The organism is Xanthomonas hawaiiensis, from assembly GCF_031834635.1.
Taxonomy (GTDB): domain Bacteria; phylum Pseudomonadota; class Gammaproteobacteria; order Xanthomonadales; family Xanthomonadaceae; genus Xanthomonas_A; species Xanthomonas_A sacchari.
Window position 1 is genome coordinate 1,460,365 of the sequence record NZ_CP115873.1, and the last position, 115,343, is coordinate 1,575,707.

Sequence of the window (115,343 nt, forward strand, 5' to 3'; positions counted from 1 at the left end):
CCGTGGCTGCTGGGCGTGGGCAACCTGCGCGGCAACCTGTTCCCGGTGGTCGACCTGAAGCAGTTCCTGGAAGGCGAGCGCACGGCGCTGCAGGAAGGCCAGCGCGTGCTGATCATGCGCCAGAGCGGCGGCGACGTGGCCCTGACCATCGACGAACTGTTCGGCCAGCGCAGCTTCACCGAGGCGCAGGCGGTGGAGCCGGGCGATCTGGCCCAGGGCCGCTACGCGCACTTCATCGACCGCGCCTTCCGCGGCGACGCCCAGGACTGGGGCGTGTTCTCGCTGTCGCTGCTGTCGCGCACTCCCGAATTCCGGCAAGCCGCCGCCTGAGCGCGCGCGCTGCCTCCGCATCGAAGACCGAGGTCGCATCATGAGTACTGCTCCGGACGCCCGCAAGGCCAGCAAGCTCGGCAGCGTGGGCACGAGTTTCTGGCTGGGCCTGCTGGCGTTGTCACTGGTCGTGTTCGGCGCCAACACCGGCGTGGCCACCTGGCAGGGCAATCGCCTGGCCGGCGCCAGCACCGGCGCGGCCGACCTGCAGGTGCTGTCGCAACAGCTGGCCAACCAGGCCCGCGACGCGGTGTCCGGTAACGCCGAGACCTTCAAGCAGTTCAAGCAGACCAAGGCGAAGGTGGAGAGCACCGTCGCCGAGCTCAACGCGCGCTACGCCAACGAGAACAACGTGGCCGGGCCCCTGCAGGCCCTCGACGCCACCTGGGCGCCGCTGGCCAAGCACGCGCAGCAGGTGGTGGACAGCGAACCGGCGGTGCTGGCGCTGGCCGGCAACGCCGACCGCTTCGTCGGCGGCGTGCCGCAGCTGCAGGCGCAGTTGAACGAGGTGGTGCGCGCGATGACCGTCGGCGGCGCCCCCGCCGCGCAGATCTACAACACCCTGCAGCAGGTGGTGGTGGCCGGCACCATGGCCCGCCGCGTCACCGAAATGCGCGCCGGCGGCCGCGGCGCGGCCAGCGCCGGCGACGCGCTGGCGCGCGATGCGGTGGTGTTCGGGCAGATGCTCGAAGGCCTGCGCAACGGCAACGAGGAACTGGGCATCGCCCCGGTGCGCAACGCCGCTGCGCTGGCCGCGCTGGAGCAGTCGCAGGCGCAGTGGGCGGAAATGAAGAAGGATCTGGACGCGCTGCAGGCCAGCTCGCGCAGCCTGTTCGCCGCGCAGTCCGCCGCCGCGGCGCTGACCGCCGGCTCGGGCAAGATGCTGGACGACAGCAAGAAGCTGTTCGACGCGTTCTCCGCGTTCGGTTCGACCCGCGACACCCGCCTGTTCCCCAACTTCTGGCTGGGCGTGGTGTCCGGCCTGCTGGCGCTGCTGTCGATCATCGGCTTCGTCTGGACCACGGTGCGCAGCCGCAGCCGCGAGCAGGAAATCCGCCTGCAGACGCAGGTGGAATACAACAGCCGCAACCAGCAGGCGATCATGCGCCTGCTCGACGAAATCAGCTCGCTCGGCGAAGGCGACCTGACGGTCAAGGCCTCGGTCACCGAGGACATGACCGGCGCCATCGCCGACGCGATCAACTACGCCGTCGACGAACTGCGCCACCTGGTGACCACCATCAATGACACCTCGGCCAAGGTCGCCGTTTCCACCGAGGAAACCCAGGCCACCGCGCGGCAACTGGCTGAGGCGGCGGGGCACCAGGCCGAGCAGATCGGCTCGGCGTCCGAGCGCATCAACGAAATCGCCGCCAGCATCGAGCAGGTCTCGCGCAACTCCACCGAGTCGGCGGAAGTGGCGCAGCGCTCGGTGGTGATCGCGGCCGAGGGTGCCGGCGTGGTCCGCGAGACCATCCAGGGCATGGACCAGATCCGCGACCAGATCCAGGAGACCTCCAAGCGCATCAAGCGCCTGGGCGAGTCGACCCAGGAAATCGGCTCGATCGTGGAACTGATCAACGACATTTCCGAGCAGACCAACATCCTGGCGCTCAACGCCGCGGTGCAGGCCGCCTCGGCCGGCGAGGCCGGCCGCGGTTTCGCGCTGGTCGCCGACGAAGTGCAGCGCCTGGCCGAACGCACCTCCGGCGCCACTCGCCGCATCGAAGGCCTGGTGCAGACCATTCAGGCCGACACCAACGAAGCGGTCAGCTCGATGGAGCAGACCACCTCCGAAGTGGTGTCCGGCGCGCGCCTTGCCGAGGACGCCGGCACCGCGCTGACCGAGATCGAGCGCGTGTCCAACGCGCTCAACACCCTCATCAAGAACATCTCCATCGCCGCGCACCAGCAGTCGGCGGCGGCGATCGACATCACCCAGACGATGGACGTGATCCGGCAGATCACCGGACAGACCTCGCAAGGCGCGGGACAGACCGCCGAATCGATCGGCCGCCTGGCGCAACTGGCGGCGGACCTGCGGCGCTCGGTCGCCGACTTCAAGCTGCCGGCGTAAGCGGGCCGGAACCGGGTGGAAGGAAGCGCACATGACGTACCGTGAACAACTCCCGCACTCCGTCGCCGCGCTCGCGCGGCACGGCGCGTGCCCGGCCGCGGGGACGCGGCGATGAGCGCGCTGCGCGATGCGATGAGCCATGCCGCGCTCGGCTGGGTCAAGCCGGAACTGGACGAGACCCTGCGCCAGGTCCGCGGCGAGATCGAAGCCTTCGTCGAGGAACCGGCCGACACCGGCCGCATGCGTTTCTGCGCCGGCTACCTGCACCAGGTGCAGGGCACCTTGCGCATGGTCGAGCTGTACGCGCCGGCGATGGTCGCCGAGGAACTGGAGCTGCTGGCGACGGCGGTGCAGAACGGCCAGGCGGCCGACCGCGACGAGGCTTGCGCCACGCTGATGCGCGGCACCGTGCTGCTGCCCGACTACCTGGAGCGCCTGCAGGACGGCCACCGCGACATTCCGATCGTGCTGCTGCCCTTGCTCAACGAGATCCGCGCCGCGCGCGGCGAAGCCGGTCTCAGCGAGGGCGCGCTGTTCGCGCTGGCGCCCGACGCCACTGCTGCCACCGAGGCCGAGCTGGACCATGCGCGCGGCAGCCTCGCCGGCCGCAACCGCGAACTGCTGGACACCGTCGGCACCGCGATCAAGGAAGAACTGCTGCGGGTCAAGGATGCGCTCGACCTGCACCTGCGCACCGGTGGCGACGTCGCCGCGCTGCAGACCCAGGTCGACGAGCTGGGCAGCGTCGCCGACACCCTGGGCGTGATGGGCCTGGGTGTGGCGCGCAGCGTGGTGGTGCAGCAGCGCGATGCGCTGCGCAGCATCGTCGACGGCGCCCGCGCGGCCGACGAAGGTCTGTTGCTGGATATCGCCGGCGCGCTGCTGTACGTGGACGCCTCGCTCGACGACCAGGTCGCCTACCTGGGCGCCGGCGGCGACGTGCAGGACGAGGCCAGCGCCGCCGAGGCGCGGCGCACGGTGGAAGTGCTGGCGCACGAGGCCATCGCCAATTTCGGCAGCGCCCGCGAGCACTTCGTCGCCTTCATCGAGACCAACTGGGACCACGCGCGCCTGGACGAAGTGCCGCGCCTGCTCGGCGAGGTCGCCGGTGCCCTGCGCATGCTGGAACTGCCGCAGCCGGCCGACTACCTGGAGGGCGTGCGCCGCTACGTCGCCACCGAACTGATCGGCAAGCGCCGCGTGCCCAGCGGCCGCCAACTCGACACCCTGGCCGACGCGATGGCCAGCCTCGAGTACTACCTGGAAGCGCTGCGCGAGCGCCGTCCCGGGCGCGAAGAGATCCTCGACATCACCCGCAGCAGCCTGGAAGCGCTGCGTTACTGGCCGCTGCCCGACACCGCGCCGGCTGCGCCAGGCGTGTTGCCCAGCGCAAGCGAGGCGGCCGAATCGGCCGAGGCCGCGCCGCCGGTGGTTGCCGATCGCATGGGCGAACCTGCGTCGTCACCTTCGATCGCCGCACCGGCCGTGCCGGCCTGGGATCTGGCGCCGGTCGAGGCCGCGCCGGAGACGACGTCGCGCACGCAGGACACGCCGGCCGCACCGCAGGCACCGCAGTGGAGCCTGGCGACCGACGCACCCGACACCGCCGCCGAACACGCCTCCACGCCCGCCGACGCTGGCGACGAGCATGAGCACGAGCAGGAACAGGAAAGTGCCGCGCCATCGCAGGCGCTCAGCTTCGATCCGGTCGCGGCCGAACAGGACAGTTGGACCGGCACCGCCGAGCCGCTGCATATCAGTCTCGATTCCCTGGTGCTGGAACAGGACGCGTTGCGGCCGGAGACGCCGACGCCATCCGCGTTCGCACATGAAGACGCCGCCGCCGCTCACGCGGCGCCCGTGTCCGAAGTCGCCGGCTTCGATCCGGTAGCCGCCGAGTACCAAGACGAGGCGCAGGCCGATGGGCCGGCCGTATTCGCAGAGCTTGGCGAACACGACGATCCCAATCTGATCATCGTCGACGCGCCCGCCCCTGCAGAGGACACCGACGCCGCCACGCCGCCGCTGGTCATCGAACTGGAAGACGCGCCTGCTTTCGCCGACGCGCCGAACACGGCAGCCGACGAGGTACACACGCTCGACTGGCACGCCACCCCGGCCTCGCATGACGAGCAGGCCGCGTCCGCGCTGCCGCCGTCGGATACGACTGCGCTGGCCGACGCTGCGTCCCACATCGCGCACGGCGAGCGCCTCGATGCGGCAGGGCCGGCTGAACCCACCGATACCGCTGCCGAAGACGTTACGCAGGCCATTCCGACCGAGCCTGCGGAGGCCGCCACCAGCGACACCGCAGGCGAGACCAGTCCTTACGCTCCCCTGGATGACCAGGTGCACGCCGATGCCGGCCCTGCCGCCATCGGCGAGGACGCACCCACCGACGCCGTGGCCGATGCGCCGTCGGCGCGGGCGCATGCCGCGCTGGACGCCGAGGAACAGGCGACGCCCGAGCCGGCGCCGGAACACGCTGCCGCCGCTGCGCCGGTGTCGGACGCGGAAGCTGCGTTCCTGGCCGATCTGGAGGCTGCCGCCGCGCAGTTCGACGTGACCTCGGCCGCGCGCAGCGGCGAGCCCGCGGCCGCAACGCCCGCCAGCCCGGAGGCGAGTGCCGCGCCGGCCGCCGCGCCGCCTGCCGCCGAAGCCGGTTTCATCGACGGCGATGGCGAGATCGACGAGGAAATCCGCGCCGTGTTCCTCGAGGAGTTCGACGAGGAACTGGTCAATCTCGGTACGTTGCTGCCGGCCTGGCGCGCTGTGCCTGGCCACATGGAAAGCCTGCGGCCGATCCGCCGCGTGTTCCACACTTTGAAGGGCAGCGGCCGCCTGGTCGGCGCGCGCGTGCTCGGCGAGTTCAGCTGGAAGATCGAGAGCATGCTCAACCGCGTGCTCGACGGCTCGCGCCCGGCCAGTCCGGCGGTGGTGGCCATGGTCGAGCAGGCCTACGCGGTGCTGCCGCAGCTCAATGCCGCGCTGCGCGGCAACGGCACGGTGCAGGCCGACCTGGACGCGATCCAGGCGGTGGCCGAGCGCATCGCCGCCGGCGAGGACGCGTTCTATTTCGCCACCCCGCAGGCGAGCGCCGCACCGCGCGCGGGGACGCCGGCGTCGGTGGACAGCGTGCTGCGCGAGATCCTCGAAGCCGAGGTCGCCACCCATCTGGAGACCGTGCACGCCTGGCTGCAGGACGCACCGCAGCCCGCGACCGAAGCGCTGCTGCGCGCGGTGCACACCATGAGCGGCGCGTTCGCGATGACCGACGTGCCGGAGATCACCGCGGTCACCGGCCCGGCCGAGAGCTACGTCAAGCGCACGCTGGCCGCCGGCAGCGTGCCCAGCAGCGAGGGCGTGCGTGCGCTCGAGGACGCCGCGCGCGCGGTCGCCGACACCATCGCGGAACTGCAGGCGCCGTCGCCGGTGATTCCGCCCTTCACCGAGCTGTCGCAGCGCCTGCGCGCGCTGGTGGAGACCCTGCCGGAAGTGCAGTGGCCGCCGATCGCGCACGACGAGGACGACGAAGACCTGTCCGCGTCGGCACCGACCGAGGCTGGCCTCGATACGCAGGCCGTGCAGGCGGTGGAACTCACCGCGGCCGACGATCTGTCGGCGTTCCTGGGCGATGCCGCGCATCTGCACGAGACGCTGCCGGTGGACGAAGCGGCCGGGCAGGCAGGCGAGGGCGACGTCGACCAGCACGCCGCCGGTGTTCATGCGGACTTGGCGTCCGTGCCGTCTTCTGAAGAGGCACCGGCGTCCACGCCGGCAGAAACCGACGCCACCCTCGACAGCGAGGCCGTCATGCCGGTCTCTGTGGATGAGGACACGTCGCGCGTGGCCCAGCCGACGTCCGAGCACGACGATGCGCCGAGCCAGGATGAGGCATCGGTCGAAGCGCTGGCGGTACCGCATGACGAACGCGACGCCGACGAACAGGCGGCATTGGCGCAGGAAGGCCAGCTCGACGAGCTGACCGTGGATGCGCCGCTGAGCGCCGAGCAGGTGGCGGACGATGCCGCACCGGACGCGTTGGATGCGGCTGCGGCCCCGGACGCGAGGGCCGATGCGGCCGCCGCCGATGCCGCGACCGACACGGCCACGGACGCACAGGACGTCCAGGCACCGTCGCACGACGGCGAAGCGCACGATTCCGAAGATCGCCAGGCCGAGGTGCAGGTCGACGCGACGCAGGACGTGTCCGACCATGCGCAGGATGTCCAGGCATCCGATCATGCGGCAGCCGACGGCGATGCCGAAGGCCACGCGGCCGACGCGCACGCGGGCGACACCCAGGATGATGCCGAGCACGCGCACGATGCGCAGGCGCCAGAGGACATGGCAGCCGACGGCGATGCCGCGGACCAGGCGACCGAAACGCCGGCCGACGACGTCCACGATGCACATGCGCAGGCGTCGCAGGGAGCGGACGACGAGGCCACGCATGGCGTCGCAGACGCACCGGCCGACGACACCGCGGAAGCGCACGAGCAACAGCTCAACGACGACGCGCCTGCGATCGGCTTGCACCAGCAGCCGTTGGCACCGTCGGGCGGCTGGCGCCACGATGGCGTGGCCTCGGCCAACGACGATACCGAGGCCGCCGCTGAGCACGGCGGCGCGACGCCGGATGCCGCAGCGCATCCGGAGGACGCAACGCACGAAGGCGATGCGGCGTCCCTCGCCACCGACGCAGTGGGCGAACACACCGACGCCGAGGCGGATGCGGAACACGTCGCACCGACCGGTGGTGCGGGTGATGGCGCGCCGCACGACGACGCCGCCGAAGCGGCGTCGGCCGATCACGCCCACGAAACGACCCATCCGCACGTGTCGAAGGCAGCCGCGCCCCCGCCGTCCGACCCGGACGCCGCGCATGCCGCGGCCGATGCCGCGCGGACCGATCTGTCGGCCGTCGATCTCGGCCCGCTGGACTTCGCCGACCTCGATCGCGAACTGGTCGATATCTTCGTCGACGAAGGCAAGGACCTGCTCGACCATTGCGACCGCCTGATCGCCGAACTGCGCGCCGCGCCGCAGGACCGCGAGGTGCTCGGCGGCCTGCAGCGCGACCTGCACACGCTCAAGGGTGGCGCGCGCATGGCCGGCATCAATGCCATCGGCGATCTCGGCCACGGCATCGAGTCCTTGCTGGAGGTGGTGGCCGCGCATCGCGCCGAACTCGACCGCCAGGACGTGCAGTTGCTGGAGCGCGGCTTCGACCGCCTGCACCAGTTGTTGACCCTGACCGGCAACCACCGCGCGGTGGCGATGCCGCAGGACCTGATCGGCGCGTTCGACGCGCGCGCACACGGGCAGGCGCCTGCTGCTGCCATCGGCGATGCCGACACCGCCGCTGCGGCGCCGGTCGCGGCGATCGAGGACAGGCAGGCTGCCGCCGCCGTGGCAGCCGTGGCGACGCCGCTGTCGGCACCGCTGCCGGTGGAGGGCGCGCTGGACGAAGAGTCCACGCTCGCGCGGCCGATGCAGGAACAGGTGCGCGTGCGCGCCGACCTGCTCGACCGCCTGGTCAACAATGCCGGCGAAGTGGCGATCTACCGCTCGCGGCTGGAGCAGCAGTTGGGCGCGTTCCGTGGCGCGATGGCCGAACTGGACCGCACCAACGCGCGTCTGCGCGACCAGTTGCGGCGTCTGGACCTGGAGACCGAGGCGCAGATCGTCGCCCGCTACCAGCGCGAACAGGACCAGGCCGAGCAGAGCTTCGACCCGCTGGAACTGGACCGCTTCTCCACGCTGCAACAGCTCAGCCGCGCGCTCAACGAGTCCGCGGCCGACCTGGGCGGCCTGCAGGGCGTGCTCGATGACCTGGCGCGGCAGTACGACGGCCTGCTGCAGCAGCAGTCGCGCGTCAGTTCCGAACTGCAGGACGGGCTGATGCGCGCGCGCATGGTGCCGTTCGACGGCCTGGTGCCGCGGCTGCGGCGCGTGGTGCGCCAGGCCGCCAGCGAGACCGGCAAGCAGGTGCATCTGAGCCTGGAAGGCACCCACGGCGAACTCGACCGCAACGTGCTCGACCGCATGGTCGCGCCGCTGGAGCACATGCTGCGCAACTCGGTCGCGCACGGCCTGGAAACGCCGGAACAGCGCCGCGCCGCAGGCAAGGCGGAGGAGGGCAACATCGCCATCCGTCTGCGCCGCGAAGGCTCGGAAATCGTGCTGGAAGTGGCCGACGACGGCGCCGGGCTCGACCGCGAGGCGATCCGCCGCCGCGCCGAGCAGCGCGGCCTGATCGCCGCCGACGCGGCGCTGTCCGACGACGAACTGGATGCGCTGATCTTCGCGCCCGGGTTCAGCACCTACGACCAGGTCAGCCAGCTGGCCGGCCGCGGCGTCGGCATGGACGTGGTGCGCAACGAAGTGCGCCAGCTCGGCGGCTCGGTGGACATCCACTCGGTGCGCGGCCAGGGCGTCACCTTCACCCTGCGCCTGCCGCAGACCCTGGCGGTGACCCAGGCGGTGTTCGTGCAGATCGGCGACACCACCTTCGCGGTGCCGGTGGCCTCGGTCAGCGGCATCGGCCGCATCGGCCGCGAGCGCTTCGAGGCCGGCACCGGCGGCTACCGCTACAGCGGCGAGGAGTACGCGCTGCACGACCTCGGCTCGCTGGTCGGGCAGGCGCCGGCACGCGCCGAAGGTCAGGCGCAGGTGCCGCTGCTGCTGGTGCGCGCGGGCGACCTGCGCGCGGCGGTGGCGATCGACCAGGTGCTCGGCAACCGCGAAATCGTGGTCAAGCCGGTCGGCCTGCAGATCGCCTCGGTGCCCGGCATCTACGGCGCCACCATCACCGGCGACGGCCGCGTGGTGGTGATCCTCGACATCGCCCCGCTGGTCCGCCGCTACCTGGCGCAGCCGCAGCGGCCGGTGGTGGAGGCCGCGCCGACCGAACAGCGCCGCGTGCCGCTGGTGATGGTGGTCGACGACTCGCTGACCATGCGCAAGGTCACCGGCCGCGTGCTGGAACGGCACAACTTCGACGTGGTGTCCGCGCGCGACGGCGTCGAGGCGCTGGAACGCCTGGAAGAGCGCGTGCCCGACCTGATGCTGCTCGACATCGAGATGCCGCGCATGGACGGCTACGAACTGGCGACCGCGATGCGCGCCGATCCGCGCTACGCCGCCGTGCCGATCGTGATGATCACCTCGCGCAGCGGCGAGAAGCACCGCCAGCGCGCCTTCGAACTGGGCGTGCAGCGCTATCTCGGCAAGCCCTATCAAGAGTTGGATCTGATGCGCAACGTCTACGACCTGCTGGGGATCGCCCGTGTTCGCGAATGACGGCGACGCCACCTCCACGCCGGTCGCGTTGCTGGCCCGTCCCGGCAAGGCGCGCGAGCGCCTGCGCGAAGCGCTGCACCTGGTCGGCGCGGCGATCGTGCTGGAAGACGACCCCGGCGCGATCGACGCGCAAACGCTGTCCGACGCCGCGCCCGCGGCGGTGCTGATCGCGCTGGAGCCGGCCATCGAGGACGCACTGGAGCGGCTGGATGCGGCGCTGGCGCTGCCCGGCATCACCGTGATCTTCGACGAGGCCGAGCTGGCCGCGCGCCGCGAAGGCTGGGAAGCGCAACGCTGGGCGCGGCATCTGGCGGCAAAGCTGCAAGGCCACCAGGACGTGCTGCCGCCCGGCCGCGAGACCGAGACCGGTCTGCAGCCGGAGCCGGGCCTGCCGGCGACGCCGGCGCAGTTGCACGACGACGCGCCGATCGGCGTGCACGTCGACGAAGCCGCCAGCTTCGCCGAAGCCGCGCCGGAAGACGGGATGTACACCTGGCAGCCGCCGGCCGACGTGGCGCCCGGGTTCGAGGACCTGCAGTTCGCGCGCGCCGAAGCCGCTGCCAGCGAAGCGTCCGTGCAGCCGGCTGTGCCGCACGTCGATGCGACACCGGCGGCGCCCGCCGCCACGCCCGCTGCGCTGCCGGCCAGTGCCTGGTCGCTGGTCGACGACGACGCGCCCTTGCTCGCCGCTGCACCGCGCGCGCCACAGCACATCCCGCAGTTCTCCACCGAAGGCTTGTCGCTGGTCGCGCTGGAGTCGGAAGAGCCCGCGTCCACGACCGGTGCCGCTGCAGGTGCTGCCGCGCGCGGTGCGGTGCTGGTGATGGCCGGCATCGGCGGCCCCGACGCGATCCGTCGCCTGCTCGCCGCACTGCCGGAGAACTTCCCGCTGCCGCTGCTGGTGCAGTTGCGCCTGGACGGCGGCCGCTACGGCAACCTGGTCAAGCAGATCGCGCGCGTGTCCGCGCTGCCGGTGCTGTTGGCCGAGGCCGGCGAGCCGGTCGTTCCCGGCAACGTCTACATCCTGCCCGACGACGTCGGCGTGCACGGCACGGCCGGCCTGCGCTTCGTCGCCCAGGACGCCGGCGCCTCGGTGGTCGCCGGCCTGCCGGCCGCACACAGTGCGGTGCTGCTGCTCAGCGGCAGCGACCCGCAACAGGTGGAGGCGGTGCTGGCGCTGGCGGCGCAGGGCGCCTGGGTGGCCGGGCAATCCGGCGACGGCTGCTACGACCCCGCCGCCGGCGCGCAACTGATCCTGCAGGGCCATCCCGGCGGCGATCCGGCGCAACTGGCCCAGGCCTTGACCGCGCGGTGGAGCGGCTGAGCGAGGCGGCACACGCCATTCGCCGCTGCGCCCATATCGCGCGTTTTTTCCGCTTTCAGGACGAAGTCACTCCATGAGCAGCTACGCCAGCAACGACGAAATCCGCGGTGTCCTCATCCTGGCCGGCAGCGAGCGCGTGCTGCTGCCCAACGCCACCATCGCCGAAGTGATGTCGCGCGTGCCGGTCGAACCGCTGCCCGACGCCCCACACTGGCTGCTCGGCCAGATCGCCTGGTACGGCTGGAAAGTGCCGCTGGTCTCCTTCGCCCGCCTGACCGGCCTGGGCGCCGAGATCGTGGCGGCCAACAACAAGATCGTCGTACTCAAGGCCCTGGGCGGCAACCCCGACCTGCCATACGTGGCACTGCTGACCCAATCCTTCCCGCAACTGATCTCGGTCCCCCGCGACGGCCTGCTCGCCGACGCCTCCGAAGAAACCCTCCCGCCCGGCGTGCACATGCGCGTGCTGCTGGGCGAGCAGAGCGCCTTGCTGCCGGATCTGGAGGCGATCGAGGGGATGGTGGTGGAGCGGTTTACTGTTGCGGGCGTGTAAGAAGATTTCGCTTGCCTCGAAATCCAGTCAAGTTTTTAAAAAAAACTTGAATGCTTAAATTCGGCGAAGTTGATATTTATTATTTTATGCCAGGGTGCTTCATGTCGAGCTTTTGGGTTTTTGTTGAGCGATTTCGTTGTCTCGAACGCAAAAACATCTGGGTAGTGAAATTTGCTTTTTCCCTCTTGGCTGTATTTGCATTCAGCGACATCGCAAAGGCTGATGGCCCTGATGCAAGCTGCGCGAGCAGAACGGATGACTGTTCATATGCTCGAGCGAGTGCGGTCACGGATGGTTGGGTGAAATATTATAGTGATCCGGACCGCTACCCGCCTAGCATCCAGCCTTATGTTGTTGAAATTCCTGCGCCTCCCGGCGATGAATTCGCTTCGCAATGCGTGCGATGGAAAAATTATGGCGATAGTTGCTGGTGGGTTTCTTATTACAGGGCTCGGACATTTCCTCCATATCCTGGTGATGTTTGCACTAGTCCTACGGCAAAGTGCACTCGCGCAATGGCTATGGCTTTTGCCAGAAGGGCAGTTGACTATCATCAACAGAGAATGCCTCAGGTAGGTGCGTATTTTAAGGAATATAAGGAAAATGGCGAGGTTGTAGGGTATTGCTCGCAATGGAGTAATCCAAGTGGGTGCTTTTATCTCGCCTTTTTTTCAAAAATTGATTCGGATTATGATCCTTTGTTGAATCAGGGGCCGCCGTCATGTCAATCCCCGAAAGTGAGCTGTGGTAACCCAATCAATGTGGGTGCCGGAAATAAATATCAGGTAGAGACTGATTGGTTCGGAGGCAATCAGCCAGAGTTCGTGCGTTACTACAACAGTGACCGGGCCGGTTCGGCAAATAGCGACCTAGGCGCTTTTTGGACGCATACTTATAGCCGGAGCATTGAAACTTTTAATGAGGACGGTCTGTCCAAGGCTCGGGTTTATCGGCCTGACGGTAAGGTTGAAGAATTTTCTCTTTCTGCGGAGAAGTGGCTGCCTGTTTCGGGTGTTTTGAGTACGCTCGTTTCTAATGTCGATTCATCCGGGAGCATAACTGGTTGGACATATGCGGCGTCCGTGAATGCTGATGTCGAGAAATATGACGAATTCGGTAGATTGGTCGAGATTTCCAAGAAAAGTGGCCGTCATTTGGCCGTTGATTATGCATTTCCAGGTGGCGATCAACTTGGAAAGAGGATATTGCAAGTTAGGTCTGACAATGGAAGGCAGCTTTCGTTTCAGTACGATACGCGTGGGATGATCCTGAGCATCAGCGACGCATCCGGGGAATCTGCCCTTTACTCTTATGATAGTTCAAATTTTCTTGCGTCCGTTGCCAGATCTGAAGGTGTGATTGGCTACGAATACAATAATCCTGACTATACCGGGGGAGTCGATCTTCCAGGTGCATTGACTGGCATCTTTGACGCATCTGGAGCCAGGTTTGCAACTTATTCCTACGATCAGGCGGGTAGGGCTGTTTCTACTCAGCACGCCGCTGGTGCTGATAAATTCTCTGTTCAATATGGCAGTGATGGGGTTGTATCGGTACAAACAGTGCTGGGCGCCTTGGAGAAAAGAAATGTTGCTTCTCTAAATGGCGTGAAAAAAGTAACGTCTTTGACTGTGGATTGCACGGGCTGCCCACAGCGTGATGAGACATATACATACGATGATCTCGGCAATCTTGACAAGGTCTCGCATGTTGGTGGCAATTTTGTCGATTATGACTACGACTCCCGCGGAGTGTTGACTAAGAAGACTGAAGGGTCGGCCACCACTGGCGAGGAATTGCGAACTTCGGTCTACCAGATCGATGCAAATCTTGGTTTGCCGTCCACCTATCAACTCATGGAGCGCGGAAAGCTGCTTCTGACAAAAAATTGGACTTACAACGCACGCGGTCAAGTGATCACGGCGTCGGGCACCGATCCGACCACTGGTGCTACCCGAACCTCTGCTTCAACCTATTGCGAACAGGCTGATATCGACGCTGGCGATTGCCCGTTGTTGGGGCTAGTGACCTCGGTGGATGGCCCGCGCAGCGATGTCAGCGACATCACCCGCTTTACCTACTACCTCTCCGACGACAGCACCTGCGCCACGTCCCCGACCACCTGCCCGCACCGCAAAGGCGACCTGTGGAAGGTGACCAATGCGCTCGGCCAGGTCACAGAGTACCTGGCCTATGACGGCGCCGGCCGCGTGCTGTCGACGAAGGACGCCAATGGCGTGGTCACCGATTACACCTACCACTCGCGCGGCTGGCTGACCGCCAGCAAGGTGCGTGGGGCCGACGACAGCAGCGAGAGCGACGACCGCATTACCGCGATCGACTACTGGCCAACCGGCCTGGTCAAGCAGGTGACGCAACCCGATGGCGCGTTCACCCGCTTCACCTACGATGCGGCGCATCGGCTGACCGATATCGCCGACAACGCTGGCAATACCATCCACTACACCCTGGACAATGCCGGCAACCGGCTCAAGGAAGACACCAAGGACGCGTCTGGCACGCTCAAGCGCACCTTGTCGCGCATCTACAACCAGCTTGGCCAACTGGCGACGCAGGCTACCGCGCAGGGCGACCCGACCGACTTCGGTTACGACGGCAACGGCAACACCAAGACCGTCACCGACGCGCTCGGTCATGCCACCCAGAACGACTACGACCCGCTCAACCGCCTGGCGCGCACGCTGCAGGATGTGGGCGGCATCGCCGCCGAAACCAAGTTCGGCTACGACGCCCTGGATAACCTCACCAAGGTCACCGATCCCAAGGGCCTGGACACCACCTACGCCTACAACGGCCTGGGCGACCTTACTACGCTCACCAGCCCGGACACCGGCAGCACCACCTACACCTACGACAGCGCCGGCAACCGCGCCACCCAGACCGATGCGCGCAATATCAAGACCAGCTACGGCTACGACGCGCTTAACCGCCTCACCCAGGTCACCTATCCGACCACCAGCCTCAACGTCAGCTATACCTACGACGTCAGCCAGAGCACCTGCGCCAGCGGCGAGACCTACGCCGTGGGCCGCCTGACCCGGATGCAGGACGGCAGCGGCAGCACCGACTACTGCTACGACCGCTTCGGCGATCTGGTGCGCAAGGTACAGACCACCAACGGCAAGGTGTTCGTGGTCCGCTACGCCTACACCAAGGCCGGGCAACTCAGCCGCCTGACCTACCCGGATGGGGCAGTGGTGGACTACGTGCGCAACGCCCAGGGCCAGACCACCGAGGTCGGCGTGACCCCGCCCGGCGGCACGCGCCAGGTGCTGCTGAACCAGGCCACCTATTATCCGTTCGGCCCGGTCGCCGGCTGGACCTACGGCAACGGCCGGCCGATGCAGCGGGTGCTGGATCAGGACTATCGCCCGCTGGCGGTCAACGACACCCGCAGCGACGGCCTGGCGGTGGGCTTTGCCTTCGACCCGGTCGGCAACCTCAGCGCGCTGACCGCACCGGGCAACACCGCACCGGTCATCAAACTGGACTACGACCCGCTGGGCCGGCTGACCGCGTTCAAGGACGGCCCGACCGATACGGTGATCGACGGCTATACCTACGACGCCACCGGCAACCGCCTCAGCGCCAAGGTCAATACCACTACCCAGACCTACAGCTATCCGACCAACAGCCACCGCCTGAGCAGCGTGGCCGGTACCGCACGCAGCTACGACGCGGCCGGCAACACGACGGCCATCGGTGGCACGGCCGTGCAGTACGTGTATGGCGCCAATGGCCGGCTGACGCAGGTCAAGCGTAACGGCACGGTGGTAGCGAACTACGCCTACAACGGCCGTGGCGAGCAGGTGCGGCGCGTGGGCAAGACCAACGTCTACACGTTGTACGACGAGAGCGGCCATTGGATGGGGGACTACGACGCCAACGGTGCGGTCGTACAGCAGGCGATCTGGCTGGACGACCTGCCGGTCGGCGTGCTGGCCAAGACCGCGCTGCGATACGTGCAACCGGATCACCTGGGCACGCCGCGCGCGGTGATCGACCCGGTCCGCGACGTGGCGATCTGGCGCTGGGATCTGAAGGGCGAAGCGTTTGGCACCACTGCTCCAGACCAGGATCCGGACAAGGATGGCGCTGCCTTCGTGTTGGATATGCGTTTCCCAGGGCAGCGCTATGACGCGCTGAGCGGGCTGAACCAGAACTACTTCCGCGACTACGAGCCGGGCACGGGACGGTATGTGCAGAGTGATCCGATTGGGTTATGGGGTGGGCAGTCTACTTATACCTATAGCGTTGCTAGTCCTTTGAAATGGACTGATCGGTTTGGGTTGGCTTGCGATCAACGTGGTTGTTGGAATACGCCCGAAGAGCTAAATGCAAGTAATAGTGGTAATTGGAGCGCTTACTACGCCCTAGCGTGTGCTGGCGGTGATCCATATGCCTGCCGCGCGGGCGAGGTCGCAGCGAATGCGGGGGACGGTATTCGTGGTATTCTTTCTAATATCACTAATCGAAAATTAGATGCTTCGATTGTTGAAAATCAGCCTGCAGTTTGTCCTGATGATTGGCGTGCGGAGGATTTGCTTCGGAAGAAGGAGGGTATTCGTCGGGGGTTAATGGCTGCACGTGTCGCGCAACTGGTTGGTGCTGATTCATCTAACCCAAGGCAGGTAAGCCGATCATCTATCTCCGACTTCCATCATGATGTTTTTGAAGCTAATGGTGCAAGTAAAGAAGCATTTGGTGGGGATCTATGGGATTCTATATATGGTTCCTTCTTTACTGGTTATGACTGGTGTAAGGGGCCAGCATGTCGGCCATGAGTAGATATTTTCTCATGGCGTCTTTGATGCTTCTTTCAGCCTGCCGTGATCGAGAGCATCATTTTCGAGTGACGGGGGTAGATGGCGAATTCTGTATCCCTGACACGGGCTATGTTGCTCCTGGTGTCTGGTTTGTCCCGCCTGATTCTCCTAGTGTTGATGAGGGGTTTTCATTTGGCGGCTGTCATCGATTGGATAATGAAAAAGATAAGTCAAGTTGTTTTTTGCCAAAAAATTTTATAAGTGCTGATGTTTTTTCGTTAAAGGAAAAGCGTGGCATCAAATGGCGTGAGTTGAAAAAAACAGCAGATTTTGGTGTAAATGTTTCTGGGTCGAATAATGCTTATGTTGGGGATTATGAGGCAGGATTATTGGTTCTGAGCGGGATAGGCAATGTGGTGAGTTGGTCAATATGGAAAGCTCAGCAGGGGCCTGGTGTTGCTGATTTGATTATGAATGATGGCGATGAATTGGTGGCCACGTGTTCTAAGGTTTCTGATTTTCCACGCAGTGCTGGTCTAGGGGTTGAAGGTGAATATGGTTGCTCGAGGTATGTTAGGGGTCCGAAATATGCGCTCGAGTATAGGTTTATATCAAAGGAGCGGGTTCCGGGATTGGGTAAAATAAATTTTCTTGATGAGGCGATTTTCAGTCAGGTGGATCGTTGGCGCTGTTCTGGGCAGTGATCGAGAATGTTGTCAAAATTTGATTAAGGCTGTGCTTGAATTTAAAAACACACAAATCCCCGCGTGTCTATATTTTTTTGGGGCGCGTATTTGCCATTGTTGTCTCGATGCATGGATGTCAGTCCCTGGATGACATTTGTTATCGATGCGGCCTATAAATATTTGCCATGAAAGCCTACTTTTGTCGTTTAATCCCATCCCACTCTGCCGCATGATGTAAGGCCACGCGCCCCCTCCCGCGCGCCCTCCCAACGCTGGAGCCTCCCATGCCGCAACGCCGCCACTTCCTGAAAACCGCCGCCTTCGGCGCCCTGGCCGCCGGGTTGGGCGGTGTGCTTCCTGGTGCACGTGCCGCCGTGGCCAAGGCGCAAGCCAAGGCCGGCGTCGGCCCCTTGCCGCGCGGCGCAGCACGGGTGATCTCGACTTGGGACTTCGGCATCGCCGCGAACCAGGCGGCATGGCAGGTGCTGTCGCGCGGTGGTGCGGCGCTGGATGCGGTGGAGGCCGGGGTGCGGGTGCCGGAGGCGGATCCGGACAATCACACGGTGGGGTTGGGCGGGTATCCCGACCGCGATGGGCGGGTCACGCTGGATGCCTGCATCATGGATCACACCGGCGGCTGCGGGTCGGTCGCGGCGCTGGAGGACATCGTGCATGCGATCTCGGTGGCGCGGCGGGTGATGGAGAAGACGCCGCATGTGATGTTGGTCGGCGATGGCGCGCTGCAGTTCGCGCTGGCGCAGGGCTTCGAACGCACCAAGCTGCTGACGCCCGAATCGGAACAGGCGTGGAAGGAGTGGTTGAAGACCTCCCACTACGCGCCCGAGGCCAATATCGAGAATCGCGCCTATCGCCGCGGCACGCTGCCCGGCGGCAAGGACAACCACGACACCATCGGCATGCTGGCGCTGGATGCGCACGGCAATCTGTCCGGCGCCTGCACCACCAGCGGCATGGCCTGGAAGATGCACGGGCGGGTCGGCGACAGCCCGATCATCGGTGCAGGGCTGTACGTGGACAACGAGGTGGGCGGGGCGACCTCGACCGGCGTCGGCGAGGAGGTGATCCGCAACGTCGGCAGTTTCGCGGTGGTGGAGATGATGCGCCAGGGCAAGAGCCCGGCCGAGGCCTGCCGCGAGGTGGTGATGCGCATCGTGCGGCGCAAGCCGGAACTCACCCGCGATCTGCAGGTAGGGTTCCTGGCGATGAACAAGCGCGGCGAGGTCGGTGCGTTCGCGATCCAGCCCGGTTTCAGCTATGCGGTCTGCGATGCGCAGCGGCAGGATCTGCTGCTGCCCGGCCAGAGTCATTTCGCGGCGCCGGCGGCATGAGCGGGAGCATGCCGATGGGCTTGGAAGTGGCCGCCGATGCGATCGGCTCGGCGCTGGCCGCGCAGGACGGTGGGGCGATGCGGGTGGAGTTGTGCGGCGGCCTGGATGGCGGTGGGCTGACGCCGTCGTTCGGCACGCTGGCGGCGGTGCGCGATCGGTTGCGTATTCCCCTGTACGTGCTGATTCGCCCGCGGGTCGGCGATTTCGTGTTCGACGCGGCGGAGGTGGAGGCGATGCGCCGCGACGTGGAGCAGTGCGTGCGCCTGGGATGCGACGGCGTGGTGCTTGGCGCGCTGACCGCGGACGGTGAGGTGGACATGGCGACGATGCGCGAGCTGATCGCCGCGGCCGGGCCGCTCGGCGTCACCTTCCATCGCGCCTTCGATGTCAGCGCCGATCCGCGGCGTGCACTGGAAGACGTGATCGCGCTGGGCTGCGAGCGGGTGCTGACCTCCGGTGCGCGCGAGACGGCGGAAGAGGGGGCCGAGTTGATCGCCGAACTGGTGCAGCAGGCTGGCGCGCGCCTGAGTGTGATGCCGGGGTCTGGCGTAACCGAAGCCAACCTGGCGCAGTTGCGCGCGCGCACCGGCGCGCGCGAGTTCCATGGTTCGGCGCGAGGGCCGCTGGCGTCGCGGGCGACATCGCCGCATCCGCATGTGCGCAACCTCGGCGGCGACCGCATGCAGACCGATGTGGCGCGGGTGCGGCGGATGGTGGCGCTGCTGGCGGAGTAGGGCGTCGCCGATGCGTGGTGAGCATCGGATCGCAGCGGTGCGGCGGATAGTGACAAGATTCGCGTGTCGCGGCTGAAGCCGCTCCTACGAGGGGCGGCGGTTTGGGGCAAGCTGCACCGCGCAGCCCACCGCTGATGGGTGGTGCGCGGCGCGCGACCGCAGCGTGGTCAGCGTGACGCACCCGCTGCGAGCGTGCCGCTCAATCGCTTCGGATCCAGCACCACGTGCTTGATGCGCGTGCGCTTCCAGGTGTAGCTGATGTGCACCCGGCCGTCGCGGGTCTGGATCACTGCGGGATAGGAGAACTCGTCCTTGGGGCTGTCCTCCAGGGTCAGCACCCGGGTCCAGTGCTGGCCATCGTCGGACAGCGCCACGGCGAGCACGCCGCGGCCGTCCCACCAATCCTTGCCGGCTTCGGTGGGGTTGTAGACCAGCAGCGAGCGGCCGTCGGCCAGCACCACGGCGTCGGTGCCGGAATTGGGATTGGCCAGGTCGAGCAGGGTCATCGGTTCCCAGGTGCGGCCATTGTCGCGCGACCAGGTACTGAACACGTGGTTCTGCTGGCTGCGGCCCACCGCCTGCAGGCGGCCGTCCTTGTGCAGCAGCACGCTGGGCTGGATCGCGCCGATCCTGGCCGGGTCGTTCATCGCCGGGCCGCGCGTCCAGTGCGCGCCGTTGTCGTCGGACCATTCCATGTGCGCCACCCAGCCGGCGTCCTCGCTGCTGCTGGGGCTGAGGATGCGGCCGCTTGGCAGTTGCACCGGCTTGTTCTTGATCGGGCCGAGGATGCCGTCGGGCAGGCGCTCGGGCGTGGACCAATGGTGGCCGCCATCGCTGGACGTGGTCTGCATGCCCCACCAGCGCTTCGGGTCCGGACCCACCTTGTAGAACAGCCGCAGCGGCCCTTGTGCAGGCTGAAACAGCACCGGGTTCCAGGTCGGCAGTGGTGCGCCCTGCGCCTGCGCGCCGTCGGCCACGCGCTGCGCCGGTTGCCAGCCCTGCGCGTCACGCCGCGCGACCCAGATGGCGACGTCGTCGGCACCTTCGTGGCGGCCGCCGAACCAGGCCGCGAGCAGGCCGTCGCGGGTTTCCACCAGGGTGGAGGCGTGGCACTGCGCGGTCGGCGCCTGCGCGTTGACGAATTCGCTGTAGACGATGGGCGAGGGCGGCGCCTGCGGCGGGGCGACGGCGGCCGGACCGGCGATGGCGCGCACCGCGAACAGCGACAGCAGGGGAAACAGCGAAGGCGACATCATGTGGTACGGTCCTGGCCCGAGAACGGGGATACCTATTTATCATCAATTAAATACCATGTGCTGACATCGCCGGTAGCCGCCTGCCTGCCCGACCGACGATTGCGAGGATCTCCCCGCTCCGCTGGCTGGCCGCATTCGGCCCGACTGTGCTGGCCGCGCCGCCGCTGCTCGCCGAGTCTTCGCCGGCACCGCGCTGTTCGAGTACGGCGGCGTGCGCTGGGTCGGCAACGCGGCCGGGGTGATCGAGGGCGAGAACTGGAAACCGTGGAAGTGCTCCGCGACGGCGCCTGGGTCAAGGTGGCGCAGGCGATCGGCCACATGAAGATCGACCACTTCCCCGCGGTCACCGCCTCGCGCGTGCGCCTGAACATCCTGTCCAGCGTCGATGCCGCGTACATCCGCGCGTTCCAGTTGTTCAACGTGGGCGCTGCCGCCACCCGCTGATCCCAGCCCGCGACGTGCACTCACCTCTCCCCTCGGGAGAGGGGCCGGGGGTGAGGGGACGGCCGCATGCGATCCGCTCCTACGGCCGCGACCTGCGCCACAAGAGCACGCGATAGCACACGACAGGCACCGCGTGCCGATCTGGAAGCACGCACCGCGTGCGCATGCCGCGCTCCGTCTGCCTTCGTGCGATTGCATCCGACACGCGCCACATTCACGGCGCCGCCGCGGCCACGTTTAGAGGGACGTCGCCCTCCATCCCGGGCGCGTGCCGTGTCGCCGAGGCGCTGCGGCCATGCCACCGGGGTGGTCCCGTCATCGTGGAGCAACGCCATGCCCGATCGCGCAGGTGGATCCCGGTTCCGTGCCCTGTCGTCCGAACAGCGCCGGCGGCTGCGGCAGTGGGCACGTCTGCGCCAGGGCATGTGCGTGACCCTGGCCTGCCTGGCGGTGGCCCTGGCGCCGTCCTGGGATGCGCGCAGTGCGCCGTCGACCCCGCAGGCGTTGCTGCGCGCGCTGCGCGTGCTCGCGCCGGTCCACGGCTTTGGCGCAGCTGTCTGCGCGTCTTGCCGATCTTCGCCGCCGCGCGAAGCGCGTCCTTCCTTGCTTCCGCATGGCGACGTCGGCGCGCCGCGGATAGCGCCTGCAAACCGGGCTGCGGCCCTGTTCCCGGGCGGCGGCTGCCGCTGCCGTTCTCTTCCCTTCAAGGATCCGCCATGGCCTATTTCAAACTTGCCGAGCAGACTCAACTGAACCGCTACGTCTGCGATTTCCACAGCCACTTCACCGGCATCCTGCCGACCCAGCGCAAGGCCCTGGACGACACGCGGCCATCGCTGGCGCAGTTGCTGGCACAGCGCTTCTATGCCGACGATCCGCATGCGACGGCCAAGGGCGAACTGCTGCTGTTCCGCTATGCGCTGACGCTGATGAGCGAGCGCAGCAGCAATCCCTTCGCAAAGCTGCTGGCCAAGCGCGACCGCACCGAATACGAACGTGCCGAATGCGTGGCGGAGAACATCTACATCGCCTGCCAGGTGATCGCCGCCGAGTACGGCTATGCGCGCAGCGAACTGGCGCTGCCGCCGCAATCGCCCATGCTCTACACGCTGGTTGACGCCGAGATCGTCGCCCCGGCCCTGGCCTCGGCGGAGGCGCCCAGCGCCAACTTGCGCAGCCTGGTGCGTTACTTCAACAACAAGTTCTACAGCGCCAGCAAGTACACACCGTTCGACGATGCCTACAAGCTGCGCGGCCATTTCGTGAAGCAGCTCTGCCAGGGCGATCCGGCCAAATACACCACCTGGAGCGACTCGCAGAAGGCCGATTACCGCATGTGGGTGTGGTCGACCTTCGGCTACCTGCGCGAGGACGGTGTGCTGCTGATCCAGGCCGCTGCCACCGAGGACGAGATTCCGCAACTGGCCGAGCTGGCGCAGGACTACAACGTCCAGTACGGCACCGACTACCGCCTGCTTGTGCATTCGGCCGACCACTACATGGCCGACGACAAGCTGAAGGACTTCCTGGACAAGAAGATCGCGCCGCTGCTGACAGGGAATGGCAAAAGCGATTCGACCATCGTCGGGCTGGACCTGCTCGGCGCGGAGAACAAGGTCGGCAACTACGCCGAACTGTTCACCTGGCTGCAGCGCAACGCCAACGCGCTGAGCGCCAATTTCGGCAGCGGTGGCGGCAAGCGCGCGCTGCGCGCGATCGTGCACATCCACTGCGGCGAGGGCAGCGGTTTCGGTGCGGAGAACCGCTCGGTGACGGGCTACTACCTGCACCAGATCGGCGACCCGGATGCGCGCTTCTACGCCGCGCTGTCCGTGCACGTGCTGGATGCCTGGAACGCTGCGAAGGGCAAGCGCGGCGCCACGCCACGCCCCACCCGCGGGACCGCGACCCCGCAGGGCCTGTTCGAGGAGTTGTTCAGCAACACGGCTTTCAGTCACGACGGCCACGTGCTGCGTCGCTTCGACATCAACGCACCGCTGTCGCGCGAGTTGGCCGGCTACAACGCCAAGCGCAACGTGATGGCGCTGAGCGAAGCGCTGGACCAGCCATCGCTCGACGGCGGTCGCGACGTCTACCACGCGCTGGTGGAGAACAACCCGCTGTACACGTTCCGCCTGGGGCACGACTACTACTATCGCAGCTACATGGCCGCACGCTACCCGTGGCTGGCATTCGACACCAACCTGGGCAGCAACGCCATCACCGGCGCCTCGGCGCTGTTCGATTCGGTGCAGGGCTACCGGCTCAATCGCGGCTATCGGCAATTGGACGGCTACATCGACACCGACGTGCTGGAGGCGGTCGGCAATGCGGTGCTGAGCATGGAGGCGCAGGGTCTGGACCGGGCGCAGATCGCCCAGTTCATCGCCATCAGCCAGCAGCCCGGCGATCTGGCCGAGACGCTGAACAACAACCAGGCGTATCTGCAGGGGCAACTGCAGGCGGCGCTGCAGCCGATCTACGACCCGGCGCAGGCCGAGTTCCTGTTCGGCACCTATTGCAAGCTGGTGCTGTACTGCGCCGGCGACGCCCCGGCCGCAGCGCTGCGCTACCAGGCCATGGTGCGTGCGCTGCTGGTCGTACAGAACTGGCGGTCCTACCTGCTGGGCGCCGACGGCCAGGGCGTGGAGCACACCGGCGTGCAGCGCGAATACCTGCGCATGCTGGTGCTGTTGATCTACAAGCTGCTGCCGAGCAACCAGAACGAACTGCAGGTGGATCTGCTGCAGACCATGGCCGTGCTGCTGCGCAGGCTGGCGTTGAGCTACTGGCGCGCCACGGTGGGGCCGACCAACGCCCTGGAGGTCACTGGCAGCCTGCTCGGGCTGGAATCGCTGGATGGCTTCAAGGGCCCGGCCTCGGTGGTCGTGGTGCGGCGCTCGCCGCCGGCAGCGGCATGATCGGCGCCTGGGACGCGACGGCGACGGACGACGTCGCCGCCTACCTCTGGCACACGGGCATGTCGCGCGGGGATGCGGCCGTCACCACGCCCGCACCGACATCGACACCCACACCGGCGGCCGGCACGGCGACCGCACCGGCCGCGACGCCGCCGCAGGAGCCGCCGACACCGTCGTCGCAGTCGCCGGCACCAGCGCCGACGCCGGTGCCGCCGGCAACCGAGGCCACGGCGGACGTGCAGCGCTTGCTGCATGCGCTGAGCGACCACAAGGTGCTGGAGGCGCTGATCAAGCTGTTGCGCTGAGCCGCTCGCAAGACACGATTCGGGCCCGCTGTCCGTGAAGCGGGCCCATTTTTTTGCGCGACTGGCCCACATAACCGCAGCGCCGCCGCTTTAGCCGTATGCAGGCGTAGACAAAGCGCGCGCGCACGCCACACGCCGTGCGGCTGCGCGTGCATCGCGCCCGCGGTTGTCACCCAGGGAACAGCTATTGCCGCCGACCGCCACAGAGACTCGTCGCACAACCGGATTTCGGAGCATGCGATGGAGATGGCAAAGGAAAAGGCAGGCACGACCGCCAAGCGATTCGTGGAGGCCGACGAGATGTTCACCCGCGCCTGGCGCGCGACGCTGCCGGACCTGCGGCGGCGTGCGCTGCGGCTGGCCAACGGGCGTGCGGACGCGGCCGAGGACCTGCTGTCGGATACCGCGGTGAAGGCGTTGCTGTTCATGCGCCGCTCGCCGGAGGCGATGACCGACCCGCAGGGATTCCTGTTCGTGGTGCTGCGCCACGTGTTCCTGGACCTGGTGCGGCGGCGCCGCGGTGGCGGCGAACCGCTGGACCGCCCGTCCGAGGCTAAGGAAGTGGACGCCGTGGCCGATCAAGCAATGACCGCCCTGCAACGCGCCGAGCTGGAGGAGCAGATGGAGCGCGTGGTGGCGGCGGTGGCGGCGCTGAGTCGGGAGCAGCGCCGCCTGTTCGCCTATCGCTTCGTCGAGGAATTGCCGTATCCGGCCATCGCCAACCTGCTGCGCATCAACCAGCCGCTGGCGCGCAAGCGCGTGGAACTGCTGCGCAAGCGGCTGCGGCTGGCGATGGTGGCCGAGTGAGGGCGTCGGCTGCTGCGGTTTCACAAGCCGCCCACGGCGGCGTTTTCCCTCCACGCCGGGCCGCACAGGGCCGCGGCATCGCGGGCGCCGCGGCGGGGCGTGGCACCGGCCATCCCCGTCGCGGCGCCTCCCCGGCAGGCGACTCACCAAGGAACTAGGCTCATGGCAGACAACACGCTCGTCAATTCGCAGATCACCGACGCGGTCACCCAGACCAACGTCAAGGTGGTGGCCGAGGCGCCCGCCCAGGCGATCGCCTCGCTGTACCAGGTCTCCAGCCACTCCACCGGGCTGGCGTTGCAGAACGCGGTGCACAGCCAGCAGGCGCTGAACCAGGTCTCCAACGCCGTGGTGTCCAAGGCGGTGGCGCTGATCATGGCGATCGGCGAGAAGTGATGCAGCGCCGTGGCCCGCGCCGCGGCGGCTGAGGCGGGCACCGATCCATCCATCAGGAGAGTGGCATGTGGCCTTTCGCAAGCAAGAAACCCCCGGGATCCCCCACGGCCGCGGCGCCGGCCAGCGCGGCAACGGCGCCGGCATCCGCTGCGGCTGCGGCGCAGACGCCGGACGCGCCTGCGGCGGCACCGCCGACGACCGACGCATCGCCAGCGCCATCGGCTGCGGTGGCTGACACACCAGCACCAACTGCGGCTGCGGCTGCGGCTAGCGACCCGTCCGCCACAGCGTCGGCGAGCGGCAACGCGCCCGCCGCCGCTGCTGCAGGCGCCGCCGCGCCCAGCGCCGCCGAATCCAGCGCCGCCGCCGCACCAGCCGCAGGTGGCGATGGCGCAGCGCCACCCACGTCATCGTCTGCGGCCGCAGTCTCGCCGCCACCGCCACCGCCACCGCCGTCCATGTTGAGGACGCTCAACACGCACATGCTCGCGCAGGCCTCGGCGGCCAGCCCGGCCAGCGATGCGCTCAACAGCAAGATCGTGCAGGCCGTGCAGCTCAGCAATGCCGAGACCATGGCCTATGCGCCGTCGCAGATCGTGGTCGGCTCGAACATGCTGATCAGCCAGGCTTCGGGCCTGATCGCGCAATCGGCGGCGGTGTACTTCGACGGCGTCAGCAAGATGGCCCTGGCCAGCCAGGGCGTGCTGCTCAAGCAGATGACCGAGAACCTGGCCGAGAACAAGATGGAGCAGGCCGCCGAGGATGCGCTGGGCGTGCTGGCCACCGACGTGCTGGTCGGTGCCGCCGCGGCGGTCGCGGCAGCGGCCGGCGCACTGGAGGCCGAGTCGGCCGGCTTCGCCATCGACAAGATCGACCAGAGCATCGCCAAGTACGCGGACCTGATGCGCGGCCGCAAGTCCGCGTCCACCTAGGCCGCTTGCACCACCGGTTTCACCACACGCACAGGGGAGCACCATGCAGGACAACCAAGCATCCGATTTCGCCACGCTGCGCCAGTTCGCCGAGAAGTGGCTGGGCCGTCCACTGGTCGGCGCCGAGGAAGAGCAACTGCGGCGCTTCGCGTCGGAAACGTCCGCACCGCCGGCAGTGCCTGCCGCCGAAACAGCCGGCACCTCGCCGTCGCTGATCGATGCCGAGCGCGAGCGCGTGAAAGGCTTGATCCAGCAGATGCAGCAGACGATGCAGAACAGCCGGGGCGCACTGAACGGGGCCACCGCGGCCAGCGAAGCGGCAGTGCTCAAGGCGGTCCAGTCGGCCGACTCGCTGGGCCAGTTGCGGCCGAACCAGTTGCGCCAGCCGCAAAGCGGCGAGGGCGGCAGCAATCAATTGGTGATGTCGCAGATCGCCGATCGCCTCGCCAATCTCGTGCAGGCCGAAGTGCGCGCGTGCTTCGAGCGTGAGTTCGGCAGCCTGGCCCAGCAGATGCAGGCGGTGGTCGAGGCGGCGCGTGCGCAGGGGCTCATCGCGGCCGAGTCGGCCGCGCCGGCCGCGGAGCCGCAAGCGCCATCGTCGCCGCCCGCTGGCTGAGCCGTTCCGCTGCACGGCGACGCCTCCGCGTATCCCACGCGGAGGCGTGCGCCGTGTGCGCGTGTCCGCTGCGCACGAACGTAGGCATGGCGTCTGGCGCGTGTGGCATGCGTCGGCTGCGCTGGCGCCACGTCCCGGCAGCGAACGCAGCTGCGCACCATCGGTGATGCAGTCGGTGTCAGGTCGCCCGGCCATCGTCCGTTCGACTGCAGTACTGGTGAATCGCACTGCATGGCGGCGGAGGCAGCGAGGCGGCCTGCGCCGCAGTGGTTGCAACACGCATCGGTCGAGGTCGCGGCGTATCGCGGTCGGTGTTCCTGCGTCGCGCGCACATCGCGGCGACGCTGGCGAGACAAACGCCGCACACGGTTTCACAGGTTCTGCACTGTCCCGTTTTCAGAGATCGTACGGCGTGGGCCGTACCCCAACCAGGAGCGAACACATGGCATTTCCCACCGCGGTCAACGACCAGATCACCGATGCGGTCACCCAGTCCAATGTGAAGGTCATCGGCGAGGCGCCGGCCTTCGCGATGGCGTCGATCTACCAGAGCATGGCGCACTCGACCGGCATCCTGTTCGAGAACGCCGTCTCCGCGCAGCAGCAGCAGAACACCCTGGCGCAGGCCGCGGCCAACCAGGGCGTCATGCAGATCTACAGCCTCGATTCCACCGCCGCCGCCGGCGCCACCGAGAAGGTCGCGCAGACCGGCGTGTCCGACAACCTCACCAGCCTGCTGACCGTGCTCAACGCGTTCAAGCAGTCGTAAGCCACGCGCGCTAACGCCGCCGCGAGGCGGCGCTAGCCATGCAACTCCCTTCCTAACGAGGACCGTTCCATGGCCTATCCCACCGCAGTCAACAACCAGATCACCGACGCCGTCACCCAGTCCAACGTCAAGGTCATCGGCGAAGCGCCGGCCTTCGCGATGGGCTCGATCTACCAGAGCCTGGCGCACTCCAGCGGCATCCTGTACGAGAACGCGGTCGCCGCGCAGCAGCAGCAGAACACGCTGGCGCAGGCGGCGAACAACCAGGGCGTCATGCAGGTGTACAGCCTGGATACCACCGCGGCCGCGGGCGCGTCGGAGAAGATCGCCCAGACCGGCGTGTCGGACAACCTGACCAGCCTGCTGACCGTGCTGCAGGCGTTCCAGGGTTCGCCCTACAGCAAGGGCTGAGCCCGCAAGGCGAGACGGCACGCGGCTGCGTGGCGCCGTCCGGCTGGACGCGTCGCTCCGGTCCCGACACGGGCCGGAGCGGCGCCATCACCACGCGGCCATGGCCGCCCTTTGACGACCCACTGCACTCGAACGGCACGCGCCTTGGCTGCCTGCCGCGCCGAAGTGCGTTCGAGGCCCTGGCGCCACGTCTCCTGCGCCCAGGGAAGGGGGAACTATGGACCTTCCTGCAATCGCCGACCTGCAGTGCGCCGACCGCATCCGGTCGACCGACGCCAGCGACGCCGCGTCTGCGGACGTGGCCGATGCCCGCCATCGCCCGTTGCTGGAGCGCTCGGCCGTGTTCCAGGGCATGCCGGCGTCGGCGCTCGATTACCTGCTCGCGCACGCCAGCGAATGCGCTCTGGACTCGGGAAGCGTGCTGTTCTTCAAGCACGATCCCAGCAGCTTCGTCGGGGTGGTGGTGCAGGGGCGTCTGTACAAGGTGCTGTACGGTCCGGATGGGCAGGAGTTGATCGTCGGCACCATCGAGCCGGGCGGGCTGGTCGACGAACAAGCCTTGCTGGAACCGCACGGGCGCAGCTTCACCGCCATCGCCTTCGGCCCAAGCTGCGTGCTGAAACTCCCGCGCCGCCATTTTGCCGGCCTGATGAGCGTGCCGCTGTTCCAGCAACGCATCGATGCGCTGCTGCGTCTGCGTCTGCGGCAGACCCTGGATAGCCTGGAAAGCATCTGCCTGCACCGCCTGGAAGTGCGCCTGGCGCGCTACGTGCTGCATCAACTCGAACTGCAGGCGCCGCACGCCGGCGGCGGCGATACGGTCGCGCTGCCGCCGAACCAGAGCATCCTGGCGGCGATGCTCAACGCCAGCCGCTCCAAACTCAATGCGCAACTGCAGCGCTGGGTACGCAGCGGCCTGGTCAGCCGACGCCGCCATCTGTTGCGCGTCCACGACCTCGGCGCGCTGTATGCCAAGGCCAGTTTGCAGGGCGCGGCGGCGATGTCGGTGTCGGACGGCGAGGACACGCCGGCGCGTGCCGCCTGTCCGCCGTGGACGGATCGCCGCGCCGACTGAGGCCACTGCTCAACCGATGGCGGGATCGAACGCCTGCCGCGCGTTCGCCGTATGCGACGCGTCGGATTGCAGCGCGGTCCTGACCTGAGCGGCTTGCGGTCACGAGGTGCCAAATGCACCGACACCAGTGCTCGATCCGTTTCCGTGGAGCGCTTGGCCGACCATCAACTCGCCACTGTCTCGCCACGCACGCAGTCCGGTGCCGTGGCCGGTGCGCGCGACAGGTCGCTGCTGCGATACGCCTCGCCCCATTCGCGCAGGCTGATCAGCACCGGCGCGAGGGAGTGGCCAAGCGGCGTCAGCGCATATTCGACCTTGGGCGGCACCTGCGGATAGACGTGGCGCACGATGACGCCGTCCTCCTCGAGCTCGCGCAACTGCAGGGTCAGCATGCGCTGCGTGGCATTGGGAACCAGGCGCGTCAGTTCCATGAAGCGCTTCTTGCCGGAGAGCAGGTGGAACAGGATCACCGGCTTCCACACCCCGCCGATCACCGACAGCGTGACCTCGACCGCGCAGCCACTCTTGCCATCCTGACGTTTCAGACGCATGGTCGTTGTACCTACAAAATTGATAGTACCTGCGCAAATTGTACGTTCTTGCGATGCAGGAAGTGCATCCCGACAATGCCTGCAACGCGGTCGCGCTGCAACCGGTGCAGCACTGCCCCTCGCCACTTTCCGCTAAGGACGTCGTGCCCATGAAAGCCATTACCCTGCGCCAGCCCGCTGGCCTCGAGAACCTCCGCCTCGTCGAACTGCCCGATCCTGGCCAGCCGGGCGCCGGCGAACTCCGCGTACGCGTGCATGCCAGCTCGCTCAACTTCCACGACCTAGGCGTGGTGACCGGGCGCATGCCCAGCGCCGACGGCCGCATCCCGATGTCCGACGGCGCCGGCGTGGTGGAGGCGGTGGGCGAGGGCGTTGACGAGTTCGCCGTAGGCGACGCGGTCGTCTCGACCTTCTTCCCGACCTGGCTGGATGGCGGGCCGACCATCGCCGACTTCGCGACCGTGCCCGGCGATGGCGTCGACGGCTATGCACGCGAGACCGTGGTGCGCCCCGCGCACTGGTTCACGCACGCACCGCGCGGCTACAGCCACGCCGAAGCGGCGACGTTGACCACCGCCGGGCTCACCGCATGGCGCGCGCTGGTGGTGGACGCGCGCCTGAAGGCCGGCGACACCGTGCTGGTGCTCGGCACCGGCGGCGTGTCGATCTTCGCCCTGCAGTTCGCCAAGCACATGGGCGCCACCGTCATCGCCACCTCGTCCTCCGACGAAAAGCTCGCGCGTGCGCAGGCGCTGGGCGCCGATTTCACCATCAACTACCGCCGCGATACCGACTGGGCGGCCAAGGTGCTCGACTACACCAACGGCCGCGGCGTCGACGTGGTGATCGAAGTGGGCGGACCGGACACGTTGGGCCAGTCCATCCGCGCCTGCCGCATCGGCGGCCATATCGCCTTGATCGGCGTGCTGACCGGCATTGCCGGCCAGGTGCCGACCGTGGCGCTGATGCAACGCCACCAGACCCTGCAGGGCCTGATCGTCGGCAGCCGCCGCCACCAGCGCGACATGGTCCGCGCCCTCGACGCAACCGGCCTCAAACCGGTGGTCGACCAGACCTTCGCGCTGGAAGACATCGCCGATGCGTTTGCGCATCAGGCGGCGGGGAAGCATTTTGGGAAGCTGTGCTTGTCGATCTGACTGAGGTGCCGGAGCGGTCGGCGCTGTTGCGCTGATCGCGGTGGTTGTTGGACGCAGTCACCAATATCTGCCGCGACGCTTTGGTAAAGCTATTTCCGGCATGTGGTTGCGATGCATCAATGGATCGAATGTCTCAATGGAAATCTTGCTCATCTGCATCTACTGCTCGCGTCAATACGTCGAGAAGCGCTGGTCAGGTAATGGCCACTGGAACCCATATTAAAATGGATAGATGGCATGAAATAGTTGTCACAAGCGGTCGTCGATCAGATGCAGCTGGCGGCATGAAAACCTGGGCAAGCCTTAGAATCTGACCCTGTTCCTGCGGCTGTTCTAGCCTCGGGCCGCATAATAGCCAGGCCGGCCTCAGCCGCTCGACCTCCAACTCCACCGGTCGTCAAATACCGGCAGATCGCGCATCCGGCGTACCGTGCGGTCGTGGATCTCATCGACCTCATCGCCACAGCCGCTGCAGCGACGAGCATGGTCAGGCTGACGTGTCAGTTCCAGCACCAGCCAGCGGCGCTCCCCGCGTTGCTCGTGCCGCCAGTGCTCAACCCGATATCCCGCCCAGCCTCCCAGTTGAGATATACAATCTCCTACGGCCATGGCCGGCCCCAGTTTGTTGCCTTAGACATCAGCAAGTCTGCTGGGTCGGTCGTGCATCTCTCTCCCTCACTTGGGAGATGAATCTTTTTTTATGCGTCCCCATGGTGCGTCAGCTACGGCCCCCTACCTTGGGTGGGTTCGGGTAACCCATTGTGTATGTGCCTGTGCCTGCGCAAGGTGTGCAGTGCGACCTCTCACCGGCTCGCCCGGACGACGGGCCGCCCGGTCACGTCATCGCCGCCGCTCGCGCTGACCGCAGGCCTGAATTTCTTCTTAACACGTTGCAGCAGAAAGGTGTCTAGAGTCGGCTCCGCTCGCTGGCGGCTCACACGCCAACGACCGACGCCGGAAGGATGCCGCGTTGCTGCATTCGACCGCCCGCAAGGACGAACGGGAGACAACATCATGGGTCGATTCGCATGGACGTTGGGGATTCTCTGCTGCGCGGCGCTCATGCCGGCCTTGGCCGAGGTGCCAGGGGAGTGCGCAGCGCTGTTTCAGGATGCAGGGGCCATTCCCGGGACGCAGAATTGCCGCACCAATGCTGGCAATGCGGACTTCGGACTGGGCACCTACTACTGCAACAATCCGGACATCATCGCCGAATACTGCGGTGGCACTGCCGCCCCGAAGCCGTGGGATCCCGGCAAGAACAACCAGTGCGACGTGACCACCGGACCCACCCAGGTGGGCAACCCGATCAATGCGCCCCTCGGCATCAAGGTGCAGACCGAGACCGACGCGCGCGACGGCACGGGCCACTTGGCGCTCCAGCGCCACTACAGCAGCGTGGCCATCGACGCCAATCCGGGCAACGTGCTGGGGCCGCGCTGGCGGCATAGCTTCCAGATATCTCTGACATCAGCCGACGAGGACGGCACACCCGTACGCCGTCTCAACCTCCCCAGCGGCAACAGCTATCGCTTCTTAGGCGAGGGCAATGGCGTGTGGAAGCCTGACGCGGACGTGCGGGAACGCCTGCAACCCGTGTCGCAAGGCGGGACGCAGACGGGATGGGACGCCATCGGCAGCGACGACACGCGCTACCGATTTGACATGGATGGCAAGCTCGTACGCATCAGCTACCGCGATGGCGACGTGCTGACCCTGCGCTACGCATCGACAGGATTGCTGCAGGACGTGACCGATGTACGCAGTCGCCGCCTGCAGTTCGGCTATTCCAGTGGCCGTTTGACCGTAGTGAAGCAGCCGGACGGCCGACAGGTGAAATACGCGTACACCCAGCAAAACCTCACCCGCGTGCAGTACCAGATGACGGATGGCTCATCGCCAACGCTCGCTACCGTGAAGTATGTCTATGGCGACAGTAGCGATGCGTTGCTGCTGACCGGCATCGTGGACGAAGCAGGTCAGGCCTATGCGAATTGGCAGTACGACAGCCAGGGCCGGGCGATCGCCAGCTGGCACGGTGGTGCGAACAGCCAGATCGACCGCGTATCGATCGATTTCGGGCAGCAGCAGTCCCGGGTGACCGATGAACTGGGCAATGTCTCCACCCATTCTTACGCATTCGCACTAGGTCGTGCCAAGCAGACAGCGGTCGATCAGCTGTGTAGCCAATGCGGCGCGTCCCAGGTTAGCCAGCGAACCTACGACGCCAATGGCTACCCCGATCTGCTCACCGACTTCAAGGGCGTGACGACCGACGAGGATTACGACGCCCGCGGTCTACTGGTCCAGCGCATCAGCGCGGCCAACGATACGGAAGGCCGCAAGCGCACCGTGCAGACCGATTGGCATCCGGATTTCAACGTGCCGACGGAGCGGCGCACGTACGATGCCTCCAATGCGCTGGTGTCTCGTTCGAACTGGACCTACAACACCCGCGGTCAGCCGCTCACTGCGTCCCGCACTGATCCGGCGAGCGCTATCACCCGCATATCCACGACCACCTACTGCGAACAGACCGACATCAATGCAGGTCGCTGCCCGCTGCTGGGCCTGGTGACCTCGGTCGACGGACCTCGTGGCGATATCACAGACAAAGCGACGTACACCTACTACGCGACGTACGCCAGCACCTGCGCCACGTCCCCGACCACTTGCGCCTACCGCAAGGGCGATTTGTGGAAGGTGACAAATGCGCTGGGACAGGTCACCGAGTACCTGGCCTATGACGGCGCTGGTCGCGTGCTGTCGGTGAAAGACGCCAACGGCGTGGTCACCGACTTCACATACCACCCGCGCGGCTGGCTGACCGCGAGCAAGGTCCGCGGAGCCGACGACAGTAGCGAAAGCGACGATCGCATCACCGCGATCGACTACTGGCCGACTGGTCTGGTCAAGCAGGTGACGCAGCCTGATGGCGCGTTCACCCGCTTCACCTACGATGCGGCGCATCGGCTGACCGATATCGCCGACAACGCCGGCAATACCATCCACTACACCCTGGACAACGCCGGCAACCGGCTCAAGGAAGACACCAAGGACGCGTCTGGCACGCTCAAGCGCACCCTCTCGCGGGTGTACAACCAGCTCGGCCAACTGGCGACGCAGGCCACAGCCCAGGGCGATCCGACCGACTTCGGCTACGACGCCAACGGCAACACCAAGACCGTCACCGACGCGCTCGGTCACGTGACCCAGAACGACTACGACCCGCTCAACCGACTGGCGCGGACCCTGCAGGACGTGGGCGGCATCGCCGCCGAGACGAAGTTCGGCTACGACGCCCTGGACAACCTGACCAAGGTCACCGATCCCAAGGGCCTGGACACCACCTACGCCTACAACGGCCTGGGCGACCTGACCACGCTCACCAGCCCGGACACCGGCAGCACCACGTACACCTACGACAGCGCCGGCAACCGCGCCACCCAGACCGATGCACGCAACATCAAGACCAGCTACGGCTACGACGCGTTGAATCGACTGACTCAGGTCACCTATCCGACCACCAGCCTCAACGTCAGCTACACCTACGACGTCAGCCAGAGCACCTGCGCCAGCGGCGAGACCTATGGCGTCGGCCGCCTGACCCGGATGCAGGACGGCAGCGGCAGCACCGACTACTGCTACGACCGCTTCGGCGATCTGGTGCGCAAGGTGCAGACCACCAACGGCAAGGTGTTCGTGGTCCGCTACGCCTACACCAAGGCCGGGCAGCTGAGCCGCCTGACTTATCCGGATGGAGCGGTGGTCGACTACGTGCGCAACGCTCAGGGCCAGACCACTGAGGTCGGCGTGACCCCACCTGGCGGCACGCGCCAGGTGCTGCTGAACCAGGCGACCTACTATCCGTTCGGCCCGGTCGCCGGGTGGACCTACGGCAACGGCCGTCCGATGCAGCGCGTGCTGGATCAGGACTATCGCCCGCTGGCGGTCAACGACACCCGTAGCGATGGCCTGGCGGTGGGCTTTGCCTTCGACCCGGTCGGCAACCTCAGCGCGCTGACCGCACCGGGCAACACCGCACCGGTCATCAAACTGGACTACGACCCGCTGGGCCGGCTGACCGCGTTCAAGGACGGCCCGACCGATACGGTGATCGACGGCTATACCTACGACGCCACCGGCAACCGCCTCAGCGCGCACGTCAACGGTGCCGTCCAGGCCTATATTTACCCGGCGAACAGCCACCGTTTGGCCACGACGGCCAACGAGACCCGCAGCTACGATGCCGCGGGCAACACGATCGCCATCGGCGGCGCGTCGCACGAGTACGCCTACGACGCCGCCGGGCGCATGAGCCAGGCAAAGCATAGCGGCGTCCTCGCCATGGAGTACCGCTACAACGGCCGGGGCGAGCAGGTCCGCCGCTTCCTCGGCACCGTGAACACCCATACGCTGTACGACGAGGCAGGCCATTGGCTCGGCGACTACGACAGCAACGGCAATCCCGTCCAGCAGGCGATCTGGATGGACGACCTGCCTGTCGGTGTGCTGGTCGGTACGGCGCTGAAGTACGTCCAGCCGGATCACCTGGGCTCACCCCGTGCTGTGATCGATCCAGCGCGAGACGTCGCGATCTGGACGTGGGACATCAAGGGTGAAGCATTCGGCAACACCAAGCCGAACAGCGATCCGGACCAAGACGGCACGGCGTTCGTTTTCGACATGCGGTTTCCCGGCCAGCGCTACGATGCCGCAAGCTGGTTCAATCAGAACTACTACCGCGATTACGACACGAGCACTGGGCGCTACGCGCAGAGCGATCCGATCGGCCTGCTGGGAGGCGCATCGACGTTCGCTTACTCCAATTCCGCACCCGCCTCCAGGTCCGATCCCGCAGGACTCTTGTCCTTCGGTGCCACCTGCGGATCAGGGCAGCGGCAGAACATTCTCAACGCTGTCACAGAAATGGCGAACACCATTCAAGGCATGGCCGAGCAGAAGAAATCCGGGTGCTACGATGGAAAATGCGATTTCAACAAGGCAGCCAAAGTCATGAGAAAGGTCGCGACAGCCACCTTCAGCTGCGATTACCGAATCCCCAATGGGCTCACTGTGATAAGGCCCAATTACATCTACCTCTCACAGCACTTTGCCAGCAATCCCAACGATCCTATTACCTCTTCTGGGACGGATCCGAGGGGGGCTGGTTGCATGATGTCGGCGCTCTACCATGAGGCGACGCACTTGGCGCTTTGGGATGAGTTGCCAGCAGAGGATGACGTGAGGCGCGAAACAAGAGCCTGCTTCGATTGCGCCCTGGATCATAAGGAAGACGGGAGCCCGCTGCGATGAGGCGCTTCATCGCAGGTGTACTGGTAGTTTTTCCCTGGGCGTCGGCACTGGCAATCACGCCGACAGTGGATTACAGGTGCCTGGCACGGGCGGCTGACAACATCGTTGTTGTCAACGACGCGAGAACCGACCGCCCGGTGATGACCGATTACTTCGGGCCGCTGTTCCTGACCCGACTGGACGTCGAAAAGCAGTTCAAAGGCGTCCTTGTCATTGCCAGAGACCCCTCGGACCGGTTCGAGGTGATCGTGCGAAGGGATGACAGAAACTCGGCTGGATTTCGCCTGGCGAAGGAGCCGCGCAGCCTGGTCTTCATCAAGAACACCGATCAGGGGCCGGCCATTCTCGGCGACGCGCCTGGTGTGCTCCCCTACCGCGACGGAATCACCATCTACGACGTCAAGTTGGACGACGCAGCAATCAAGACGTTCTTCAGCGAGAAGAGCCTGGCCAAGGCGAATTGCCGAGATCGTTAGATCCCCGAGTGTGTAGAGCGCGCATCTTGATCCGAGCTCAAAGGGTCCGACTATCGGGGGGTTAACCTGACCCCGTTACTAGCAAGGTGTGTCTGTCGATTTGAGGGAGATGCCTCAGAGGTCGGTGCTGTTGCATCGACCAAGGTGGCTGTTGGGCGCAGTCACCAATATCTGCCGCGACGCTTGCGACGGGGTAGAAACGCGCTCGCTCCGATCAGCGCGGTGTGCTACGACGGCAAGTGTTCACTGGCCAGTTTTCTGGCGGAAAGCAATGCCGACAGTAGCTGGTCGCGCTTGTGGCGGTTGTTGACCCCGGCAGGCAATCTGCTTTGCCACGGCTGGAACTCCCAGTGATCTCCCCCATGCACGGCGAGCCGTGTGGAGCCGGACGATGAAAGGAAATCGCGGATTGCTGCCTCCAGTTGCGCCTGGGACTGGAACTCGAGTCTGAATTTCCCGGATGAGACGACCAATACATGCCGCACGCAAGTTGGTGACGCTATTTCCGGCATGTGGTTGCGATGCACCAGTGAATCGAATGTCTCAATGGAAATCTTGCTCATCTGCTATCTACTGCTCGCGTCAGTACGCAGAGAAACGCGTCGGCTTAAGGAAGTCGATCGATAAGGGAATCGACAGCGTCACCCAGACTTCTTCTTCTTGCTAAGTAGCCCAGTCTCGGCGTCGTCATGGCGTCGTGAGCGCAGCGCCACACTTCCTGCATTCCGTGCGGGCCTGTCGATGGCCTTGTGGCGCGTTGAGCGCGGAACAGGCGTCGCAGAAGCGTATCAAGTGAATGGTCTGCCAGAGCCCGTATGCCATGAAGCCGACGGCAGCGGCCAGGAAAAGAGGCGGCGCGTCAGCCACCCAGAAGAAGACCAGCAGCATCACATCGGTGGCGATGCTGCCAACAATGAACACCCGCCGCTTCAGGGGCGCATTCTTGTTGAAGGTGAAGAACGCCAGCGCCACAAGCCCGATCGCGGCCCAGAACCCGAAGAGGTAGGGATAGAGTTCGTTCAACTGTTGGGGCGTGAGGTGCATGGATGTCCTGTCCGGATGCAGATGTACTGGTCGAAGTCTAGGGCCTAGGCAAATCAGGTGCGCGACAGCATGCGGTGCGATGCCCTGGTGTCATCGCTTGGAAGCTGTAGGCCCGGGCGCGCAATCAGGTGCCAACGACTAACGGGAGCGACTAACGGGGTCAGGTTCACTCATCGAATGAGTTTGGTTCTTTGCGCGGGTGGCATGCGGGCCATGCATGCCAATCACCGAATCTTGGCTTGGACCTTGTGTTTCATTAAGGAAGTCAACCTGACTCCGTTACTTGGAGCTTCCCTAACGTCTGAGTCAAACCGCGCCGCGTGGCGTCGTTAGGCATCAAACTCATCCATCAGAGGGGCGGGGCGTGGGCCACGGTAGTCAGTGCCCGAAATACGCACAGCACGCCATCCGACGAAGGCGCCAAGCGTCACGTGCTGAAGTTGAGCGACACATCCTAGGATGGCGCCAGGCTCGTCTGCGTCGTACAGAAACACCAGCATCCCGTCATGGGCATTGATGGCAGCTAGCTTGTCCCGATCCAGTGCGTAGTAGCTCCTATCTCCGTTGCCGGCCCAGCCGCAGGCATTGAAGTCGCACCAGACGAACGGCATGTGCTGAGTTGGTAACTGACCTTCCATTTAGTGCCTAACTCCTGGAACAGGGGCAGAGTGTACTTCCCTGCTTAAGATCAGGAGGTACGATGGGATGGCTCGTTCTCGGTGACCCTCTGGTGCCTAGTGGAAGGCCGCGTCAGTCCTTGCTGGCCATGCTCACTACCAGTTCGCCGTCGTGCACCTGCACGCGTACTGCCGATGGTGAAGCCCAGTTCTTCCATCCAGCGGCCGCCAAGGCGCAGCGCTGGCGTGCGCTTGCCGTTGGCGCAGTGGCCGCAGCCGACGGTGCACTGCTGTGGCGGGCGTGGGCGGCGGGGTGGTCGCGAAGCGCGGGCAAGATCGGCGGCGTTGGCGGCGGCGACCTGTTCGGGCGTCAGCATGGGGATGAGCGTCGATTCGGAGATCGTCCACTGCGGGCAGTGGCGATGCTTGTGCGACTTGCGCTTGCAGGGAGCGGCGGGGCAGGGTGACGGTTGACGCATGGCACAGCCTCCTTGGCAAACAGAAACCCGCGCCAAACGGCGACGGGATGTCGGGAGGTTAGAAACCGCACGTAGCCGGCGGGCTTATTTCCCCGAAGGGTGTTGTATTCGCCGCCCTCCCGACGCAGACAGCGCATCGGAGTTTGCTTGCGAACAGGCACAAAACCCACCGGTTTGACGGAGGTGGGTACCGCTATGAGAGGAGTTTCTACGCTCCTTGGAGGAGCTACTGGATTCTGGAGATGTCAACTGGTTTTGGCCGTAAAACCAAGGTGAGCTTTTAATTGAACCTGACCTAGTTATCTCTGACGCCTTAATTAAGCCGCACCGCGAAGTAGCGTCGGCCGGGAGAATTGTAACTAGAAGACCGTTTTTGTAACCTTAGCTGCACCTTCAACAAGGTCATTAACCTGGTCTGCGGTTGGCTCTGCCTTCTTGTTGTGGTCACACAAGTTACGTATGTCGCCCAAGTGCTGATGAAAGCGCCACTGGGGTGTTTCGATCACCGCAGCGTTTTTCAGGGCGTCATTGAGATCGGCGATTGTCGGGTGCTTCTTCATAAGTTTGATATTGTGAGCGACGCAAACTTCATGCAGGTGCTTCTCCAGTACCACGCCCGCTATGGCGCCGGCTGCGCGCATGAATTTGTGTTTCAGGAGTTCCCTGGCAGCATCGAGCTCGGAGTCCAGAAGGTCGGCCTGCACGAGTTGTCGGATGTCGTAAAGCGAGCTCTCGAACCTGCTCTTGATCGATTTTAGAATGGCAACCTGCTGGTCTAAATGGGTTATCGCGGACCTCCGATCCGCAACAACCTCGTCCCCATATCGAGTGATTCGGAGACCCTGAAGCGCGTCTTCGATTCGGTAATTCTCGAATCCAATATCCTTGCGGCCCTTGGGCTTCTCGTAAAGGCGGGTAAAGTCATTCAGTCGGTCTGGCAGGAGCTGCTTGAGCAGCACTAGGGACTCGGAATACCAGGACTGATATGCATCTTTAAAGTCCGGAAGCGCATCCATGTGCTGCTTCGCAGCTTGTTTGTCATTCTTGCAAGACTTTAGAACTGCGGCCTCGTACTCCTTGCCGTAGCAAAGGTGGGAAAACGCCTGTTGTATCAGAATCGCATCGCGCAAGAGGCGCTCAAAGTCCTTCTTGTATCTGTCGAGATTTGACGCCATGTAGTGCTCCTTTGCTGTCTATCGATAGAATTAAGCCGATTTGCGAAGAATTCGGCTTGAATGAGTGTTAGGCGAGTGATCTACCACCACCAGTACTTCCGGGCGAGATGATCAATCTCTTCCTGCTCTGATGGTGTCAGTCTCTTGCCGCTGAATCGGCGTTTGTTCTTGAGTTGTTGATAACGATTCAGATCGCCCTTGTTGGACAGGCTGGCGCCAATAATTCCAACTAGCACGATTGCTCCAATAATGAATCCGATCACGGCACCTCCCCTGCCTAGTGGTTGAATTAAGCCGCACCGCATGGTGGGCTTGAATGAATGTTAGATAGTGCACCGGTCTGCATGTGACTAACTTGCTGTAACGATATGGCGGACTTTGGCCTGGTTGTAGCGGGCGACATATACAATGGTCATATCGTTGGCTCTATAAAGGAGTCCGGCTGGCGGGGGCAGGTTCACTTATCGATTGAGTTGGATCCCTTGTGCGGGTGGCATGCGGGCCTGAAGTCTCTGAAGCACTTGGTCTTGCTTAAGCCGTGTTTCCACTTGGGAGGTCAACCTGACCCAGTTCTATTCACACCGCGAAGCGGCATCGGCTTGGAGGAATTGTTAGGCCTCCGCATCCTTCTTACGATATGAAAGTCTTTTCCAGGGGCTAGAGCCTACTTGCTGCTTCAAGAAGTCCACGACTGCGTTGTGAGAACGGACGGCGAGGTTGTACACAAGGCGCTCGGCATTGAGTGCGTCTTCGACGCTCACTTCGTTGGCAGTCTTTACTCTGTGAGCAATGGCGCCACGAAGCGCAATTAGGTCATCGAGGGCAGCACAGGCTTCTTCTTGCGTTGTGCCGTCCCAGGTCCATTCGCGGGAGATGCTTTCTAAGCCGAGAGTCTTCTTAAACAGCTCATCAACTTGCCCAGTGCGCGGCGTGTTGAACTTGCCGGTCGTTGTAGCTAGTACTGTCTGAAGATTGTCGCGGAGCGCACGCTTCCAACCATCGCCTGCTAAGTCCCAGGCTTTGATTCCGGCGTGTGTTGATCCAACGCGCTCTAGGACGATCTTCGGCAGTCCCTGAGGATTCGGTGTGTTTGCCACTAGGTAATCAAGCGAGTGGTTAGTGAGGTCTTCCACGAAGGCCTCCCAGCACGCGACCAGCAGAACCACGCTGCTTTTGCACAGGACTTCTGAGTCGTGGCTGGAGACCACGCTAGCTTGGTCGGCACGACTTGCAAGTGAGCGCAAGCGGCGCGCTTCACGAACGTTTTCAATCAGCAGGAGAGTGTGCTTGTTGCTTTCAGATATCGGCATAATGGATCCTGAGGCCTAGCACTTCAGTTAAGCCGCGCCGCGAAGCGGCGTCGGCTTGGACGAATTGTTAGCCCGCTATCGGCATGATCTCGACCATGTGGTGGTCGCGAGCGAGATTGGGCGTGACTTGAAAAGCTTGGGTGCCAGGCACTCCAGTTGCATCCACGTACGATACGGTAAGTTGCATCGGCTCTTCCGCAAGGTTTGTAAGGTATGACCACTCGAACCGACGCTCTTCGTTTCGGCTCCACGAGAAAATCTTGCCGAAAGAGTGCGAGCGCAACTGGATGCCCGGTGAAATCGTGACCTCCGTAGCCGTATTGCCTAAGTTCTTAACAGTAGATGTGTAGGTTGCCTTGCCGCCGCTGATGATGCCGCCGGCGCCGTGAAATACGAACTTGGGCTGAGCGGCCTCGCGTTGCCGCTGCTGTTCTGCATGTAGGGCGCTTAGCTCCGCATCAACCTGCCGACGCGTTATCTCGACCAGCTCCCGTTGCTGTTCCACCGAGTTGCGAAGTTCTTCGGCTTGAAGCTCAAGAGCTCTAGTGTTCTGCTTGAGTTCTACTCCCTGCTGAAAATACCCAAGGATCAGCCAAAGAATAGCGACTGGGCCGAATACGCCGGCGAGAAAATCGCCGACATTGTTCGGCGCCAAACCCCGGATCTCCGCAACGCGCCCTTCGAAGAAAAGGCAAAGGCCGATGATGTATACGAGAGTAAGGATGATTCCGACTGCCGATAGCGATCTTGTCATGCGGGCTAACTACTATTCGGCTACAAAATGGTGTGTAAAACAGGTGTGTAGCGCAGACATGCCGCTACCTTTCGGGGTGGTACGCATCCAAAACTCGATCTTTCGCCATTCCCGCTGTCGCATAATCCCTGCATCTAGCCCCGCGGCCACTTCCTAGTGCGTTCCCGCATAAGGCCGACGCTATCACTTGTTGACGGTCGTCACAAGTTAAAGGCCGCTTGGCGAACCGCCGGCGGCCTTAATTTGTAGACAAGTTGTTTGATCTCGCGTCATCCGGATTTGCTGGACGGCATGTTCTGCGGATAAGTCAGTTACTGGGCGTACTCCAAATCTGCGCCTTCACCCCACGCACGCTCGCATCCGCCGCGTTATCCAAATCAAACACAATCACGCTGTTATCGCCCTTCCGCTGCCAAGGCGCCGGAAAATACAACGCCCGCTGCGGCCCAATCTTCCAGTGCCTTCCCAGGTTGTGGCCATTGGCCCAGGCGAAGCCTTTGCCGAAGGCCTGCATGTCCAGGAACGTGTCGGCAGGCGTGCCGATCTTCAGCGTGCCGCGGTGGAAGGCGGGGCCGTCGACCTTGGCGGTGGTCCAGCCGGTGAGCTTGCTCGGGTCGTCCATCGGCAGGGGGAAGGTCTGCCAGCCGGTGAGGGGCTTGCCATCGAGCAGCACGGGGTCGACCAGGCCGGCGTGGCCGTCGGGGAGGTGGGCGCCGTAGTTGATGCGGCCGGTGTTCTCCACCAGCACATCGAGGGTGTGGGAGCCGGCGGGGATGTCCACGTCCACCGCCACTTGCTGCAGGCGGCGCTCGGCGCTGCCGGCCAGCTTTCGGTCGACGTAGACACGGGCGTAGTCGCGCACTTCGCCCAGGTACAGGCTGCCCTTGCGCGGGCCGGTGACGGTGGTGCGGTAGAGGATGTAGCCGTAGGCCTGGCCGTACCGCTCCATCGGCTGCGGGGTGTCGGTGGTGGCGGCCGGGGCGGGCAGGTTGTCCCAGAGCGAGGCGGATTCGCGCAGCGGCGTGACGGGGAGTTCGGCGAAGCGGATCGGCTTGGGCAGCGCCGGCGGGGCGATGCCGGTGACGCGCTGGATGGCGTCGCGGAACAGGGTGAACTTGGGGGTGGGGCGGCCGGCTTCGTCGAGCACGGCGTCGTAGTCGTAGCTGGTGGTCTGCGGGGCGTAGTGGTCGCTGGGGTTCTTCTGGAAGTTGGCGCCATTCATGAAGCCGAAGCTGGTGCCGCCGACGAACATGTAGAGGTTCGCGGAATGGCCCTGGCGCAGGATCCATTCGAATTCGCTGGCCTGTTTGGTGGCATCGGTGGCCGCGTGCTTCTCGCCCCACTGGTCGAACCAGCCGGCCCAGTATTCGCCGACCATCTGCGGTTGCCCGGGGCGGAACTTGGCCAGGGTCTCGAAGGCGTTCTTGGCGTCGCCGGGGGCGAAGTTCACCACGGCCAGGGTGTCGGGCAGGGTGCCGTTGGCGAGTACGTCGGGGCCGTCGGCGGTGAACAGCAGCGCCTTGTCGAAGCCGGCGTGGACGAACATGGCGCGGTTGCGGCGCATGTAGGCGTGGTCGTCGCCGTAGGAGCCGTATTCGTTCTCCACCTGCACGGCGACGATCGGGCCGCCGTTGCCGTTGAGCCGGGGTTTGACCTGGGCGGCGAGCGCGTCGAGGTAGGCCTGGCTGGCGGCGAGGAAGCGCGGGTCCTGGCTGCGCACGCGCATGCCGGGCTCGGCGAACAGCCACGCGGGATAGCCGCCGGCTTCCCACTCGGCGCACACGTAGGGGCCGGGGCGCAGGATCACGTTGAGGCCTTGCGCGGCGGCTTCGTCGACGAAGGCGGCGATGTCGTTGTTGCCGCTGAAGTCGAACTGGCCCGGCCGCGGTTCCACCAGGTTCCAGAACACGTAGGTCTCCACCGTGTTCAGGCCCATCGCGCGCGCTTTCTGCAGGCGGTCCTTCCAGTAGGCGCGCGGGATGCGCTGGAAATGGATGGCGCCGGAAATGACCTGGTACGGCTTGCCGTCGCGGATGAAGTGATCGCCCTGGGTGGCGAAGGCGGGCCAGGCGGTGGTGTGTGTCGGCTGCGCGGCTGCCGGGAGCGACAGCAGGAGCGACAGGGCAAGGGCGGACAGGGTGCGACGCAGCATGTGGGGGTTTCTTCCGGTAGCGGGTTCGGGCTTTACCTGTAGGGGCGGCTTCAGCCGCGACCGGGTTCCCGGGAAGGTCCGGTCGCGGCTGAAGCCGCTCCTACGAGACGCGAGGATCAGCTAAAGGACGGTGGCAGATCGTCCTTGCCCGCACCGAAGGCGGTGTTGGGCTTCGGACCCATCTCCAGCTCCAGCGTGCCGCCGGCGGCGAGGTCGGCATGGCGCAGCCAGCTGCGGGTGTAGGGCTTGCCGTTCCAGCGTGCACGTTGGATGTAGACGTTGGTCGCGCTGTTACCGTGGGCGACGATGCGCAGGGTGCGGCCGTTGCCCACGTCCAGTTCCGCGCGCTTGAACAGCGGGCTGCCCAGCACGTAGTTGGCGCTGACCGGGTCCACCGCGTACAGGCCCAGTGCGCTGAGCACGAACCAGGCGCTCATCTGCCCGCAGTCTTCGTTGCCGGACAGGCCGTTGCGCGCGTCGTGGTACTGCTCGCGCAGCAGCCGCCGCACCATCGCCTGGGTCTTGTACGGCTGCCCGGCGTAGGCGTAGAGGTAGGCGACGTGGTGGCTGGGTTCGTTGCCGTGCGCGTACTGGCCGACCATGCCGTCGATGTCCGGCGGTGCGTCCGCCGGCAGTTCGGAGCTGGTGGTGAACAGTTCGTCGAGCTTGGCGACGAAGTTGTCGCGGCCGCCGAACAGGTCCATGTAGCCGTACAGGTCGTGCTGGTTGAGGAAGGTGGCCTGCCAGGCGTTGGACTCGGTGAAGTCGCGCCACTGCGCGCTGTGGCCCATCGCGCGCGGATCGAACGGGGTGGCCCACTGGCCGTCGCTCAGCCGCGGCTGCACGAACTTGCTCTCGCGGTTGAACACGTTGCGGTACTGGCGCGAGCGTTCGCGCAGGTGCTTGGCGTCGTCGGCAGCGCCGACCGCCTGCGCCAGGTGCGCCACCGCCCAGTCGTCGTAGGCGAATTCCAGGGTGCGGCTGACCGATTCGTCGACCTTGTCGCAGGGGATGTAGCCCATCTGCCGGTACAGCGCCAGGCCGTGCACGTCGTCGTCCATCGCGCGCTTGCGCCAGGCAGGGTACGCGGCTTTCCAGTCGATGCCGGTGAAGCCCTTGGCATGCGCTTCGGCCAGCACCACGGCGGAGTGGTAGCCGATCATGCAGTCGGTCTCCACGCCCTGCAGCGGCCAGATGCCGACGCCTTGCGGCGATTCGTGGGCGCCGCGCACCAGGCACTGCACCAGGTCGGGCACGCGCTCGGGCTGCACCAGGGTCAGCAAGGGATGCAGGGCGCGGTAGGTGTCCCACAGCGAGTAGGTGCTGTAGTTGTGGTAGCCGGCCGGCGCCTGGTGCACCTGCAGGTCCATGCCGCGGTAGCGGCCGTCGGTGTCGCTGAACAGGGTCGGTGCGATCAGGCTGTGGTACAGCGCGGTGTAGAAGATGCGGCGCTGCGCTTCGTCGTCGCTGTCGATGCGCACCCGCCCCAGTTCCTTCTCCCATTCGGCCACGGCGGCGGCGTGCACGCGGGCGAAGTCGAAGTCGGGCAGTTCCGCGTCGAGGTTGGCCAGGGCGTTCTCGGCGCTGACCGCGGAAATGCCGACCTTCACCAGCAGCGGCGCCTCGGCGGCATCGGGGTAGTGCAGGGCCAGTTTCAGCCGGTTGCCGTCGGCGCTGCGCGCGCTCGCGGCCAGCGGCTGGTCGTCGGCGTACAACTGCGCGCTGGCGAACGGCCGCGACAGGCGCATCGCGAAATAGATGTAGCGGCCCTTGGCCCACTGGTAGACGCGGCGGCCGCCGGTGACGGTCTGCGCGTCGACCAGGCGCAGGCTTGCGTCCTCGACGCGGGCGGGAATCTCCGGCTTGTCCTGCATGCCGTGGCACAGGTCCAGCAGCAGGTGCGCCGGCTTGCCCTTGGGGAAGTGATAGCGATGCAGGCCGGCGCGCGCGGTGGCGGTGAGCTCGGCATTCACGCCGCTGTCCTTCAGGCGCACGCGGTAATAGCCGGGCGAGGCGGCTTCGTCGGCATGGTCGTAGCGCGAGCGGTAGCCGGTCTCGGGGTGCTCGCGCGTGCCGGGCTGCAGCTTCACCGGGCCGGTGGCCGGCACCACCAGGAAGTCGAGCATGTCGCCGACGCCGGTGCCGGACAGGTGGGTGTGCGAGAAGCCCATGATCGAGCTGTCGTCGGCGTGGTAGCCGGAGCAGGCGTCCCAGTCGGCGTTGTAGGTGTCCGGGCTCAGCTGCACCATGCCGAACGGCAGCGTGGCGCCGGGGAAGGTGTGGCCGTGGCCGCCGGTGCCGATGAACACGTCGACGTTGCGGGTGAGCTCGGCCTTGGCGCGCGCATCGGCCGGCAGCGCGTAGCTGCCGGCGCGTGCCTGCGCCAGGCGCGCGATGCCGCTGCTGCCGAACAGGGCCAGGGCGATGGCGCCCTGCAGGAAACCGCGTCGTGTGGCCATGGTGCTGTCCTCGGGGTGTGCGGCGGTGCGGTGGGGGTGTGGTTTTTTGTAGGAGCGGCTTCAGCCGCGATGGGGCATTACCGGTAACGCCCGGTCGCGGCTGAAGCCGCTCCTACGACAGCAGGTGCGGCTTGCGCTGATGCAGGTCGATGATCAGTTCGCCGAACAAGGTGTTGGCCCAGGCGAACCAGTCGCGGGTGAAGGTGCTCGGGTTGTCCTTGTCGAAGGCTTCGTGCATGAAGCCGGTGCCGGCGTCGGTGGTCTTGAGCCACAGCAGGCACTGGCGGATCTGCGCGTCGTCGTCGCTGGCCAGCGCGTACTGCATCAGCGACATCGGCCAGATCGTGCCCAGGCCGCTGTGCGGGCTGCCCACGCCTTCGGCCGCGCTGCCGCGAGAGAAGTACGGGTTGCGCTCGCTCCAGGCCAGTTGCCGGGTGCGCAGGAACACCGGATCGCGGCGATCGCAGCAGCCCAGGTAGGCCAGGCTCAACAGGCCGGGGGCGTTGGCGTCGTCGATGAACAACTGGTTGCCGTAGCCGTCCACCTCATAGGCCCAGAACGGCTGGCCGTCGGCGTCGCGCATCTGCCCGAACTGACGCGTGGCGGTCTCGACCTGGTCGGCCAGCGCGCGGCACTCGCCGGCGAAGGCGGCGTCGTGATGCAGCGCCTCGCTCATCGTCGCCAGTTGCCGCAGCGAGGTCACCGCGAACAGGTTGGCGGGGACGAACAGCGGGTACAGGCAGGCGTCGTCGGACGGGCGGAACATCGAGTGGATCATGCCGTTGGGCCGGGTCGGCTGCCCGTAGCCGTCCAGCACCAGGGTCTCGGTGGCCAGCGGCGAGGGCCGCTGGAAACTGTACGGGCCGCGGCCGTGCAGGCGCTGCTGCTCGCGGAAGGTGCGCACCACCACGTGCATCGCCTCGCGCCAGTCGTCGTCGAACGGCGCGGCATCGCCGCTGGCGCGCCAGTACTCGTGCGCCAGGCGGATCGGGTAGCACAGCGAGTCCACTTCCCATTTGCGTTCGCCGACGCCGGGCTTCATCTCGGTGATGTCGGCCACCGACCACTTCAGGCGCTGGCTGGTGCCGTCGGGCAGGAACGCGTTGGCGTAGGGGTCCAGGCGGATGCAGGCGGCCTGGCGCTGGATCAGCCCATGGAACATGCGCCGCAGCGCCGGGTCGCGCTTGGCCAGCGGCACGTAGGGGTGCACCTGCGCGGAGGAGTCGCGCAGCCACATCGCCTCGATGTCGCCGGTAATGACGAAGGTGTCCGGCTTGCCGTTGCGGGTGCCGGTCTCGACGGTGGTGTCGAGGGTGTTGGCGTAGCAGTTCTCGAACAGCCAGGCCAGGCGCGGATCGCCGATGCCGGCCTTGACCGTGCGCAACTGACGCTCGACCGCGGCGCTGACGAAGCGGCGCTTGCCCGGCGGCGGCCGCTTGCTGGGCAGCGCGGCGGAGGCCGATGCCGCGGCGGCGGCCGGCAGCGCCCCGCTCAGCAGCGCGGCGCCGGCGCTGGCGCCGAGGAAGTGGAGGATGTCGCGGCGGGTGGGCATGGCCTGGAACGCTCCGTGGAATCGACGAACCCTCCCGGCGCGGGCCGGCACCGGGGAGGTGCCGGCCGCGGCCGGGAGGGCAGGTTGATGGTACCTATAACGGACCAATTTGCGACGACCTTACAACGTGTGGCCGTCCGATGCATCCTGCGACTGCACAACCGGGCCGCTCACGGATGGTGGTGCGGGCCGTGCCAGTGCATCGGTCCCGAGCACACGCACTCGCCGTCGTCGTCGCCGTTGCCGGCATGGCCGAACAAGGCCTCCAGCAGCCGCCGCGACGGGCTCCACTCGCCGATGGCCGGGTGGATCAGCATCGCCTTGCAGGCGTCCAGGTGGCTGCCGCTGAGCGCGGCGTCGATGGCGGCGTGCTCGTAGGCCTTGACCGTGCGCACCAGGCCCTGGATCGCCTCGGGCATCGGCCGCGCCGGCAGCGGGGTGATGCGGTCGCGCTCGATGGTGGAGGAGATCTCGACGATGTCGTCGTCGGCCAGTTCCGGCATGCAGCCCTGGTTGCGCACGTTGACCACGTGCCGGCCCGGCAGCGCGCCGGTCAGCGCGCTCATCACGTCCACGGCGATGCGGTGATAGCCGGTGCTGGCGCGGAACGGGTCCGGCTGCGGCGCAAGGTCGTCGGCGAAGGCCGAGCCGGCCTCGGCCTCCAGCCGCATGTACGAGCCGGAGCGCTGCTGCAGGTAGGCGGCGTAGGTCTGCACCGCGCCGCTGCCGTCGCCGGCGTTGAGGCGGCTGCGCAGGTCGGCGATCAGGGTATGGTTGAGCCGTTCGATCTCGCTGCCGCGGCTGGCGCCGCTGGTGCGCTGGTTCTCCAGGGCGCGGCTGCGCTCGTAGTAGAAGTACAGGTACTCGGTGGGGATCAGGCGCAGCGTGCGCAGCATGTCGAAGTCGAACAGCGGCGCCAGGTACAGCTGGCGCAGGATCGCGTCGTCGGCCAGGATGCGGTCGAGCACGTCCTCGCCGCGCACGCGCACCGCGCGGATCCAGCCCAGGTGGTTGAGGCCGACGTATTCGCAGTCCACGTCCGCCGGCGGCTCGCCGAGCGCGCGGGCGATGTTGTGGAACAGTTCCACCGGCGTGTCGCAGATGCCGACCACGCGCGCGCGGGTGTGGCGGCTGATGGCCTGGGTGATCAGCCCGGCCGGGTTGGTGAAGCTGACCAGCCAGGCGTCGGGGCTGAGCCGCTCCACCATCCGCGCCTGCTCGATCGCCACCGGCACCGTGCGCAGCGCCTTGGCGACGCCGCCGGGGCCGGTGGTCTCCTGCCCGGCGTAGCCGTGGCGGATGATGGTGTGCTCGTCGGCGGCACGCTGGCGGATGCCGCCGATGCGGATGCTGTTGAGCACGAAGTGCGCGCCGTCGATCGCCGCTTCCGCCGAGCTGGCCGCGTTGACCTGCAGGTCGCCGCCGAACTCGGCCACCACCGCGCGGCCGAGCGCGACCATCAGCGCCAGCCGCTCCTGGTCCGGATCGTAGAGCACGATCTCGCGCGCGCCGAGCGCTTCGGCGGCATCGTTGACGCCGTAGACCACCAGCGGCGCGCGCACGCCGCCGCCGCCGATCAGGGCGAGCTTACGGTTGGGAAAGGAACTGCTCATGGAGACTCCTGAGACGTGGGGGATCGGGAAGGCCGTCGAGCGCGCCGAGCGCGGTGCAGCAGGCGGCGCCGCACAGGCAGCCGCGCTGCGCGCAGGCATCGAGGGAAAGGTGGTCCAGCAGCGCATCGATGAAGCCGGCATCGAAGGCGTCGCCGGCGCCGGTGGTGTCCTGCACGGCGACAACGGGCGCTGCGACCAGACGCGCGCCGGCCGCATCCACCACGCAGGCGCCGGCGCCACCGAGCTTGATCGTCACCTGCGCCAGGCCCAGCGCCTGCGCCCAGGCGCCGCAGGACGCGGCGTCGTCGCCGGCGCAACCGGCCAGCGCCGCCTCCTTCTGGTTCGGCAGGAAGTGATCGACCGCGCGGCAGGTGGCGTGGTTGTCCGGATCGGCCAGCCAGGCCGGGTTGAAGCCCACGTCCAGCGAGGTGCTGCAGCCGGCCGCGCGCAACGCCGGCAGCAGCGTGCGCGCCAGCGTCGCCGGCAGCGGCAGGGCGAAGTGCACATGGCGCGCGGCGCACATCGCCTCCAGCGCGGCCGCGCTGCCCAGCAGCGGTTCCAGCGCGGCATTGGCGCCGGGGTAGGTGAAGAACGAACGGTCGTCGTGCAGCGACACGCTGGCAGTGACGCCGGTGCCGGCGGGGTGGTCGATCAGGCCTTCGGTGCCGACGCCGAAGGCGCCCAGGCGCTGCGCGAACCAGTCACGGTCGCTGGCGCCGATCGCGCCGATCAGCGTGACCGTGCGCCCGAGCCGCGCCAGCCCGCAGGCGGTATTGACGGTGCCGCCGCCGAGATCGCGATGGTAGTGCCGCGCCATCGCTTCCTCGCCCGGCCCGGGCCAGGTGCTGAAGCCGCTGAAGATGTGGTCGAGGTAGACCTCGCCGACCACCGCGACGTCATGGGTTTTCATTGCTGGAAGGGCCATGCTGCCTCGCGTTTGGCCTGGATGAGATAGAGCGCGGTGCCCGCGCACAGCGCCAGCACCGCCGCCAGCAACCGCGGCAGCGGGCTGGTGGCCAGCAGCGCCAGCCAGCCGCAGACGCTGATCAGCAGCGGCCACGGATACAGCGGCATGGCGAAACGCGCGCGGCGCCGCGGCTGCCGCCGCAGCAGCACCACCGCCAGGCATTGCGCCAGGAACTGGAACAGGATCTGGATGATCATCAGCGTGGCGATCAGGTCGTCCAGCGACAGCGGGCAGGCCAGCGCCGAGGTGATGCCGACGAACAGCAGCGACACGGTGGGGAAGCGCCCACGCGGGTGCAGTCGCGCGAACACGCCGAAGAACTGGCCCGACGCCGCCGCCGCATACGGCACCCGCGAATAGCCGAGCAGCACCACCAGCGCCGAACCCCAACTGGCGAGCACGATCAGCGCCACCGCCACGGTGCTGCCAACCGGGCCATAGATGGCCTGCATGAAGTCGGCGACCACCGCCTTGGACTGCGCCGCCTGCTGCCACGGCAGCACGCCGAGCAGGGTCACGTTCAAGCCCAGGTACAGCACCGCCACGATCGGGATCGACCACAGCACCGCACGCGGAATCGTGCGGCGCGGCTTGCGGATCTCGCCGCCGAGCATGCACACGTTGTTGTAGCCGCCGTAGTCGTACACCGCGATCAGCGCCACCGCGCCGAAGCCCAGCCAGAAGCCGTGCGGCGAGGCCGGCCGCGCCTGCAGGAACTCGCGCGCCAGCGCCATGTCGAAATGCAGCGCGCCGCTGAGCACGATCCACACGCAGGCGGCGATCACCACCGCGCTGACCAGCAGCGACAGCAACTGCACCGAGCGCACCTGCCGATACAGCAGCGCGGTGTTGAACAGGCACAGCGCCATGGCGATGCCGGTGAGCGCGGTGTGGCTCAGCCCGGGCATCAGGTAGGCCAGGTACTGCGCGCAGCCGACCGCGGCCGCGGCCACCGACAGCGGCGCGGTCAGCAGCGTCTGCCACAGGTACAGGAAGCCGAACAGGCGCCCGGCGCGGTCGCGGCCATAGGCCTCGCGCAGGTAGTGGTACGGCCCGCCCGAGCGCGGGATCGCCGAGCCCAGTTCGGCCCACACCAGGCCGTCGCACAGGCACAGCAGCGCGCCGACCACCCAGCCCAGCAGCACCGCCGGCCCGGCCAGCGCCGACAGCGCCAGCGGGATGGTGATGAACGGGCCGATCCCGATCATGTTGAGCAGGTTGGCCGACAGCGCGCTCCAGAACCCCAGCGTGCGCGGCGGCGCGCCCTGGTCAGCGGTGGACGGGGAGGACGCGACGGGTGCGGCGAGCGATGTCATGTGCATGCGCGATCCTGCGGGGAGGGAAGGGAAGCGACGGCCTGCATCGCAGGCGCGGGGACGAGACCGTCGGCGCACCGCACCAGGCCCGGCTGCAGCCGATGCAGATCCAGGATCAGCACCTGGTTGGCGCCGGCGCGCAGCCAGGCGCCCGGGCAGTACAGGCATTGCTGCGGGCCGATGTCCCAGTAGCGCCCGAGCAGGCGCCCGTTGACCCACAGATAGCCCTTGCGCCAGTCGCGCATGTCCAGATGCACGTCGCCGGGCTGGTCGAGGGTGAACTCGGTGGCGAAGAACAGGCCCGGGCGCTGCGGCGGCGCCTGCAGCGGGCGCAGCGACGGTGTCGGATCTGCGTCCAGCGCCAGCCCGCGCACCTCCCAGCCGTGCAGGTCTCGACCATCGAGCCGCACCGGACCGAGCAGCCCCTTGCGATCGCCCAGCGCCGGGCCGAAGTTGATGTGACCGAAGCTGTCGACCAGCACGTCCAGATTGCGCGTGTCCTGCGCTGCATCGGGCAGGTGCAGCTGCAGCGCGCTGTGCAGGCGCGGATGCCGCATCCGCGATACGTGGCCCAACTCGCGTGCGTCCACATGCACTACCGCGTAGTCGTGGACCTGCCCAAGGTGCAGCGCCTGGCCCGCGCCGATCCGGCGCCGATACAGCACCAGGCCCTGGTCCTGGCCAAGCAGGCGCTGGTTGTCGATGGGGGTGTCGGTCTGCAGCGCGGGGCCGAGGTTGTCCCACAGCGCGGCCACGGGCCTGGCCTGCACCGCGTCGAAGTGCGCGCGGCGCGGTGCTGCCGGTAGCGGCGGCGTTGGCGTGTCGGCCTGCGCGGCGATGATCTTGCGCAGCGCGAAATAGGCCGGCGTGGCGCGGCCGGCCTCGTCGATCGGCGCGCCGTAGTCGTAGCTAGTGATTGCCGGCTGGAACTGCGAGCCGTCGTCCTCGGCGTTGGCGCCGGCGCTGAGGCCGAAGTTGGTGCCGCCATGCACCACGTACAGATTGAACGAATAGCCGGCGGCGGCGATGCGGCGCAGCAGCGGCGCGTAATCGCGGCGCGCGAACTGCGGCTCGCCCCAGTGCGTGAGCCAGCCGGGGTAGCCCTCGGACACCCACACCGGCGCCTGCCCGGCGAAGGCCGTGGCCGCCTGCAGATCGTGCAGATCGGGACCATCCAGCCCCAGCGCGGCGCCGGGCAGCATGGCCTGGCGCCGCCGCAGATCCTTGAGCCCTTCGGCCAGCGAGAACGGCCCGTCGACCCCATGCGCCCGCCACAACGCGGCCAGCGCCTGCAGATAGCCGACATCGCTGCCGTGCATCGAGTATTCGTTCTCGATCTGCAACATCAGCACCGGCCCACCGGCGCTGGCCATCAACGGCGCGATGCGCGGCGCGATCGCCCCGATGTAGCGCTCCACCGCCGCCATGTAGCGCGCATCGTGGCGATCGCGCAGGCGGATGTTCGCCTCGCGCAGCAGATACGGCGGCAACCCGCCCAGCGTCCACTCCGCGCAGACATACGGACCCGGGCGCAGGTAGACCCACAACCCCTCCTGCTGGCACAGCCGGATGAACCCGACGAAGTCGCGCTCGTCGCTGTCCAGATCGAACTGCCCCGGCGCCGTTTCCAGCGCATTCCACATCAGATAGAGCGCGATGGTGTTCAGCCCCATCGCCTTGGCCATGCGGATGCGATGCAACCAATCCGCCTTCGCGATCCGCAGCGGATGCAGCTCGCCACTGCGGATCTGCCAGGGCTGCCCGTCCAGCGTGAAGCGTCCATGGGCGAAACCGAATGTGTGCTGCCGTCCATCCGGCACCGGCACCGGCGCTGATGCTGGCACCGCTGCGCGCAGCATCGGCATCGCCGCCAAGCCCAACGGCGCCAGCAAGCCGAATCGGCAGAAGGCGCGGCGTTTCATTGGCAGCTCCAGCAGGATCGTTGCTGTTGTTGCTGTTGCTTCAGGTGTTGCTGTTGCTCTTCAGCTTTTGCCTTTCCAGGGTCCCCTCCGCAGCGGCGGAGCTGGCGGGCAAAACCCCCCGTAGGGGGGCGGCGCACAGGGATGTGCGCCGTTTTCGGCCGGGGCAGGATGCCCCGTCCGAAAATCCCGTCGGCGGAGCGAACCCGCGTAGCGGGCGCTGCGGCGGGGTGTGCTTTCTTTTGGTTACTTTTCTTTGCACAAGCAAAGAAAAGTGACTCGCCGCCAGGCGAAAGCTGTTGCTTTTGCTTTCCAACATTCCTAGTAAAGCTCGTCGGGACTGAAGTCCCTCCCACAAGAGCCATAGTCCAGGCTTTGTCGGTGGAGCCTGTCGCGGCTGAAGCCGCTCCTACGACAACCCTGGCGCGTGCTGCTTGAGCGGGCTTCCGATGCAGCCTGATCCAGGCAGTACCGGTAAAGCCTGTCGGGACTGAAGTCCCTCCCACAAAAGGCTTGGTCCAAGTGGAGTCGGTAAGGCCTGTCGCGGCTGAAGCCGCTCCTACGACAAGCGAGGCGCGCACTGCTTGCGTGGACCGCCGATGCGGCCTGATCCAGGCCGCATCGGTAAAGCCCGTCGGGACTGAAGTCCCTCCCACAAGAAGCGTGGCACCTCCGAGCGATGGCATCCCAGTGCGCACGCCGCCGCGCCCTAGAACGCGTACTTGACGGTCAACAACGTCATCATGCCGGCATCCACGATGTCCGACACCGCCAGATTGTGCCGGCCCACATGCCCCCAGTAACTGTATTCCTTGGTGAGATTGGAGATCGACAGATCCACATTCACCCCGTTGTCGAACCGATAGCCCGCATGCAGATCCACCCGCCGCGTCGGCCGCGCCCACAGATCGTCCCACGGCGCGTTCTGGTGCAGGAAATCGTAGTTCAGCAGATACGAACTGCTGAAGTGATAGCTAAGGTTCACCGAGAACTTCGAGCGCTCGTAGAACAGCTCCAGATTGGCCATCGCATTCGGCGCCGACTGCATCTGCTCGTCCTCGAAGCCGACCATGCCCAGATCGGCGTGCGCATGCTGGCGCGTGGCGTTGGCGCTCACGCCCAGCCCGTCGAACGGCGCCGGCAGATCCTGGAAGCGCTGCCGCGCGCTGACCTCCACGCCGTAGACGCGGCCGTCGCCGCCGTTGGTCGGCATCTGGTAGAACACCGTGCCGCTGCCGCTGGTGCCCGAATTGGCCTGGCCGGAACCGGCATCGTAGATGTAGTGGTGCAGGCGCTTGTAGAACCCGGCCACCGAGAAGAACCCGCCGTGGTCGGTCGCCCACTCGCCGGACAGATCCAGGTTGGTCGAGGTGATCGCCTTCAGGTCCGGGTTGCCCTGGGTGATGGTGGTGATGCCGTTGGAGATGTTGATCTGGGTGCCGCCGCCCAACTGCACGAACGCCGGCCGCGTATAGCTGGTCCACAACGCCGCGCGGTAGGTGGTGGCGCTGTCCGGGCGCCAGGTCAGGAACACGCTCGGCAGCGGCTGGTCGTAGTGCGTGCTGTTGGCGGCGAAGTAGCCGACCTGCTGGTTGCCGTCGCTGTCGGTGGGCGTGGTCCAGAAGGTGTTGTGGATGCTGGTGTGCTCGAAGCGCACGCCCGGCACCACCTCCAGGCTGCCGACGTTGAAGGTGGCCATCGCGTAGGCGGCGCTGACCGCCTCGGTGCCGCGCATCGTGTTGCAGTTCCAGTTGTTGACGTAGAACGCGCTGCCGCAGGTGTCCAGGTCGTCGTCGGTGAGGTGGTTGGCGATGACTTGCGCCACCGCGCCTTCGCTGACCCGCGGCGTGGCCCAGTGGTACTTGCCGGGGAAGATCGCCGCGTAGCCGCCGTTGAAGATGCCCAGGTCGCCGAGCGTGCTGGCGTCGGGCACCGGGCCGGTCCACCAGTCGCGGTTGCTGTAGTGGCGGCTGCTCTTGCTGTACTTCACGCCGAACTGCAGCGCGGTCAGCGCACCGTCGCTGAAGTCGTAGCGTGCGTCGAACTTGGCGCCGCCCTTCTTCTGCCCGGAGTAGATCTTGGTTGATTCGCCGTAGCTGCTGGCGTACAGCGAAGGGATGTTGTTGACCTGCGCCAGCAGCGCCGGGGTCAGCTGCGGATAGGGGAAGGCGCCGCTGCCGTATTGCATCAGGCTGCTGCCGGAGTAGGCGAAGTTGGCCTGGCTGAACTTGTCCTCGCGCCCGTCGATCTCGATGTGGTCGGGGCGGTCGTTGTCGCCGAAGCTGTAGAACAGGTTCGGCGACAGCGTCCAGTTGCCGGCGGTCTTGCGCGCGCCCACCTGGAACGTGGCCAGGTCGGCGATTTCCGGGTTGGTCTCGTACCAGAAGCGCGCGGCGATGCGGTTGATGTTGGGCGAATACACGCCGGGCGTGGCGCTCGGCACGAAGCTGACGTCCTGCGGCAGCAACTGCACGAAGGTGGTGCCCTGGTCGGTCTTGGCGTAGGCGTAGGTGGCGCGCGCGTACACCGACAGGGTCTCGTCCACGTTCCAGTCGAAGGCGGCATTGCCGCCGTAGCGGCGCTCCCAGCCGGCGACCACGCCGACATTCATGCCGGTGCTGGTCAGGTTGTCCTGCGGCGCGTAGCCGGCGGCATTGCTGCCGTCGGCATTGGCGTGCAGGAATTTCCAGGAGCCGTCGTTGAGCGCGCTGGTGGCCGCAGCCACCTCGCTGTTGGTCGAGGTGCGGTAGTCGTAGTAGGCGCTGGCGTAGAAGCCGAACTGCTGCTCGTCGCCGAACTTGTGCTGGAACTCGCCGGCCAGGCCGCCGCCGAGGCCGTCGCCGCCGTAATCGCGGGCGCGGCTTTCCACGCGGCCGCTGACGGTGACGCTGCCGCTGGTGGCGTCCTTGTAGTCGTAGGCGGTGGGCGTGCGGAAATCCAGGGTGCCGCCGATGGCGTCGCCGTCCATGTCGGCGGTGGAGGTCTTGTTGGCGACGATGGTCTGCAGGCCCGAGGGCGGCAGCAGGCTCAATTGCACGCTGCGGCTGTACGGCATGCCCTGGGCGACGGTGACGCCGTCGATCAGGTTGACGTTGTATTCGGAGGGCAGGCCGCGCACCGAGGCGAACATGCCTTCGCCGCGGGCGGCGCCGTCGACGCCGCCGAAATAGCCCGAGCCGCTGTAGGTGATGTTGATGCCGGCGATCAGGCCCAGCGCCTCGGCGACGTTGTGCACGGCGGTGTGCTCGAGGTCGTTGGCCGAGAGCACGTCCACCGTGTTCGAGGAGTTCATCTTCAGCGTGCTGGCATCGTAGCGGTTGGCCGCCACGCTGATGGTCTGCAACTGCTTGGCCTCGTCCAGCGCGATCGACACCGTGGCGGCGCCGCTGTCGGCGACCTGCACGGTGGTTTCCGGGGCGCTGAACCCGGGGTAGTCCAGTTGCAGCGCGTACTGCCCGGCCGGCACGTCGGCGATGACGAAGCGGCCCTGCGCGTCGGTGACGGCGCTGAGTGCGGTGCCGGCGATGGCGACCTTGGCGTCCGCGGCGGGCTTGCCGCTGCTGCGCTCCTTGAGTTCGCCCTGCACGGTGCCGGCCAGCGCAGGTGCGGTGGCGGCGAGGCCGGTGATGGCCAGAATGGCGGCGCACAGCGCCTTGCGCTTGCAATACGGATGGGTTGCCACGTGACACCTCGCTGATCGTGATCGGTGCGGGCACGCGCCGAAGGCGACGCGCCGCTGCGTTCCTGGATGGCAGACACGGTGGACGGAAGGCGCGCGCGCTCGAACCGCACGCCGGACGGCGTGCGAACAGGAACAGAGCGAACGGCGACCGACGCGAGGCGTCTGCCGGCTGGGCGGACCGTTAGACGGCGATCAGTGGCGTGGCGGCGAGTAGCCGGCGATGCACTTGGAGCGCGAACGCAGCGCGCTCAATTTGTAGCGACGGGTCATGCGCAGCGGCCCCCGTGCGTGCCCGCGCGGAACGCGGACGGCAGGCAGGGCGCCGGAACTCCGGCGAGGCATCGATCCTGGCTGCGACGACTGCATGACATGGCACATCACCCCTGGAACTGCCCTGGAAAACGCTGCAGGTGCTGCGGCGTTCGGCGCGTCTGGCATGTCGGTGCGTGGCACCGACGTGTTATCGATACCTCTGTCCCGCAAGACTGTCAATAGGTTGTGAAAAATAAATGAGCGGGACGCTGCGCCGGGCGATGCTGGAGCGCGGTGACCCGCGAGGAGCGGGTATTTACGCTGCACTGCCGCATGCGCTGGCGCATTTCGTAGACAGGGGCCGCGGGGCGGCCCTGTCGCTCACTTCGGCATGGCCACTCGGCCGTTGATCGAGAACGCGGCGTCTGCGCCGGGCGCACCGGTACCGGGCTGGCCGCCGCCGACGAACAGCCGGTAGTCGCCGGCCTCGACCGCGCGCTGGCCGCTGCGGTCGACGTCGCTGAGTTGGCGTGCGTCGAGCGCGAAGCTCACCGTACGCGCCTGGCCCGGTTGCAGGTGCACGCGCTGGAAGCCGACCAGGCTGCGCAGCGGCGACTGCGCACGTTGCGGGTACTGCAGGTAGACCTGCACCACCTCGTCGCCGGCGCGTGCGCCGGTGTTGCGCACGGTGGTGGTGACGCGCAAGGCGTCGCCCGCCTGCAGCGTCGCGGTCGACAGCTGCGGGGCGTCGTAGGCGAACTGGGTGTAGCTGAGGCCGTAGCCGAACGGGAACAGCGGCTCGCCCTTGAAGTAGCGGTAGGTGCGGCCCTTCATGTCGTAGCTGACGTAGGGCGGCAGGTCCTTGGTCGAGCGGTAGAAGGTCACCGGCAGGCGGCCGCCGGGGTTGATGTCGCCGGCCAGCGCCTGGGCGATGGCGGTGCCGCCGGACTGGCCCGGATACCACGCGGCGATGATCGCGTCGGCGTGCTGCTTGGCCCAGTTCAACGCCACTGCGCTGCCGCTCATCAGCACCACCACCAGCGGTTTGCCGCTGGCCTTGGCCCGTTCCAGCAGTGCCTGCTGCGCCGCCGGCAGGGCCAGGTCGTTGCGGTCGCCGCCGTCGAAGCCGGGCACGTCGATGCGCAGTTCCTCGCCTTCCACGTCCGGCGACAGGCCGACGAAGGCCACCACCGCGTCGGCCTGCGCCACCGCGCGTTCGGCCTCGGCCAGTTGCAACGCCGGCGGCGCCAGCCACTCCAGGCGCAGGCCCTGGTCCTGGCCACGGTGCTCCAGCTCCAGGCGGATCCGCCGCGGCGTCGCGTCGTCGAAATGCAGCAGCGCCTCGACGTTGCGGCCGTCGGCGTTGTGCATGCCGGCCGGCAGGTGCTTGTCCTCGGCGTTGCCGGCGATCACCAACTGGTCGTCGATGTACAGGCGCACCGGGTCGTGGCCGGTGCAGTCGAAGCAGCGCGCCACCCGCACCGCCAGGGTGTAGTCGCCCGGGCCGGGCGGCAACAGCTCGCCGCTCCAGCGCACCGAATAGCGGTCCTTGTCCACGCCCTTGGCCGGGGCCACGTGGTCCCAGTTGAAGCCGACCACGCGGTCCTGGCGCTGCACGCGCGGGGTGCCGGCCAGGTCCAGGTTGTCGAAGTACTCGCCGCGCAGCCCGGGCTTGCCGTCGCTGCGCAGCGCTGTCTCCGGGATCATGCCGGGCACGCCGGCGGCCAGCGGCGCGCCCTGCGCGTAGGCGACCTGGGCGGCGCCGAAGCGCGTGCGCAGCCCTTGCAGCGGCGTCACCGGCTGCACCGAGGTGCCCTGGTAGTTGGCTTCCAGCGCGGCCAGCGCATCGGCGTTGGGGCCGAGCACGGCCAGGCGCAGGCCCGAGCGCAGCGGCAGGGTGGCGTTGGCGTTCTTCAGCAGCACCAGCGATTGCTGCGCGGCCTGCAGCGCCAGCGCGCGGTGCGCAGCGCTGTCGATGTCCTTGGCGCCCAGCCGCGCATACGGATCGTTGCGCTGCGGCTGCAGTTCGCCGAGCCGGTAGCGCGCGGCGAACAGGCGCACCAGCGAGCGGTCGAGCAGCGCCTCGTCGGCTTCGCCGCGGTCGAAGGCGATGCCGAGGTCGCGGTAGGCGTAGCCGCAGTTCAGATCGTGCCCGGCCTTGAGCGCGGCCGCGGACGAGCCGGCATTGTCGGGGCGGTAGTAGTGGAACTGGGTCATGTCGTCGATCGCATCGCAATCGGACACGACGAAACCCTTGAAGCCCCAGTCGCCGCGCACGCGGCCGTCGAGCAGCCAGTCGGCGGCGCAGGCGGGCGTGCCGTGCAGGGAGTTGTACGCGCACATCACCGAGCCGGCCTGGCCGTCGACGATGGCGGCGCGGAACGCCGGCGAGTAGGTCGCCTCGAAATCGTGCGGCGACACGTCCACGTCGAACCCGTGGCGGCCCGGTTCCGGCCCGCTGTGCACGGCCAGGTGCTTGGGCGTGGCGATGGTGCGCGGGTGCGCCGGATCGTCGCCCTGCAACCCGTGGATGAAGCCGACCGCGAGCCGCCCGGTGAGGTAGGGATCCTCGCCGTAGGTCTCCATGCCGCGGCCCCAGCGCGGGTCGCGGAAGATGTTGATGTTGGGCGACCAGATGGTCAGCCCGGCGTAGCGCGGATGGTCCTTGCCGGGCCCGCCAGCGAGATTGAACTTGGCCCGCGCCTCGGTGGAGGTGACGGTACCGACGTCGTGCAGCAGCTCGGGGTTCCAGGTCGCCGCCAGGCCGATCGCCTGCGGGAACACCGTGGCCTCGCCGTTGCGGGCGATGCCGTGCAGGCCCTCGCTCCACCACTCGTAGGCGGGCACGCCCAGGCGCGGGATCGCCGGCGCAGCGTTCATCGCCTGCGCGATCTTCTCGGCGCGGGTCATCTTCGCCACCAGCGCGGCGGCGCGGTCTTCTGCGTCGTCGGCATGGGCGAGCGGGGCGGCGAGCAGGCCGATCGCGCACAGCGCCTGTGCCAGCGGCTGTAGGAGCGGCTTCAGCCGCGACCGTGCGCCGGCCGATCTACGGAGCATCTCCCGAACCATCACTTCGCCTCCGCCGGCTCGGCCGGCGCGCCGGCCAGGGTCCCACCCAGATCGCGCAGCTGCAGCGCCGCGCGCAACTGCTCCAGCGTCGCGCTGCTGTGCACGCGCACGGTCAGCGGCTCGCCCGGCAGCAGGTCGAAGGCGTTGTCGGACAGGGTCACGTCGAGGTCGCCGAAGCCCAGCCACACCTGCGCGGCGAGGGGGGCGCTGCTCAGGGTCAGCGCGTAGCCGTCGCCGTCGGCGCGCAGTTCGCTGCGGATGTCGGCCTGCGGCCACTGCAGGCGCTTGGCCGCGTCGAAGTACACCAGGGTGCGCGACAGCACGCGCTCGCCGTCGAGCAACTCGAACACCGCCACGCTGCGGCGCGGATCGGCGCGGCGCAGCAGCTGCGCATCGCTGAAGCTGCCCACGCGCACGCTGGACAGCGGCGCCAGGGTCACCGGCTTCTCGGTCTTGCTCAGCACCTTGCCGGACAGGTCCATCACCCGCATGCGCCAGCGCGCGGCCAGCGGCGTGGTGCGGTCGGACACCAGCGACACGGTGGTCTGGCCCTTGTCGTCGCGCAGCGCGGCGATCAGTTCCGGCGCGTAGAAGCGGCGCGCGTGGTACTGCAGCGCCTTCCAGCGGCCGAAGTAGTCCACGCTCGACCACGAGGCGCCGGGCCACACGTCGTTGAGCTGCCAGTACAGCGAGCCCATCGATTGCGGCCGCGAGGCGCGCAGGTGCTCGGCGGCCAGGGCGATGCCCTCGGCCTGCATGATCTGGCTCAGGTAGACGAAGCTGGCGAAGTCCTTGGGCTCGCCGAACGCGCGGCGGATGTACAGCAGCAGACGCTTGTTGCCGTTGCCCTTGTCGAACTTCTGGTGCGCGCGCATCACCGGCGATTCCGGCTTCAGGTCGCCGGGTTCGGCGAAGGCGCGGATGGTGCGCATCTCGGGGAACGACTGCAGGCCGTATTCGGACATGAAGCGCGGGGTCACGTTGAGGTATTCGGTGACCGGCAGCGCCGGGCCGCCCCAGACCTTCCAGTAGTGCATGTCGCCGTCGTCGGGCTGATCGGCGGCGCCGTCGAAGTCGGTGCCCGGCGAGGTCGCCCAGTACGGGGTGTCGCTGTCGTACTTCTGCACCGCTTCGCGCAGTACCGTGCCGAACAGCGTGGTCATGCCGCGGACGATGCGCTCGCGCTCTTCCGGGTCGATCGACTGCTTGAACTTGACCCGGTCGCCCCAGTTCTCCCAGCCGGTCTGCACTTCGTTGTTGCCGCACCAGATGACGATGCTGGGGTGGTCGCCGAGGCGCCGCACCTGCTCCTCGGCCTCGGCGCGGGTGTTCTCGCGGAAGGCGACGTCGTAGGGCGGGATGGCGCCGCCGAACATGAAGTCCTGCCAGATCATGATGCCGAGGCGGTCGGCGTCCTCGTAGAAGCTATCCGGCTGGTAGTGGCCGCCGCCCCACATGCGCAGCATGTTCATGTTGGCGTCGCGCGCGGATTGCAGGAAGCCGCGCATGCGCGCGGCATCGACGCGGGTGGGGAAGCTGTCGAACGGAATCAGGTTGGCGCCCTTGGCGAACACCGGGATGCCGTTGACCACCAGGGCGAAGCTCTTGCCCCACTGGTCCTTCTCGCGGCGCAGCTCGACGCTGCGCAGGCCGGTGACGCGCTGCGCCTCGAAGCTTTCGCCCGCGGCATCGCGCAGGTGCGCCTTGAACGTGTACAGGTCCTGGCGGCCGTAGCCGGCCGGGAACCAGCGCTGCGGCTTGGCGATGCGCACCGGCACGGTCAGGGTGTTGGCGCCCGGGTCGACCACCACGCGCTGGCTGAACTGGCCGACGCGCTGGCCGTCGGGGCCGAGCACGTCCAGGTCCAGTTGCACCTCGCCGCTGCGCCCGGCCTGTACCTGCAGCTGTGCCAGCAACTGCGCCGCGTCGGCGTCGACGCGCTGCTGGGCGATGCGCAGGCCGTCCACGCGCAGGTCGTCCCAGGCCTCCAGGCGCACGCCCTGCCAGATGCCGGCGGTGACGATGCGCGGGCCCCAGTCCCAGCCGAAGTTGTATGGCGCCTTGCGCACGTAGGTGGAGCTGTGCCGCGCCACCGGCTCGTCGCCGAACGCCGAATCGTAGGCGCCCGGCAGCGCATACGGCTGCTTGGACAGCCACGGCTGGATCTTCTTGATCGGCGAGGCGATGCGCACTTCCAGCACGTTGTCGCCACGCTTGAGCAAGGGTTTGGCGTCGATGCGCCACTGCCGGAACATGTTGTCGGCGGCCAGCAGTTTCTTGCCGTTGAGGTAGACCTCGGCGAAGGTGTCCAGGCCGTCGAACACCAGCTCCAGGTGCGGGCGCGCCAGCAAGGCCGCGTCGACCTGGAAATGGGTCTGGTACTGCCAGTCGCTCAGCCCGGCCCACTGGATCTGCGCTTCGTTGTCGCGATAGAACGGATCGGGCACCACCCCGGCGGCGATCAGGTCGGTCTGCACCGTGCCCGGCACCTGCGCCGGCAGCCACTGCGCCGCCTTGGGGTGCGCCTTGGCGTTGGCATCGCCCGGCGCCAGCCGCACCTGCCAGCCTTGTTGCAGCGACAGCGTCGCCGGCGCCGCCGCCTGGCCCAGCGCCGGCAAGGCCAGCGCCAGCAGCAACCCGAGGCGGGCAGGAAGGCGCGTGTGCGACGCGGAACGGGAGCGGCGGGGCGGCTGGATCATGCGAGGGTCTCCGGGGTCAGTGCGCGGCGGCGGGGGGCGCCTGCGCCGCGGTGTCGATCAGATGGACGGCGCCGATGGCGTAGTACGGGCCGGCGATGGGCGCGGTGGAGCGCAGGCACAGGTCGTGCACGCCGCTCTGCTTGGGCAGCCGCGCTTCCAGTGCGAACTGGTCGCCCAGGGTCTTGCCGGCCGGCAGCGGCAGCCGCGCCAGCAGCTTGCCCTTGCAGTCGCCCAGCCGCACTTCGAACTCGCCGCGCGGGCTGTGCGCCGGGTAGCGCTTGACCTTGGCTTGGTCGTGCGCCAGCCCGTAATTGCGCGCCAGGCGGGCGGCGTCGATGCGGATGCGGTCGATGCTGTCCAGGCGTGCGTCGGCGTAGCGCCAGCAACTGGTGAACAGGTCGATGTTGAACACCGGCGTGTCCTGGTCGGCCAGGTCCGGCAGCAGCGGCACGCGCAGGCCCAGCTCGCCGCCTTCGCACGAGGCCAGGCCCTGGGTGTCGCGGCCGAGCAGGTTGGCGCGGTCGAGGATGCGGCTGCGCGGTGCGGCCAGCAAGCGGCCGTCGTCGGCGAAGGTGGCCGCGCGCACGGTCACCGGCAGGGTCACCGCGAACGGCGCGGTGTAGCGCGGCGAGTCGGCCTTGGGCTCGCTGCCGTCGGTGGTGTAGCGGAAGCTGCCGAACTTGGCCTGGTTGCCCAGCACCACGGTGGCCTGGCCGCTCTCCAGCGCGGCGTTGTCGCCGCCCTGCAGCGCGATATCCGGGGCGAAGGCGCCGTCGCCGTAGGCGATGCCCTGCAGGCGGTAGCGGTCCAACTGCGCCGGCATGCGCTGCAGGAAGCCGTTCCAGTCGCGCGCGGCCATCGGCGACCAGCCGGCCTCGGCCACCGCGCTCAGCCGCGGGAACAGCGCATGGTCGATATGCCAGGCGGACGGGATGTACTCGCTCCACAGCGCCGCCTGCACGCCGAGCACGTGCTTGCTCTCTTCGGCGCTGAGCGCGGCCGGCACCGGGTCGAAGCCGTAGACCTTCTGCAGCGGCAGTGTCGCCAGGCGGCCGTTGGGCTCGTCGTTGCGCGCGCTCTGCAGGTTGTCCAGGTACATCCAGCCGGCCGGTGCCAGCACCACGTCGTGGCCCTGCTTGGCGGCGGCAACCGCGCCGTCCACGCCGCGCCAGGACATCACCGAGGCGCTGGCCGGCAGCCCGCCTTCCAGGATCTCGTCCCAGCCGATCAGGCGCCGCTGGTGCTGGGTGAGGTAATCGGCCAGCTGCTGGTTGAACCAGCCCTGCAGCGCGTGCGCGTCCTTGATGCCGAGCTTGCGCATCTGCGCGCGCACCGCCGGCGAACGTTCCCACTGGTCCTTGACCGCTTCGTCGCCGCCGATGTGGATGTACGGCGAGGGGAACAGCTGCAGCACTTCATCCAGCACGCCGCGGATGAAGGTCATGCTCTTGTCGTTGGTGTTGAACAGGTAGGGATTGACGCCCCAGTCCACCGACACCTTGGGCCGCTGCCGGGTCACTCCGACCAGTTCCGGGTACGCCGCCACCGCCGCCTGCGCGTGCCCGGGCATGTCCAGCTCCGGCACGATGGTGATGTGGCGTTCGGCAGCGTAGGCCACCAGGTCGCGGATCTGGTCCTGGGTGTAGAAGCCGCCGTAGCGATCGGGCAGGCCGTGGCTACCCGCGCCGGGCGGGGTGCGCCAGGCGCCGATCTCGGTGAGCTTGGGATAGCGCTTGATCTCGATGCGCCAGCCCTGGTCGTCGGTCAGGTGCAGATGCAGCACGTTGAGCTTGTGCTGGGCCATCGCGTCGAGCAGACGCTTGACCGTGTCCGGGCCATGGAAGTGCCGCGCCACGTCGAGCAGCACGCCGCGCCAGCCGAAGCGCGGCCAGTCGCGGATGTGCACCTGCGGCACGTCCACCTCGCCCTTGCCGGCATCGGGGGTCATCAGCTGCCAGGCGCTGATCGCGCCATAGAACAGGCCGCGCTCCTCGCGCGCCTGGATCAGCATGGTGCGCGGGTCCACGTCCAGCGTGTAGCCCTCGGCCTGCGCCACCTCGGTATTGGGATTGAGCTGCAGGCGGATGCTGCCGTCGGCGGGGATGGTCTCCGCACGCACCTCCAGCGACAGGCCGCGGGTCTTGCTCAGCAATTGCGACAGTTGCTGGGCCACGCGCTGCGCCCCGGCGTCGTCGAGGGGCACCGACAGCACGGCGCCGGTGCCGATGGTCAGCGTGCCGCCGTCGCGCTCGGCCTTGGCCGGCGCCGGGATCAGCGGCAGGGGCGTCTTGTCGTCGTCATCGTGCTTCGGGGCCGGCGGCGGGGCCGCGGCGGGCTTGGCCGCGGGCGCCGGCGTCGGTGCAGGCGGCGGAGCGCGGTCGCAGCCGCCGAGCAGGCTGCCACAGGCGAGCAGGGACAACCCCAGCCAGGCGTTGCGGGAGGCCGCCGCGATGCGCGCGGTGGCGGGCATCGGGCGGTGCGGCAATCGGGGGTGTGCACCCACTGCAGTCATCGGTCTACCTCAAGCGATCGAGATGCGTATCGTAGAGGCTGTGAGGTAGCCTGGGGTGAGCGCGGCGCGTTCGCCACGCGCCGCATGCCTCCCGTGTCGCATCGCGATCGTGCGGCCGCTCAGCGCGCCGCGGTCGGCAGTTCGTCCCAGACCTTGGGATCTTCGGCGCCCAGCACCCAGCAGCTGAAGCCTTCCAGGCCGTACTGCTTGGTCAGTTCGTAGCGGGCGCGGAAGCTGCGCGCGTCCGGGCGGAACACCCATTCGCGCATGTCGTCGCGGTAGAAGTAGAACCACGATTCCTGCTCCACCGGGTCCCATTGCACGGTGGCGTGCTGCTCTTCCGCCAGCGGGAACGATTCGTCCGCGTCGATGTAGTCGGCGGTGATGTTCGAGGCCTCGGTGCCGTCGGCCTTGACCGGATTGCCGGTGTACCAGCGGTAGCCGTAGGTGGCGATGCCCAGCGACAGCTTGTCCTTCGGCACCTGGGTCAGCGCGTAGTCCAGGTGCTTCTTCATCCACACCATGCCGTCGACCGGGCCGGGCGTGGTCCAGCGGGTGTGCTGGTCGTAGGTCATCAGGCTGATCAGGTCGGCCGAGGCGCCTAGCGCCTTGAGGTCGTAGGCGCCGCGCCAGTACTCCCACATCCACTTGGAGAACGCGCCGCCTTCGGCATAGCCCGGCGCGTTCGGCACCACCGCCACCGACAGCTTGAAGCCGGCCTTGTGCAGCGCCTCGGCGGTCTGCTTGACCATCAGCGAGTAGGCGTCGCGGTCGGTCCAGGCGATGCTCTCGAAGTCGAACTGGAAGCCGTAGTAGCCGTGCTTGCGGCCGTGGATCAGCAGCGCCTGGATCATGCGCTGCTTGGCGTCCTCGTCATGCAGCAGCTTGTGGAAGCCCTCGCGCCCGGCGGTCATCGACAGGATCGGCATCACCCGCAGCTTGTGCTGCTTGGCGATCTCGTACAGGTACATGTTGGGGGTGCCGTTGACCAGGCCGTTCTGGTCGACGCCGTACCAGGTCGGCACCACCACGTCGATCTTGTCGACGTGGGCCAGGAATGAATTGGTCGATTTCTGCGTGTTCATCAGATAGAACAGCGCGGTCGGGTTCTTGGCCATGGCCGGCCCGCAGGCCAGGGCGAGGGCGAACAGCAGCCCTGCGAAACGCTTCATCATCGGGAGGGATCCGTTGGCGGAGTGGGGGAGGTCAGGTCGATGCGGAACACGTAGGCGTGCTCGCCCACCGGCTTGGCCGGCAGGCGCAGGTGCAGGCCGTCGGCGCGCTGCTCGAACGGGACCGGCTTGCCGTTGGCGAGCAGGGTCACGCCGCGCACGCCATCGGCCGGTTTCAGCGAGCGGATCAGCGCCTGGCCATCGGCCGGCCAGCCCAGCTCGATCGCATACAGCGCGCCGTGGCCGGTGGTGAAGCGGAAATCCTCGGGCGTGTAGGGCTTGGTCTTGGTGTCCTGGAAGGTGCCGCCGACCACTTCGGTCGGGCCTTCGCCGTAGCTGCGCCACGGCGTGCTGTCGTAGATCGCCTCGCCGTTGGTCTTGAGCCACTTGCCGATCGACAGCAGGATCGCGCGTTCGGTCTCCGGGATCGAGCCGTCGGCGCGCGGGCCGATGTTGAGCATCAGGTTGCCGTTCTTGCTGACCACGTCCACCAGCATGTGGATGATGAAGGTCGGGGTCTTGTAGGTGTCGTTCTCGACATAGCCCCACGAGGCGTTGCTGACCGAGGTGTCGGTCTGCCAGTGCGTGGGATGGATGCCGGTGAGCTGGCCGCGCTCGATGTCCAGGGTGCCGGCGCCCTCGGGGAAGGCGCCGAGCTTGTAGTTCACCACCACGCCGCCCTTGGCCGCGCCGTGGTTGTAGTAGTACGACAGCATGGTCGGCAGGGTGCCGCGGAAGGTCGGGTGCGCGATCCACCAGTCGAAATAGATCAGGTCCGGGTCGTAGCGGTCGATCAGCTCGGTGGTGCGCGCCAGCCAGTCGTCCAGCCAGGCCTGCGACACCGGGGTCCAGTCGTTGGTGACATCCGCGTCGTCCTTGCCCGGCAGGCGCACCTGCGCCGGTCCGTACAGGCCGGCGTAGCGGGGGTCGTTAACGTCCGAGTCGAACTGGCGGCCGCCGTCGAAGAACCAGTCGTGCTCGGCGCGGTGCGAGGACAGGCCGAAATGCAGGCCCTGCGCGCGGATCGCCTTGGACAGCTCGCCGATCACGTCGCGCTTGGGGCCCATCTTGACCGCGGTCCAGTCCGACAGCTGCGAGTCGTACATCGCGAAGCCGTCGTGGTGTTCGGCAACCGGCACCACGTAGCGGGCGCCGGCGTCGCGGAACAGCGCGGCCCAGGCCTGCGGATCGAACTTAGGCGCGGTGAACAGCGGGATCAGGTCCTTGTAGCCGAAGCGCGACTGCGGCCCGTAGGTGGCGCGGTGGTGCAGGTAATCCTTGCTGTCCTGCTGGTACATGTTGCGCGAATACCACTCGTTGCCGAAGGCCGGCACCGAGAACACGCCCCAGTGGATGAAGATGCCGAACTTGGCGTTGTCGTACCAGGACGGCGAGCGGTACTGCTTGAGCGAGGTCCAGTCGGGTCGGAACGGACCGCCGCGCGCGCCAGTGTTGGCTTCGCGCACCAGCCGCGCGCGTTCGGGCGCGTACTTGGCGGTGGCCTGCAGCCACTGCTGGTCGATCTGTTCCGGACTGAGGGTGGTGGCGGTGGGCGCGGTCGGCGACGGCGCCTCCGCGGCGCCGGCGGGCAGGGCCGCCAGCGCGAGAATGAGGGCCAGCGCGCTGGCCAGGGTCTGGCGTGCGGCTCCGGCGTGGCGGGATCGGTCCGCACGGGGGCGGGTCTCGGTCGTCATGGAACGGCACTCCTTTGTTGCAGGAAACGCTGCCGGCGCCGCCGCGCCGGACACGAAAAAGCGCGCCACCGTGGAGGGACGGTGGCGCGCCGGTGCTACATCAGAACTTGAAGTTCAGCTGCGCCTGGTAGCCGCGGCCGTTCTTGTACATGCCGATCGGCGCGTACTTGACCTCGTTGTACCAGTAGTACGTCGAGTCGAGCAGGTTGGTCGCGCTGAAGCTCACGCTCATCCAGTCGTTGATCTCATACGAGGCGGTCAGGTCCAGCTGCTTGTACTCGTCGGTGAACACCTGCGAATTCAGACGGCCGACCTGGGTGAAGTACTTGGAGCGGTAGCTGTAGTTCAGGCGCACCATCCACGGACCGTTTTCCCAGTAGGGGATCACGTTGTAGGTGTTCTTCGACAGGTACGGCAGGTTCAGGCCGGTGCTGGCGTCGGCGGTGGCGTAGGTGTAGTTCGCCTGCAGACCGAAGCCGTAGCCGAAGGCCTGCTGGTAGTTCAGCGAGGCGCCCTTGACCTTGGCGTCGGAGGCGTTGACCGGCGAACTGATCTGGTAGATGCCGCTCACCCCGTTGATCGGATCGGTCAACTGCTGCGCGGTGGTAACGGTCACGATGTAGGAGCTGATGTCCCGATAAAACACTTCACCGGACAACATGCTGGACGGGGCAAAGTACCATTCCGCGGCCAGATCGTAGTTGGTCGACTCGTAGGGCTTCAGGTCCGGGTTGCCGCCGCTGCCGGTCAGGTTACACGACGTACTGCCGTTACAGGTCGTGCCATCGCTGCTGGTGCTGTTGAGCGAAACAGATCCTGCAAGATCCTGGTAGCGAGGACGTGCGATCACCTTCGCAGCAGAGAAGCGCAGAACCTTGTTGTCATCCAGGTCGTACGCGATATTGAAGCTCGGCAACGGCTTGTAGTACTGCTTGGTCGAGGTCACCGGGGTGTAGGTGCCGCCATTGGAACTGAGCCAGTACTGCGACTTGTCCTTGGTGTCCACATAGCGCACGCCCAAGTTGCCGCGCCACTTGCCGGACTCGAAGTTCATCTGCGCATAGAGATCACTGGTGATCTCCTTGACATCGAACATCTGGCCGTACTTGCTCTCCAAGGCCCCCTGCGGAAGAGATTTCAGATAGGACAGCACCGAGTTGAGGTTGGCGGTCGGCCAGTTGACAAGGTCCGAACTGGCGTGGAGTCCGTCGTACAGGCCGCTCGGAGTGGTGCCCGGGTTGAATGACGTCAGCAGAATGTCCTGGTTCGCATAGATCGCATTGCCGCGCGAATCCTGGCCGTTTTCGTGGTTGATGTACTTGTAGCCTACCTGCAGCTTGTTCAGGGGGCCCCAATCCAGGTCGCGCGCTGCATCGAACTGGAAGTACTTCTCCTTGTCCTTGGTGGTGGTGTATTCGATACCGCCGGCTTGCTGACCCGACTTCAGGCCCCAGTTGCTAGCGCTGTTGTTGTCGTAGGTAACGCCCGTGTTGGTGCCGTCATAGTTGAAGTTGTAGCCGCCGTCCTGCAGCAGGAACTTCATCAGATACTCGGGGTTCTTGCCGCCGGTGGCTTCGGTGGCGCCGGCCTGGGTGGTGAACACCCACTTGTCGCCATAGAAGTCGTGGCGCAGGTTCAGGCTCTTGGTGGTGACGGTGCTTTCGCGGTAATTGGTGTCCAACTGCGCGTACGGCTGCTTGCCGTTGCCGGCGCCGTCGGTGACCGTGGCCTGGGTGATGTAGCCGTTGTTCACCGTCGCGCTGGTGATCTTGTCCTGGTCGCCGCAGCCCGGGCAGACGTAGCGCGATTCGCTGAAGTTGTTGTACTTGCCCTTGATGTAGAGGCCGGTCAGGTTGAACTCGTTCTGATCGTTCGGCTTCCACTGCAGCGCGCCCTGCAGGCCGTTGCGCTCGCGGGTCTGCTGGAAGAAGGAACTGTTGATGCCCACCGGGATCTTGGCGGTCGCGACGTTACCACCGTCGCCGGAGATGCTGGCGGTCGGCGGGATGTTGGCGCCGGTGTTGTAGCCGAAGAACTCGATGCCGGCGCGCGAAAGGTCTTCCTTGTCGTGGGTGGCGGAGATCAACGCACCGAAGGTCTCGTCGTCGTTCTTCCAGCTCCACAGCGCCGAGCCGCGCGGATTGCCTTCTTCCGAACGGTCGTTGTAGTTGTAGCCGATCGAGCCGCGGATGGTGTTCTTCGGCAGGTCCAGCGGCTTGCGGGTGTGCACGATCACGGTGCCGCCGATCGAACCTTCGTCGATGCGCGCTTCCGGAGTCTTGTAGACCTCCATCAGGCCGATGATTTCCGGCGACAGCAGGGTGTAGTTGAAGGTGCGGCCGCTGGTGTCGGTCGGGTTGCCGCCCCAGTCGCCCGAGGCGATGGTCTGGCCGTTGAGCAGCACGCGGTTCAGCGCCGGGTCGGTGCCGTTGATGCTGACCTTCTCGCCCTCGCCGAACTGGCGGTCCACGCTGATGCCCGGCAGGTGCGCCAGCGACTCGGCGGCGTTGGTGTCCGGGAACTTGCCGATGTCCTCGGCGCTGATCGCATCGACGATGGAGTTGGCCGAGCGCTTCACCGACTGGCTCTTCTCCAGCGAGGCGCGGTAGCCGGTGACGGTGATGGCATCCAGCTGCTGGACGTTCTTGGAATCCGCGTTGGCGGAAGCGGGCGCTTCCTGCGCGGCGGCGTTACCGGACAGGTACAGCGCGGCCATGATGCTGATGGCTAGGGTCGTGGTGCGGCTATTCATTGGCTAAACCTCTGGGTGAGTACTTGGGCATGAGGTGCCAACCGATGTTCCGGTGTGCTGGCCGCTGCCCGGCCTTGTGGATGGCGCCGCGCCTGGTGGCGCTGCGCGGATCGCATCTCGATGCGCGTCGTCCGGTCGCTGACGCGGAAGTTAGCCAACCGGCGGCATCGAGGGCGCCGGTCCTTCCTGTGTTCCTGCAGGTAACAACCAAGTCCAGCAATACAGCAGTGCACCTTGTGGCCTGATCCGCACGCCGCTGCGTTCGGGCCCGGCTTGGGGCGTGGTCTCGTCGGTTCGGGGATGCCGGTCGCAGCGTCAGCGTGCGTCCTGCCACTTGGCGCGGGAGGAGCGGCAATGCGTCGCTGTGTCTGAATCCCCTGAACGTGGCATGTCTTGAAGTTGTAAAACTTGTGTGAGCCGAGTCTGTCGTAGCGCTGACAGCGTTGTCAACACCCGTTTCACATACTTTTGACGAATGCCGTCACGCCTTGCCTGGGCCTCTTTTCGAAGCCTTTCCTGGCCCGCCGGACGCCTGCGCTAGGTGCTTGTCTACAAAAGAAAACATGGCGGAGGAGGGTGGCGGTGTGGGCGCAGTGGCCGGGAGGCCCCGGTGCGGCAGGCGCTGCCGGCGCGACAGGCATGCGGCAAAAAATTGTGCGATGCGGCGAAATTTTGCGACGGGTGTTCACCCATGCAACGCGCCCTTGCGGTCAACGCTCCGCACCGACAGGCGATGCGCTCATGACGTCGGCGTGGTGAAGAGAAAACGACAAGCGGATGAAATTCATCTTGACAACGTTGTCAAGCTGGTCCGACACTCGATCGATCAATCTGCCGAATCGGCGTGCGCCTGCTCTGGCGCAACGGGAGAAGATGTGTCCGCAAGCAGTTCATCAGTGGCAGCGGCCGTGCCGCGCGCCGAGCCCTTCATTGCTGCCGATGTCGGCGGAACCCACGTCCGGATCGGTCTGGTCGCGCGCGCTGCCGATGTCGGCCCGGCGCCGTCGGTCGACGTGCTGGACTATCGCAAGTATCGCTGCGCCGACTATCCCGGCCTGGCCGAGATCATCGGCGAATTCCTGGAGCAGGTGCAGGAACCCAAGCCGACCCGCGGGGTGATCGCCAGTGCCGGTTACGCCCTCGAGGATGGTCGCGTCATCACCACCAATCTGCCGTGGACGCTGTCGCCGCCGGAGATTCGCGAGCGCCTGGGCCTGAAGGCGCTGCATCTGGTCAACGATTTCGAAGCGGTGGCGTATGCGGCCGCGTCGATGGACGCCAGCGAAGTGCTGCATCTGACCGGGCCGCGCAAGGCGCAGCGCGGGCCGGCACTGGTGATCGGTCCCGGCACCGGCCTGGGTGCGGCGGTGTGGATTCCGACCCATGGCGGCGCGGTGGTGTTGGCGACCGAGGCCGGCCACGCCGCGTTGCCGGTCGGCAACGACCTGGAGCTGGCGCTGGCGCAGCGCCTGTTGCGCGACCGTCCGTATGTGCCGATGGAGCATTTCCTGTCCGGCCCGGGGCTGCTCAATCTCTATCGCGCGTTGTGCGACCTGCGTGGCGCCACGCCCGCGCTCGCCGCGCCGAGCGACATCACCGCGGCCGCGCTGGCCGGCAGCGACCCGCTGGCACACGAGGCGCTGTCCGCGTTCTGCGGCCTGTTGGGCAGCGTGATTGGCGACATGGCGTTGCTGTACGGCGTGCAGGGCGGCGTCTATCTGGCCGGCGGCTTCCTGCCGCAGATCGGCGCGTTCCTGTCCGCCAGCAGTTTCGTCGAGCGCTACTTGAACAAGGGCGCGATGCGTCCGGCGCTGGAGCAGATCCCGGTGAAGCTGGTCGAGCACGGCCAACTCGGTGTGATCGGCGCGGCGAACTGGTTCCTGCAGCAGCGCCACTGAGCGGTCCGGCGCGGCGGTGGCCGCGCCGCGCTGATCGGGGGCGTCCTGCGATGCGGGCGCGGCGCGCCTGGCGTGCCGGAGCGCGTCGACACATCTATATGTCCCATGCCAACGGCGCCTGCGTGACGGCGCCGCTGTCTGCAGCGTCATCGCGTGCCTGAACTCACAGGTCGCCGTGATGCGCCTGCAGCGCCGCGATCGCGGCCAGGCCGGCGGTTTCGGTGCGCAGGATGCGCGGCCCCAGGCGCAGGCCGACGAAGCCGGCCGCCTCCAGCGTGGCGCGGTCGCGCGGCGACCAGCCGCCTTCCGGGCCGATCGCGATCGTCGCCGCATCGCCGCCGATGGCCAGCGAACGCAGGCGGTGTTCGCCCTGCGGGTCGAGGATCAGCCGGCAGGGGCTGTCCGCCGCGGCGCGCGCCGCATCGGCCAGCGCCAGCGGCGCGCTCAGTTGCGGCACGCGCGCGCGGCCGGATTGTTCGCAGGCCGCGATCACCACGCTGCGCCAGTGCGCCACGCGCTTGTCCACCCGCGCCGCATCCAGCTTCACTTCGGTGCGCTCGGCCCACACCGGCACGATCGCGGCGACGCCGAGTTCGGTGGCCTTCTGCAGGATCAGGTCCATCTTCTCGCCGCGCGCCACGCCCTGCAGCAGGGTGATCGCCAGTGGCGACTCGTTGTCGGCCGGCCGCGCCGCACCGACGCGCACGCTGGCGTTGCGCTTGCCGGCCTGCAGCAGTTCGGCGTCGTAATCGCAGCCGTCGCCGTTGAACAGCACGCAGGGATCGCCCTCGCGCAGCCGCAGCACGCGCAGCAGGTGGTTGGCGACGTCTTCCGGTAGCGTCACGTCGGCGCCGGCCTGCAGCGGCAGCTCCACGTGGCAGCGGGTCAGGCGCATGTCACGGCCTCGTCGATCGCCGCCAGCGTGGTCTCGGCCAGCAGCGTCAACTGCTCGGCGTCCACGCAGTACGGCGGCATCCAGTACAGCACGTCGCCCAGTGGGCGCAGCACCACACCGCGTTGCAGCGCGGCACGATAGGCGTGCAGGCCGACGCGCGCGGACGCCGGGAAGGGCGTGCGCTTGTCGCCGTTGCGGGTGAGTTCGAACGCGACCACCATGCCGGCCTGGCGCACGTCGGCCACGTGCGCATGCTCGGCGAACGGCGCCGACAGCGCGCGCATGGTTTCGGCGGTGCTGCGGTTGCGCGCGATCACGTCGTCCTCCTGCAGGATCCGCAGCGACGCCAGTGCCGCCGCACAGGCCAGCGGGTTGCCGGTGTAGCTGTGCGAATGCAGGAAGGCGCGCTCACGGCTGTCGTCGAGGAAGGCGTCGTACAGATGTTGGGTGGCCAGCACCGCCGACAGTGGCAGGAAGCCGCCGGTCAGGCCCTTGGACAGGCACAGCAGGTCCGGCATCACGCCCGCCTGCTCGCAGGCGAACAGCGTGCCGGTGCGGCCGAAGCCGGTGGCGATCTCGTCGGCGATCAGGAACGCGCCGTTGGCGTCGCACAGTTCGCGCGCCCGGCGCAGATAGGCCGGATCGTGCATGCGCATGCCGCCGGCGCACTGCAGGCGCGGTTCCAGGATCACCGCGCAGATCTCGCCGGGATGACGGTCGAACAGGTCGGCCAGCGCATCGGCGGCGGCATCGGCGCGTTCGCGTGCGCTCTGTCCCGGCTCGGCCTGGTAGGCGTCGGGCGAGGGCGCGAACAGCGCCTCGGCCAGTAGCGGCGCGTACACCCGCCGATACAGCGGAATGTCGCCGACCGCCAGTGCGCCGATGGTCTCGCCGTGGTAGCCGTTCTCCAGCGCGACGAAACGGGTGCGCCCGGGTTCGCCGCGGTTCTGGAAATAGTGGAAGGCCATCTTCAGCGCCACTTCCACGCCGGCCGAGCCGTTGTCGGCATAGAACACCTTGGCCAGCGGCGCGCGGCCGTCCTGGCGCGGGGCCAGCGCCAGCAACTGCTCGGCCAGCAGCACCGCCGGTTCGTGGCTGAAGCCGGCGAGCATCACCTGCTCCAGTTGCGTGGCCTGGGCGGCGATGGCCGCGGCGATGCGCGGCTCGCCGTGGCCGAACAGGTTGGTCCACCAACTGCTCACCGCATCCAGGTAGCGGCGGCCGCCGTGGTCGATCAGCCAGGCGCCTTCGCCGCGCGCGATCGGGACCAGGGGCAGGGTGTCGGGGTGCTCGCGCATCTGCGTGCACGGGTGCCAGAGCACGGCGAGGTCGCGCTGGCGCCACGCGTCGGCCATCTGTGCTGCGGTCAGGTCTGATAGCATTTCGCGCTCATGAACAGGTTCTTCGCTCCGCGCATTCTATCGACCGACGCCGCCCGGCGCCGCAGGGTGCCGGCGTGACCCGTCCGTTGCCGGTCATCCATGCCGTGCGCGAGCGCAGCGAATCGGCCGCCGAGCGCCGGGTCGAGGAACTGGACCTGGAGTTCAGCAACGGCGAACGCCGCGTGTTCCACCGGCTCAAGGCGCCCGGCCACGGCGCGGTGGTGGTGGTACCGATGCTGGATGCGCAGACCGTGCTGCTGGTGCGCGAATACGCTGCCGGCGTGCACCGCTACGAGCTGGGCCTGGTCAAGGGCCGCATCGATGCCGGCGAGACCCCGCTGCAGGCGGCCGACCGCGAACTCAAGGAAGAGGCCGGCTACGGCGCGCGGCAACTGCGCGTGCTGCGCGCGATGACCCTGGCGCCGACCTACATGAGCCACCAGTCGTGGCTGGTGCTGGCGCAAGATCTCTATCCCGAACGACTAGCCGGCGACGAGCCGGAGGAATTGGAAGTGGTGCCCTGGAAACTGGCTGAACTGGATCAACTGATGTTGCGTGAAGATTTTTCCGAGGGGCGTTCGCTGGCGGCGCTGTTCATCGCCCGCGAGTGGCTGGGTCGCGCCGAATGATCCGTCTCACCAGTGATTTGCGCGAAACCGTGATCGCCATCGCCATCGATGCCGCCGCGGCGATCATGTCCGTCTACGCCACCGGCTTCGAGGTGGAGCACAAGGCCGATACCAGCCCGTTGACCCAGGCCGACCTGGCGGCGCACCAGATCATCGTCGAAGGTCTGGAACGGCTGACCCCGGACCTGCCGGTGCTGTCCGAGGAATCGGCGCAGATTCCGTGGGAGGTGCGCGAACACTGGACCACCTATTGGCTGGTCGATCCGCTCGACGGCACCCGCGAGTTCGTCAAGCGCAACGGCGAATTCAGCGTCAACATCGCGCTGATCCACCAGGGCGCGCCGGTGTTCGGCGTGGTCCAGGCGCCGGTGGACGGTCGCGTCTGGCACGCGGTGCGTGGCGAGCAGGCGTATCGTCGCGAAGGTTTCCGCGACACCGCGTTGAACACGCGGCGGCCGGCCACCGCACCGCTGCGCGTGGCGGCGAGCCGTTCGCACCGCGATGCGCGCACCGACGCGCTGCTGCAGCGCATGGGCGAGATCGAACTGGTCGCGCAAGGCTCCTCGCTGAAGTTCTGCCGCATCGCCGACGGCGACCTCGACGTGTATCCGCGCGTCGGGCCCACCTCCGAGTGGGACACCGCTGCCGGCCAATGCGTGCTGCAGGCCGCCGGCGGTGCGCTGCTGGCCGCCGCGACCGGCAAGCCATTCCGCTACAACCGCCGCGAATCGCTGCTCAACGGCGATTTCGTGGCGCTGGGCGATCCGGCGCTGCCCTGGCGCGACTGGCTGGGCTGAGCCGCGCCGCGAGCGCGCGCCGCACGGCGCGCGCTCTGCCACACTAGGCGGTGGCGGCAGCGGTGCCGTCGCACCGGAATCCGCCCGTGACCCCCACTCGCTACGATCTTCCCGCCCTGCTCGACATCATGGCGCGCCTGCGCGATCCCGCGCAGGGCTGCCCCTGGGACCTGGAGCAGAACTTCGCCAGCATCGCCGCGTACACGATCGAGGAGGCCTACGAAGTGGCCGACGCGATCGACCGCCAGGATCTGGCCGGGCTGAAGGACGAGCTCGGCGATCTGCTGCTGCAGGTGGTGTTCCATGCGCAGATGGCGCGCGAGCAGGGCGCGTTCGGCTTCGACGACGTGGTCGCGGCGATCTGCGACAAGATGGTGCGCCGCCACCCGCACGTGTTCGGCGACAGCCAGGTGGCCGATGCCCAGCAGCAGACGCTGAAATGGGAAGAGATCAAGCGCGCCGAGCGTGCCGCCGCCGGCGAGCGCGACGCCTCGGCGCTGGCTGGCATCGCCCGCGGCCTGCCGGAATGGCAGCGCGCGCTGAAATTGCAGTCGCGTGCGGCGCGGGTCGGCTTCGACTGGCCCGGCCCCGCGCCGGTGCTGGACAAGGTGCAGGAAGAACTGGAGGAGGTGCGTGCGGAACTGGCGCATGGCGCCGCGGTCGATCCGGCACGGCTGCAGGACGAGATCGGCGACCTGCTGTTCGTCTGTGCCAACCTGGCGCGGCATGCCAAGGTCGATGTCGGTGCGGCGCTGCGCCACGCCAACCTCAAGTTCGAGCGTCGCTTCCGCGCGATGGAACGGCTGGCGCAGCAGGACGGCGGCGCGCTCGACGGCCTGTCGCTGGTGCAGCAGGAGGCGTACTGGCAGCGCGCCAAGGACGAAGAGCGCGCCGCGGCCGGATGAAGACCCTGCTGCTGTTCGTGCTGACCGCCGTCGCGGAAATCGTCGGCTGCTACCTGCCTTATCTCTGGCTGCGCGAACAGCGCAGCGCCTGGCTGCTGGTGCCCGCCGCGGGCAGCCTGGCGGCCTTCGTCTGGCTGCTGACCCTGCATCCCGCCGCCAGCGGCCGCGTCTATGCGGCCTACGGCGGCGTCTATGTCGCGGTCGCGTTGCTGTGGCTGTGGACGGTGCAGGGCATGCGCCCCACGCGCTGGGACCTGCTCGGCGCCGGCCTGTGCCTGGCCGGCATGGCGGTGATCATGTTCGCGCCGCGGCAGGGTTGAGGTCTGCGCGGCAGGCTGTCTTGCGACAACGAGAGGCCTGCCAGCGCGTAGGAGCGGCTTCAGCCGCGACGGGCGTTCCCGGGAAAGCCCTTCGCGGCTGAAGCCGCTCCTACAGGACACATTTCGTTGCGATTGGCGGTGCTCTGCAGCGGCGCCACGTGCCATCGGCGATTCGTGTAGCGGTGAACCCGTTCCCGCGAAACTCACCGCACGTTCCGCTGCGTTGGCGCTGCGCAGCGCGTGAATGGAGATGCCCCGACGCCCTGCCCGCAACGCGATGACGTGTCCCGCTTCCGAGGCGTTGTGCCCCGCCGCAGTTCTTTGCAGGTGGGCGGTTTCCATGCGGTTACCGAATCGCAGACATGCCTGGTGCGGCGCTGCGGTCTCCTGCGTAAGCGCATCCGGCGACCGCACCCTGCGCGTCGCATCCATGCGCAGCGCGCGACGCCCGCGCTCCCGGCGTATGCTGGACGCCTGCGTCGCCTCGGGAGGGCCATCGCATGCGCCGCTTCGCCAATTTCCGCGAGTTCTACCCGTTCTATCTGAGCGAGCACCGGCATCGGCTGTCGCGCCGGCTGCATTTCGTCGGCAGCCTCGGCGTGCTGGCGAGCCTGCTGCTGGCGCTGTGCACCGGCCAGCCGAGGTGGCTGTGGGCCGCACCGGTCTGCGGCTACGGCTGCGCCTGGATCGGCCACTTCGTGTTCGAGAAGAACCGTCCTGCCACCTTCAAGCACCCGCTGTACTCGCTGGCCGGCGACTGGGTGATGTTCAAGGACATGTTGCTGGGCCGCATCCGCTGGTGACCGGCGCCCGCGCCGGCGCTCGCTATACTGCGGATTCGATTTCTTTCTGGTTAATGGAGCAACCTGATGCCGTCCACGTTCTTCTTCGCAGTGGTGCTGCTGGCCGCTGGCGTGATCATTCTGTTCAAGACTGTGCGCATGGTGCCGCAGGGATTCCAGTGGACGGTGGAGCGCTTCGGCCGCTACACCCACACGCTCTCGCCCGGCCTGCATTTCCTGATTCCAGTGGTGTACGGCGTCGGCCGCAAGGTCAACATGATGGAACAGGTGCTGGACGTGCCCAGCCAGGACGTCATCACCAAGGACAATGCGGTGGTGCGCGTGGACGGCGTGGTGTTCTTCCAGGTGCTGGACGCCGCCAAGGCCGCCTATGAAGTGTCGAATCTGGAGATCGCCACCATCGCCCTGGTGCAGACCAACATCCGCACCGTGATCGGCTCGATGGACCTGGACGAGTCGCTGAGCCAGCGCGAGACCATCAACGCGCAGTTGTTGAACGTGGTCGACCATGCCACCAATCCGTGGGGCATCAAGGTCACCCGCATCGAGATCCGCGACATCCAGCCGCCGCGCGACCTGGTCGATGCGATGGCCCGGCAGATGAAGGCCGAGCGTGAGAAGCGCGCGCAGATCCTCGAGGCCGAGGGCTCGCGGCAGTCGGAGATCCTGCGCGCCGACGGCGAGAAGCAGGCGGCGGTGCTGGAGGCCGAAGGCCGCAAGGAGGCCGCGTTCCGCGACGCCGAGGCGCGCGAGCGCCTGGCCGAGGCCGAAGCGCGGGCGACGGCGATGGTGTCCAAGGCCATCGCCGAAGGCGACGTGCAGGCGATCAACTACTTCATCGCGCAGAAGTACGTGGAGGCGTTCAAGGAACTGGCCACCGCGCCGAACCAGAAGTTCGTGCTGATGCCGATGGAGTCCAGCGGCATCATCGGTTCGATCGCCGGCATCGCCGAACTGGCGCGCGAGGCGCTGAACAAGCAGGGCACGCCGCCGGCGGTGCCGCGCGTCCCGCCGCGCAGCGGGGTCTGAGCCATGCGCATCGAGGTGATGGCCTGGGGTGCCCTGACCTTGTTGCTGTTCGCGGCCGAAGCGCTGGCGCCGGGCGCCTTCATGCTGTGGATGGGCTTCGCTGCCGCGGCGGTCTTCCTGGCCGTGCTGGTGGTTCCGGGCATGCCATTGCTGTTGCAGGTCGGTGCATTCGTGGTGTTGAGCTTCGTCTCGATCCAGGTGTACCGCACCTGGTTCCGCAACCGCGCCCGGGCCAGCGACCAGCCGCTGCTGAACCGTCGCGCCGAGCAACTGATCGGCCGCGTGGTGACGCTCGACCAGCCGATCCACGGCGGCCGCGGCCGCGCCAAGGTCGACGACGCCTTCTGGGTGGTCGGCGGCGCCGACCTGCCGGCTGGCAGCACGGTGCGCATCGTCGGCGTGGATGGGATGACGCTGCTGGTCCAGGCAGCTTGAAAGCCGGGATTGGGGAGTCGGGATTGGGGATTGGTAGGAGCGGCTTTCCTGGATCCGAAGGACTGGCGCTCGATCGCGCAGCGCTGTAGGAGCGGCTTCAGCCGCGACCCGTCACTGGCCAAGGTCGCGGCTGAAGCCGCTCCTACCAATCCCCAATCCCGACTCCCCAATCCCGGCCCCCAGCCAGCGATAATGGGGGACTTTTCTCACGGACCCGCGCCATGACCCAGAAGACCATCCTCAACGACAGCCACCGCGCCCTCGGCGCCAAGATGGTCGACTTCGGCGGCTGGGACATGCCGATCCACTACGGCTCGCAACTCGACGAGCACCACCAGGTGCGCCGCGACGCCGGCATGTTCGACGTCAGCCACATGACCGTGGTCGATCTGCACGGCGAGCAGGTCCGCGCGTTCCTGCGCCACCTGCTGGCCAATTCGGTGGACAAGCTGAAGGCGCCGGGCAAGGCGCTGTACACCTGCATGCTCAACCCGCAGGGCGGGGTGATCGACGATCTCATCGTCTATTACATGTCCGGGACGTTCTTCCGCCTGGTGGTCAACGCCGCCACCCGCGCCAAGGACCTCGCCTGGATCGGCGAGCAGGCGCAGGCCTTCGGCGTGCAGGTGCGCGAGCGCGACGACTTCGCGATGATCGCGGTGCAGGGACCGAACGCGCGCACCAAGGCGATCGGCCTGCTGCGCGAGGAAGACCGCGCCGCCGCCCAGAAGCTCGGCCGCTTCGCCGCGATCGAGGCGACCTCGACCGACGGCGTGCCGCTGTTCGTCGCGCGCACCGGCTACACCGGCGAGGACGGCTTCGAGATCGTGCTGCCGCAGCAGCAGGCGCCGGCGTTCTGGGAGGCGTTGATCGGCGCCGGGGTCAAGCCGGCCGGCCTGGGTGCGCGCGACACGCTGCGCCTGGAGGCGGGCATGAACCTGTATGGCCAGGACATGGACGACAGCGTCTCGCCCTACGAGGCCGCGCTGGCCTGGACCGTCACCCTCGACGAGGGCCGCGACTTCATCGGCCGCGCCGTGCTGGAAGCGCAGAAGGCCGGCGGCGCGCCGCGGCAGATGATCGGCCTGGTGATGGACGAGAAGGGCGTGCTGCGCCATGGGCAGAAGGTGCTGACCGCCAACGGCGACGGCGAGATCCTGTCCGGCACGTTCTCGCCGACGCTGGGCAAGGCGATCGCCTTCGCGCGGGTGCCGGCCGGCGAGCCGGGTGCGGTGCGCGTGGACATCCGCGGCAAGGAAGTGCCGGTGCGCGTGGTCAAGTTCCCGTTCGTGCGCGAAGGCCAGGTCCAGCCCGGCGTGCTCGGCTGAGCCGCATCCGCCGCGCGCGCGACTTCTTCCCAACGCGCGCGGTTCGCTACACTAGCCTCCCATCCTCGATACCGTCTTCTTCCGGAGCAGCCCCATGAGCGAGATCCCTGGCGACCTCAAATTCCTCAAGTCCCACGAGTGGGCCCGCGTCGAGGGCAATGGTCGCGTGACCATCGGCATCTCCGATCATGCCCAGGGCCTGCTCGGCGACCTGGTCTACGTCGAGCTGCCGAACGTCGGCGATCACGTCGAGGCCGGCAACGGCGTGGCGGTGGTCGAGTCGGTCAAGGCCGCCTCCGACGTGTACAGCCCGCTGAGCGGCAAGGTGGTCGAGGTCAACACCGCGCTGAGCGACAAGCCGGAAACCATCAACGAAGACGCCTATGGCGAAGGCTGGATCCTGGTGCTGGAAGCGGACGACGCCGAGCAGTTGAACGAACTGCTGTCGCCGGACGAGTACGCCGAACTGCTCGAGGACGACGGCCACTGAGCCGACCGCCCCGTCGCGACACCCGAACCGGCCGCCCAGTGCGGCCGGTTTCTTTTTGGGCGCCAGGCAGCGGCCGCCGTCGTCCGCATCTGCGTCGCGCTCCTCGGCATGGCCGTTGCGGTAACCCGTGTCGCGAGCGTCGTGGCGTGCGTTGATGCGAAGACGGCGTGAGGTTGTCCCCGGGCTGCACCGCGAGCGCAGCATGGTTGCCGCGCGTGGCGGCGTCCGCTGCATGCGACCGCACGCCGGGCGGCGCCGGTTTTCCGGCGCGCGCAGGTGCGCTGCGGCATGAGGCGCGGTGTGGGCGCGCGAGGAGCAGACAGCGGCGACTCGGTGTGCGTCCCAGACGTCATCGCTGCGCGCCGGAGCGGTGCGCGCCGGCGCCAGTCGGCGACCTGTGCGATCCGTGTCGGTCGATGCACCCGCGCGAAGGTGTCGGTGGCGGCATGGCGTGGGGATGGGCGAGGTGGTCGCCTGCGGTGCGGCGTGGCGACGACGTGCGTGCAGGTCGCGTCGCAGTGGCACGATGCGCCACGTCTCGGCGACGCCTTGCGCGACGCATCGCGTGCGTCGCGACCGGCGCACGACGCAAAAAAGTTTGCGCACTTTTGCGCATTTGCACTTGTGCGATGCCGGAACCGCATGCGGTCGCGAATTTTTTTTTCAGCTAGCGGACAGCCTAGCGTGTGCTCCCGCGATTGCGGCCGACGCGTCGTCGTTGCCCGTCCGCAACGCGATGGCGGCGTCGTGTCGTTACAGAAAACACGGAAATTTCCCTGCTTTTTTTGCGCGCGCCGTTTTCCTTGTGGTGCCGGCATCGGCGATCGGTGGCGTCGGCAAGGCAGCTGGCGCGGCATGCGGCGGTCGTGGCGCGCGCGCCAGCGGAAAAAAAATTGCGCGGAAGTGTTGACAGTAAAAAAAACCGTGATTAGGTTTCGCCCAGCAGACGTTGCTGCGCAAGCGAGTGAATCGGATCGACATCAAAACGCGAAGCACAACTTGGACATCCGCCAGGAACCCGAAGATGGTGGAGTTGGAGTCGCTTCCCTCCGAGAAACGCAACGTCTCCCCTGGCATCGCACCCGTATCGCTATTCGGTACGGGTGTTTCTGTATCCGATCCGGCCCGCAGCGCGCGCCGGCGGTTCCCGCAGGCGGAGCATCGCCGCGAGGTTGCTTTAACTGGGCATTTTCAATCCATAGTTCACTGACGAGGAGCCATCCCATGGCCACGAAAAAAGCTGCGAAAAAGCCGGCCGCTAAGAAGGCGGTCAAGAAGACTGCCGCCAAGAAGCCGGCAGCGAAGAAGGTTTCGGTAAAGAAGGCGGTCAAGAAGGTCGCCAAGAAGGTGGCCAAGAAGGTCGCCAAGGTGAAGAAGGCGGTCAAGAAGGCCGTTGCCAAGAAGGCAGTGAAGAAGACGGCGAAGAAGGCCGCCACCAAGAAGACCGCGAAGAAGGCCGTCGCCAAGAAGGCCGTGAAGAAGACCGCGAAGAAGGCTGCGACCAAGAAGACCGCTGCCAAGAAGACGGTGAAGAAGTCGGCTGCCAAGAAGCCGGCCGCGAAGAAGGCAACTGCGAAGAAGGCCACCGCCAAGAAGACCGTGGCGAAGAAGAAGCCGGCCGCTCGCAAGAAGAAGGCCGCTCCGGTCGCGCTGCCGGCCACGCCCGCGCCGCTGATCTGATCCATCCCGATCGCTGTTCCTAGACTCTCTCCCCGGTGCCCAGCGGGGAGGGAGTTTTTTATTTGCGGCATCCTGTGGAGCGCTCGCAGCCCGCGTTGTGGGAGGGACTTCAGTCCCGACGCGATCGTCCCTCCGCGGTGACTCCGTCCGACGCCCCCCGCGGCGTCCGTCTTCTTGATCCACCCTGGCCGTCCTCTGTGCCCTGCTTGCCAGGTCGCGACGTGGACAGCGCGCCTGTGCCTATCGCATCGGCCACCGGCGCGGCACGCCGCGTCGCTTCCGTGCCACGGTAGGCGCCTGCGCAGGGACGGGTACGCATCCAACGGATCTCGCTGGCGTGCACGTGCGGCCTCGGCAGCCCTGTGAGGACCGGGAGGCGCGGGCAGTTGTCTTCGGCGAATGAGTTACGCGGCAGCGACATTCCGGCAACGACACGGCGGTAGGTGGCGGCAAAGGTCCGCACATCGTGCTCAATGAATCGCCCCGGACGTGGATCGACCGATCGTCGGGATCGGGTAGGCGCTACAGCAACCGGAACGCCTGGCATCGCCGATCCAGCCAAGGCGTTGCGCCCCACACATGCAGCGCGTCAGCGCGCCTTGCCCGCCGGTCGACACCGCATCGCTGGTTTTTCCCGCGCATCTGTGGACTGCGGGGAATCTCCGGCTGCCTGCTTTCGACACACTCAAGCCGGATGCAGTCTGTCCTGTGGGAGTCGACTGTCGTGCAGCGGCGACAAGCGAAGCCGAAAGCCGGCTGACGCCCTCCGTCGTCGGGACTGAAGTCCCTCCCACAGTGCACCAGGCGGGTTCGCCGCAAGCCCCTGCGGGAGCGAATTCAGCCACGACGGGCTTTGTCTGGAATGCCCGTCGCTGCTGAAGCGACTCCGACAGTGGCTTGCGAGCTCGCCGGGTGACTGTGGGAGGGGCTTCAGCCCCGACGCATTGGGCCATCGAAAAGCACCCGCTACTTCGCGCGTCGCGGTTGCATGACAGTCGACTCCCGCAGGATGCTTCTCGTCGGTCGTTATCGGAGATGTCCTGCAGTCGCGCCTCGCGCGTTGCCCAGCGCACGTCGGCGATGGTGCACCGAGTTGCCAGCACGCCAACGGCAGCCTGCGGCGATGCGGGGCGCAGCGACACCAGATGCCGGATCGCGAACAATGCCGAGAGGGCGCGGTGTGTGCCCTGTGCGCGATCTTGGAAGCGACGGTGCGCAACCACCCTCACCGCGGCCGTACGCGGGCGCTCCGAGCGCCTGCTGCCGCTGGGGCGACGCAGCCGCTGATCGTTCGTCCAGGCGTGACATCGGCGTTGCGGCCGCACTTTTGCGACGCGCTGGTGCCAGCGCATCGCCGCAGCGGGGACGGGACTGTGTCCCAGCACCGGGAGGACGGGCACACGCAGCGCAGGTCGGCGCTGCAGACAGCAGAAAGGCAGCTTGCGCGGCTTTCCACTAGGATGCTGCGGGAGCGCGCGGTCGGTGCGGCGGAGACCACGCCGTGTCGTCGCTGCCGGAACGGCACCGCGTCCCAGTCGGGAAGTGGCACACGCAGCACAGGTCAGCGCCTGCAGACAGCAGAAAGGCGGCTTGCGCCGCCTTCTGCGAGGATGCCGCGGGAAGCCGCGCTCAGTGCGGAGAGGCCACCGACTTGGACGAGGACGCGCCCTTCTTGTCCTTCGGGTCCGGACGCTCGGCCATCAGGTTGTCGCTGCCGAAGTCGGTGTCCACGTCCAGCCAGCGCTGCGCCGGCAGGCCGATGGCGCGGTCGAGCACGGTCGGCAGCAGGCCCGAGGGCAGGCCGCTTTCGCCGTTCCACAGGATCGCCACGGCGAAATCGCGTTCCGGCACCAGCGCGATCAGGCCGCGGTAGCCCTGCACCGCACCGGCATGGAAGATCACCTGGTGGCCGGAGTAGTCGAACACGCGCCAGCCCAGCGCGTAGCTGGCCGAGTTGACGCGGGCGCGGCGCCAGCCCGAGCGCATCTCGCCCGGGGTGAGGATCAGCGGCGCGTGCAGGGTCGCCAGCAACGGCTCCGGCAACACGTCCGGGCGATGCCCGGTCTGCGCGATCAGCCACTGCGCCATGTCGCTGATGCTGGCGTTGACGCCGGCGGCGGGCGCCAGGCGGTAGTAGGTCGGCTTGGGCGTCAGCGAAACCCAGCCGTTGCGGCTGCGCACGTGCGGGCGCGCCCAGCGCGGGCTGGCCTGGATGCCGGCCAGGCCCATGCTGGCGTCGTTCATGCCCAGCGGCTTGAAGATGCGCCGTTCCACCGACTGCTCGTAGAAGCTGCCGGACGCGGCGAACACCACGTCGCCGATCAGGCTGAAGGCGACGTTCTGGTAGGCGTAGCACTCGCCCGGCGCGCACTTCAGCGGCGCATAGGCCAGCTTGTGGCTGAGCGTGTAGTAGTCGAGGTTGGATTCGACGTCGCGGTCGTAGGCGTTGTAGGTGAGGCCGACGCGGTGGCTGAGCAGGTCGGCGACGTTCAACTGGCGCGTGGCGACCGGATCGCTGAGCTGGAAGCCCGGCACGTAGTCGACGACCTTGCTGTCCCAGCGCAGGGTGCCGTCGTTGACCAGCAGGCCGGCCATGGTGCCGGCGAAGGCCTTGGACAGCGAGGCCAGGCGGAACACGGTATGCGCATCGACCGGCTCGGGGCGGTTGACGTCGGTGACGCCGTAGCCGCGCGCGCTGAGCACCTGGCCGTTGTGCACGATGGCCATCGCCAGGCCGGGCACGCGTTCGCCGTAAGTCAGCTGTTCGGCAGCCGACTCCAGCGCGGCCACGTCGAAGTCCCTGGCCAGCGGCAGCACCTGGCTCTGCGTCAGCGAGGCGCGGTAGGGCAGCGGCTGCGTCGGCGAGGTGTAGCGCGTGGCTTCGGTGTGCAGCGGCGGCGGCAGCGGTTGTGCGGGCGCCGGCGTCTGTGCGGTGGAGGACATCGCAAAGGGCAGCAATGCCCCGAGCAACCCGGTTGCCACCGGTCGAAGGAGCCGGTGCCTGCTGTTCTGTGTCATTGCGCCTGAGGCCTGTGAGGTGCTGCCGGCAACGATTCTAGCGCCGGATTTCTCGAATGCACAAACTGGGAGAAGATGAATAGGCATCGCCTTGATCCTGCTGGGGATTTCCCGCGTCGGCGGGGGTGTGCAGGCCTGCCGGCGGAGCGGTGGCGGGGACTGCGGCGGATGCCCACGGACATGCAATCGCCGTGCCGCGCACGTCTCGCCTAGCCCCTCTCCCCCCGGGAGAGGGGTTGGGGTGAGGGTCGGTCGCGCAGCAGCGCATCACCCGCCGCGATACTCGTGCGCTCGCCCCTCCGCGCAGCGTCGCGCATCCCCCGCAGCCGCCGCTCACCCTTCCCGCAGCACAGCCCGCCCACGGATCAGATCCGCAGCACGCTCGGCGATCATCATCGTCGGCCCGTTGGTGTTGCCGCTGACCAGGCGCGGCATCACCGAGGCGTCGACCACGCGCAGGCCGTCGAGGCCGCGCAGGCGCAGCTGCGGGTCGACCACCGCCTGCGCGTCGTTGCCCATGCGGCAGGTGCCGATCGGGTGATAGATGGTTTCGGCCTTGGCGCGGATGAAGGCGACCAGCCCGGCCTCGTCCAAGTCCTCGCGCGCCGGCAGCAGCGGCGCGCCGCGAAATGCATCGAACGCCGGCTGCCGCAGGATGTGCCGCGCCAGCCGCGCGCATTCCACCAGCATGCGCAGGTCGAAGCCCTCGGGATCGCTGAGGTAGTTGGCCTGGATCCGCGCCGGCGTGCGCGGGTCGGCGTCGTTGAGCGCGATGCGACCGCGGCTGCGCGGCTGCAGATGGCAGGCATGCAGGGTGAAGCCGTCGCCGGGCAGGCGGTTGCGGCCGTGGTCGTCGAGCATGGCCGGCACGAAGTGCAGCTGGATGTCGGCGCGCGCGTCCGGCGCCAACGGCGAGCGGATGAAGCCGCCGGCCTCGGCGATGTTGCTGCTGCCGGCGCCGCGGTGCCCGCGCAGGAAATAGTCGAAGGCGATCTTGGCCTGGTTGCGGCGGTCGTAGCTGATGCCCGGGCCGGTGCGGTACAGCGTGCACACGTCCAGGTGATCCTGCAGGTTGGCGCCGACCTGCGGCTGGTCCAGCTGCACCGCGATGCGGTGGCGGCGCAGCGCATCGGCCGGGCCGATGCCCGAGAGCATCAGCAGCTGCGGCGAGTTCACCGCGCCGGCGCTGAGCAGCACCTCGCGCGCGGCGCGCGCCTGCACCTCGCGGCCGTCCTGCGCATAGGCGACGCCGACCACGCGTCCGCCTTCGATCAGCAGGCGCAGCACCAGCGCGTCGGTGACGATCTGCAGGTTGTCCCGCGCGCGCGCCGGCGTCAGGTAGGCGACCGCGGCCGAGCAGCGTGCGCCGTCCTTCTGGGTGACCTGGTACAGGCCCACGCCCTGTTGCTGCGGGCCGTTGAAATCGGGGTTGTGCGGGAAACCCGCCTCCTGCCCGGCAGCCACGAACACGTCCGAGAGCGGGTTGTGGTAGCGCAGGTCGGAGACGTGCAACGGGCCGTCGCCGCCGTGCAGCGCATCGCCGCCGCGGCTGTTGCACTCGCTGCGGCGGAAGTAGGGCAGCACGCCGCGCCAGTCCCAGCCGTCGGCGCCGTCGGCCGACCAGTCGTCGTAGTCGGCGGGCACGCCGCGCACGTAGCACATCGCATTGATCGAGCTGGAGCCGCCCAACACCTTGCCGCGCGGCCACCACAGGCGGCGGTCGTTCAAGGCCGGCTCGGCCTCGGTGAGGTAGTTCCAGTTGATGCGGCGGTTGCTGGCCAGGCGCGCCAGGCCGGCGGGCATGTGGATGAAGGGATTGCGGTCGCGCGGCCCGGCCTCGATCAGCAGCACTTGGCAGTCGCGGTCCTCGCTCAGGCGGTTGGCGAGCACGCAGCCGGCCGAGCCTGCGCCGATGATGATGTAGTCGTACACCCGCGGTGTCCCCTGAGTTCCTGGCGCCGACGCTAGTCGCCGAGGATAGAGCATATGCTCGGCGCGGCCGCCGCCGGGGGCGATGCGCGTACGGCGCGGGCTGCGGATCGCGCACGCGCTGGCGGTGTTGCGGTGCATCAGCTACCGTGCGCGTTTTCCGCCCCCCGAAAATCGCCATGTCCCGTTTCTGCGCCAGGGTCCGCCGCCGATGAGCGCCACCCCGCATGCTCCCGGCGCGCTGGCGCGGCTGCGCGGCGCCCTGCGCGATTCGCCGCCGCTGGCGTGGGCGTTCCTGTACTTCTTCTCGCTGCTCAGCGGCTACTACGTGCTGCGGCCGGTGCGCGAGGCGATGGGCGCCTCCGCCGACGTGGCGGCGGTGTTCCCGCCGGCGATGATCGCGTTCTTCGCGGCGCACGGCATGCCGCTGAAGGAGTTCGCGCTGCAGGTGCTGTTCACCTGCACCTTCCTGATCATGCTGTTGCTGCAGCCGATCTACGGCGCGCTGGTCAGCCGCTATCCGCGGCGGGTGTTCCTGCCGGTGGTGTACGGCTTCTTCATCGCCACGCTGTTGCTGTTCTACGTGCTGTTCGACAGCGGCGTGCCGGGGCGCGGCATGGCCTTCTTCCTGTGGATCTCGGTATTCAACCTGTTCGCGGTGGCGGTGTTCTGGAGTTTCATGGCCGATGTCTTCAGCAACGCCGAAGCACGCGCCTGCTACGGCTACATCGGCGCCGCCGGTACGCTCGGCGCGTTCCTGGGGCCGGTGATCGCCAGCAGCCTGGTCGAGCGCATCGGCATCGCCAACCTGATGCTGGTGTCGGCCGGCTTCCTGGTGGTCAGCGTGGTGTGCCTGCTGCGCCTGCGGCTGTGGGCGGTCGCCCGCGAACGCGAGCGCGGCGTGGTCGGCGGCGAGGCGCCGATGGGCGGCGACGTGCTGGCCGGGCTGAAGCTGATCGCGCGCGAACCGCTGTTGCGTTGGCTTGCCCTGATGTCGGTGTTCGGCGTGGGCGTGGGCACCCTGCTGTACAACGAACAGGCGGCGATCGTGCGCCGCCTGTACACCGATGCGGCGGCGAGTACCGCCTTCTACGCCAACATCGACCTGGCGGTGAACGCGGTGACCCTGGTGATGCAGTTGCTGGTCACCCGCGCGCTGCTGTCGCGCTTCGGCATCGGACCGGCGCTGCTGATTCCCGGCTGCGCGATCCTGCTCGGCTATTCGGTGCTGGCGGTGTCGCCGCTGCCGATGCTGGTGGCGGTGGTGCAGGTGGTGACCCGCGCCGGCGAGTTCTCCCTGGCCAAGCCGGCGCGCGAGACCCTGTACACCCGGGTCGGCCGCGAATGGCGCTACAAGGCCGGCGCGGCGATCGATACCGTGGTCTATCGTGGCAGCGACCTCAGCTTCGCCTGGCTGTACAAGCTGCTGTCGGGGTTCGGCTCGCAGGTGGTGTTCGTCGCGGGCCTGCTGGCCGCCTCCGGCATGACCCTGGGCGCGTGGCGGCTGCTGCGCGAGGCGGCCAAGCTGCCGCCGGAACGCACGCCGCCGACGCGCTGAGCCGGCGCCGCGCGGCCGGGGACTGGCCGCCCATCGGGACGCTGGCTATGCTGGCGCCCTGTCTCCTGTGCCGGATAGCGCGATGATCCTGTTGGCTTCGATCCTGGTCGGCGCGGTCGCGCTGCTGCACCTGTACATCCTGGTGCTGGAAATGGTGCTGTGGACGCGCCCGCTTGGCATGAAGGTGTTCCGCAACAGCCCGGAGAAGGCACAGGCGACGCGCGTGCTGGCGGCCAACCAGGGGCTCTACAACGGCTTCCTCGCCGCCGGCCTGGCCTGGGGCCTGGTCGCGCAGCGGGTCGACGTGATGCTGTTCTTCCTCGGCTGCGTGGTCGTGGCCGGCCTGTACGGCGGCTGGAGCGTCAGCCGCCGCATCGTCTTCGTGCAGGCGTTGCCGGCGGCGCTGGCGATCGCGGCGGTGCTGCTGGCGTACTGAGCCGCACCCGCTCAGGCACGCAGCGCGGCGATCAGGCGGCGCTCGGCGTGCGTGGCGACACCCACATGGCGATGCGCGCGAAGCACACCACCTGCGCGTGCGTATCGCGGATCTCCACGCTGACCGGCAGGTCGTAACCGCGCTCGGCGGCGACGATCGCCACGTCCGGCGTGGCCACCGCATGCATCGGACCCACCGCCTTGCTGCGGTATTCCACCTGCATGCCCTTGGGAATCCAGCGCATCGACGGCGGCAGGCTGGCGTCGACCATGAGGCCGCCGGCCAGTTCCGCCAGGTTGCACAGGGCGATCGCATGCACGGTGCCGATGTGGTTGTTGACGCGCCGCCGGTGTGCGATGCGGGCCTCGCAGCGGCCCGGCTCCAGGACGGTGATGCGCGGCGCGATGCTGCCGAAGTAGGGCGCCTTGAAACAGATCGCGCGCGCGAACAGCCATGAGCCGGCCGGCCAGCGTTGCATGCGGCGATAGAGCGAAAGCAGGTGGCTCATGGCCGTCTCCTCAAACGCACGACGGCGGACCGAAGTCCGCCGTCGTGGTTGTCGCATGACCGGCAGGATCAGGCCGCTTCGCGCGAATGCCCGTCGTCGGCCGCGGCCGCGGCACGCTGGTAGTAGCTGGCCGAGCGCAGTTCGTCGGTGTCGAAGTCGTCGACGCTGATCGTGTCCATGGTGATCTCGCGCAACTCCTCCAGCTGACGGCGCTCGTCGGCCGACAGCACGCCTTCGCGCACCGCCTCGTCCAGCTGCGAGGCGAAGTCCAGCGCCTCGATGCCCTTGCTCTTGAGCGCCTTCAGGAACTTGCGCTCCACCGGCTCGGCCAGCACCGCCTTGGTCAGATAGCTGGCGATGCGGCCGCCGGGGTTGTTCTCGCACGGGGTCAGGAACACGCCCTGGCCCAGGCGGTCGCGCGCCTCGTTCGGGGTCATCAGCAGCGCGGCGACGCGGTGGCCCAGGCGGTCGCCCGGCGCCTCGGCGCGGCGGCCCCACGGGAAGATCAGCGCCCACATCAGCCAGCCGACCGGACGGATCGGGAAGTTGCGCAGCGCCGCCGACAGCGCCAGCTCGATCTTGTGCACGCTGTCGTGGAAGGCCCAGGCCAGCAGCGGCTGGTCGGTGGCCGGCGCGCCGTCGTCGTGGTAACGCTTGAGCATGGCGCTGGTCATGTAGATGTGGCTCAGCACGTCGCCCAGGCGCCCGGACAGCGACTCCTTGAACTTCAGCTTGCCGCCGAGCATCAGCATCGACACGTCGGCCATCAGCGCCAGGTTCGCCGAGTAGCGATCCAGCTTGCGGAAGTAGCGGCGGGTGTAGGCATCGCCCGGCGCGGCGCCGATGCGTGCGGCGGTCAGGCCGAACCACAGCGAACGCACCGCGTTGGAGATGGCGAAGCCGATGTGGCCGAACAGGTTGCGGTCGAACTCGTCGACGCCGGCCTTGTGATCCGGATTGCCGGCGGCCTTCATCTCCTTCATCACCCACGGATGGCACAGGATCGCGCCCTGGCCGAAGATCAGCAGGCTGCGGGTCATGATGTTGGCGCCTTCCACGGTGATCGCGATCGGCGCGGCCTGCCAGCTGCGGCCGGCGAAGTTGCGCGGCCCCAGGATGATGCCCTTGCCGCCGACCACGTCCATCACGTCGCTGATGACCTCGCGGCTCATCGTGGTGCAGTGGTACTTGGCGATCGCCGACGGCACCGACGGCACGTCGCCGCGGTCCACCGCCGCGGCGGTGGCCTGCGACAGCGCGCTGATCGCATAGGCCTTGCCGCCGATGCGCGCCAGCGCCTCTTCCACGCCCTCGAAGCGGCCGACCGACAGGCCGAACTGCTTGCGGATGCGTGCATACGCACCGGTGACCACGGCGCCGAACTTGGCGCCGCCGCTGGCGGTGGAGGGCAGGGTGATCGAGCGGCCCACGGCCAGGCACTCGTTGAGCATGTTCCAGCCCTTGCCGACCATCTCCACGCCACCGATCAGCTGGCTCAGCGGGATGAACACCTCGCGGCCGTGGATCGGGCCGTTCTGGAACGGCGAGTTCAGCGGGAAGTGGCGGCGGCCGATCTCGACCCCCGGGGTCTCGCGCGGCAGCAGCGCCAGGGTGATGCCGATGTCCTTGGTGTCGCCGATCAGGCCGTCCGGGTCGTACATGCGGAACGCCAGGCCGACCAGGGTCGCCACCGGGGCCAGGGTGATGTAGCGCTTGTCGAAGGTCAGCTTGACGCCGAGCACGTTGGCGCCGTTCCACTCGCCCTTGCAGACGATGCCGTAGTCGGGGATCGAGGTGGCGTCGGAGCCGGCGAACGGACCGGTCAGGCCGAAGCAGGGCACTTCCTGACCCACCGCCAGACGCGGCAGGTAGTAGTCCTTCTGCTCCTTGGAGCCGTAGTGCAGCAGCAGTTCGCCCGGGCCCAGCGAGTTGGGCACGCCGACGGTGGAGCTGACCACGCTCGACACCGAGGCGATCTTCTGGATCACCTTGTGGTGGGCCAGCGCGGAGAAGCCGAGGCCGCCGTATTCCTTCGGAATGATCATGCCGAAGAACTTGTTCTTCTTGATGAAGCTCCACAGTTCCGGCGGCAGGTCGGCGTGGACGTGGGTGATGTCCCAGTCGTTGGTCATCCGGCACAGTTCTTCGACCGGGCCATCGAGGAAGGCCTGCTCTTCGGCGGTCAGCTGCGGCTTGGGATAGTTCAGCAGCTTCTGCCAGTCAGGATCGCCGGTGAACAGTTCGCCTTCGAAGCCGACCGAGCCGGTTTCCAGGGCGATGCGCTCGGTCTGCGACAGCGGGGGCAGCACCTTGCGGAACACCTTCAGCATCGGCGCGGTGAGCAGCGGCTTGCGTACGAACGGCAACAGCAGCGGCACCGCGACCACCGCTAGCACCACGGCCGCGACGATGGTGGCGATGTGGTTGGCGCCGAGCAGCCAGCACGCGACCAGCAGCGTGGCGCTCAACGCGGCCCAGACGGCGAGCCGCATGCGGTGGTAGGCGGCGAACGCGCCGGCCAGCAACAACACGAGGAAGGGGGCAATGATGCTCATGGGCGTGCTCCGGGGAGGTACTCGGTGACGGCGGACGATGCGCCGGCGCAGGCCGGTGGCAGGGCGTCCAGGTAGTGCAACACAGTGGCGGTAAATGCGGCGTTGTCGTCGCCGGCCAGCATATGCGTGGCCTCGGGCAGATGCGCATGCTGCGCATGCGGCACCAGCGACAGGAATTCCTCGATGGTCTGCGGCGTGACCAGGTCGCTGCGGCCGCCGCTGATCAGCAGCAGCGGACACTGCACGTGCGCGGCGGCCTGCGCGATCGCGCCCTGGTGCTGGTCGCTGTCGCGCGCCAGTTCTTCGACCAGACGCGGATCCCAGTGCCAGTACCAGCGGCCATCGGCGTGCTGGCGCAGGACGCTGCGCAACGCCTCGGGCGACTTGCGCGCGCGCTGCGGCAGATACGCGGCGATCGCGTCGCCGGCGTCATCCAGGCTGGCGAAGCCGTGGGGGTGCGCGGTCATGAAGGCGAGGATGCGCTCGACCCCGGCCGGCTGCCAGCGCGGGGTGATGTCCACCAGCACCATCGCGCGGAACAGGCCCGGCCAGCGCGATTCGGCGATCAGTCCGAACAGTCCGCCCATCGACGCGGCGACCAGCACCGGCGGTGGCGACATCTCGCCAGCGACTACGATCAGGTCGTCGGTGAACTGCTCGCCGCGATAGGGCAGGTCCGCCGGGTTGCGTGCGGAGTCGCCATGGCCGCGCGCGTCGTAGGCGACGCTGCGGTAGCCATGCGCCTGCAGCGCCGCGGCGGTTGCCGACCACGCGTGCCGGGTCTGGCCGAAGCCGTGCGCGAACAGCACCGAGCCGGCCTCGCCGGGACCGGTGACGGTCGCGGCCAGCGTCGCCTCGCCAGCGCCCGAGAGGGTGGCCGGGACGGAATGCGCGACAGTGGCGGAAGCAGAAACCATACGAGATAGTATGGTCGCCCGGCGCGGCATGTCAATACGATGCAGTATGGGCGCGAAAAGCCAATGCTGCCGGGCGTTTGCGCCCACCGCGCGAAGGCCACATACTGCAACCGACGTCCCCGTATGGTTAAATCCACGGATGAATACCGCGCCCGCTCCTTCTTCCGACGACGGCGCCGCTTCCGGCGGTGGCCGCAACAACCGGCTCAGTGCCGAAGACTGGGCGCAGGCCGCCCTGGACCTGATCGCCGAACAGGGCGTGAGCGCGGTGGCGGTGGAGCCGCTGGCGCGGCGCCTGGGCGTCACCAAGGGCAGCTTCTACTGGCATTTCCCCTCGCGCGATGCGCTGCTGCAGGCCGCGCTGGAACGCTGGGAACTGGTCGAGCAGCAACAGGTGTTCGGCAGTCTGGAAGAAGTGCCGGATCCGCGCACCCGGCTGCGCGCGCTGTTCCAACTGGTCGCGCACGAGGTCAAGCCGCACGTCATCTACAGCGAGCTGCTGAAGGCGCTCGACCATCCCGCGGTGCGGCCGGTGATCGACCGGGTCTCGCAGCGGCGCATGGAGTACCTGATCGCCTCGTTCCGCCAGGCCGGACTCAGCCGCACCGACGCCCAGCATCGCGCGCGCCTGGCCTATGCCGCCTACGTCGGCTTCCTGCAGCTGTCGCTGCAACTGCACCAGCCCAAGCAGGCGCGCGAGGACTTCGAGGCCTACGTCGAGCACGTCATCGTGACCTTGATTCCCGGCTGATCCCCGCGGGGTGGCGCGTCGGCATCGAGTGCCGGCGCATGCCTAAGGCGGTCGCATGAAGATATGGCGCATAAAAAACGGCCCCTTTCGGGGCCGTTCTTGTTACCGGAACGTCCGGCGGTATCAGAACCGCTGGGTGTATTGCATGAACAGGTAACGGTCGTAGTCCAGCATCGGATCGATGGACGAGGAGCTGTTGTTGGTCAGCGAGTAGGTGATCGGCGGTTGCTTGTTCCACACGTTGCGAGCACCCACGGTGACTGCGCCGTTCCAGGGGGCCGACCAGGTCATCGAAACGTCCTGATAGGTGATGGCACCCTTCTTGTTGGCACCCACACCACCACCCCAGCCGGCGTTGGGCGTCTGGTAGTCGGGCTCGTTGCACTCTTCGGCGTACTGGCAGTAGTCGCGGTAGCCACCGTAGTAGCGCAGGTTCCAGCTGGCCGACAGGTCGCCCTTGGCCCAGTTCACGCCGAGCGTGGCCCGAACGCGCGGGTAGTTCCAGTAGCCCGCGTAGTCGTTCCAGGGGCTGCCGTTGTCGCTCTGCTGCCGGAACGCGACCAGGTAGTTGCTGTCCAGTCGCAGCGAGAACTGGCCGGCCGCGAATTCCGGCAGGCGATAGTTTGCGACGAAGTTGTAGCCTTCGGTTTCCAGCGCACCCAGGTTGGTGTTGCCGCGGCTCAGGCTGACCACCTGGCCGGTGGCCGCATCGCGGGTGTAGTTACAGAACGAGGTGACGCCGTTGTAGCACTGGTTCAGCACATAGGTCGCGCTGACCGCGGTGATCACGTTGGAGATGCTGATCTTGTACCAGTCGAGCGAGAAGTCCAGGCCCTGCACCCAGTGCGGGCTGAAGACCAGGCCGACCGTGCGGGTCTTGCTGTATTCCGGCTGCAGCTCGGCGTTGCCCACGCCGGCCTGGAACGCGGTGTTGCTCTGCGTTTCGCGGGCGCTGACCGGCTGGCCGGCGTTATCGGTCTGGCGGAAGTTCGTCGAGAGCCCTTCCGACGCGCAGCGCGCTGCCACGGCGGGGGTGGACAGCTGGCCGAAGCGCGCATCGCACGGGTCGGTGAACGGGTCGAAGGACTGCGAGCCGCCGCCGAAGGTGTCGTCCAGGGTCGGGGCACGGAAGCCCTTGCCGTACGTGCCACGGACCAGCAGATCCTCAACCGGCTTCCAGGTCAGGCTGAACTTGCTGTTGGTGGTATTGCCGAACCGGTCGTAGTCCGAGTAGCGGCTTGCCACGTCGAACGAGAGTTCCTTGGCGAACGGCACGTCCTTCAGGAGCGGAATCATCAACTCCAGGTAGGCTTCGTTGGTCTTGTACTTGCCCGTGGTCGGCGCGGCGGCCAGGTCGGTGGTGTAACCGGCGCTGGAGAGCTGGTCCGGGTAGTCGTAGCCGCTGACTTCGCGGTGCTCGACACCTGCCGCGAACGCGAATTCGCCTGCCGAACCCGGCATGTCGAACAGGCCGCCGGTGATGTTGGCGAAGTACTGCTTGCTCACGCTCTGCTGGGTGGCCTGGCCGAGGGTGCTGATGTACTTCAACGCGTCGGCGGTGGACGCGGACGGGCCGCCGAGGATGTTGAACGGCGTGCACTGCCCGGCAGCCAGGTTGGTGCCCAGCGCGATCGGGTTCGCCGCGGTGCCGCACTGGACGACGCCCTGTGCATTCAGGAAGGACGGTCCCAGGGCCTTCTGCAGCGCCAGCAGGTTGACGTTGCCGGTGCTGATCTGGGTGACGTCGTACTTGTTGTAGTTCATGCCGACGTCCCAGTTCCAGCCATGGGTGCCGACATTGAACGCGCCTTCCAGGGCCGCGTCGAAGTGGAAGCTCTTGACGTTGTTTTCAGAGACGCGCGGGACTTCCGTGATGCGACGGAACCACGAGGTGATGTCCTGGCCGACCGGGTTGTAGTAGCTCTGGCCGCTGATGGACACCGGGAACGTGCGCTGCGAGGTCGCGCTCAGCGGATAGCCGCCGACCTGGCGCGTGGAATCGCGCTCGGAGTACATCGCCGTCGACTTGAAGGTAAGGTTCTCGTTGAGATCGAAGCTGCCGGAGGTGAAGACAGACTTTGTCTCGTTGCCCTGCGCCAGCATCATCTGCTGGGTGACGTTGAAGCGATCGTCAGTGGTCAGGCCATTGTGGTAATTGGCGAGGTTGCGCGAATCGGCGCCGACGCCGTTGCCATCCCACGAACCTGTGTGGTTGAGGACGTAGGTGTTGCCGTTGTAGTTAAAGCGGCCCCACGGACCGGTGGCGCTCAGGCCGTCCAGCGGGTGGTTCGGACCAAAGGTGGTGCGGGTCAGATCGCGGTCCTTGGCGAACACCGGATCTTCCTTGGTGTAGCTGGCGCCGAACACGAGCGAGGAGTGATCGCCGCTGGCGCCCAGGGTGATCGAGTACGACTGCTTCTGGCCGTCGCCGCGGCCGTTCTGGCCGAACAGCGCCGAGGCTTCGGCACCTTCGAAATTCTTGCGCAGGATGATGTTGACCACGCCGGCAACGGCGTCGGAGCCGTAGATCGCCGAGGCGCCATCCTTCAGGACTTCGATGCGATCGATCAGGGCGCTCGGGATGGTCGACAGGTCGGTGTAGCCGGCCAGGCTGGAGGTCCAACGCTTGCCGTTCACCAGCACCAGGGTGCGCTGCTCGCCCAGGTTGTACAGGTTGACGTACTGGCCGCCCTGTTCCGCGTTCGAGGTCAGCACCGCTGCCTTGCTGAACGTCTGGGTGCCGGAGACGGTAAGGTTCTGCAGGATGTCGCCGACGCTCACCAGGCCGGACTTCTTGATCTCCTCAGAGGATACGGTGAAGACCGGCTGGGCGGTCTCGACGTCCACCGAACGGATGCGCGAACCGGTGACTTCGATGCGATCCAGGTTGGTGGCGCCGCTGGTGCTTGCGTCCTGAGCGAAGGCTGCGCCAGTGCTGCCGCCAGCGCCCACGACCAGCGCGAGCACCACTGCATCGCGCAGTTTGTTGGTCTTGCAATTCATTAGCTATCTCTCCGAATGAGATTGGGTAAAGCCCAAGGTGTGCCTGTCGGCGGAATCGAAATGCGATTCCAAATCCCTTCAGGGTGCCTGGATGGTATCCCGGTCGGAGGAAGAATTAAAGTCCCGTTAACAAAGCAGTGTTTTGACGTGAATTCGATTAAAAATCACGTATCCATCACAAAATTGATTGTGATAGGGCGACGTGCGCCGCAGGCGCTTCGCTACAGGTCCTGCTCGTATCGCACGTAGGGGATGGTCCCCTCTTCGGTGCTGATGTTGTTCGGCGAGAACGGGTTCTTGCCGCGGGTGATGACGTTCTCGGCCCCGACGGTCAGCTGGCCGCTCCACGGGGTGCGCCAGGTCAGGCCCACGCCCAGGCCGGTCCACTTGCCGGGCTGGCCGGGGGCGTCGACGACGCGGCCGATGACGTTGGCGCTGAACGAGCCGTAGCCGCCGCCGATGCTCAGGCTCTTGCTGTCCCAGCGGTCGAGCATCGCCGGGGTGGCGTCGGCGATCGGCACCAGGCGCGCCTTGGCGTAGGTGCCGCCGATCGAGACGAAGCCCTCGCGGCCGATGTTCTGCTGCGCGAAGACGGTCAGGTCGTTCTGCTCCATCCGCATCGACGGCGTCTTGTTGGCGCCGGCCAGCCAGGCGGGGAGGTTCTCGCGGCCGGTGCCGGCCGACAGCGACAGGCGCCCGCCGGGGCGGTTGAAGGTGGTGGTGGCGGCGACGTGGTGGCCGGTGGTGCCGTCGTCGTCGCCCAGGCTGGCCAGCATGCAGTGGCTGGCCAGCCCGCTGATGCTGCTGCCGCTGGCGCTGTTGCACAGCAGACCCAGCGAATCGCCGGAGGACAGGCCGAACGCGGCATCCAGCGAGTTGCGGCCGAAGTGCCAGCGCGCGCCGACCGCCTGTTCGCCGGTGGGTTCCAGATACAGCAGCGCCTCGACCTTGCCGCTGCCCTTGTTCCAGACCGGCAGCACGGTGCGGTCCTGGCCATTGGCCGGCTTGCTCTGCGCATGCGCGCCCGTGCTCGCCGCAAGGGCGATCAACAGGGCGAGCGGTAGGCGCAGGAAGGGTCGCATCAGCAATCTGAGACTTGGGGCGGGCACGAAAGTTCCCGCCGGACAGGGTGGTTGATGCTAGTGGGTTTATGTTTCTTTAACAAGTCGGACTCCCCGGTCGCGACGCGCATTTCAGCTAGTGCAAGCGCTCCGACGATGCAGGTTCAGCCTGCGTTACGGCAAACAATACTCCGAATTCCGTCAAGGGGAAGTCATAGTGCCGGCCGCAGAACTCGCAACGGATCTCAACTTGGCCGGTGGCCTCGGCGGCGGCCCGCGCTTCCTCCTCGCCCAGCGAGCGCAGCATCGCCGCCACGCGCTCGCGCGAGCACGAGCAGCCGAAGCGCAGCGGGCGGTCGCCGAGCAGCTCCGGGGTCTCCTCGTGGAACAGCCGGTGCAGCAGGGTTTCGGCCGGCGTGGCCAGCAGTTCGGCCTCGCCGACGGTCTCGAACAGCGCCCCGGCGCGGTTCCAGCCGTCCTCGTCGCCGGCGTCGCCGGGCAGCTTCTGCAGCAGCAGGCCGGCGGCGTGGCTGCCGTCGGCCGCCAGGATCAGCCGCGTCGGCAACTGCTCGGACTGGCGGAAGTAGTCCTCGAAGGCCTCGTCCAGCTCGGCCGAGGACATCGCCACCAGGCTCTGGTAGCGCTGCGGTTCGCGCGGATCCAGGCCAGGGTTCTCGATGGTGATCGCCAGCAGGGCGTCGTCGCCGAGCGCGCGCAGGTCGCGTGGCGCGTCCTGGCCCTCGCCCAGCTGGACGATGCCGCGCAAGGTGCCGGCGGCGGTGCATTCGGCGAACAGGGTGCGCAGCGCGCCCTGGCTGCGCAACTGCACCGACAGGCGCCCGTCGACCTTGGTGTGGCCGGTGAACAGGGCCGCGGCGACGCAGGCCTCGCCCAGCAGTTCGGTGGCAGCGGCGGGGTAGCTGGCCGGCGCGAGGATCTCGCGCCAGGTGTCGTGCAGGCGCACGTGCACGCCGCGCACCCCGGCGCCGGGAAGCAGGAAGCGGGTCAGACGATCGTCGGAAGAATGCATTGCGGCCTCGCTGCGCATGGGAAGATGGCGACCGCACGAACGTGGATCGTCACGGTGGACCAGATCGAAGAGAGCATAGGAATGGGGGCGGGGCGCCGCGATGCAAGTGGCGCCGCGCCGGCGCGCCCACGGGCCAGGCGCTGGCGCCGCTGGCTGCTGCTGGCGCCGTTGCTGTTCGTGCTGGCGAGCGTGTCGCAGGTGCTGCTGCTGCGCTTCGTCGATCCGCCGTTCTCGGCAATGATGCTGGAGCGCCAGCTCGGCGCCTGGGCCGGCGGCGACTGGTCGTACCGCATCGCTTACGACTGGCGCGACACCGCGCAGATCGCGCCGAGCCTGCCGATCTCGCTGGTGGCCGCGGAGGACCAGCGCTTTCCCAGCCATCACGGCTTCGATCTGGACGCGATCGAGAAGGCGCGCGACCACAACGCGCGCGGCGGGCGCCTGCGCGGCGCCAGCACGATCAGCCAGCAGGTCGCCAAGAACGTCTTCCTGTGGCAGGGCCGCAGTTGGCTGCGCAAGGGATTGGAGGCCTGGTACACGGTGCTGATCGAGGCGCTGTGGTCGAAGCAGCGCATTCTCGAGGTGTACGCCAACGTCGCCGAGTTCGGCGACGGCGTGTACGGCGCCCAGGCGGCCGCGCGCAGCTTCTGGAACAAGGACGCGGCGCAACTGACGCCGGCGCAGAGCGCGCTGCTGGCGGCGGTGCTGCCGGCGCCGCAGCGCTACAACGCCACGCGTCCCGGCCCTTACGTGCAGGGCCGCGCCAACTGGATCCAGCGCCAGACCCGGCAACTGGGCGGCCCGGCCTACCTGCAGGCGCCGTAGGCTTTTAGCCCCTCTCCCCCCGGGAGAGGGGTTGGGGTGAGGGTAGGGCTGTGCACGCAAGCATGCTGGGTTCGGCGGCAGACGCACCCTCATCCGCCCCTTGGGGGCACCTTCTCCCGAGGGGAGAAGGGATTCAAAGCCCCTCTCCCGTCGGGAGAGGGGTTGGGGTGAGGGTAGGGTTGTGCGCAGGCATGCTGGATTCGGCGGTAGACGCACCCTCATCCGCCCCTTCGGGGCACCTTCTCCCGGTGGGAGAAGGGAGTGGCGCGCGTCGGGCGAAGCGCGCGCCGCTGGTGAACGCGCAGGCCGCTCCGTACCATCCGCCGATGGAATCCGAACGTCTCACCGTCGTCGTCACTGCGTTCAACGAGGCGCAGACCCTTCCACTGTTGCACCCGCGCATCCTCGCCGCGCTCGATGCCGTGCCGGGGCTGGAGGGGCGGGTGCTGTACGTGGACGACGGCAGCCGCGATGCCACCTGGGAGACGATCCAGGCGCTGGCCGCGTCCGATCCGCGGGTCGGTGCGCTGCGCCTGTCGCGCAATTTCGGCAAGGAACTGGCGCTGACCGCCGGGCTGGACTGCGTCGATCGCGGCGCGGCGATGCTGCTGGACGCCGATGGACAGGATCCGCCGGAACTGATCGGACAGTTCGTCGCGCACTGGCGCGCCGGCTACGACGACATCTACGGCACGCGGCTGGTGCGCGAAGGCGAGGGCTGGCTCAAGCGCGGCACCGCGGCGCTGTTCTACCGGGTGATCGGGCGCCTGTCGAAAACGCCGATCCCGGCCGACACCGGCGATTTCCGCCTGCTGTCGCCGCGCGCGCTGGCCGCGCTGCGGCAGTTGCGCGAGCGCCACCGCTTCATGAAGGGATTGTTCGGCTGGATCGGTTTCCGGCGCCTGGCGCTGCCGTACAAACGTGCGCCGCGGCTGGCCGGGCGCAGCAAGTTCAGCCTGTGGCGGCTGTGGAACTTCGCCCTGGACGGCATCACCGGCTTCTCCACCGCGCCGTTGCGGGTGGCCACCTATCTCGGGCTGGCGACCGCCGTCGGCGCCTTCCTGTTCGCGATCTGGGTGGTGGTCAAGGCGGCGCTGTGGGGCGACCCGGTGGCGGGCTGGCCGACGATGATGGCGGTCATCCTGTTCCTGGGCGGCGTGCAACTGATCGCGCTGGGCCTGATCGGCGAATACCTGGGCCGGCTGTACGAGGAATCCAAGCAGCGACCGCTGTATCTGGTGGAGACCTGGCACGCACCGGGCGAAGGAGTATGCTCGGCCGTGCGATCCAGCGAACCGGGAGGCAGCGATGCGGACGGTACGGCAGGTCTTGAGCGAAAAGGGCAATGAGATCCACGCGGTCGCGCCGGACACGGCGGTGATCGAGGCGCTGCGGCTGATGGCCGCCAAGGGCATCGGCGCGGTGCTGGTGCTGCAGGACGGACACCTGTCCGGCATCCTGTCCGAGCGCGACTACGCACGCAAGGTGGTCCTGCAGGACCGCTCCTCGGCGACCACGCCGGTGCGCGACATCATGAGCAGCAAGGTGCACACGGTGGACCCGGCGCAGAGCGTGCAGCAGTGCATGGAGCTGATGACCGGGCAACGCATCCGCCACCTGCCGGTGGTGGACGCCGGCCGCGTGATCGGTGTGATCTCGATCGGCGACCTGGTCAAGGCGGTGATCGAAGAGCAGCGCCAGGAGCTGGATCAGTTGCAGGAGTACATCAGGAGCTGAGGGGCCGGGAATCGGGAAAAGAGAATGGGGAATGGGAAAAGCAAGAGCGCGGATCCAGCGTTACGCGTGAGGGCGTGATTCGCCTGGCGATGTCAGACCACGCACTGCGCTCTTGATCTGACGATTCCCCATTCCCCATTCCCAATTCCCGGCTTCATCACCGCCCGCACTGAATATCCTTGCCCGGCCCGGTCTCGATGGTCGCCAGCAGGGCGGCCGGCGGGGCGATGCTGCCCAGGGCGACGGCGATGGCGCCGCGCAGGCCCAGGGCCTTGAGATCGGGGCGGAAGCTGGGGTCCTTGAAGGTGCCGCCGACGCGCAGCGGCGAGCGCAGGGCGAGGATGCTGTGATCCTTGGGTTGCGCCTTCAGCAGCAGGTCCAGGCGTTCCTGGCCCAGGTCGATGGTGCCGCTGCCGACCAGCAGGGTATCGGTGCTGTCGAAGGCCAGGCCGCGCGAGGTCATCACCCCGTGCTGGACGCCGAAGTCGCCAAACGCACAGCGCACCGGGATCTCGCGGTCCTTGGTCACCAGGTACTTCAGCGATTCGGCGATATCCAGGCCGGCCAGTTCCATCACCAGGTTGCTGATGCGGCCCTTGCCCATGCCGACGGCGACGCTGCCATCGGCGCTGCCGAGCATCTGCGCGATCGAGTTGCCGCTGCCGGCCAGCGCGATCTCGCCGCCGATCGCGCCCGCCGCTTCCTTGGCCAGTTTGCCGTCGGGGAACAGCTTGCCCAACTGCACGCCGCGGATCGACACCTGCGCGCGGGTGAACAGCGTGGGCTTGCGCGCGTCCATGCGGATGTCCGAGCGCAGGTCGCCGCCGGCCACGCCGAAGTTCAGCGGTTGCAGCAGCAGCACGCCGTCATCGAGCTTCAGATGCGCGTCCATGTCGTCCAGCGGCAGCGACGGCGCGTTGATGCGTTGCGCCTTCCAGCGCACGTCGGCATCCATGGCGCGCAGCTTGCCCAGGTCGTACGGCGTGGACGGCAGCACCTTGTCGGTGGTGGCCAACTTGGCCGCTTGCGCCTTCTGCTCGGCGTTGGCGGTCTCGCCGGCGCCGGTGCGCGGCGGCGCGCCGACGAAGCCGGCCAGGTCGTCGAAATCCAGTCGCTGCGAACGCAGGTCCGCGCGCAGGAACGGGCGTTGTCCGGCGGTATCGATCTGCACGGTGCCGGCCAGGTCGCTGTCGCCGGCGCGCCCTCTGAAGTCCTGGTAGCGCCAGCGATCGCCGTCGCGCTGCAGGCGCCCATCCAGTTGGTAGGGCGGGGTGGACGGAATGGCGATGCCCAGCAGCGGATACAGGTGCGCCATGTCGGTGCCGGCCAGTTGCAGTTGCAGGTCGAACACGCGCAACTGGAACGGATTGGTCAGGGTGCCGCGCATGTGCGCGCGGGTGCTGCCGGCGCTGCCGCGCAGGTCGACGCGGAACGGATGGTCGCTCTCGCTCAGTTCCAGCGGCGAGGCGGTATTGCCCTTCAGGGTGAAGGGATTGCCACGCCAGCGGCCGTCGCCGCTGACCGCGATCGGCGGTGCGGCATCGCCGTGGCGGCGTTGCCCGACCTGGCTGTCGACGGCGATATCGATCTCGGTGCGTCCAACCGGATCCTGGAAACGCAGATGTCCCTGCTGCACCAGCAAGGCGCCCAGAACCACCGGGCGGCCGCCGTCGTCGGACTGGCCGAACGCCCAGTTGCCGGGCTGTCCGGCCGGGCCGGTCTCCAGCAGCAGATCGGGCTTGGTCAGGCGGATCTCGGGGATGCGCACGCGGCCGCGCAGCAGCGGCCACAGCGCGATATCCAGTTCGGCACGGTCGGCGCTGGCCATCTGCGGTTGCTTCGACCAACTGGCATTGGCGAAGCGCAGGCGATCGCCGCGCACGGTGATGATGCGGCCCAGGTCCACGTCGAGGTTGCCGTCGATATGGAAGGCGCGGCCGGTGCGCGCCTGCACCGCGCGTTCCACCGGCGCCTTGAACCAGTTCCAGTCGAAAATCAGGATGATGACGAGCAGGAGCAGCACCAGCGCGCCGAGCACGAACGGCCAACGCCGCAGGCGGCCGTCGTTGCGCCGCCAGGGCCAGGAGCGGCGGCGTGCACCGGATGCGGAAGCAGGGTCGGGAGCCATGCGGCCATCCTAGGCAGCCGCCGTGCACGGGGTGCGAAAGCGGATGCGATGGCGGGCCTGATGGGCGTTGTCCGCTTCCATGCCCGGGATGCATGATGCATGTGGGCTGCTCGAGGGATCGGACGCTGCCGCTCATGGGAGGAACCAGAGATCGCTGACGGCGGTTCCAAGGCGCCGGATGGCGATGTATCTGACAGGGGGGGGGCGTGTGAAAAAGTCGGCCAGGCGCTTCGGCAGGTTTCCACTCGCCGTCGCTGCCTTTTGTCTCGTGTCGCCGGTGGGTGGCGCGTCTCAAGCGGATGGGGGTCCGGCGCAGGTTGTGCGCATCGACGTCGGGAACGTCGATCCGATTGAAGTGGGCATTCTGGCTCCGAGCGGAAGATTCCTTTTTCTGCTGAACAGCGAGACCCAGTGCCAGGGCGTTTCGGCAACCGGTGGGCGCGTGGTTGTCACGCCTGCCGCAGCGGCCGGGATGTACTGGGATGCGGAAGGCAAGGAGCACGTGGTCGCCGCATTCTCGGAGGTTGGAACCTTCACGATCTATGTCTCCGACAATCTCGAAACGGAACAGGATGGGGCGTTCGGAACGAAGCACCGCTATGTCAATCCGCATCCATCGCACATGGTCGTCTCTGCTGGAGCGTGTCAGAAGCGCAAGAGTTGATTGGCGTCGCTGCAGAACGAACGCCATGCGCTCGATATTCCAAGCGGTGCGTGAGTAAGCATTGCGATCGCCGAGCGGTCTGTCATGCCGCTCGGGGAAGGGGGTGTTCGGGATGCCGGCGAACGGCCGATGGTCCGCCTACAGCACCTGGCCGGTCACCGCCACGAAGTGGCAGACGCTGCCGGCGAGCACGAACAGATGCCAGATCGCGTGGAAATAGCGCACGGTGTCGCGCTGGTAGAAATATGTGCCCAGCGTGTAGAACAGGCCGCCGGCCAGCAGCCAGCCCAGGGTCCAGGCGTCGACGGAGCGCAGCAGCGGTTCGATCGCGACCACGATCAGCCAGCCCATGGCGATGTACAGGATGGTCGACAGCAGGCGGAAGCGGCCGGTGAAGAACAGCTTGAAGATCACCCCGGCCACGGCGATGGTCCAGATCGCCGCGAACAGGCCCCAGCCCCACGGGCCGCGCAGGCCGATCAGGGTGAACGGGGTGTAGGTGCCGGCGATCAGCAGGTAGATCGCGCAGTGGTCGAAGATCTGCAGGCGTGCCTTGGCGCCGGGATGCGGGATGGCGTGGTACAGCGTGGACGCCACGTACAGCAGCAGCAAGGTGACGCTGAACACGATGGCGGTGGCGAGCTGCCAGCCGTCGCCGTAGATGGCGGCGAGAGTGATCAGCACCGAGCCGCCGGCCAGCGCGGCGATGGCGCCGAGGCCGTGGGTCAGCGCACTGGCCAGTTCGTCGCGCCAGTCCGTGGAAGGCGGCGCGTCGGCGTTCGAGTAGGCGGGCGACCGGTCTGCATCCATGGGTCCGCACGGTAGCGCAATTGCGAGCGGTTCGCATCCGCTGCGGCGCGGCATTGCGACGCCGGTTGGGCGTGCGCTCAGCCGGCGCACGCCCCGTGGTCACATGACGGTCATTCCACCGCCACGCTGTGGGCGTGTTCGCGGGTGGCGGCGAAGCGCACGTCCGGCGCGCGTTCCTGCGCCAGTTGCAGGTTGACCCGGGTCGGCGCCAGGTAGACCAGTTCGCCGGCGGCGTCGATGCCCAGATTCATCGCGTTCTTCTCGCGGAACTCTTCCAGCTTCTTGGGGTTGTCGCAATGCACCCAGCGTGCGGTGACCACGCCCACCGGCTCGAAGCTGGCGTCCACGCCGTACTCGTCCTTCAGCCGGTAGGCGACCACGTCGAACTGCAGCGTGCCGACTGCGCCGAGGATCAGGTCGTTGCTCATCAGCGGGCGGAAGAACTGGGTGGCGCCTTCCTCGGACAGCTGCGCCAGGCCCTTCTGCAACTGCTTGAGCTTGAGCGGGTCGCGCAGGCGCGCGCGGCGGAACAGTTCCGGGGCGAAGTTGGGGATGCCGGTGAACGAAAGCGATTCGCCCTCGGTGAAGGTGTCGCCGATGGAGATGGTGCCGTGGTTGTGGATGCCGATGACGTCGCCGGGGTAGGCCTCGGCGGCGATCTCGCGGTCGCTGGCCATGAAGGTCAGCGCGTTGGCCAGCTTGACCTCCTTGCCGGTACGCACGTGCAGGGTCTTCATGCCGGCGGCGAAGCGGCCCGAGCAGATGCGCATGAAGGCGACACGGTCGCGGTGCTGCGGATCCATGTTGGCCTGGATCTTGAACACGAAGCCGGTGAGCTTGTCTTCGCCGGCCTGCACCTGGCGGCCGGTGGTGGCGCGCGGCTGCGGCGGCGGCGCGTGCTCGGCGAAGAAGTCCAGCAGCGGCTGCACGCCGAAGTTGTTGACGCCGGAGCCGAAGAACACCGGGGTCTGCCTGCCGGCGCGGTAGGCGTCCAGGTCGAAGGCGTGGCTGGCGCCCTGCACCAGTTCCAGTTCCTCGCGCAGTTCGGCCAGCATCTGTTCGCCGATCTTCTCGGCCAGGCCGGGCGCGTCCAGCGACGGGAAGATGGTCGAGTCCTGGCGGGTGAAGTTGCGGCCGGGCTCGTACAGGTGCACTTCGCCGGTCACCAGGTGCACCACGCCCTTGAGGCGCTGGCCCATGCCGATGGGCCAGGTCACCGGCGCGCACTCGATGCCCAGCACCGTCTCCACCTCGTCGAGCAGGTCGATCGGGTCCTTGCCCTCGCGGTCGAGCTTGTTGATGAAGGTCATGATCGGCGTGTCGCGCAGCCGGCACACCTCCATCAGCTTGATGGTGCGCTCTTCCACGCCCTTGGCCACGTCGATCACCATCAGCGCCGAGTCCACCGCGGTGAGCACGCGGTAGGTGTCCTCGCCGAAGTCGGCGTGGCCGGGGGTGTCGAGCAGGTTGATGATCTTGCCTTCGTACGGGAACTGCATCACCGACGAGGTCACCGAGATGCCGCGTTCCTTTTCCAGCGCCATCCAGTCCGAGGTGGCGTGGCGCGCGGCCTTGCGGCCCTTCACCGAGCCGGCCATCTGGATCGCCCCGCCGAACAGCAGCAGCTTTTCGGTCAGCGTGGTCTTGCCGGCGTCGGGGTGGGAAATGATGGCGAAGGTGCGGCGGCGCGCAGCTTCGGTGGCGACTTCGGACATGGGCAGCACGCCCGCGAAGGGCGTCATCGGCAACGGAGGAAGCCGGCGATTATAGCGGGCTTCCCGGAAGGCCCGTTCAGTTCAGCAGCCAGGGATGCGGGCGCCTGCTGGACTGGCGCGCCACCAGGTTGTAGACGATGACCATGCCGAGCAGCAGCAGGCTCCAGGCCGGTGCCAGCCAGTGCGGTGCCACCGCGCCGGGTGGGCCGGCCTGGCCGATGCTGATGGCGGCCAGGACCGTCAGGAGGAATTGCGCCATGCTCAGCACCAAGCCGCCGCGAGGCCAGCGCATGCACACCAGAAGCAGCGTGCTGGCGGTCAGGGTTGCGGTCAGGGTGATCGACACGACGAGCGGGTAATAGGCCGACGGTGCGTGCTTCACCACCCCGAGCACGCAGGACAGGCCCAGCCAGGGCAGCGCTGCGGCGAGCGCGCGTTTCAGGATGACCTGGTTGAACAGCTTGCCGGCCTGTCCGGGCGCGCCCAGGCCCGGCAGCAGCGCGCTTTCCATCAGTCCCTGGTTGCCGTGTTTGCGCCACAGCCATAGCCGCTGCAGGAACTTCACGCTGGACATGTTGGCCATGACGTTGGCCAGGATCAGGGGCATCGCTGGCGAGTGCGAATGCAGCAGCAGCGGTGTCCACAGCAGCAGGACCAGGGCCGGCATGGCCACCGTGGCCAACGCCGTGCCGACGGCGTTGCCGGGGGCGAAGCCGGGGCCGAGGGCATAGCGCATGGCGCGTTCCGGTTGATGGCGCAGATCGGTGGGAAAGGCGGGGCGGGCGATGCCCTGGATCCAGCCCAGGCGCCCGCCTTGCGATTCGACGGAGTGCTTGGTGCTGCCGTCGCCGGGCTGGCGTTGCTGTAGGCCGATCCACATCGGGCGCGACCATGCCGACAGCGCATCGGCCGGGCGACCACGCAAGTACCGGTACGACCACAGGCTGAGCAGAGCGCAGGCGAACGCAGCGAGCAGCATGCTGGCGCGTGGATGCAGGGTCAGCGGCACGAAGCTGCCCTCGGGCAGAAAGCCGCCCAGCGTCCCCGGCAAGATGCCGATCAAGGGGGCGCACCAGGCCGGCAGGGTGGCGACCACCATGCCGAAGCTTGCGCCGAGCAGCAGGACAGAGAGCGAGAGGCCGGGATCGACACCGCGCACGGCGAACAGCAGCGTCGGCAGCACCGCCGTCAAGGCCAGTGCGGCACCGAACAGAGTGACGAAGCGCGCTGCCATGGACGGCAGACGGAGTTGGCGCCCTTGTTCGAGCAGACCCAGCAGGCGAGCGCCGAGCAGCATCCAGACGAACATCGCCATGATCGCCGTGAGCATCGGCGGCAGCAGGTTGGCGGCTTTTTCAGGCAGCCAGGTGCAGGCGAAGGCGGCGGCGAGGGCTGGCGGATACAGCCATCCGGTCACGCCCGATGCGCGGCAGAGCAGGCGCAGATCTGCAGAAAGACGGTTCATCCGACCACCTCGATGAACAGGTCTTCCAGGCCCAGTCGGTCGATGCGGATGCCGGGGATGGTCAGTAGCGCGGACGGCAGTTCGGTGGCATGCAGCACCACCACCACACCGCCGTCGGCGGCGTGGCGGCGCGCCAGTTCGCCGCGCAACGGCGCGTCCAGCGTCGCGGCCGCCGACGCCGGGATGCCGATGCGCAGGACCCGGTCCTTGAGTTCGTCCAGCGGCTGGTCCAGCAGCAACTGGCCCTGGTTGAGGAACGCCACGCGCGAGGCGACGCGTTCCAGATCGCTGACGATGTGGCTGGAGAACAGCACGGTGGTGCCGGCGTCGCAGGTTTCGGTGACGATTTCGCGCATCAGGTCGCGACGCGCGACCGGATCCAGCGCCGAGGCCGGTTCGTCGAGGACGAGCAACGCCGGCCGCGCGGCCAGCGCCCGGACCAGGGCCAGGCGCTGGGCCTGGCCGGGCGAGAGCTTCCCGATGCTCTGGGTCCGATCCAGTTCCCAGCGGCGCAGCAGCGCGTCCGCGCGCTGCGCGTCCCAGTGCGGATAGAGCTGTGCGGCGAAGGCCAGCAGTTCCTCCACGCGCATCCAGCCGAAGGCCTGCGGCTGCTGCGGCACGAAGCCCAGCAGCGCCTTGCGGGTGTCGTCCAGATGCAGCGCCGGGCCGCCGAACACCCGCGCCTGGCCGCGCTGCGGCTGCAGCAGGCCGAGCAGGCAGGCCAGCAGGGTGCTCTTGCCGGCACCGTTGCGGCCGATCAACCCGACCACCTCGCCGCGCGCCACCTGCAGGTCCACGCCCTGCAGCACCGTGCTGGTGCCGAAGGCCAGATGCAGGTCGTGCGCCGCCAGCGGCAGGTCCATGTCCAGGTCGGTCTGGATTGCGCTCTGCATCACCACGCTACTCATCGCCAGGTTCTCCAAACAACTGTTCAAGACGTTCGATCACGGGAGGCGACGGCAGGCCCAGTTCCCGGCAGTGCCGGACCAGTTCCTGCAGGCGCGGTTCGATCAGCTCCAGGCGCTGCCCTTGCCGTTGCGGCGCGGCGGCGGTCGCGGCCACCGCCATGCCGCGGCCGCGCAGGCGTTCCAGCACGCCTTCGGCCTCGAGCTGGCTGTAGGCGCGCGAGACGGTCATCGGGTTCACCGCGTGGACGGCGGCGACCTCGCGCACCGAGGGCAGGCCGTCGCCCGGGCGCAATTGCCCGGCGGCGACCAGGCGGCGGATCTGCTCGGCGATCTGCCGGTAGATCGGCTCGGGGGCGCTGGGTTGGACGTGGAGATGGGTTGCATCCATGTGTATTAATACATCAATACACTTGGCGCCTGTCAAGGTGTATGCCGACGAACGGCGCGTCGGCGTCGCTCAGGGCGCGTCGGGACGCGGGAAGTGCAGCTCGCCCAGCGGGCCGGCCATCCGGAACGGCACCGATTCCAGGCGCAGGCCGCGGTTGAGCTGGAGTGCGAAATGCAGGTGCGGGCCGCTGCTCAGGCCGGTGTTGCCGGACAGGCCGAGGCGCTCGCCGCGCCGCACCGCCTGGCCGACCCGCACCTGCACGCCGCCGGCGGCCAGGTGCGCGTAGATCGCCATGCTGCCGTCGGCGTGCAGGACCCGCACCAGGTTGGCGGCCTGGCCCAGGCGCGGGTCGGTGCCGGACTCGCGGAAGTCGTCGCGCACCTCCATCACCACGCCCTCGCGTGCGGCCAGCACCGGCGTGCCTTCGGGCAGGGCGAAGTCCAGGGCATAGGCATTGGCGGGATCGCGATGGCTGAAGGTGCCGCCGAAGCCCTGGTCGATGCGCACCGGGCGATCGGCGAAGGGCAGGGCGTACAGCGCCGCGTCGGCATGGGCGCGCGGCGAACCGGGCACCGCCTCGATGCGCAGCCGGGCGTCGCCAGCGTCGGTCTCGGCCAGGTCGCCGGACGGATACAGGCGCGCGACCACGCGGCGCTCGCGGGCGGCCAGCTCCGCGGTCAGCGGCAGCGCGGGGACGGCGGTGAAGCCGGCGCTGTCGCCGAACAGGCGGATCTGCACCGGGCCGCCGAGCGGATTGCCCAGCGCGACCTCGCGCAGGCCGCTGTCGCGGGCGGTCACCTGCAGCCACGCTGGCGGTGGCTGTGGTGCGGGTCGCGGGGCATTCCAGCGCAGCAGCGGTTGCGCAGGGGTGCCGGTCGCCAGTGCGAGCGACAGGACCATGGCAAGCCAGCGGCGGGGGCTGCGTCGGCGCACGGAGGCAGGCAACGATGGGGGAGGCGGAGTATCGCCGAGGCCAGGGATCGAAAAATCATATCGCTTCATCCGAATAAAGAGATTGACATCGCCGAAAATCGCTGGCATCGTGGCTCCACCATCGAGACCGGCGGAGGGACAGGCCCTTTGATGCCGGGGCAGCCAGCGGACGCGCAAGCGTTCGTGTAGGTGCCAAATCCTGCGGGGACCACCGCGTCCGCCGAAAGATGGTTCGCTCCATGCCTTCTGCATGGCGAACGCGAGCTCCGCGAAGCTCGATGGCCGTTCCTCCCTGGATACCGCCATGCGCCTCGTGAACACAGCTGACCGCCCCACCTCCGCCATTCCGTCCCACGACCGCGTTGCCGCGCCGGCCGACGGCGTGCACGCGATGCGTGGCGAGATCGCCGTCGCGTTGCCGCTGCGCCACGCCGGCGTGCAACTGCTGCGTCTGCGCTACGAACTGAGCGGCCCGGCCGCTGCGCCGGTGGTGTTCGTCGCCGGTGGCATCTCCGCGCACCGCCATCTCGCCGCCAACGCCAGCTTCCCCGAGAAGGGCTGGGCCGAAGGCCTGGTCGGGCCGGGGCGGGCGCTGGATCCCACCCAGCGGCGGCTGCTGGCGTTCGATTTCGTCGGCGCCGACGGCAGCCTGGACGCGCCGATCGACAGCGCCGACCAGGCCGATGCCATCGCCGCATTGCTGGACGCGCTGGACATTGCGCAACTGCACGGGTTCGTCGGCTATTCCTACGGCGCGCTGGTCGGCCTGCAACTGGCGGTGCGGCATCCGCAACGCCTGCAGAAGCTGATCGCGGTCAGCGGCGCGCACCGCGCGCATCCGTATGCCGCGGCCTGGCGCGCGCTGCAGCGCCGCGCGGTGGCGCTGGGCCAGTTGCAGTGCGCGGAGAGCCACGGGCTGTCGCTGGCGCGGCAGTTCGCGATGCTCAGCTACCGCACCCCCGAGGAATTCGGCGAACGCTTCGACGCCGCGCCGGAAGTCATCAACGGCCGCGTCCGCGTCGCCGCCGAAGACTATCTGGACGCCGCAGGCGCGCAGTATGTGGCGCGCACCCAGGTCAATGCCTACCTGCGCCTGTCCGAATCCATCGACCTGCACCGCATCGATCCGGCGGCCGTCGCCGTGCCCACGGTGGTGGTGGCGGTCGAAGGCGACCGCCTGGTGCCGCTGTCGGACCTGGTGACCCTGGTCGAAGGGCTGGGCCCGCGCGGCAGCCTGCGCGTGCTGCGCTCGCCCTACGGCCACGACGCCTTCCTGAAAGAAACCGATCGCATCGACGCGATTCTCGCCACCGCCCTTCGCCCCACCGGAGTTGCCGCATGAGCACTGCCCACGACACCGATCTGCCCTGTAGTGCCGCCACCGCCGCGGTCCGCGCCGGCATCGACCGCGATACCGCCTACGGCGCGGTGACCCCGCCGATCGTGCTGTCGTCGAACTTCAGCTTCGACGGCTTCGGCAACAAGCGCCAGTACGACTACACCCGCAGCGGCAACCCCACCCGCGACCTGCTCGGCGAAGCGCTGGCGGAACTGGAAGGCGGCGCTGGCGGCGTGATCACCGCCACCGGAATGGGCGCGATCAACCTGGTGCTGAACGCGCTGCTGCAGCCCGGCGACAGGCTGGTGGTGCCGCACGACGCGTACGGCGGCAGCTGGCGCCTGTTCAACGCGCTGGCCAAGAAGGGCCACTTCGAGCTGATCACCGCCGACCTGACCGATCCGCGCTCGCTGGCCGACGCGCTGGCGCAGGCGCCGAAGCTGGTGCTGATCGAGACCCCGTCCAACCCGCTGCTGCGCATCACCGACCTGCGCTTCGTCATCGACGCCACGCACAAGGCCGGCGCGCTGGCGGTGGTCGACAACACCTTCCTGTCGCCGGCGCTGCAGACCCCGATCGCCTTCGGCGCCGACCTGGTGATCCACTCCACCACCAAGTACGTCAACGGCCACAGCGACGTGGTCGGTGGCGCGGTGATCGCCGCCAATGCCGAACTGCACCAGCAGCTGGTGTGGTGGGCCAATGCGCTGGGCCTGACCGGCTCGCCGTTCGATGCGTTCCTGACCCTGCGCGGCCTGCGCACGCTGGACGCGCGCCTGCGCGCGCACCAGGAAAATGCGCAGGCGGTGGTCGAACTGCTGACCACGCATGCCGCGGTGCGCCAGGTGTACTACCCCGGCCTGGCCTCGCACCCGGGCCACGCGGTGGCGGCGCGGCAGCAGCGCGGCTTCGGCGCGATGATCAGCTTCGAACTGGCCGGTGGCGAGGCCGAGGTGCGTGCCTTCGTCGATGGCCTGCGCTACTTCACCCTGGCCGAATCGCTGGGCGGCGTGGAGAGCCTGGTCGCGCATCCGGCGACCATGACCCATGCGGCGATGACCGCCGAGGCGCGCGCCAAGGCCGGGATTTCCGACGGCCTGTTGCGCCTGTCGGTGGGCATCGAATCCAGCGCGGACCTGGTCGCCGACCTGCAGGCCGGCCTGCAGCGCGCGCAGCGCGCCGGCGAGGCGCTGGCACGCAAACGGGTGGACGCGTGAGCAGCGGCCTGGCCGATGCGCCGTCGGCGCCGCTGCGCACCATGCCCGCCGCGGCAACTCCGCGGCTGGGCCTGCTCGGCACCGGCACCGT

General features: G+C 67.5%; 85 protein-coding genes, 2 pseudogenes and 1 riboswitch (2 of these 88 only partly in view). Of the genes and pseudogenes, 46 read left to right on the forward strand and 41 right to left on the reverse strand.

What is annotated here, in order from left to right:
- The 10 genes and pseudogenes from PG878_RS06440 to PG878_RS06480 form a co-directional block, all read left to right on the forward strand.
- Positions 1 to 330: the 3' portion of a chemotaxis protein CheW gene (locus tag PG878_RS06440; RefSeq protein ID WP_010343241.1), read on the forward strand. 201 nt of this gene lie to the left of the window's left edge; the window shows 330 of its 531 coding nt (coding positions 202-531); its start codon lies beyond the left edge, outside the window; it ends in the stop codon at positions 328 to 330.
- 40 nt (positions 331 to 370) lie between these two features.
- On the forward strand, positions 371 to 2,407 hold the full coding sequence (locus PG878_RS06445) for a methyl-accepting chemotaxis protein (RefSeq protein ID WP_209029616.1): 2,037 nt from the start codon (positions 371 to 373) through the stop codon (positions 2,405 to 2,407).
- 111 nt (positions 2,408 to 2,518) lie between these two features.
- Positions 2,519 to 4,180: pseudogene (locus PG878_RS20835) on the forward strand (Hpt domain-containing protein); the annotation flags it as partial.
- A gap of 507 nt (positions 4,181 to 4,687) precedes the next feature.
- Positions 4,688 to 9,712: pseudogene (locus PG878_RS06450) on the forward strand (hybrid sensor histidine kinase/response regulator); the annotation flags it as partial.
- Positions 9,699 to 11,036, forward strand: a complete 1,338-nt coding sequence (locus PG878_RS06455; protein WP_209029618.1) for a chemotaxis protein CheB — start codon at positions 9,699 to 9,701, stop codon at positions 11,034 to 11,036. The pseudogene PG878_RS06450 and the gene PG878_RS06455, both read left to right, overlap by 14 nt.
- Positions 11,037 to 11,109: 73 nt before the next feature.
- The gene (locus PG878_RS06460; protein WP_209029619.1) at positions 11,110 to 11,589 is read left to right on the forward strand and encodes a chemotaxis protein CheW; all 480 of its coding nucleotides are present in this window, start codon (positions 11,110 to 11,112) and stop codon (positions 11,587 to 11,589) included.
- Positions 11,590 to 12,104: 515 nt separating this feature from the next.
- Positions 12,105 to 16,394, forward strand: coding sequence for an RHS repeat-associated core domain-containing protein (locus PG878_RS06465; RefSeq protein ID WP_311186026.1), 4,290 nt, complete (start codon positions 12,105 to 12,107; stop codon positions 16,392 to 16,394).
- Positions 16,391 to 17,080: a hypothetical protein gene (locus PG878_RS06470; RefSeq protein ID WP_209029620.1), complete on the forward strand. Its 690-nt coding sequence runs from the start codon at positions 16,391 to 16,393 to the stop codon at positions 17,078 to 17,080. The genes PG878_RS06465 and PG878_RS06470 overlap by 4 nt, the downstream gene beginning before the upstream one ends.
- A gap of 266 nt (positions 17,081 to 17,346) precedes the next feature.
- Positions 17,347 to 18,411 carry a glycosylasparaginase gene (locus PG878_RS06475; protein ID WP_209029621.1) on the forward strand — a complete coding sequence of 355 codons (1,065 nt, stop codon included), beginning with the start codon at positions 17,347 to 17,349 and terminating at the stop codon, positions 18,409 to 18,411.
- A 14-nt stretch (positions 18,412 to 18,425) separates the two neighbouring features.
- The gene (locus tag PG878_RS06480; RefSeq protein WP_209029859.1) at positions 18,426 to 19,145 is read left to right on the forward strand and encodes a copper homeostasis protein CutC; all 720 of its coding nucleotides are present in this window, start codon (positions 18,426 to 18,428) and stop codon (positions 19,143 to 19,145) included.
- Between the two features lie 167 nt (positions 19,146 to 19,312).
- Here the strand turns inward: PG878_RS06480 and PG878_RS06485 are convergent, their stop codons facing one another.
- Entirely contained in the window at positions 19,313 to 20,401 is a 1,089-nt protein-coding gene (locus tag PG878_RS06485) for a sialidase family protein (RefSeq protein ID WP_209029622.1), read from the reverse strand.
- A gap of 264 nt (positions 20,402 to 20,665) precedes the next feature.
- Between PG878_RS06485 and PG878_RS06490 the strand changes: the two genes are divergently transcribed.
- The 11 genes from PG878_RS06490 (at position 20,666) to PG878_RS06540 (ending at position 29,077) form a co-directional block, all read left to right on the forward strand.
- Complete coding sequence (locus PG878_RS06490) at positions 20,666 to 20,845, forward strand: hypothetical protein (RefSeq protein WP_209029623.1); 180 nt, start codon at positions 20,666 to 20,668, stop codon at positions 20,843 to 20,845.
- A gap of 716 nt (positions 20,846 to 21,561) precedes the next feature.
- Complete coding sequence (locus tag PG878_RS06495; RefSeq protein ID WP_209029625.1) at positions 21,562 to 23,766, forward strand: hypothetical protein; 2,205 nt, start codon at positions 21,562 to 21,564, stop codon at positions 23,764 to 23,766.
- Positions 23,763 to 24,071, forward strand: coding sequence for a hypothetical protein (locus tag PG878_RS06500; protein ID WP_209029626.1), 309 nt, complete (start codon positions 23,763 to 23,765; stop codon positions 24,069 to 24,071). Before PG878_RS06495 ends, PG878_RS06500 begins: the two co-directional genes overlap by 4 nt.
- Before the next feature lie 240 nt (positions 24,072 to 24,311).
- The gene (locus tag PG878_RS06505) at positions 24,312 to 24,878 is read left to right on the forward strand and encodes a sigma-70 family RNA polymerase sigma factor (RefSeq protein ID WP_209029627.1); all 567 of its coding nucleotides are present in this window, start codon (positions 24,312 to 24,314) and stop codon (positions 24,876 to 24,878) included.
- A 162-nt stretch (positions 24,879 to 25,040) separates the two neighbouring features.
- Positions 25,041 to 25,274, forward strand: a complete 234-nt coding sequence (locus PG878_RS06510; RefSeq protein WP_010343225.1) for a RebB family R body protein — start codon at positions 25,041 to 25,043, stop codon at positions 25,272 to 25,274.
- 67 nt (positions 25,275 to 25,341) lie between these two features.
- Positions 25,342 to 25,509 carry a hypothetical protein gene (locus PG878_RS06515; RefSeq protein WP_209029628.1) on the forward strand — a complete coding sequence of 56 codons (168 nt, stop codon included), beginning with the start codon at positions 25,342 to 25,344 and terminating at the stop codon, positions 25,507 to 25,509.
- Positions 25,510 to 25,756: 247 nt separating this feature from the next.
- The gene (locus PG878_RS06520; protein WP_244663461.1) at positions 25,757 to 26,206 is read left to right on the forward strand and encodes a hypothetical protein; all 450 of its coding nucleotides are present in this window, start codon (positions 25,757 to 25,759) and stop codon (positions 26,204 to 26,206) included.
- A 43-nt stretch (positions 26,207 to 26,249) separates the two neighbouring features.
- Positions 26,250 to 26,822 carry a hypothetical protein gene (locus PG878_RS06525; protein ID WP_209029630.1) on the forward strand — a complete coding sequence of 191 codons (573 nt, stop codon included), beginning with the start codon at positions 26,250 to 26,252 and terminating at the stop codon, positions 26,820 to 26,822.
- A gap of 442 nt (positions 26,823 to 27,264) precedes the next feature.
- Positions 27,265 to 27,591, forward strand: a complete 327-nt coding sequence (locus tag PG878_RS06530) for a RebB family R body protein (protein WP_010343222.1) — start codon at positions 27,265 to 27,267, stop codon at positions 27,589 to 27,591.
- Between the two features lie 69 nt (positions 27,592 to 27,660).
- Positions 27,661 to 28,002, forward strand: coding sequence for a RebB family R body protein (locus tag PG878_RS06535; RefSeq protein ID WP_010343221.1), 342 nt, complete (start codon positions 27,661 to 27,663; stop codon positions 28,000 to 28,002).
- 217 nt (positions 28,003 to 28,219) lie between these two features.
- Positions 28,220 to 29,077 (forward strand): Crp/Fnr family transcriptional regulator, encoded by an 858-nt coding sequence (locus PG878_RS06540; protein ID WP_209029631.1) that lies wholly within the window; start codon positions 28,220 to 28,222, stop codon positions 29,075 to 29,077.
- A 164-nt stretch (positions 29,078 to 29,241) separates the two neighbouring features.
- On the opposite strand, the gene PG878_RS06545 is transcribed toward PG878_RS06540, so the two are convergent.
- Positions 29,242 to 29,628: a winged helix-turn-helix transcriptional regulator gene (locus PG878_RS06545; RefSeq protein WP_209029632.1), complete on the reverse strand. Its 387-nt coding sequence runs from the start codon at positions 29,626 to 29,628 to the stop codon at positions 29,242 to 29,244.
- Positions 29,629 to 29,777: 149 nt separating this feature from the next.
- Between PG878_RS06545 and PG878_RS06550 the strand changes: the two genes are divergently transcribed.
- The 3 genes from PG878_RS06550 to PG878_RS06560 all read left to right on the forward strand — a co-directional run bounded on the left by PG878_RS06550 (position 29,778) and on the right by PG878_RS06560 (position 36,577).
- Entirely contained in the window at positions 29,778 to 30,785 is a 1,008-nt protein-coding gene (locus tag PG878_RS06550; RefSeq protein ID WP_209029633.1) for a zinc-dependent alcohol dehydrogenase family protein, read from the forward strand.
- Positions 30,786 to 31,799: 1,014 nt separating this feature from the next.
- The gene (locus PG878_RS06555) at positions 31,800 to 36,101 is read left to right on the forward strand and encodes an RHS repeat-associated core domain-containing protein (RefSeq protein ID WP_244672436.1); all 4,302 of its coding nucleotides are present in this window, start codon (positions 31,800 to 31,802) and stop codon (positions 36,099 to 36,101) included.
- Positions 36,098 to 36,577, forward strand: coding sequence for a hypothetical protein (locus tag PG878_RS06560; protein ID WP_209029634.1), 480 nt, complete (start codon positions 36,098 to 36,100; stop codon positions 36,575 to 36,577). Before PG878_RS06555 ends, PG878_RS06560 begins: the two co-directional genes overlap by 4 nt.
- A 227-nt stretch (positions 36,578 to 36,804) precedes the next feature.
- On the opposite strand, the gene PG878_RS06565 is transcribed toward PG878_RS06560, so the two are convergent.
- The 22 genes from PG878_RS06565 to PG878_RS06665 form a co-directional block, all read right to left on the reverse strand.
- A complete protein-coding gene (locus PG878_RS06565) occupies positions 36,805 to 37,140 on the reverse strand; it encodes a hypothetical protein (protein WP_209029635.1) in 336 nt (111 codons plus the stop codon).
- A 124-nt stretch (positions 37,141 to 37,264) separates the two neighbouring features.
- Positions 37,265 to 37,621 carry a hypothetical protein gene (locus PG878_RS06570; protein WP_209029636.1) on the reverse strand — a complete coding sequence of 119 codons (357 nt, stop codon included), beginning with the start codon at positions 37,619 to 37,621 and terminating at the stop codon, positions 37,265 to 37,267.
- Positions 37,622 to 37,950: 329 nt separating this feature from the next.
- Positions 37,951 to 38,259, reverse strand: a complete 309-nt coding sequence (locus PG878_RS06575) for a hypothetical protein (RefSeq protein ID WP_311186027.1) — start codon at positions 38,257 to 38,259, stop codon at positions 37,951 to 37,953.
- Positions 38,260 to 38,309: 50 nt separating this feature from the next.
- A complete protein-coding gene (locus PG878_RS20780; protein WP_343237367.1) occupies positions 38,310 to 38,717 on the reverse strand; it encodes a SymE family type I addiction module toxin in 408 nt (135 codons plus the stop codon).
- Positions 38,718 to 39,076: 359 nt separating this feature from the next.
- The gene (locus tag PG878_RS06580; RefSeq protein ID WP_209029638.1) at positions 39,077 to 39,892 is read right to left on the reverse strand and encodes a hypothetical protein; all 816 of its coding nucleotides are present in this window, start codon (positions 39,890 to 39,892) and stop codon (positions 39,077 to 39,079) included.
- Positions 39,893 to 39,972: 80 nt separating this feature from the next.
- Positions 39,973 to 40,155 carry a hypothetical protein gene (locus PG878_RS06585; RefSeq protein ID WP_209029639.1) on the reverse strand — a complete coding sequence of 61 codons (183 nt, stop codon included), beginning with the start codon at positions 40,153 to 40,155 and terminating at the stop codon, positions 39,973 to 39,975.
- A 348-nt stretch (positions 40,156 to 40,503) separates the two neighbouring features.
- On the reverse strand, positions 40,504 to 41,202 hold the full coding sequence (locus PG878_RS06590; protein ID WP_209029640.1) for a HEPN domain-containing protein: 699 nt from the start codon (positions 41,200 to 41,202) through the stop codon (positions 40,504 to 40,506).
- 67 nt (positions 41,203 to 41,269) lie between these two features.
- Positions 41,270 to 41,956 carry a hypothetical protein gene (locus tag PG878_RS06595; protein WP_209029641.1) on the reverse strand — a complete coding sequence of 229 codons (687 nt, stop codon included), beginning with the start codon at positions 41,954 to 41,956 and terminating at the stop codon, positions 41,270 to 41,272.
- Between the two features lie 307 nt (positions 41,957 to 42,263).
- Complete coding sequence (locus tag PG878_RS06600) at positions 42,264 to 44,108, reverse strand: glycoside hydrolase family 35 protein (protein WP_209029642.1); 1,845 nt, start codon at positions 44,106 to 44,108, stop codon at positions 42,264 to 42,266.
- Between the two features lie 116 nt (positions 44,109 to 44,224).
- Positions 44,225 to 46,567: a GH92 family glycosyl hydrolase gene (locus tag PG878_RS06605; RefSeq protein WP_209029643.1), complete on the reverse strand. Its 2,343-nt coding sequence runs from the start codon at positions 46,565 to 46,567 to the stop codon at positions 44,225 to 44,227.
- A 112-nt stretch (positions 46,568 to 46,679) separates the two neighbouring features.
- The gene (locus tag PG878_RS06610) at positions 46,680 to 48,119 is read right to left on the reverse strand and encodes a glycoside hydrolase family 125 protein (RefSeq protein ID WP_209029644.1); all 1,440 of its coding nucleotides are present in this window, start codon (positions 48,117 to 48,119) and stop codon (positions 46,680 to 46,682) included.
- Positions 48,120 to 48,289: 170 nt separating this feature from the next.
- On the reverse strand, positions 48,290 to 49,732 hold the full coding sequence (locus tag PG878_RS06615) for a 6-phospho-beta-glucosidase (RefSeq protein WP_209029645.1): 1,443 nt from the start codon (positions 49,730 to 49,732) through the stop codon (positions 48,290 to 48,292).
- Positions 49,707 to 50,642, reverse strand: coding sequence for a carbohydrate kinase family protein (locus tag PG878_RS06620; protein ID WP_209029646.1), 936 nt, complete (start codon positions 50,640 to 50,642; stop codon positions 49,707 to 49,709). The genes PG878_RS06615 and PG878_RS06620 overlap by 26 nt, the downstream gene beginning before the upstream one ends.
- Complete coding sequence (locus PG878_RS06625; protein WP_209029861.1) at positions 50,639 to 52,015, reverse strand: APC family permease; 1,377 nt, start codon at positions 52,013 to 52,015, stop codon at positions 50,639 to 50,641. The genes PG878_RS06620 and PG878_RS06625 overlap by 4 nt, the downstream gene beginning before the upstream one ends.
- Positions 52,012 to 53,937 (reverse strand): beta-galactosidase, encoded by a 1,926-nt coding sequence (locus PG878_RS06630; RefSeq protein ID WP_209029647.1) that lies wholly within the window; start codon positions 53,935 to 53,937, stop codon positions 52,012 to 52,014. Before PG878_RS06630 ends, PG878_RS06625 begins: the two co-directional genes overlap by 4 nt.
- A gap of 706 nt (positions 53,938 to 54,643) precedes the next feature.
- Positions 54,644 to 57,616 carry a TonB-dependent receptor gene (locus PG878_RS06635; RefSeq protein WP_209029648.1) on the reverse strand — a complete coding sequence of 991 codons (2,973 nt, stop codon included), beginning with the start codon at positions 57,614 to 57,616 and terminating at the stop codon, positions 54,644 to 54,646.
- Between the two features lie 633 nt (positions 57,617 to 58,249).
- On the reverse strand, positions 58,250 to 60,925 hold the full coding sequence (locus PG878_RS06640; protein ID WP_209029649.1) for a glycoside hydrolase family 3 C-terminal domain-containing protein: 2,676 nt from the start codon (positions 60,923 to 60,925) through the stop codon (positions 58,250 to 58,252).
- Positions 60,926 to 60,936: 11 nt separating this feature from the next.
- Positions 60,937 to 63,636: a beta-mannosidase gene (locus PG878_RS06645; RefSeq protein ID WP_209029650.1), complete on the reverse strand. Its 2,700-nt coding sequence runs from the start codon at positions 63,634 to 63,636 to the stop codon at positions 60,937 to 60,939.
- A 16-nt stretch (positions 63,637 to 63,652) separates the two neighbouring features.
- Positions 63,653 to 66,148, reverse strand: a complete 2,496-nt coding sequence (locus PG878_RS06650; RefSeq protein WP_209029651.1) for a family 20 glycosylhydrolase — start codon at positions 66,146 to 66,148, stop codon at positions 63,653 to 63,655.
- A gap of 119 nt (positions 66,149 to 66,267) precedes the next feature.
- Positions 66,268 to 67,320 (reverse strand): glycosyl hydrolase family 18 protein, encoded by a 1,053-nt coding sequence (locus PG878_RS06655; protein WP_209029652.1) that lies wholly within the window; start codon positions 67,318 to 67,320, stop codon positions 66,268 to 66,270.
- Positions 67,320 to 69,014: an alpha-L-fucosidase gene (locus PG878_RS06660; RefSeq protein WP_209029653.1), complete on the reverse strand. Its 1,695-nt coding sequence runs from the start codon at positions 69,012 to 69,014 to the stop codon at positions 67,320 to 67,322. Before PG878_RS06660 ends, PG878_RS06655 begins: the two co-directional genes overlap by 1 nt.
- Before the next feature lie 100 nt (positions 69,015 to 69,114).
- Complete coding sequence (locus PG878_RS06665; protein WP_209029654.1) at positions 69,115 to 71,766, reverse strand: TonB-dependent receptor; 2,652 nt, start codon at positions 71,764 to 71,766, stop codon at positions 69,115 to 69,117.
- Between the two features lie 875 nt (positions 71,767 to 72,641).
- Here PG878_RS06665 and PG878_RS06670 point away from each other — a divergent pair.
- Positions 72,642 to 73,664: a glucokinase family protein gene (locus PG878_RS06670; RefSeq protein WP_209029655.1), complete on the forward strand. Its 1,023-nt coding sequence runs from the start codon at positions 72,642 to 72,644 to the stop codon at positions 73,662 to 73,664.
- 163 nt (positions 73,665 to 73,827) lie between these two features.
- Here the strand turns inward: PG878_RS06670 and PG878_RS06675 are convergent, their stop codons facing one another.
- Complete coding sequence (locus PG878_RS06675; RefSeq protein WP_209029656.1) at positions 73,828 to 74,559, reverse strand: 16S rRNA (uracil(1498)-N(3))-methyltransferase; 732 nt, start codon at positions 74,557 to 74,559, stop codon at positions 73,828 to 73,830.
- The gene (gene bioA / locus PG878_RS06680) at positions 74,550 to 75,941 is read right to left on the reverse strand and encodes an adenosylmethionine--8-amino-7-oxononanoate transaminase (RefSeq protein ID WP_209029657.1); all 1,392 of its coding nucleotides are present in this window, start codon (positions 75,939 to 75,941) and stop codon (positions 74,550 to 74,552) included. Before bioA ends, PG878_RS06675 begins: the two co-directional genes overlap by 10 nt.
- 86 nt (positions 75,942 to 76,027) lie before the next feature.
- Here bioA and nudE point away from each other — a divergent pair, with 86 nt between their 5' ends.
- The 11 genes from nudE to PG878_RS06735 all read left to right on the forward strand — a co-directional run bounded on the left by nudE (position 76,028) and on the right by PG878_RS06735 (position 84,357).
- The gene (nudE, locus tag PG878_RS06685; protein WP_228135991.1) at positions 76,028 to 76,570 is read left to right on the forward strand and encodes an ADP compounds hydrolase NudE; all 543 of its coding nucleotides are present in this window, start codon (positions 76,028 to 76,030) and stop codon (positions 76,568 to 76,570) included.
- Positions 76,567 to 77,367 carry a 3'(2'),5'-bisphosphate nucleotidase CysQ gene (gene cysQ / locus PG878_RS06690; RefSeq protein ID WP_209029659.1) on the forward strand — a complete coding sequence of 267 codons (801 nt, stop codon included), beginning with the start codon at positions 76,567 to 76,569 and terminating at the stop codon, positions 77,365 to 77,367. The genes nudE and cysQ overlap by 4 nt, the downstream gene beginning before the upstream one ends.
- A gap of 128 nt (positions 77,368 to 77,495) precedes the next feature.
- Positions 77,496 to 78,272: a nucleoside triphosphate pyrophosphohydrolase gene (gene mazG / locus PG878_RS06695; protein ID WP_209029862.1), complete on the forward strand. Its 777-nt coding sequence runs from the start codon at positions 77,496 to 77,498 to the stop codon at positions 78,270 to 78,272.
- On the forward strand, positions 78,269 to 78,592 hold the full coding sequence (locus PG878_RS06700) for a YnfA family protein (protein ID WP_209029660.1): 324 nt from the start codon (positions 78,269 to 78,271) through the stop codon (positions 78,590 to 78,592). The genes mazG and PG878_RS06700 overlap by 4 nt, the downstream gene beginning before the upstream one ends.
- 500 nt (positions 78,593 to 79,092) lie before the next feature.
- Positions 79,093 to 79,395: an Mpo1-like protein gene (locus PG878_RS06705; RefSeq protein ID WP_048490450.1), complete on the forward strand. Its 303-nt coding sequence runs from the start codon at positions 79,093 to 79,095 to the stop codon at positions 79,393 to 79,395.
- Between the two features lie 66 nt (positions 79,396 to 79,461).
- Positions 79,462 to 80,424, forward strand: a complete 963-nt coding sequence (locus PG878_RS06710; RefSeq protein WP_010343188.1) for an SPFH domain-containing protein — start codon at positions 79,462 to 79,464, stop codon at positions 80,422 to 80,424.
- A 3-nt stretch (positions 80,425 to 80,427) separates the two neighbouring features.
- A complete protein-coding gene (locus PG878_RS06715) occupies positions 80,428 to 80,859 on the forward strand; it encodes an NfeD family protein (protein ID WP_209029661.1) in 432 nt (143 codons plus the stop codon).
- A gap of 221 nt (positions 80,860 to 81,080) precedes the next feature.
- Positions 81,081 to 82,187, forward strand: a complete 1,107-nt coding sequence (gcvT, locus tag PG878_RS06720; RefSeq protein WP_209029662.1) for a glycine cleavage system aminomethyltransferase GcvT — start codon at positions 81,081 to 81,083, stop codon at positions 82,185 to 82,187.
- Positions 82,188 to 82,281: 94 nt separating this feature from the next.
- Positions 82,282 to 82,677 carry a glycine cleavage system protein GcvH gene (gene gcvH, locus PG878_RS06725; protein ID WP_017910465.1) on the forward strand — a complete coding sequence of 132 codons (396 nt, stop codon included), beginning with the start codon at positions 82,282 to 82,284 and terminating at the stop codon, positions 82,675 to 82,677.
- 526 nt (positions 82,678 to 83,203) lie between these two features.
- Positions 83,204 to 83,587: a hypothetical protein gene (locus tag PG878_RS06730; RefSeq protein ID WP_209029663.1), complete on the forward strand. Its 384-nt coding sequence runs from the start codon at positions 83,204 to 83,206 to the stop codon at positions 83,585 to 83,587.
- A gap of 314 nt (positions 83,588 to 83,901) precedes the next feature.
- Positions 83,902 to 84,357, forward strand: coding sequence for a hypothetical protein (locus tag PG878_RS06735; RefSeq protein ID WP_010344200.1), 456 nt, complete (start codon positions 83,902 to 83,904; stop codon positions 84,355 to 84,357).
- 1,629 nt (positions 84,358 to 85,986) lie between these two features.
- Here the strand turns inward: PG878_RS06735 and PG878_RS06740 are convergent.
- A complete protein-coding gene (locus tag PG878_RS06740; protein WP_244663459.1) occupies positions 85,987 to 87,375 on the reverse strand; it encodes a serine hydrolase domain-containing protein in 1,389 nt (462 codons plus the stop codon).
- A gap of 333 nt (positions 87,376 to 87,708) precedes the next feature.
- Positions 87,709 to 89,307 (reverse strand): GMC family oxidoreductase, encoded by a 1,599-nt coding sequence (locus PG878_RS06745; RefSeq protein WP_209029665.1) that lies wholly within the window; start codon positions 89,305 to 89,307, stop codon positions 87,709 to 87,711.
- 208 nt (positions 89,308 to 89,515) lie between these two features.
- Between PG878_RS06745 and PG878_RS06750 the strand changes: the two genes are divergently transcribed.
- Both PG878_RS06750 and PG878_RS06755 read left to right on the forward strand, forming a co-directional pair.
- On the forward strand, positions 89,516 to 90,862 hold the full coding sequence (locus tag PG878_RS06750; RefSeq protein WP_209029666.1) for an NTP/NDP exchange transporter: 1,347 nt from the start codon (positions 89,516 to 89,518) through the stop codon (positions 90,860 to 90,862).
- Between the two features lie 82 nt (positions 90,863 to 90,944).
- A complete protein-coding gene (locus tag PG878_RS06755; protein WP_010344196.1) occupies positions 90,945 to 91,298 on the forward strand; it encodes a DUF1304 domain-containing protein in 354 nt (117 codons plus the stop codon).
- Between the two features lie 31 nt (positions 91,299 to 91,329).
- Here PG878_RS06755 and PG878_RS06760 read toward each other — a convergent pair whose 3' ends face one another.
- The 3 genes from PG878_RS06760 to PG878_RS06770 all read right to left on the reverse strand — a co-directional run bounded on the left by PG878_RS06760 (position 91,330) and on the right by PG878_RS06770 (position 95,278).
- On the reverse strand, positions 91,330 to 91,806 hold the full coding sequence (locus PG878_RS06760) for a hotdog fold domain-containing protein (protein WP_209029667.1): 477 nt from the start codon (positions 91,804 to 91,806) through the stop codon (positions 91,330 to 91,332).
- A gap of 68 nt (positions 91,807 to 91,874) precedes the next feature.
- Positions 91,875 to 94,361, reverse strand: a complete 2,487-nt coding sequence (locus tag PG878_RS06765; protein ID WP_209029668.1) for an acyl-CoA dehydrogenase — start codon at positions 94,359 to 94,361, stop codon at positions 91,875 to 91,877.
- Positions 94,358 to 95,278 (reverse strand): alpha/beta fold hydrolase, encoded by a 921-nt coding sequence (locus PG878_RS06770; RefSeq protein WP_209029669.1) that lies wholly within the window; start codon positions 95,276 to 95,278, stop codon positions 94,358 to 94,360. Before PG878_RS06770 ends, PG878_RS06765 begins: the two co-directional genes overlap by 4 nt.
- A gap of 139 nt (positions 95,279 to 95,417) precedes the next feature.
- Between PG878_RS06770 and PG878_RS06775 the strand changes: the two genes are divergently transcribed.
- Positions 95,418 to 96,029 (forward strand): TetR/AcrR family transcriptional regulator, encoded by a 612-nt coding sequence (locus tag PG878_RS06775; protein ID WP_209029670.1) that lies wholly within the window; start codon positions 95,418 to 95,420, stop codon positions 96,027 to 96,029.
- A 123-nt stretch (positions 96,030 to 96,152) separates the two neighbouring features.
- Here the strand turns inward: PG878_RS06775 and PG878_RS06780 are convergent, their stop codons facing one another.
- From PG878_RS06780 to hslO, 3 genes are all read right to left on the reverse strand, one after another.
- The gene (locus PG878_RS06780; protein ID WP_209029671.1) at positions 96,153 to 99,032 is read right to left on the reverse strand and encodes a TonB-dependent receptor plug domain-containing protein; all 2,880 of its coding nucleotides are present in this window, start codon (positions 99,030 to 99,032) and stop codon (positions 96,153 to 96,155) included.
- Between the two features lie 221 nt (positions 99,033 to 99,253).
- Positions 99,254 to 100,114 carry an XOO1806 family protein gene (locus tag PG878_RS06785; protein WP_209029672.1) on the reverse strand — a complete coding sequence of 287 codons (861 nt, stop codon included), beginning with the start codon at positions 100,112 to 100,114 and terminating at the stop codon, positions 99,254 to 99,256.
- Positions 100,115 to 100,229: 115 nt separating this feature from the next.
- Positions 100,230 to 101,123, reverse strand: coding sequence for an Hsp33 family molecular chaperone HslO (hslO, locus tag PG878_RS06790; RefSeq protein WP_209029673.1), 894 nt, complete (start codon positions 101,121 to 101,123; stop codon positions 100,230 to 100,232).
- An 81-nt stretch (positions 101,124 to 101,204) separates the two neighbouring features.
- Between hslO and mtgA the strand changes: the two genes are divergently transcribed.
- The 3 genes from mtgA to PG878_RS06805 all read left to right on the forward strand — a co-directional run bounded on the left by mtgA (position 101,205) and on the right by PG878_RS06805 (position 103,685).
- On the forward strand, positions 101,205 to 101,948 hold the full coding sequence (gene mtgA, locus PG878_RS06795) for a monofunctional biosynthetic peptidoglycan transglycosylase (protein ID WP_209029863.1): 744 nt from the start codon (positions 101,205 to 101,207) through the stop codon (positions 101,946 to 101,948).
- 326 nt (positions 101,949 to 102,274) lie between these two features.
- Entirely contained in the window at positions 102,275 to 103,297 is a 1,023-nt protein-coding gene (locus tag PG878_RS06800; RefSeq protein ID WP_209029674.1) for a glycosyltransferase family 2 protein, read from the forward strand.
- Positions 103,257 to 103,685 carry a CBS domain-containing protein gene (locus tag PG878_RS06805; RefSeq protein WP_209029675.1) on the forward strand — a complete coding sequence of 143 codons (429 nt, stop codon included), beginning with the start codon at positions 103,257 to 103,259 and terminating at the stop codon, positions 103,683 to 103,685. Before PG878_RS06800 ends, PG878_RS06805 begins: the two co-directional genes overlap by 41 nt.
- Before the next feature lie 157 nt (positions 103,686 to 103,842).
- Here PG878_RS06805 and PG878_RS06810 read toward each other — a convergent pair whose 3' ends face one another.
- Positions 103,843 to 105,813, reverse strand: a complete 1,971-nt coding sequence (locus PG878_RS06810; RefSeq protein ID WP_244672437.1) for an AsmA family protein — start codon at positions 105,811 to 105,813, stop codon at positions 103,843 to 103,845.
- A gap of 319 nt (positions 105,814 to 106,132) precedes the next feature.
- On the opposite strand from PG878_RS06810, the gene PG878_RS06815 reads away from it, so the two are divergent.
- On the forward strand, positions 106,133 to 106,477 hold the full coding sequence (locus PG878_RS06815) for a hypothetical protein (RefSeq protein ID WP_209029676.1): 345 nt from the start codon (positions 106,133 to 106,135) through the stop codon (positions 106,475 to 106,477).
- A gap of 138 nt (positions 106,478 to 106,615) precedes the next feature.
- Here the strand turns inward: PG878_RS06815 and trhA are convergent, their stop codons facing one another.
- The 6 genes from trhA to PG878_RS06845 form a co-directional block, all read right to left on the reverse strand.
- Complete coding sequence (gene trhA, locus PG878_RS06820; protein ID WP_209029677.1) at positions 106,616 to 107,287, reverse strand: PAQR family membrane homeostasis protein TrhA; 672 nt, start codon at positions 107,285 to 107,287, stop codon at positions 106,616 to 106,618.
- A gap of 110 nt (positions 107,288 to 107,397) precedes the next feature.
- On the reverse strand, positions 107,398 to 109,002 hold the full coding sequence (locus PG878_RS06825; protein WP_010344179.1) for a peptide chain release factor 3: 1,605 nt from the start codon (positions 109,000 to 109,002) through the stop codon (positions 107,398 to 107,400).
- Positions 109,003 to 109,078: 76 nt separating this feature from the next.
- Positions 109,079 to 110,467: a hypothetical protein gene (locus tag PG878_RS06830; protein WP_209029678.1), complete on the reverse strand. Its 1,389-nt coding sequence runs from the start codon at positions 110,465 to 110,467 to the stop codon at positions 109,079 to 109,081.
- Positions 110,464 to 111,360, reverse strand: a complete 897-nt coding sequence (locus PG878_RS06835; RefSeq protein ID WP_425611776.1) for an ABC transporter ATP-binding protein — start codon at positions 111,358 to 111,360, stop codon at positions 110,464 to 110,466. The genes PG878_RS06830 and PG878_RS06835 overlap by 4 nt, the downstream gene beginning before the upstream one ends.
- 7 nt (positions 111,361 to 111,367) lie before the next feature.
- Positions 111,368 to 111,763: a GntR family transcriptional regulator gene (locus tag PG878_RS06840; RefSeq protein WP_209029679.1), complete on the reverse strand. Its 396-nt coding sequence runs from the start codon at positions 111,761 to 111,763 to the stop codon at positions 111,368 to 111,370.
- A 69-nt stretch (positions 111,764 to 111,832) separates the two neighbouring features.
- Positions 111,833 to 112,708, reverse strand: coding sequence for a M23 family metallopeptidase (locus tag PG878_RS06845; RefSeq protein ID WP_425611764.1), 876 nt, complete (start codon positions 112,706 to 112,708; stop codon positions 111,833 to 111,835).
- Positions 112,709 to 112,811: 103 nt separating this feature from the next.
- A riboswitch (SAM riboswitch) is annotated at positions 112,812 to 112,930 on the forward strand.
- 70 nt (positions 112,931 to 113,000) lie between these two features.
- Here PG878_RS06845 and metX point away from each other — a divergent pair.
- The 3 genes in view from metX to PG878_RS06860 are tightly spaced (at most 41 nt apart) and all read left to right on the forward strand, a layout consistent with a single transcriptional unit that may run on beyond the window.
- Positions 113,001 to 114,038, forward strand: a complete 1,038-nt coding sequence (gene metX / locus PG878_RS06850) for a homoserine O-succinyltransferase MetX (protein ID WP_209029681.1) — start codon at positions 113,001 to 113,003, stop codon at positions 114,036 to 114,038.
- Positions 114,035 to 115,252, forward strand: a complete 1,218-nt coding sequence (locus PG878_RS06855; protein WP_209029682.1) for an O-succinylhomoserine (thiol)-lyase — start codon at positions 114,035 to 114,037, stop codon at positions 115,250 to 115,252. The genes metX and PG878_RS06855 overlap by 4 nt, the downstream gene beginning before the upstream one ends.
- A 41-nt stretch (positions 115,253 to 115,293) precedes the next feature.
- Positions 115,294 to 115,343, forward strand: partial view of a homoserine dehydrogenase family protein gene (locus tag PG878_RS06860; RefSeq protein ID WP_209029866.1) — the beginning only. 991 nt of this gene lie beyond the right edge of the window; the window shows 50 of its 1,041 coding nt (coding positions 1-50); its start codon is at positions 115,294 to 115,296; its stop codon lies off the right edge, out of view.

Coding starts and splice junctions, on each gene's coding strand:
- PG878_RS06540 (WP_209029631.1), top strand. CDS start 28,220: ATGGACCTTCCTGCAATCGCCGACCTGCAGTGCGCCGACCGCATCCGG.
- PG878_RS06770 (WP_209029669.1), bottom strand. CDS start 95,278: ATGGTTTCTGCTTCCGCCACTGTCGCGCATTCCGTCCCGGCCACCCTC.
- PG878_RS06520 (WP_244663461.1), top strand. CDS start 25,757: ATGCTCGCGCAGGCCTCGGCGGCCAGCCCGGCCAGCGATGCGCTCAAC.
- PG878_RS06505 (WP_209029627.1), top strand. CDS start 24,312: ATGGAGATGGCAAAGGAAAAGGCAGGCACGACCGCCAAGCGATTCGTG.
- PG878_RS06710 (WP_010343188.1), top strand. CDS start 79,462: ATGCCGTCCACGTTCTTCTTCGCAGTGGTGCTGCTGGCCGCTGGCGTG.
- PG878_RS06775 (WP_209029670.1), top strand. CDS start 95,418: ATGAATACCGCGCCCGCTCCTTCTTCCGACGACGGCGCCGCTTCCGGC.
- PG878_RS06460 (WP_209029619.1), top strand. CDS start 11,110: ATGAGCAGCTACGCCAGCAACGACGAAATCCGCGGTGTCCTCATCCTG.
- PG878_RS06785 (WP_209029672.1), bottom strand. CDS start 100,114: ATGCGACCCTTCCTGCGCCTACCGCTCGCCCTGTTGATCGCCCTTGCG.
- PG878_RS06805 (WP_209029675.1), top strand. CDS start 103,257: ATGCGGACGGTACGGCAGGTCTTGAGCGAAAAGGGCAATGAGATCCAC.
- PG878_RS06835 (WP_425611776.1), bottom strand. CDS start 111,360: ATGCAGAGCGCAATCCAGACCGACCTGGACATGGACCTGCCGCTGGCG.
- PG878_RS06615 (WP_209029645.1), bottom strand. CDS start 49,732: ATGAGCAGTTCCTTTCCCAACCGTAAGCTCGCCCTGATCGGCGGCGGC.
- PG878_RS06560 (WP_209029634.1), top strand. CDS start 36,098: ATGAGGCGCTTCATCGCAGGTGTACTGGTAGTTTTTCCCTGGGCGTCG.
- PG878_RS06730 (WP_209029663.1), top strand. CDS start 83,204: ATGCGCCACGTCTCGGCGACGCCTTGCGCGACGCATCGCGTGCGTCGC.
- PG878_RS06445 (WP_209029616.1), top strand. CDS start 371: ATGAGTACTGCTCCGGACGCCCGCAAGGCCAGCAAGCTCGGCAGCGTG.
- PG878_RS06475 (WP_209029621.1), top strand. CDS start 17,347: ATGCCGCAACGCCGCCACTTCCTGAAAACCGCCGCCTTCGGCGCCCTG.
- PG878_RS06495 (WP_209029625.1), top strand. CDS start 21,562: ATGGCCTATTTCAAACTTGCCGAGCAGACTCAACTGAACCGCTACGTC.
- PG878_RS06740 (WP_244663459.1), bottom strand. CDS start 87,375: ATGACACAGAACAGCAGGCACCGGCTCCTTCGACCGGTGGCAACCGGG.
- PG878_RS06800 (WP_209029674.1), top strand. CDS start 102,275: ATGGAATCCGAACGTCTCACCGTCGTCGTCACTGCGTTCAACGAGGCG.
- PG878_RS06530 (WP_010343222.1), top strand. CDS start 27,265: ATGGCATTTCCCACCGCGGTCAACGACCAGATCACCGATGCGGTCACC.
- PG878_RS06580 (WP_209029638.1), bottom strand. CDS start 39,892: ATGGCGTCAAATCTCGACAGATACAAGAAGGACTTTGAGCGCCTCTTG.
- cysQ (WP_209029659.1), top strand. CDS start 76,567: ATGATCCGTCTCACCAGTGATTTGCGCGAAACCGTGATCGCCATCGCC.
- PG878_RS06525 (WP_209029630.1), top strand. CDS start 26,250: ATGCAGGACAACCAAGCATCCGATTTCGCCACGCTGCGCCAGTTCGCC.
- PG878_RS06500 (WP_209029626.1), top strand. CDS start 23,763: ATGATCGGCGCCTGGGACGCGACGGCGACGGACGACGTCGCCGCCTAC.
- PG878_RS06655 (WP_209029652.1), bottom strand. CDS start 67,320: ATGAAGCGTTTCGCAGGGCTGCTGTTCGCCCTCGCCCTGGCCTGCGGG.
- mtgA (WP_209029863.1), top strand. CDS start 101,205: ATGGGGGCGGGGCGCCGCGATGCAAGTGGCGCCGCGCCGGCGCGCCCA.
- PG878_RS06625 (WP_209029861.1), bottom strand. CDS start 52,015: ATGACATCGCTCGCCGCACCCGTCGCGTCCTCCCCGTCCACCGCTGAC.
- PG878_RS06620 (WP_209029646.1), bottom strand. CDS start 50,642: ATGAAAACCCATGACGTCGCGGTGGTCGGCGAGGTCTACCTCGACCAC.
- PG878_RS06810 (WP_244672437.1), bottom strand. CDS start 105,813: ATGGCTCCCGACCCTGCTTCCGCATCCGGTGCACGCCGCCGCTCCTGG.
- PG878_RS06665 (WP_209029654.1), bottom strand. CDS start 71,766: ATGAATAGCCGCACCACGACCCTAGCCATCAGCATCATGGCCGCGCTG.
- PG878_RS06700 (WP_209029660.1), top strand. CDS start 78,269: ATGAAGACCCTGCTGCTGTTCGTGCTGACCGCCGTCGCGGAAATCGTC.
- trhA (WP_209029677.1), bottom strand. CDS start 107,287: ATGGATGCAGACCGGTCGCCCGCCTACTCGAACGCCGACGCGCCGCCT.
- PG878_RS06570 (WP_209029636.1), bottom strand. CDS start 37,621: ATGCACCTCACGCCCCAACAGTTGAACGAACTCTATCCCTACCTCTTC.
- PG878_RS06750 (WP_209029666.1), top strand. CDS start 89,516: ATGAGCGCCACCCCGCATGCTCCCGGCGCGCTGGCGCGGCTGCGCGGC.
- PG878_RS06705 (WP_048490450.1), top strand. CDS start 79,093: ATGCGCCGCTTCGCCAATTTCCGCGAGTTCTACCCGTTCTATCTGAGC.
- PG878_RS06755 (WP_010344196.1), top strand. CDS start 90,945: ATGATCCTGTTGGCTTCGATCCTGGTCGGCGCGGTCGCGCTGCTGCAC.
- PG878_RS06780 (WP_209029671.1), bottom strand. CDS start 99,032: ATGAATTGCAAGACCAACAAACTGCGCGATGCAGTGGTGCTCGCGCTG.
- PG878_RS06675 (WP_209029656.1), bottom strand. CDS start 74,559: ATGCGCCTGACCCGCTGCCACGTGGAGCTGCCGCTGCAGGCCGGCGCC.
- PG878_RS06855 (WP_209029682.1), top strand. CDS start 114,035: ATGAGCACTGCCCACGACACCGATCTGCCCTGTAGTGCCGCCACCGCC.
- PG878_RS06595 (WP_209029641.1), bottom strand. CDS start 41,956: ATGACAAGATCGCTATCGGCAGTCGGAATCATCCTTACTCTCGTATAC.
- PG878_RS06480 (WP_209029859.1), top strand. CDS start 18,426: ATGGGCTTGGAAGTGGCCGCCGATGCGATCGGCTCGGCGCTGGCCGCG.
- PG878_RS06465 (WP_311186026.1), top strand. CDS start 12,105: ATGGCTATGGCTTTTGCCAGAAGGGCAGTTGACTATCATCAACAGAGA.
- PG878_RS06565 (WP_209029635.1), bottom strand. CDS start 37,140: ATGAGCAAGATTTCCATTGAGACATTCGATTCACTGGTGCATCGCAAC.
- PG878_RS06650 (WP_209029651.1), bottom strand. CDS start 66,148: ATGACTGCAGTGGGTGCACACCCCCGATTGCCGCACCGCCCGATGCCC.
- PG878_RS06470 (WP_209029620.1), top strand. CDS start 16,391: ATGAGTAGATATTTTCTCATGGCGTCTTTGATGCTTCTTTCAGCCTGC.
- PG878_RS06830 (WP_209029678.1), bottom strand. CDS start 110,467: ATGAACCGTCTTTCTGCAGATCTGCGCCTGCTCTGCCGCGCATCGGGC.
- PG878_RS06600 (WP_209029642.1), bottom strand. CDS start 44,108: ATGCTGCGTCGCACCCTGTCCGCCCTTGCCCTGTCGCTCCTGCTGTCG.
- PG878_RS06610 (WP_209029644.1), bottom strand. CDS start 48,119: ATGCCCACCCGCCGCGACATCCTCCACTTCCTCGGCGCCAGCGCCGGC.
- PG878_RS06660 (WP_209029653.1), bottom strand. CDS start 69,014: ATGACGACCGAGACCCGCCCCCGTGCGGACCGATCCCGCCACGCCGGA.
- gcvH (WP_017910465.1), top strand. CDS start 82,282: ATGAGCGAGATCCCTGGCGACCTCAAATTCCTCAAGTCCCACGAGTGG.
- PG878_RS06715 (WP_209029661.1), top strand. CDS start 80,428: ATGCGCATCGAGGTGATGGCCTGGGGTGCCCTGACCTTGTTGCTGTTC.
- PG878_RS06510 (WP_010343225.1), top strand. CDS start 25,041: ATGGCAGACAACACGCTCGTCAATTCGCAGATCACCGACGCGGTCACC.
- PG878_RS06605 (WP_209029643.1), bottom strand. CDS start 46,567: ATGGCCACACGACGCGGTTTCCTGCAGGGCGCCATCGCCCTGGCCCTG.
- hslO (WP_209029673.1), bottom strand. CDS start 101,123: ATGCATTCTTCCGACGATCGTCTGACCCGCTTCCTGCTTCCCGGCGCC.
- PG878_RS06765 (WP_209029668.1), bottom strand. CDS start 94,361: ATGAGCATCATTGCCCCCTTCCTCGTGTTGTTGCTGGCCGGCGCGTTC.
- PG878_RS06590 (WP_209029640.1), bottom strand. CDS start 41,202: ATGCCGATATCTGAAAGCAACAAGCACACTCTCCTGCTGATTGAAAAC.
- PG878_RS06630 (WP_209029647.1), bottom strand. CDS start 53,937: ATGAAACGCCGCGCCTTCTGCCGATTCGGCTTGCTGGCGCCGTTGGGC.
- PG878_RS06535 (WP_010343221.1), top strand. CDS start 27,661: ATGGCCTATCCCACCGCAGTCAACAACCAGATCACCGACGCCGTCACC.
- gcvT (WP_209029662.1), top strand. CDS start 81,081: ATGACCCAGAAGACCATCCTCAACGACAGCCACCGCGCCCTCGGCGCC.
- PG878_RS06825 (WP_010344179.1), bottom strand. CDS start 109,002: ATGTCCGAAGTCGCCACCGAAGCTGCGCGCCGCCGCACCTTCGCCATC.
- PG878_RS06555 (WP_244672436.1), top strand. CDS start 31,800: ATGGGTCGATTCGCATGGACGTTGGGGATTCTCTGCTGCGCGGCGCTC.
- bioA (WP_209029657.1), bottom strand. CDS start 75,941: ATGCTATCAGACCTGACCGCAGCACAGATGGCCGACGCGTGGCGCCAG.
- PG878_RS06735 (WP_010344200.1), top strand. CDS start 83,902: ATGGCCACGAAAAAAGCTGCGAAAAAGCCGGCCGCTAAGAAGGCGGTC.
- PG878_RS06760 (WP_209029667.1), bottom strand. CDS start 91,806: ATGAGCCACCTGCTTTCGCTCTATCGCCGCATGCAACGCTGGCCGGCC.
- mazG (WP_209029862.1), top strand. CDS start 77,496: ATGGCGCGCCTGCGCGATCCCGCGCAGGGCTGCCCCTGGGACCTGGAG.
- PG878_RS06545 (WP_209029632.1), bottom strand. CDS start 29,628: ATGCGTCTGAAACGTCAGGATGGCAAGAGTGGCTGCGCGGTCGAGGTC.
- PG878_RS06645 (WP_209029650.1), bottom strand. CDS start 63,636: ATGATCCAGCCGCCCCGCCGCTCCCGTTCCGCGTCGCACACGCGCCTT.
- PG878_RS06575 (WP_311186027.1), bottom strand. CDS start 38,259: ATGGAAGGTCAGTTACCAACTCAGCACATGCCGTTCGTCTGGTGCGAC.
- PG878_RS06840 (WP_209029679.1), bottom strand. CDS start 111,763: ATGGATGCAACCCATCTCCACGTCCAACCCAGCGCCCCCGAGCCGATC.
- PG878_RS06485 (WP_209029622.1), bottom strand. CDS start 20,401: ATGATGTCGCCTTCGCTGTTTCCCCTGCTGTCGCTGTTCGCGGTGCGC.
- metX (WP_209029681.1), top strand. CDS start 113,001: ATGCGCCTCGTGAACACAGCTGACCGCCCCACCTCCGCCATTCCGTCC.
- PG878_RS06550 (WP_209029633.1), top strand. CDS start 29,778: ATGAAAGCCATTACCCTGCGCCAGCCCGCTGGCCTCGAGAACCTCCGC.
- PG878_RS06640 (WP_209029649.1), bottom strand. CDS start 60,925: ATGCTCCGTAGATCGGCCGGCGCACGGTCGCGGCTGAAGCCGCTCCTA.
- PG878_RS20780 (WP_343237367.1), bottom strand. CDS start 38,717: ATGCGTCAACCGTCACCCTGCCCCGCCGCTCCCTGCAAGCGCAAGTCG.